We start from the raw sequence: 112,680 nt of genomic DNA, 5'->3' as shown, positions 1-112,680 counted from the left end.
GCGCGTACTTGGAGTTGGACGCCCACCCCCCCAGGGCCACACCATACACCGCTATTGAGGAGAGTGCCAGAAAGAAAAGGAGCCCCACGTTCAGGTCCGCCACCTGGAGCGGCACCTCCCTGCCGAAGAGCGTCAGAGGGGCCCCGAAGGGGATCACCGCGAAGGTGAGAATGGCCGGGATCGCCGCCATGGCCGGGGCCAGGTAGAAGAGCCACTTGTCGGCCCCGGCGGGTCGGAAGTCCTCCTTGGTCAGGAGCTTGATGAGATCCGCCAGGGGCTGCAAGAGGCCAAAGGGCCCCACCCGGTTCGGTCCCTTCCGGTCCTGGATCCAGGCCAGAATCCGCCGCTCGGCGAAGACCAGGTAGGCCGCCAGGGTCAGCACCACGAAGAAGATCAGGGCGATCTTGGCCAGGTGGATGGCTATGTCGAGGGCTACAGGGGGCATTCCATCATCTCTGTTTCGCTGCCTGTCGTCTCAGCCTGTCACGTCGCTTGGTCACCCCCAGCCGCTTGGCAAGGTTCGTGATTGGATATCATGCAAGGCTCACCAGGTTTGAGTGGCCGATTCGATGGTAACGGCCAAGGTGGCCCGTAACCAGTTGAACTTCGCCTTCATAAAGTCAAAATCCGGCCCGGAAGTAATGAAGGCTGCCTTGCCCTTGATCAGGAAGCCGGCGCCGGGGCCGTGCAACCCCGCAACCTTGCTGCTTCCCAAGGTGATCAGCACATCGGGATTATGGGCGATGTTGGCCTCAGTCTTATGCATGTACCCCGCGGGAATGAACAAACGCCCATCTTGTGAGACCTTGATATAGCTATTCCACGTGTTGACCATATGCGGACCATCCTCCCCCAAGGTCGCAATGGCGACAACTCCGTCCTGTTTCATGATTTCCAATAGTTTTTCTGGGATCATTGATAAGGTCTCCTCGCGATACATTTTTTGTCGTGCATAAACGGCGGGGAGAGCAGCCGTGTCAATGGCTGCATCTTCCTGATTACAATAGCCTTCTCCCCTTCATGATGTCAAATCAACCAATGCCTGTCCCCATGCTTGAGCGGTTCCCGTGCACGTGCCCGCTCATCTCCACAAACGGGACACGTATCACCCTCTCGGCCTCACCCCATCCCCCTCCGGATCGAGCCCCCGCAACACCTCCCACCGTCCCGCAAAGGGGTCAGTCTCTGTCTCCCCTCCCCACCGCTCCATGAGTTCCGCCACGCTCCGCCATGCGGGGCGAGTATCACCGCCGGGGGAAGCGCTGCGGTGGACCCGCGGCGGATGGAAGGGCGCCGGCTTGTCCGGTGAGGCGTGGTAGCGGGCCGGGAGCCCACGGATCGGGAGACCGGGGACCATGGCCTTGCGGAAGCGCTGTGCCCGCCCCTCGTTGTTGACGAAGGTGCCGTCCATCTCCACCCAGGCGGCCGTGGGGAGGACCACTTGGGCCCGCCGGAGCGCCTCCGTGGGGAGCCAGTCGGCGGCGACGATAAGGGGAACTTGCGCCAGAAGCTCCTCCGGGATGTCTGCTTCCACGGCGATGATCCCCTTCACCTTTCCGGAGGCCACGGCCTCGGCCAGGGCGACCGCTCCGTGCTCCTTTGCCAGAAGCCCGGCTCCGAAGGCGTTGGGGCCGGGGAGGAGGCAGGCGATCTTGGCATCGGCCCGGGCCAGGAGCTCGATGGCGGCGCGGGTGCTGTTCCTGGTCCCGCAGATGACCACGGGGCGCTCGAAGATGGCCAGGGGAACCTCTTCGAGGATGCTGAGCTCGATGGCTTCCATGGAGACGGTGCGGGCCTGCTCCAAGGGGGCGTGCTTCCCCACCAGGAAGACCGGCGCGCCGTGGCGCCATGCCTGCCGGACCGCCAGGAGCATCATGGGCCCCTCGTCCCGGAGGTCCGCTTCGAGGATGACCACGCAGTCGGCCTGCCGTACGTCCGCCATGGAGGCGGCTTTGTCGCCGGCAAGGAGGTCGACTGCCGCGGCGGTCCGCTCCCTCTCCTCCTTCTCGGTAAAGTAGCAGAGGTGCCCCGCGCCGAGGAGGTCCGACAGGCGCGCCAGCAGGATGTTCCCCTCCAGCGCGAGCCGGGGCGAGCCGACCACTGCCAGGCTCCCGGGGCCGTACAGCTCTTCCAGCTCGTTGACCCGCACCATGAGGGCATCCAGGGCCTCGTCCCACGAGACCTCTTTCCCGTCCACCAGCGGCACCCGGGGGCGCGCCGGGTCGTTCACCGGAGCATTGGTGAACCTTCCCCGGTCGCAGATGAAGGGGCCGTTCACGGCGGGGTTCTCCCGGGCAATGGTCTTCAGAAGCTCCCGGTAGCGGGCCGCCGGCACGGTGTTGCACCCCAGCGAACAGTGGGGGCAGACCGAGGGGGCCATCTCGTAGTCCCAGTAACGGGCCCGGAAGCGGGCGGTCTTGTCGGTGAAGACGCCGGTGGGGCAGATGTCCACTAGGGTGCCGGAGAAGGGAGATTCGAGCTTCCCCTCCTCAAAGCGGCCGTAGTAAACCCGCCGGGCGTTTCCCATGACGCCGAAGTCGCTCCCGCCGGCGTATTCCTGGTAGAACCGGACGCAGCGGTAGCACTGGATGCAGCGATTCATCTCGTGCTCGATGTACGGCCCAAGGTACTGGTTCACGTGGGTTCGCTTTTTCCCCTCGTAGCGCCGGATGCCGTGCCCCCCGGCAACGGTGTAGTCCTGGAGGAGGCACTCACCCCCCTCGTCGCAGACCGGGCAGTCGTGGGGATGGTTGGTCATGAGCCACTCGATGACGAGGCTCCGCATCTTCAGGGCCTCGGGGTCGGTGGTGGAGACCACCATTCCATCCTGGGCCGGGAGCATGCACGACATCTGGATCCCCTTCACCGGGCCGTCCAGCATTTTCACGGCGCAGAGCCGGCAGGCCCCCACGCTTCCCAGGGCCGGGTGGTAGCAGAAGTGGGGGATCCAGATCCCGACGGACCTGGCCGCCTCCAAAACGCTGGTGCCGGCGGGGACTTCCACCGGTATGTGATCGATGATGAGTTTCGGCATGGTCTCTCGCTACAGGATAATCACCCGGGGGCGCTCCCGGTCGTACTGGAGGGCCATGACGAGGCTCCCCCAACCAAGGGTGATGATGATGCCGAAGCCGAGGAGCACCGCCCCCACGGCCATGAAGATGCCGCCGACAAGCACCGCCAGGAGCCAGCCGACAAAGTCTCCCTTGATAGCGTCAAGGCTCCACCGGAAGGCGTCCATGAACTTCATCCTCCGGTCGATGATCCCGTACATCCCCGGGGCAACCACCACCGCCAGGGCGAACCCCGCCACCTGGCCGATGCCCGGCACGTGGTTCAGAGCGAACTGGGCCACGAGCACCAGGAGGAGGTAGACGAAGAGGTCGCCGAAGCAGTCCCACGCCCGGAAGATGTCCCCTGCCTCGGCCTTTTCCCCCCGGGCCACCTTGAGGATCGCCCGGGTGTAGCCGGCCAGGAATCCCACGTTGGCGATGGGGATCCAGCACACCAGGACGAAGACCAGTGAAAGAATGAGCAGGTTGCCGAAGTTCCCCGTCCAGAGCCGTGTGGCCCGGGTGACGAGGCCGCCGAAATCATCCACCGGTGGTGCCATCATTTCCCTCCAAAGGGGCAGCGCCCCAGAACAATATGCTCCCGGATCTCGCCCTCGAAGAGCCGCAACAGTCCCTCCACCGGCCCCATGGCGCCCGGGGCCAGGGGACAGAAGGAGTAGTTGAGGTATTGGACATGCTCCCGGAGGATGCCGATGTGCTCCTCCCGTCCCTCCCCCGCCTCGATCCGGGCCAGGACGTCCTGCACGAAGGGGAGCCCCTCCCGGCAGGGGGTGCACCAGCCGCACGATTCCCGGGCGTAGAAGACGATCAGGTTCAGTGTCGCCGCCACCATGCAGGTGTCCCGGTCGAAGACCACGATGCCGCCGGTGCCGAGCCGGGACCCCGCCTTGGCAACGGTGTCGAAATCCATGGGAACGTGCCAGTGCTCCTTCGTGAAGAACGGCGTCGACGCCCCACCGGGGATGCACGCCTTGAACTCCCTGCCCGGGAGCATCCCGCCGCAGGGGCCGTCGATGATCTCGCCCAGCGTCATCCCCAAGGGAAGCTCGAAGCAGGCGGCGTTCCTCACATGGCCGCTCACGCAGAAGAGCTTCATCCCTGCCGCCTCGGGGATCCGTGCCAGCCCCTTGAACCAGGCGGCGCCGTTGGCCACGATGGCCGGGATGTTGGCCAGGGTTTCCACGTTGTTCACCACCGTGGGGCGCCCCCAGAGCCCCTTTACCGCTGGGAACGGGGGCTTGCTCCGCGGATTGGCCCGCTTCCCCTCCAGGGCGTTCATGAGGGCCGTTTCCTCGCCGCAGATGTAGCGACCGGCGGACTGGTGGACGTCCAGCTCCAGGGAGAAGCCGGTGCCGAGGATGTTCTCCCCCAGGAGCCCCGCCGATTTCGCCTCGGCGATGGCCCGGCGGCAGTTCTCCGCCGCCTCCTCGTAGCCCCGCCGGATGAAGATGAAGGCGTGGGCCACGCCGATGGCGTAGGCGGCCAGGGTCATCCCCTCCACGAGGGAATAGGGGTTCGCTTCCAGGAGCACCCGGTCCTTGTAGGTCCCCGGCTCCATCTCGTCGCAGTTGCAGATGAGGTAACGGGGGCCGGGTATGTCCCGGGGGACGAAGGACCACTTCTTCCCCGTGGGGAAGCCGGCGCCGCCGCGGCCGCGCAGGCCCGAGTCGATCACGACCTGTTGAACGTCGTTGGGGGACATGCCGGCAAACGCCTTCTCCAGCGCCGCGAACCCCCCTTCGGCCCGGTACTCGGCAAAGGTCACACACCGGCCGGGACGATTATGTCGGAAGAGGAGCTGTTCCATGGGGCTAATCGAGCATTTCCTTCAAAACTACAGCGTTGTTGTGCTCCACATCCTTGGCCGCAAAGAGGAGCGTCACCGTTCCCTTCTCCGTAAGAGTCCGCAGGTGGTCCAGGATTTCCGCCTTCGCTTCCAGTTCCCGCCGGAACCGTTCCCGGAACTCCTCCCACCGGGCCGGATCATGGCCGAACCACTTTCGCAGGTTGTCGCTGGGGGCGATCTCCTTGAGCCACTCGTCGATCCGGGCCTCGTCCTTAGAAATCCCCCGGGGCCAGAGGCGATCCACGAGCACCCTCGTTCCGTCCTCCGGCGCCGGCGGATCGTATATCCGCTTGATCCTGAGCATCCCATCCTCCATCAAAAACAGAAGAGAGTGGCGACCGTGGCCAGTCGCCACGCTTGCCTCTACTTGAAGGTCTTCAGAACATACTCCGCGATTGCCCTTGCCTCTTTGTCGCTCACATCCTTCTTCTCGAACTTGGTCATCCCCGGCCCCGGGTTGCGCATCTTGGCGACGATGTCCTTCCACGTCTTGACCCCGTTGGCCTCCAGGGTCGCTTTCTTCAGGGGTTTGGCGGGGTTGACGATATTGCCGCCGTCGGGGTGGCAGACGGCGCAGTGCTCCTTGAATTCCTTGGCGCCGTCGATCTTCCCCCCCTTCTTGGTGTCGGCGAGGCCGGCCGTGGCGAACGCCGCCGTGGCCAGCAGGCTGATGGAGATGATAATTCCCTTTTTCATACGTTCTCCTCCTCTTGTGGTGTGCCGGGTCCTTCCGGCACGGTTGCCGCGGCTTCCCGCGCGTTACTCAGGATTTCCTCTCCCCGCTCCGGCGTCACCCGGCCATAGAGGGTGTCGCCGATCATCAGCGTCGGGGCCTCGCCGCAGTTGCCGAGGCAGCAGCAGGGAAGGAGCGTGAACATCCCGTCCGCCGTGGTCCCGCCGGGTTCGACGCCGAGCTTCGCCGCCAGGTGCGCCATGAGGCTCTCTCCCCCCATGGCCCAGCAGGAGATGGAGTCGCAGACGTGGACCACCCGCTTACCTACCGGCCGGCGGTAGATCATTTCGTAGAAGGTGGCCAGCTCCTCCACCTGGAGCGGCGTGAGCCCCAGGAGCCCTGCCGCCTCGGCCACCGCCTCGTCGGTGAGCCAGCCGTAGTGCCGCTGCAGCTCCTTCATCACGTCCACCGCCGCCTCGCGGTTGGTGACGGCGTGGGCGATGCGGGCGACAAGCTCTTTTCGCAATTCTTCCGACTCCATCGATTAATCTCCCCCTCCCCTCGCGGGAGGGGGTTGGGGGGTGGGGGAAGCTAGTTCAAGGCAACTCTGTCTGATCACTGCAAGAACCCCTTCGATATTCTCGAAAATGTCATTGTTCCAGAATCGCAAAACCCTGAATCCGTTGCGACAGAGGCAAGCCGTTCTTTGCTCATCATGCTTCAGGTCGTCTGCATGTTGACTGCCATCGAGTTCAATAACGAGCTTGGGAAAATATGCTGCAAAATCAGCAATATAATCTGCTATTGGCTGCTGTCTCCGAAACTTCACTCCTTCAATCTGGCTGTTACGCAAATGTCCCCACAGGATTCGTTCAGCATCCGTGGCATTATTACGAAGATCACGTGCCCTGTCATTCAGGGCATGACGAGGTTTCATAGTTGCTTCCCCCACCCCCTGCCCCCCTCCCGCGAGGGGAGGGGGAACTCTCCTACCGGTCCAGATCCGCCAGTACAAAGTCGATGGACCCGATGATGGCGAGAAAGTCCGCCACGAGCCACCCCCGACTCATGAGGGGGAGCGCCTGGATGTGGGGAAAGCTCGGGGTCTTGATTCGCACCCGGTACGGGACGTTGAGACCGTCGCTCACCACGAAGTAGCCGTTCTCTCCCTTGGGGGCCTCGATGGCGCTGTAGTTCTCCCCCCTGGGCGGCGCCATCCCCCGGGTGGCGTTGATGAAGTGGTGGATGAGGGACTCGATGTCGTGGAGCGTGTCCCGCTTCTTGGGGAGGACATAGCGGTAGTCGTCGGTGATCCACCGCCCGGCGGGCATCTCCTTCCGGCACTGCGCCACGATGTGGAGCGACTGGCGGATCTCCTCGACCCTGATCCGGTACCGCGCCCAGCAGTCTCCCCCCTCCTCCGTGGGGATATCGAAGTGGAAGTGCTGGTAGCCGTTGTAGGGGATTTTCTTTCGCAGGTCCCATGCCACGCCGCAGGCCCGAAGGTTCGGGCCGGTGATTCCCCACTCCATGGCCTCGTCTTTCGTAATGGCGCCGACCCCTTTTAGCCGCGCCTTGAAGATTGGGTTTTCCTTCAGGAGGTCTTCGTACTCCTTGAGCCGGCCCGGCATCCAGTCGAGGAATTCCTTCACCGCCCCGTCCCACCCCTCGGGGAGATCCTCGGTCACGCCGCCGATCCGGAACCAGGAGGGGTGCATCCGGCCGCCGGTGACCATCTCGATGATGTCGAAGATCTTCTCCCGGTCGGTGAAGGTGTAGAAGACCGGGGTCATGGCCCCCACGTCGGCGGCAAAGGTGCCGAGCCAGACCAGATGGCTGGCGATCCGGAAGAGCTCCGCCAGCATGACCCGGATGGTGATGGCCCGGTCCGGCACGGTGATGCCGCAGAGCCGCTCCACGCTGTTCACGTAGGCGAGGTTGTTCTGGACCCCGGCCAGGTAGTCGATCCGGTCGGTGTAGGGGATGAACTGGTTCCAGTGCTGGCGTTCGCCGATTTTCTCGGCCCCTCGGTGGTGGTAGCCGATGTCGGTGTCCATGTCCACGATCTCCTCGCCGTCAAGCTTGAGGATGAAGCGGATGATCCCGTGGGTCCCCGGATGTTGGGGGCCCAGGTTGAGGATCAGGGTCTCCTCGTCGACCCGGTCGAAGAAGTCCGAGGCGGGGAGCGCCTGGTGGCGCCGGGCGTCATCGGTGGTGTAGGGCGCCATCTCCGTGGCCCGGAAGGGGTGCTCCTTCCGCAGGGGATGCCCCTCCCAGTCGGGCGGCATGAGGATGCGGCGCAGGTTCGGATGCCCGGCGAAGTGGATGCCGTACATGTCGAAGGCCTCCCGCTCGTACCAGTCGGCCGCCGGGAAGACCGGGGTCACGGTGGGGAGCTCCGGCGTCTCCCCAGCCAGTCCGGTCTTGATCCGCAGGTGGCCGGGAACATCGAAGTTCAGGAGGTGGTAGTTGACGGTGAAGTCCGGGAACTTTTCCCGCTCCCGGCGGCACGACTCGTCCACGCAGGCCACGTCCTCCAGGCGGCGGAAGGGGGCGGAGCTTCGGCTTTTCAGATGGCGCAGCACCTCGGGCACCAGCTCCGGAGGGCAGCGGTAGGTGAGCATGTCGGTGGCAGCGGAGTCCACGGTAACCCGGTGCCCGAAGACCGTCTCCAGTTCTCCGGCGAGGCCGAAGTCGGGATAGTCGTGCCGCGGCGCGGGAGGGCGCCACATCTCGTCGGAACGGGACATCCAGAAGCGGGGATGCCGGACCGGGGTGCCGCGAATGGCGATTCCCTCCATCCCCGGTCCGCGGGTGTCGCGGGATTTCGTCACCCCGTCCACGAGGACCGGCCGGGTGGTCCCCTCGGTCCCGCCGGCCATGTGAAGAACTTTGCGTGCGGGGCGCTCTTCCCGCCTGATCTTCTCTTGCAGGAGCATCACCCCCTGGAGGAACGCCTCGGGGCGCGGCGGGCAGCCGGGGACGTGGACATCCACCGGGATGATCTGGTTCACCCCCTGGACCACGCTGTAGACGTCGTACATGCCGCCGGAGTTGGCGCAGCTCCCCATGGAGATGACCCACTTGGGCTCGGCCATCTGCTCATAGAGGCGGAGGATGGAGGGGGCCATCTTCTTGAAGACTGTCCCGGCGATGACCATGAGGTCCGCTTCCCGGGGAGTCCCCCGGAGCACCTCGGCCCCGAAGCGGGAGATGTCGTAGCGGGAGGTGAAGGAGGTCATCATCTCCACGAAGCAGCAGGAGAGCCCAAAGAACATGGGCCAGAGGGAATTGGCGCGCCCCCAGTTGATGAGGTCGTCCAGGCGGGTCAGCACTATGTTCTGTGGGATTTCAGTCTCTTCCATTATTTAATCCTGCTTTTCGAGAAACGTGGATTTTTCGCAAGATCAAGGCTGTCGAGGGACTGCGCGGAGACGTAGCAGCGCTACGTCGCACAAGCGGTCCCGAAGACTTACGCAGAGATTGCGGAAAAGCCACGTTTCTCACCTCCGTTCACGGGAAGGGCCCCAGTCGAGGCCTCCCTTCATCCAGAGCCAGACGAGCCCCAGGAGGAGGATGACGATGAAGAAGGTGATATGGATGAGCCCCGCCAGACCCAGTTCGCGCCAGGCCGTGGCCCAGGCGAAGATGAAGGCCGCCTCCACGTCGAAGACGATGAAGAAGATGGCGATGAGGTAGAAGGGGACCGGATAGGCGAGGCGGGCGCTCCCCGTGGGGATGACCCCGGATTCGTAGGGGAGTTCCTTGTTGCGGTTGGTGGTCTTGGCGCCGAGCCACCAGGCGGCCAGGAGGAGGACGCCGATCAGGACGGTTGCCGCAACGGTATAGAGCGCCAGGGGGAGGAACTCGGGCGGCAGGGTCGGGAGGAGGGAATGGTTTGTGACGGCGGCTTGCTGCATTCTACTCTCCGTGATGTCGAGTGAAATGCCAAGTTCAAACTCTAGCGCACGAGGAACTCATGTCAATGGTCGTAATGGTCGCAGCAAGGGCGCGGCAAGCAGCGCCCCTACCGCTTCTGCAGGAACTCCAGCACCTGGGCCGGATGGGCGTCAGCTTTGGCCACCTTGGGCCAGTGCTTCATCACGGTGCCGTCGGGGCCGACCACCACCGTGGAGCGGATAACCCCCAAGGCGGTCTTGCCGTACAGGAGCTTATTGCCGAAGGCGCCGTAGGCGGTCATCATTGTGGTGTCGGGGTCCGAGAGGAGGGTGAAGGGGATCTCCTGGTCCCGGACGAATTTGTCGTGGGCCTTGAGGCTGTCCTTGCTCACTCCCAGGATGCCGATGCCCAGTTTGTCGAATTCCGGCTTCAGGTCACGGAAGCCTTTGGCCTCCTTCGTTCAGCCGGGGGTGCTGTCCTTGGGGTAAAAATAGATGACGGTGGTCTTCCCCGCGTAATCCTTCAGGGAATGCTTCCTGCCGTCGCTCCCCTCCAGGGTGAAGTCGGGGGCTTGTTTGCCTTCCAGCGACATAAGTCTCTCCTTGGTGGATGGAATTCGGTGAGAAAAACAGTTTACCCCGTTTCAGGCGTTTGTCATCCCCCGGCGCCGTTCAGGAGGGCCGCCACCTCCTCGGCATAGACCATCTCTTCTTCGGTGTGGACCACGTAGACCGCCACGGGGGAGTCGTCGGCGCTGATCCGCTCCTCCCGCTCCACGGAACGGGCCGCCCGGTTCCGCTCCCGGTCGAGCCGGATGCCGAAGATTTCCATGTCGGCGAGGGTCTTCTCCCGCACGAGCCATTCCCCTTCCCCCGAGGCGGTGCTGAAGACCACGGCGTCAAGCCGGCCGAGGGCAGCAATGTAGCCGCCGATGTGTTTCTTGAGGCGGTAGGCCTCCATCTCCAGGGCCAGGAGGCACCGCTCGTCCCCCGCCGCGGCCCGGGCCAGGAATGCTGCCCGGTCCAACTTCAGTCCGGTTATTCCTGCGGCACCGCTTCGCTGGTTGAGGATCCGGTCCATGTCCCGGGGGGCAAGCTGCTCCTCCTGCATCATGAAGGGGGGGATGCCGGGGTCGATGGAACCGCAGCGGGTCCCCATCATGGTTCCTTCCAGGGGGGTGAGCCCCATGCTCGTGTCGATGGAGCGCCCCCCCTCCACGGCGCAGAGGGAGGTGCCGTTGCCGATGTGGACGGTGACCAGGTTGCATTGGGCCGGGTCGCGCCCCAGGAGGGCCGCACCCCGCCGTGCCGCGTAGCAGTGGGGGGCGCCGTGGAAGCCGTAGCGCCTCACGCCGTGCTGTTCGTACCACTCCCATGGGAGGGGGTAGATGTAGGCGTGGAGGGGCATCGTCTGATGGAAGGCCGAGTCGAAGACCGCCACGTGGGGAGTGCGGGGAAGGGTCGCCATGGCCCCCTCGATGCCGGCCAGGTTCGCGGGAATATGGAGCGGCGCCATCTCCTCGAATCCTTGGACCGCTGCAATGACATCGTCGTCGATGGCGACCGACGAGGTGAACCGCTCGCCGCCATGGGCGACCCGATGCCCCACGGCGGCAATCTGTTCGACCCGGTCAAGGGGTCCCTCCAGGGGATGGGTGAGGGTGGAGAGGATGAGGGCCACAGCGGCTCCGAAGCTGGAGCAGTCCGAGTCCAGATGGTAGGGGTCCCGGCCCGGGACTTCCATGACAATGAAGGAATCGCCCAGCTCGATCCGGTCCACGTCCCCCCGGGCGAGGATGGTGCGGGTGGACCAGTCGAAGAGTTGGAAATGGATGGAAAAGCCCCGGCAGTTCAGGATAAGGATAATCATTGGTCTTCCTGTTTCATGGGATTTGGCGCCCGGCTACCCCCAGTGGATGCAGGAGACCGGGCAGGCGTCGATGGCCTCCTGGATTTTCTCCTCGGCGGCGCCGGCCGGGTCGTAAGCCTCGGCCAGGTTGTCGTCGTCGAAACGGAACACTTCGGGGACCGTCTCAACGCAGAGACCGCAGCTGATGCAGACATCTTTCTCGACGTAAACGTTGCGGGCCATGGCACTACCTCCTTGTATTCGCCGGAACGGATTGTATCACTCCGTACTCCGGGGGGTAACAATATTTTTTTCCGGCACGATCTTCACAAAGCCGCTCCGGGCCGCGGCAATGATTCTCTCCACGGCGTCGGCTTCCTCCTCCTGGTGGGAGTGGAGGAGCTCCCGGTGGTATTTGAGCAGCAGTTCACCGATGGCCGCCACATCCTCCTCCCCGATGTCGCGGATTTCCACCCCGGCTCCCCGGGCCAGGCGCCGGCGCAGGGCCTCGCGGTCGAGCCCCATGGCCCCGTCCAGGCGACAGTAGACCACGCCGCCGGTCATGCCGGAGCAGATCCAGGGGCCGGGATCGCCGAGGACAACCACGCGCCCCGCGGTCATGTACTCGAAGGCGAACCCCTTGAGATTTGCCCGGCAGGCCGTGTCTCCCCGGGAGTCGTCCAGGGGTTCCCGGATGCGGGAACCGAAGACCACGTCGGCCCCGGAGAGGCGGATGCAGGCCCGGCTGTCGGCATCCCCCTGGATGAGGAAGGTTCCCCCCTGGGCGCCGTAGGCGAGCCCCTTGCCCACGGTTCCCCCCACCCGGCGCCCTTCCCGGTTCTCCCCCTTGAGGATGACGATTTTTCCGCCGGAGGCGCACTTCCCGACCCCGTCCTGGGCCCCCCCCTCCACCAGGATGTTGATCCGGTTGATGGAGAAGGCGGCAAGGCCGTTGCCCGGGATGGCATCCCGGTGGAACTGGAGGAGGGCGTTCTGTTCGGGGCGGAAGCGTCCCTCGGCCATCCCCCGCACGTAGGCGCCGGCCAGATGGGTGCCGATGGCCCGGTCGGAGCTGGTGGCGTTGTCGTCGTCGTAGCGGACCCGCTCCTCCCCCGCGGCAAAGGCGTCGGTCACGAGCCCGGAGATGAGGGATGTGAGATAGTTGAGGGGCTTGCGGATGATGCGCACCTCGGGCTCGAAGGAGGAGGCTTCCGCCGATTGGGCCGGGCGAAGTAGCTCCGCCAGGTCGAGGCGGTCGAGACCCCGGGCCTGGCCGAGGAGGTCGCTCCGCCCCACCATGTCCCGGGTCCGCCGGAAACCGAGCTTGGCGGTGAGGATCCGGATCTCCCGGCTCATCCCCCGGAAGAAGGTGCACATGTAAATGACCCCGTTCTCCAGGACCCGGGGGACGAACCGCTTGAGCCCCCTCGCTTCCGCCTCTTCCGTGGTCTCGATCTGGGTGGCGATTCCCACGTGGCAGGTGCCGAGGTGGCACCCCCGGCAGGCGGTGCAGCCGATGACCACCATGGCCATGGTGCCGAAGCCGACCCGGTTGGCGCCGAGGAGCATCAGCTTCACCACGTCGCGGCCGGTGCGGGCGCCGCCGTCGGCCCAGATTTCGACCTTCTGCCGCATCCCGGCCGAGACGAGGGCCTTGTGGGCCTCGGAGACCCCGATCTCCGCCGGGAGCCCCACGAATTTGATGGCGTGCTTGCGGGCCGCGCCGGTGCCGCCGTCGTAGCCGCTGATGGTGATGATGTCGGCCCCGGCCTTGGCCACCCCGAGGGCGATGGTGCCGATCCCCGCCACCGCCGGCACCTTCACCGAGATGCGGGCCGTCGGGTTGGCGGTCCGGAGCTCCTCCACGATCTGGGCCAGGTCCTCGATGGAGTAGATGTCGTGGTTGTTGGAGGGTGAGATGAGGGAGACGCCGGGCGTGGCGTGCCGGGCCGCCGCGATCTTGGCGGTCACCTTGAAGCCGGGGAGATGCCCCCCTTCGCCCGGCTTGGCCCCTTGGCCCACCTTGATCTCCAGGAAGTCGGCGGAGTTGAGGAACGCCATGTTTACCCCGAAGCGCCCCGAGGCGATCTGCTGCCCCCGGTTCTTCCGGTATTGGCCCAGCATGTCGGCGATCTCTCCCCCCTCGCCGTTCATGCAGACGATGTTGAGGCGCTTCGCCGCCTCGGCGTAGATCCTAAAAGGGGTTTCCCCCTGGGAGCCGAAGCTCATGGCCGAGAAGAGAATCGGCAGGGTGTGGTCACCCACGGAGGTGTCCACCTCGTCCGGGTCCACGGTCAGCTCCGAGGTGTAGCGGAGGTCCAGCAGATGCCGGATGGCCAGGGGATTCTCCGCTTCTAGCTGCTGGATGAGGCGGGAGAGGTCGGCGTAGGTCTCCTCCATCTTGGCCACGGCCCCCACCATCTTCCAGATCTTCGGATAAAGGCGGAACTGCACCGGCACCGGCTGCTTCTGGCGGCTGCGGGCCACGGCGGAACGGGAGCGGTTCTCGGCCTCCAGCCGCTCCAGGGTGAGTCCTCCCTGCCCCGAGCCGCAGAAGTTGGGGGTCTCGAAGATCCCGGCCAGGTGCCCACAGAGGCCGATGGAGGCGAAGTACTTGCCGTAGCCGCCGATCTCGTGGGTCCCCATGGTGGAGATGACCTTTTCGAGCCCCTTGGCGAGGACCGAGAGGAGGTTCCGCACCCCGGCCGTGTCGCCGGCCCCTTCCCACATGAGGTAGGGGCAGAGGGCGTCGGCACCCATGCCGAGGGCGAAGATGAGATCATGGAGGCTCCGGAGCGCCCCGGAGCGGACCACCAGCGATGCCCGGCGGCGCTGGCTCTCGCCGGCGGAGTCGGTGGTCTCCTTGAGCCCCTTGTGGAGGACCGCCGTTACCAGGAACGGGTCGATGAAGCTCTTTCCCGGCCCGAAACAGTCGCTGTCGTCCAGGAGGAGCATTGTCGCGCCGCGGGTCACCGCTCCCACCGCTTCGCACGTGAGACGCGCCAGGGCGTCGCCGAGGCGCTCGTCTTTTCCCATGAAGCAGGGGATCACCCGGCAGCGCCCCTTTCCCTCGCCGAAGGCGGCCACGAGCCCCTCCAGGGTGGCGGTGCCGAACTCCCGGGCCACCGCAACGTCGTCCGGATCGGTGCCGGTGCGGCGGCCGCCGGTCAGAAGCGGCACCTCCAGGGCTACTCCCGGCCGGGCCGGACCCCGGAACTGGGGCCGGGGCCCCAGGTAAACCCGGGTGGAGAAGTGCTCCGCCTCCCGCTCCCGGTCGATGGCGGGGTTGGTCACCACCGCCACCTGCTCCTTGAAGTAGTCGGAGAGGTTCTGGCGCTGGTTGGAGAGGGAGGCCAGGGGGCCGTCGTACCCCAGGGAGGCGATGGGGTCGGAGCCGTTTTTCGCCATCTCCCGGAGATTGGAGAGGTCGCTGGATTTCCAGGCAAAGGCCGACATGAGGTTGTCCTGGTGGAGTTTACTGTTTCGCCCAAAGCGGGCCGCAAGCGCGGGGGCCCCACCTTGCAACTCAGCGCCGGCGGCAAGGGCCTTCTCCTGGGCCGGAAGGTTCGTCCGCTTCCGGAAGCTCTGGTAGATCTCCTGCCTGAGCGCCGGATGGTCCACGAGTTCCACCGTGCGCCCCGCCGCGATCCGTACCCCCACCTTCTCGCCCGGAGCCAGGGGCTTCGGGTCGGCCAAAATCTCCTCGTGGGGGACCACCCCCAGCTCCGAGGAGGCGAAGATCTCCTTGGTCGTCTCCCCCACCCAGAGGGGGCGCAGCCCCATGGCATCCACGCTGAAGACACAGAGTTCCCGATGCCGGGCGATGATGGCCGCCGGCCCCTGGGCGCTCGCCTTCAGGAAGCGGCGGAACCAGGTGTACATGGACTTTAGCTCCGGCGCCATGCCGTCCATGGCGCTGAAGATCGGCGGAAAGACCACCTCCATGGCCTCGAAGAGAGTGAGGCCGTAGCGGAACATGAGCCCTTCCAGGGTCCGGTTCAGGTCCTGGGAGTCGGAGCCGTCGGCGAAAAGCGGTATCCCCATCATCCGGGCCTCCTCCCGGAGCCGGGCGATGGTGTTGATCTCGCCGTTGTGCCCCAAGAGCGAGAAGGGCTGGGCCCGGAGCACCGTGGGGAGGGTGTTGGTGGAGTAGCGGCTGTGGCCGATGGTGACCGAAGAGAGGAACTCCCGGCGCTTCAGCTCGGGATAGTAACGGGAGAGGATCTCCGGCGAGCCGTGGACCTTCCAGGCGGCAACGTCAGCCGACAGCGACGCCACGTGCACCGGGAAATCCCGCTCGATGGCCGTCTGGAGCTCGAAGAGGAGCGCGGGCGCCGCCACCTTCTCCGGGCAGAGCAGCGCCACCTGCCAGAAGAGGGGCTCACCCTCCCGGGCGCGGCTGGAGAGGACCTCGCTCCGGACGATGCCGGGGCGCTCCACCAGAAGCTGGACCCCGGCCGTGGCAAAGCGGGCAAGAATTTTGTCCTGCAGTTGCGGATCGGCCGCCGTGGCCTCTTTGGGGAGCAGCAGATGCCCCACCGCAAAGCCCGGCATTTCGGCCAGGTTCGGGTCATGGCCGGCGCCGGCCAGCACCTCCCGCCAGATCATGCGGGGAATGTCGGTCAGCACGCCGCAGCCGTCCCCTTCGCCGTTGATCTCCCCGGCCCGGTGCCCCATCTTGATGAGGGCCTCGATGGTCCGCTGGACGTTGCCGTGGGTCGGCCGCGCCTCCTTGTTGATGTAGCAGATGATGGCGCAGGCGTCCCGCTCGGGGGGGACGAGGCCGGAGGGGTCGATGGTCTTGTTGGTCATGGGGAGTCTCCGTGGCGGTGGTTTGGCCCGGTTCTGTCGCCGCTCGGCAACGTCACCGCAACCGGTCGAACAGATATTCGAGCCCGTTTACCTTGATTTCATAGACGGCGCGCAGCATGGTGCCCAGCTTCCCTTCGGGAAAGCCCTGCCCGGCAAACCAGACGACATAGGGCTCCGGCAGATCGATGAGGCGGCGCCCCTGATATTTGCCAAAGGGCATCCGCATGGTGGCCAGTTCCAGCAGCTGTTCGTGGTCATTGGAAGGATACTGTTCCATTGTTTCCTTTATGGGGGATCAGAGAGGAAATTCCTGCTGCCCGATGAGCGGCGGCAACCGTTTCGGCGCCTTGATCCGCAACTGTTTATTGACATTCATGCGCCCGAACACAACCTGAATATCTCCGACCGATACGCCGAATTCGTCAGCCAGAAATCGTACCATATGGTCGGTCGCCCGCCCGGCGCGGGGGATAGCCGTCACACTAACACAGAGCTGGTGACCCTTCACCTTGCCGATGGCGTCCCGTTTGGCATTGGGCGTGCCGAGGATATTAAGCACCAGGGTATCACCATCCCATGTATAAAAAGGTTTCTTCACCATTCCTCCGGCGCAGGTTACCACCCCGTCAGCCTCTTCCACCCGCTCCCTGCCAGATCCACCAGCCCGTCGATGGTGCGCTGGTAGAACTTCTTCACCGGCATCCGGTTGAGGAGGATCTGGCCGTCGCTCCGCTCCAGGCTGATCCGGTCGCCGGGGAGGAGCTTGATGAGTTGCTGGTAGTTCTCGCCGGCGATGCCGAAGAGGAAGCGGTAACTTTTGCCGCTTTGTGCCCGGCAGGAAACGATGGTGATGATTCCCTCGGGGTCGCCGCTCCTGTAGTCGAAGCGGGTGGTGGCGGTGACGAAGGTCCCTTCCACGACGCCGGTTTCCGCCAGGAGGGCGTCAACGGTCACTTCCTTCGGCTTGAGCCGGCCCAGGGAGGGGAGCCCCCACGGCTTGTAGGGTTCGTGGGGACGGCGCTCGTAGTGGTCGCTCCGCTCCAGGAGGGTGACGATGTTGTTGTTGATGGGGCCGCCGATGGAGTGGGAGACGCCGGCCTGGAAGCGCCCTTCGAGAATCATCCGGTGGTTCTCCACCACCTGGATCATGCCGGTGGCCCCCAGGGGGTGGCCCCGTCCCTTGAGGCCGCCAGTGAGGTTGGTGGGGAACATGCCGTTCTCCCCGGTGCAAGCGTCGTCCAGGAGGGCGTCGAGGATGCGCCCCCGGGGGACGAAGCCGAGATCCACCATGTTGATGGGGCCGAAGCCGTTGAAGGGGTCGTGCATGTTCACGTGGATCTTCCCGGCAAAGGCGCGGATGTCCCTGATGCCGGCCATGCCGTAGGCCTCGGCGGCGGCGGCCACGGTGGCGGGGAAGGAGTGGAAGTAGTTGCGGTCGGCGATGGTGGGGATATCGGTGGCGCTCCCCACGCCGGAGACCATCACCTCCTGGGGGGCGGCGGTGAGGATCACGGCGGCCACGCCATCGGACATGGGGCAGAAGTCGTGGTAGCGCAGGGGCCACCAGTAGCGGTAGTTTTTCCCGTTGATGATCTGGCGGTAGTACTCCTCCAAGGGGATTTCCCTGTTCAAATGCGCGTCCGGGTTCCTGGCGGCGTAGCGGTGGGCCCGCTGGGTGAGGAGGGCCGAGAAGGCGGTCCATTCGTCAATGGAGAGGCCGTGCCGCTCCATGAGCGCCCGGGCCACCAGTGCCCCACAGGCGGGCATGCTGAGGCCGAATTCAGCCTCGTCTTTGTCGATGACCCCGGCGACAATGCGGGTCGCCTCGGTGGTGGGGGCGTCGCTCATTTTCTGGATGCCGATGGCGAGCACATGGTCGCAGCGGCCCGAGGCGATCTGGAGGTAGGCGTTCTCGAAGGCCGAGGCGCCCGAGGAGGAGGCGGTGTCGATGAGGACCGACTTGGCCCCCGAGACCCCCACGACCCCGGCGATCTTGGCGGCGGTGTTGTCGACGCCGGAAAAGGCCACGGGGCTCTGGGAGCCGACCACCACCGCCTCGATGGCGCGGGGTTTCACCGGTGAATCGTTGAAGACCGACTTGGCCTTTTCGGCCAGGTCGAGGAAGGAGAGCTGTTCCCGGTGCTTGCCGTCGTAGCGCCCCACTGGGGCCATGTACGAGGCGGCGACGTAGACTCTTCGGGGAGTGAATTCGGGGTGTCTCATGGGGGCTCCGTTTACGGGGAGATTTGTGACCCTGTCTCTGTAGTGTAAACGAGGATTGCCGTTGAGCAACCGGCAGCAAAAAGCCCGAACCTTTCGGGCTCGGGCTTCGTGCTGCTCATGCCAGTTGTCTGTTACTGCACCGGCTTTGCGTCGATAGGGACTTCGCGGATCGGCGTCGGCTCCGGCACCGCCACGGATTCCGGTTGCGGCGCGGGAACCGGCTGTGCCGCGGGAGCCGGTGCCGCCTTGGATGCCGGCGCCGGTTGGGGTGCAGGCTGGTAGGACGGCTGCGACGCCGGCTGGGGCTGGTAGGAGGCCGGTTGCGGTGCGGAGCCCCCCTTTTTCTCGTCTCCAAAGAGCTTGATGGGTGGCTTCAGGAGTTCCACCATCTCGTCGAAGAGATGGTAGTAGGGGACCGTGGCCTTCCGCTCCCGGAAGAGGAGGTCTTTCTCCTTTTTCCCCAGGTAACGGGTGAGTCCGGGGATGGTCTTGAACTTCACGTTGATCCGCTCATCCATGTTGGCGGCCCCTTCGTCGAAGTCGGGGTACTGGAGTTCGGCGAGGACCGGCGTGGAGGGGCTGCCGGCCCGGAAGTTGGGGTACTCCCAGAGGGTGGCGCCGTTGGCGTCGAGGATCTGGGCGGAGGCGGAGAGGACGTTGTAATCGGAATCGAGGTATTTGACCAGGTTGCTGGAGAAGATCCGGTCCCGCATGGTGAGGCCGCTCACCGTCACCAGGAGCACCGCGTCCACGTTGTTCTGGGTGACCAGGGTCCTGATTTCCTCGGGCTTGAAGAACTGCTTGTTGTAGACCACGCCGGCGTCGTCGCGGCGCTCGGCCCGCAGGAGAAGTGTGCGGTAGAGTTCGTCGGGGGCGGCGGCATCCAGGAAGCGGACCGAGAAGTAGGCCCCGGATTCCTTGATCATCTCCGCCAGCTCCTTCTCGTTCTTCCGGTTGTACTCCCGCACCAGGGTAACGAGGGTGTCCTTCTCCGGGTGCCGGATGTCGGAATCGGCGTCCATGAAGATGGGAGCCACGCCGAGAACCTTCACCTTCTGTTCGTAGTCTGCCCGGGGGATGTTGAAGGGGTCGTGCGCGCAACCGAAGGCGGCAAGGGCCAGGGCCGCCAGGCAGATCCACTGAATGATCCGTTTCATCGCTTCCTCCTGATTCGATTTTAGGCTGGACGTTCAATCCCTTTCTAAATGCCCCGGTTATACCAGAACGGTACCCGCTTTGCCACCCCTTTCGGTTCTGCCGGATGTTTCAGTCTCGTCACTTTCATTGTCCGGGCGAATGTGTTATGACCGATACCTATGAAATGGCTCCTCATCCTTTCAGCAGGACTTTACCTCTTCGGCGCCTTCCGCCGCCCCTTCTTTGCGGCGGGGCTCGCGGCCGGCGCGGCCTACTTGGCAGTCCGGGGGATCGAGCTGGGGCGGCTCCCCCTGGTGGGGCCCCACGACACCCTCGTGTTTTTTTCCGTCTCCATCGGCCTCATGGCGCTGCCGTTCCTCTTGTCGCCCGCGCTGCGGCAACAATCTTTCTTTTCCTGGGGAATGGGGTGCGCCGCGGCCCTCTTCGGTCTCATGGCCCTGCTCTTTCCCTCCTTCGCCATGCCGCTTCCCCCTGTTCTCCGCACCCTCTGGTTCGAGCTCCACGTGGCGCTGGCCTTTTTCTCCTACGCCCTCTTCGCCATCGGCGCGGTCCTCGGGGGCATCTTCCTGGCCGGCGGGGAGCGGCGGATTCTTGACCTCCAGTACCGGGCCGCGCTGGTGGGGTACACCTTTTTCTCCGCATCCATGGTGTCGGGGGGGATCTGGGGGTACTTCGCCTGGGGTACCTACTGGCTCTGGACCCCGAAGGAGTTCTGGACCTCCATCCTCTGGATATTCTATACCTTCTGGCTCCATCTGCGGCTCCGGGGGACGGGGGGTGACAAGGCCCTGGCCTGGAGCGGCATCGTCGGCTTCGCGGTCGCCCTCTTCACCTATTTGGGAGTGAGCATCCTGATGAAGAGCTCCCACAGTTTCTAAGGGTATCCCGCGCGGCGTGTTCGGTGGCCCCGTTATTGCAATGGTGATCCCTGCGGTCACGTCGGGTTTTTTGCGATGATCAAGAGAATCTACGAATTTTTGGCCTCCCTCTCCCTCGGTCTCTGGCTCATGGGGGGAGTCATGGCCCTTCTGGCAGCAGGGTCGTTTGGTGGAGAGGACGCAGCGTCCCTGAACGAAATGCCGCTCTTCGCCTGGCTTGGCACGGCCCCCTTCTCCGCCTCCTGGTGGCTCTGGGGAACCCTCTTCCTCCTGGTCCTTATGGCGGTGAACACGCTTTTGTGCAGTGTGGAGGCGATCCGGAAGCGCTACGGCAAGAGCGGGTTCGTGGCTCTCCTGGCACCCCAGCTCATGCACGCGGGGTTTCTCCTCATCGTTCTGGCCCACCTCCTGAGCGCCAAGGGGGGGGAGAAACAGGCGATGCAGCTCTTTGAGGGGTCCAACCTCCGCTTTCCCGGCGGGAGTTTCGTCATGGTTGACGCCATCGAGGTGGAAACCGATCCCCGGGGGATGCCGCTCGATTACCGGGCCCGGATGCGGGTCGTGGAGCAGGGAAGATCAACGCCGGTGACGGTGCGGCCCAACGACCCCCTGTTCCATGACGGGGTCGGCATCTACCTGAAGCAGGCGGCGCCGTTCCCGTACCCAACCGCCTATGTGGAAATCCACCGGGAACCGGGCGCGGGGTGGGCCCTGGCCGGCGCGCTTCTCTTCACCGCGGGGAACGTCATGCTCCTGGCGGTGCGGCGGGAGCGGCGAACGGCGTAAATAGCCGTTGCGGCGAAGGATTGTTGTGGTAAGATGGACAGCCTGGCGACAAAATCCGGCTTTGCCGGATGCATGGCCCGTTTCGGAACACATGGGGAGGATATGGATGGGACAGGGAATCAGGACGGCAGTTGTCACGGCCACGGCAATAGCGGCATGGGGAGCGGGGAGCGGGGTCTTCGCCGCCGGAATCGATGACGGCTCGGTGACCGCGCCGAAGCTCGCCGACGGGGCCGTCACCTACCGGGCCATCGCCCCCGGTGCCATTACCTACAGCAAGATCGTCGACGGCGCCGTCACCGACGAAAAGCTCGGCTTCGGGGCGGTGACCACGCCGAAGATCGCCGACGGAGCCGTCACCGACGCCAAGATCGCCGGGCCAATCGCCGGCCACAAGATCGGCCGTCACGGCCACGACGCCGCCGACATCGTCCAGGGGACCATCGACGCGGCCCGTCTCCCCGTGGGGACCGGCCCCGGCACTGTTGCCGCCGGCGACCATACCCACGAAGGGCTTCTCAGAAAGCCCGCCGAACTTGTCACCGTAGCCCTGAGCGGCGGCGACTTCACGAATCCCATCGACGCCCTCAATTCAATCACCGACGCATCTGCCGATAAACCCTACCTGGTGAAGATCATGCCCGGCACCTATGAGATGGGGATCGCCACCCTGGTCATGAAGCCCTACGTGGACATCGAAGGCTCCGGCGAGCTGACTACCCGGCTGCGGGGGAACGCCGCCGATGCTGGCGTAGTGGCCGGGGCATCCATGGCCGAACTGCGGAACCTCACCATACAGGCCAGCGGCACCGAGGGGACCATCGTCGGCATCTTCAACGGGAGCGCCGCGCCGCGCATCGCCCACGTGACCGTCACTGCCGAGGGCGGCAAGGGGGCCTACGGCATCTATAACCTCATGGCGGCGCCGCTCATCTCCGACGTGACCGTCATGGCCGGGGGAAGCGACACGGCCTTCGGCGTCTTCAACCTCCACTCCTCCCCCATTGTCAGAAACTCGGCCATCAAGGCTGGAAACGGCATCTACAGCTACTATTCCGGCACAGTGACCGTGGAGGGGACCTCGGTTAACGCCTCTCTCACCACCCTCTTCACCGACGTGGGCGCCACCACCCTCGTGGCGAATTCACGCCTCACGGGGGGACGGCCCGCATCCAACGGCATCATGAAGTGCGTCGGGGTCTACGACGGTAACTACGAACCGGTCTCCTGCCGCTGATAGGTTTTTTTCAGTACCGCATCCTCACCCGGTAGACGAGGGTTGCCTCCCCGTCCTTGGGCACCGGAACCTTGAATACGGCGCTGAAAGCGTCCCCCTTCTCGTGGGGGTGGGATGACGAGAGCATCTGCCAGTCGCCGGGGACCGGCTCCACCACCTTCACGGTGACATCCTCTTTCTTGTGGTTGCGGAGTTTTATCTCAAAGGCCGCCTCGTAGGTGTCGCTGGCCACCTTCCGCCACTCGGTCTGCTTCCGTTCCCCCACCACGTCGAAGGCGTCCCCCAGCTTCACCCGCACCGTCTCCTTCTCCGGGGTGTGGTCGATGGTGTCCTCCCCCACGAGCTGGAGGCTTCCCCCGGCATCCCGCTTGTAGACCCGCACGATCCCCTTGGGGAGCGGCATCCCCAGGTTGTGCTCCTTCCGGTTCTCCATCTCCACGAAGACCCCCACCTTCTGCTTCTCGACCTCGCCGGCGGGGCTCTGGTAGTAGAAACTCTCCCCCTTCAGGAGGAATTCCTTCTTCACCGGCACGGCATCGGCGGTCACCAGATTGATCTGCTTGGTCTGGTTCTCCTTGATGGTGGAGGGGCGCTAGAGGGTGTAGAGGTGGTACTCGAAGAAGGCCTCCTCCTGGAACTGGGGAGCGGGTGCCATGGCTTCGGCCCGCACGGACTTGGCGAAGCGGGTGGACTGCTCCTGCACCCGGTTCACGTCGCCGGCCACGAGCTTGAGGGTGGCATTGCGGTAGGCGGCGCCGCTCCGGTTGTCGATGGTGACCCAGCCGGCAAGGTTCGCCTGGTCGTCCTTCTCGCTCAGGGTCACCACGTAGTCGGCCCGCCAGGAGATGCCGCCGGTGAGGTAGGAGGCCTCGATGGTTCGCTTCTCGACTGCAGCTCCCTCCAGGAGCCAGACCAGGGTCGGCCGCGCGATGAGGTCGTCGGGGACCCCGGGAAAGATGAGGCGTCCCGGGTGGCCGAAGGTGATCTCGTCGCCGATGCGGTAGACCGGCCCGCCGTTATTGGAGAGGAGCGTGGCGGTCACCACCTCTTCCCGCTCGGTGTGGGGGTTCTTCTGGTAGAGCTTCACCTCTTTCCCCACGTACTTGTCCATGAGTTTCTGGGGGGAGAGGAGGTCGTACTCGTAGTTCTGCTCCAGGACCTGGAGTTCCCCGCCGGAGAGGGACGCAATGGAGACGCTGGTGGGGATGATCTGGGCCGCCACGTCCATGAAACGGAGCTCGCCGCTTCCCTGGCCGAGGCGGATCTCCCGGCGGTCCTTCACGAGGCCGAGGTTCCGGTTGTAGATGGTGAGGGCGATGCCCGTCTGGTCCGCCACGGTGGAAACGGTGGGGGCGGCGGGTGCGGGGAGGGGGAGGAGAAGGGAGAGGAGGGCGAGTAGGGGAAGGAAGCGCTGTCTCATGGCATACCTCGCGTCATGGTTTGTTGCGGACACAGGAGGATATACCACAAAAAAGGGCGCCCGTCAGGACGCCCTCTTGTGAAACGTGCGGGTTGCCGTGCCCCGTTATTTGACGGCCTTCACCGACGTGATGACCACCGGCGTCACCGGGAGGTTGGCAAAGACCATGTTGAGGCGCTGGGTGGGGGTGGTAACGATCTTGTCCACCACGTCCATTCCCTCGACCACTTTGCCGAAGACGGCGTAGCCGAAGCCGTCCGGGTTCGGCCGGTTGAGGCCGTCGTTGTTCGCCACGTTGATGAAGAACTGGGCTGTGGCACTGTCAGGGTTCATGGTGCGGGCCATGGCGATGGTCCCCCGGTCGTTCTTGAGGCCGTTAGCGGCTTCGTTCTTGATGGGGGCCTTCGTTTCCTTCTGCTTCCGGTCGGCGGTGAAGCCGCCACCCTGGGCCATGAAGCCGGGGATGACCCGGTGGAAGATGGTGCCGTTGTAGAAGCCGCTGTTCACGTAGTCGAGAAAGTTCTTCACCGAGACCGGGGCCTTGTCGGGGTAGAGCTCGATCTTCACGGGGCCGAGGGTCGTCTCCATGAGCACCACGGGGTTCTTGGCCTTTTCGGCCTTTGCCGCGGCATCGGCATTGCCGGCAATGAGAAGCACGCTGAAAAGGCCGCAGATTGTCAGGGCCAGGATAATCCGTTTGAACATGGTGTCACTCCTCCGTGTCGATAATCAAACCGCTGAATTATAATGAGGATGCAGCCTTCCCGTCAATCATTTCATCGCGTTCCGCATCAGGTTTGCGCAGGACGATGGTGACGTACTCCTCCAGGATTTGCCAGTCGTGCTCAATGCATCCCAGGTTCCGGAAGCGGCGCTGGATGTCGAACTTGTCCTGGAGCGGAATGCCGGAGAGGATGAGCCACCCGCCGGGGCGCACGAGCCCCACCATCTCGTGGGCCAGGGCCAGGTGGATGTCGGCGTAGATGTTGGCCAGGAGGAGGTCGTAGGGTTCCCGCCCCACCGAGGCCAGTTCGCCGCAGACGGAGAAGATCCGTCCCTCCATGCCGTTGAGGCGCACGTTGGCGGCGCACGATTCAGCGGCCTTTGGGTCGATGTCCACCGCCACCACGCTGGCGGCTCCGAGGCGGATGGCGGCCACGGCCAGGATGCCGGTGCCGCTCCCGAGATCGAGGCAGCGCATGCCGGCGATGCCGGGGATTCGCTCCATCTCTTCCAGGCAGGAGGCGGTGGTCTCGTGCTCGCCGGAGCCGAAGGCCCCTTTTTTCCCCATGATGAGGGGGAGGCCCGCTGCCGGGTCCACGGGATGATCCTCCGGCACGATGGTGAACCCCCCGATGGCAAAGGGGGTGAAGATGCGTCCGTACATAGGCATGGGCCTCCTCGGTGGCGTGGTGAAGGGAAAACCATACCCCAATTCGACGGTGAAAGAAATAAACAAAAGGTTGACTTGACGGGCGATAGTGCGGAAAATTGTCTAGTTTTACGTACGATTACCCATGAACTGACATTCAGGAGGAGAGACGGTGCAGATAAAGTTCGGAACTGACGGCTGGCGCGGGGTTATTGCCCGGGATTTCACCTTCGACAACCTCTCCCGGGTGGCCCAGGCCACCATGGAGTACCTCATCCGCGAAGGACTCGCTCCCCGGGGGCTCGTGATCGGCTACGACCGCCGCTTCCTTTCCCGGGAGTTTGCCGAGCGGGTGGCGGAGATCGCCGCCGGCAACGGCATCCGGGTCTGGCTCACCGCAGGCTACGCCCCGACCCCGGCGGTCTCCTGGGCGGTCCACGAGCTGGGGGCCGGCGGCGGCGTCATGATCACCGCAAGCCACAACCCCCCCGCTTACAACGGCTTCAAGGTGAAGGAGTCCTTTGGCGGCTCGGCCCGCCCCTCCACCACGAAGATCCTGGAGGAGATGGTGGCCGCCAACGACGCCGCCGACCGCGAGATCAAGGCCCGCCCTCTGGCCGAAGCCCTGGCTGACGGGAGTGTCGCCACCTTTGACCCCAAGGGGGGGTATTTCCGGCAGCTGGCCCGTTATGTGGATCTGGAGGCGATCCGGAAGGCGAACCTCCCCGTGGTCGTGGACCCCATGTTTGGTGCCGGCGCCGGCTTCGTGCCGGAGCTCCTCCCGGGGGTCAGGGAGATTCACGGCGAGGAGAACCCCTCCTTCGGCGGACAGCCCCCTGAGCCCACCGACGAACACCTGGCGGAGCTGGCGGCCCTCGTGGGGAGCGGACAGTACCGCATCGGCCTTGCCCTGGACGGCGACGCCGACCGGATCGGCGCCGTGGACGAGACCGGGGAGTTCTTCTCCTCTCACCGGATCTTCACGGTGATCCTCCGGCACCTGGTGGAGCGCAAGGGGCTCACCGGCGGGGTGGTGAAGACCGTCTCCACCACCCGCATGGTGGACCTCCTGGCGGAGAAGTACGGCCTCCCCCTCCATGAGACCCCCATCGGCTTCAAGCACATCTGCGAACTGATGCTCGACCACGACATCCTCATGGGGGGCGAGGAGTCGGGGGGGCTCGGCGTCAAGGGGCACATCCCGGAGCGGGACGGCATCCTCATGGGGTTGCTGCTCCTGGAGGCCATGGCCGTGAGCGGCAAGGGGGTCCGGCAGCTTCTCGATGAGACCATGGACGAGATCGGCCGCTTTTTCTACCGCCGCATCGACCTCCCCATCGCCGACGCCGCCAAGGAGCTCCTCATCGCCCGGCTGAAGCAGGGAGGGATTGCCTCTATTGCGGGTCGTAACGTGGCACGGGAGAATTTCCGCGACGGCTTCAAGTTCATTTTTGAGGATGGCTCCTGGCTCCTGATCCGTCCGTCGGGGACCGAGCCGGTGCTCAGGCTCTACAGCGAGGCCGGCGATGCGCAGACGGTGGAGGAACTCCTGGCCGCGGCCCGGGAGATCGCCGGGCTGTGACATTACGGGGGAAATGTTCCCTTGACCGTCCTTCCCCTTCCATCTACAATTTTTTCGATGCGCCAACGGCGCGATTTTGAACTGGGAAATGGTGTTCCATGATCAAGGCCTACCTCCGCGCGGAGGATTCATTCAGAACGGTCTCCGTTGAGCCCGATGAGCTCGTGGACCTGGATGTCAGCTCCCTCATCTGGCTCGACCTCCTCTCCCCCTCCACGGACGAGCTCGCCACCGTGGAGCGGAGCCTGAAGATCGAGCTCCCGACCCGCCAGGAGTCGGAGGAGATCGAGTTCAGCTCCCGGTTCTGGGAGGACGAAAGCGGCATCGACATCAATACCTACTTCCTGGTGCGCCAGGAGGAAAAGTTCCACAACGAGACCGTCTCCTTCATTCTCCGGGGGAAGTTCGTGGTCACCATCCGCTTCAGCGACCACCGGATCTTCACCGAGTTTTCCCGCAAGCTGCGCCTCAGTCCCCGTTCGTTTCGGGATGGGGCCGATATCCTGTCGGGGATCCTCGCCATGCGGGTCGACATGGACGCCGACACCCTGGAGGCGCTCTCCCGGGGGATCGCCAGCCTTGGCCGGCGCGGTCCCCAGACCTTCGAGAACCCGACCGAGTACCTCTCCCACATCACCGACTACGAAGACATCAACATCACCATCCGGGAGAACCTGACCGACAAGCACCGGGTCCTGTCGTCGCTCCTGAAGAGCGCTTCCATCTCCGAGAACCTCAAGAAGGAGTTCAGCATGATGATGAAGGACGTGAACTCCCTCGTCATCTCGGCCAACTTCAACTTCGAGCGCCTCGACTACATCCAGAACCTCTTCCTCAACCACCTGAGTGTGGAGCAGAACAAGGTCATCAAGATCTTCACCGTCATGTCGGTGATCTTCCTGCCGCCCACCATGATCGCCAGCATCTACGGCATGAACTACAAACACATGCCCGAACTGGAATGGGTCTTCGGCTACCCCTTCGCCCTCACGCTGATCATCCTCTCGGCCGTGCTCCCCCTCTACGTCTTCAAGAAGAAGGGGTGGCTGTAACATGGCCCGCAAGCCCTCCCCCCCGAAGAAAACCGCCCCCGAAACAGCGGCAGGCGGGGAGTGGTCGGTCTGCGACCTGGCCGCCCCCGAGCTCTACCTGAACCGGGAGCTCACCTGGCTCGCGTTCAACCGCCGGGTGCTCCACGAGGCCGAGGACGAGCGGACGCCGCTTCTGGAGCGGGTCAAGTTTGCCGCCATCGTCAGCAGCAACCTGGACGAGTTTTTCATGAAGCGGATCGGCGGCCTCAAGCAGCAGGTGGGGGCGGGCATCCAGAACCTGACCGTGGACGGTCGCACCCCCCGGCAGCAGATCGAGGAGTGCTACGCCGTGGTGCGGGAACTGGGGGAGCGGAAGCGGCTCCTTTTCGGCGAGCTCCTGACGCTCCTGCGGTCGGCCGGCATCCAGATCCTCGGCTACAGCGAGATCCCGGCCCGGGAGCGGAAAGGGCTCCGCGACTATTACATCCGGAACATCTTTCCCCTGGTCACCCCCCAGTCCATCGACCCCGCCCACCCCTTCCCCTTCATCTCCAACCTCTCCCTGAACCTTCTTGTGACGCTCCGCTATCTCCGGGAGCGGGAGACCTCACTGGCCCGGGTCAAGGTGCCGGTGGGGACCGGGATTCCCCGTTTTCTCCGGGTGGGTGACAAGGACCGGTTCGTCCCCCTGGAGGAGGTGATGCAGCACAACCTGGACCTCCTCTTCCCGGAGATGGAGGTGGTGGCCTGCGAGTTCTTCCGGGTCACCCGCAACGCCAATACCGAGCGGAACGAGGAGCAGGCCGACGACCTCCTCTCTATGATCGAGTCGGAACTCCAAGACCGGCGCTTCGCTCCCATCGTGCGGCTGGAGGTTGCGACCGGTATGGGGGCGGTGCACCGGGGGATGCTCGCCGCGGAGCTGGAGCTGAACGAGGCCGCCGACGTCTTCGAGGTGGAGGGGATGCTGGCCCTGCGGGACCTGTTCGAGATCGCCGGCCTCGGCTACCCGGAGCTCCACGACCCGCCCCATCACCCCGTCGACCACCCCCGTCTCATGACCGACCGGAACATCTTTCACGTGATCCGGGACGCCGGCGCCATTCTCCTCCAGCACCCCTACGACTCCTTCGCCACCTCGGTGGAGCGCTTCCTCTTCGAGGCAAGCGAGGATCCCAAGGTGCGGGCCATCAAGATGACCCTCTACCGGACCGCCTCCGACAGCCGGATCATCGATTGCCTGGTGCACGCGGCGAGCAACGGCAAGCAGGTGGCGGTGGCGGTGGAGCTGAAAGCCCGCTTCGATGAGGCGGCCAACATCAGGCTGGCGGAGCGGATGGAGGAGGCGGGGATCCACGTCACCTACGGCGTGGTGGGGCTCAAGACCCACTGCAAGGTGATCCTCGTGGTGCGGCAGGATTACGATGGGCTGCGGCGCTACGTCCACATCGGCACCGGCAACTACCATCCCGGCACCGCCCGGCTCTACTCCGACCTGGGGCTCCTCACCAGCGACGAGGCGATTGGCCAGGACGCCACCGAGCTTTTCAACTACCTCACCACCGGCTACACCCCCCGGCGCAACTATCAGAAACTGCTGCCGGCGCCGAAGCACCTGAAGCGGGCGCTTCTGGCCAGGATCGAGCGGGAGGCGGAACTCCACTCGGAGAAGACGCCGGGGCTCATCCAGTTCAAAATGAACGCCCTGGAAGACGCCGACATCGTGGCAGCCCTCTACCGTTCGGCCCGGAAGGGGGTGCGGATCGACCTCCTCATCCGGGACAGCTGCCGCCTGCGCCCCGGCGTTCCGGGGCTCTCGGAGACGGTGCGGGTGGTGAGCGTGGTGGGACGGTTCCTGGAGCACTCACGGATCTACTACTTCCGCAACAATGGTGACGAGGAGTACTACATCGGTTCCGCCGACGCCATGAAGCGGAACCTGGAATACCGGGTCGAGGTCCTCGCACCGGTGGAGGCCCCGGACCTGCGGAAGGAACTCCGAGCCATGCTCGACGTGCAACTCGGCGACCGGCGGAGCGCCTGGGAGATGCAGCCCGACGGCAGCTCCGTGCAGCGGATGCCGGGGGAAGGGGACGACCCGAGGGGAAGCCACGAGATCCTCATCGCCCTGGCCGAAAAACGCCGCAAGGCCGGTGCGCGCCTCAAAAAGAAAAAGGCCAGGGGAGTTGTCCGGCGTCCTGTCCGGTAACTCCCTCGGGCCTGCGATAATCAGAACAAGCATTTGAAACACAGAGCAACTGAGCAAATTCTGAGACAAATTCCTGTTAAAACTGTTTCTGAACACACCCGGGAAAGTTTTGCATCAAATTGAATTAACCGGGTTGATTCCTCTGTTGCTCAGTTGCTCTGTGTTATTCGCCCTCAGTCCCTGTCGTCATCATCCCAGCGGTCGCGGCCGTGCTTGCGCCACTCCTTCTCCCGCCACTTCGCTTCCCTCCACCGTGCCTTCTCATCTTGCCGGATTTCGCGCCGTTCCCTCTCAGGACGGAAGCTGCGCCACTGGTCATGGTCGTCATCGCACCAGCGGCGGTAATCCCGGTCCCGCTGGTAGCGGATCGTTGCCACCGGGTAGCGCCTCAGCTCACGGGGCAGGGAGCGGTACGTCACCGTGGCCCACGGTCCCTGGTACGAGGCGCCGTTGTACCAGACGCCGTTGCGGCTCAGGTAGTAGCGGTTTCCCGCATAGAAGAGGTCGTAGGGTGTGTCCATGGCGACGTAGAAACCGAGTGAAGGAGAGAGGACGAATTCGGGAGGCTCGGCGATTACCACCGGTGGCGGGGCCGGCACGTAGACAGGCCGAGGAGCAGGTGCGTAAACCGGCTCATAGCGGACCGGCGGGGCGGGGGCGTAGACCGGTTCGTACACCGCCACGGGCCTGTTCCCCAGGTTGATCCCGATGCTGAAGTCGACGTTTCCGGCGTGGGCCGTTCCTGTCAGGGCGGCGAGGCAGGCGATAGATGCGATAATTTTGCTGGTCATGGTGTTTCCTCCTTTCATGGTACGCCCCTTTCGGTCATGAAAAAAGCCGGGGCCGGCATATCCTGTTGAGATATTTCGGCGACCCGGCTGTCTCGGGGAGACCCTGTAGGCTTTCCGTCCCACCCTCGCGGATGGTTTAGTATTATCGTCTATCGGCGGCTATGCGGTTGTTGGTCTTGCCCTGGAAAGAGCAGAGAGCGTGCCAACACACGACCAAAGGGAATAACGTGCCGTTGTTTCTGAGGAATTCCGGGATGGCCGGATTGACGGGGAAGAGGGGTTCCACCTGAAATCTGGGAACGACTGCCCCATTTGGGGTAAAAAGCGCCTATAGCTTCACCTTGCGCCACACCTCCGCCACGGTGCCGATGATCCGCGTCTCCGGGGCGGGGGTGAAGGGGGAGTAGGTGGCGTTGTCGGGGGAGTAGACGATATCGCCGTTCCTGACCCGATACCGCCGCAGGATCGCCTCGCCCCACCGGTTGGTCACCAGGACCACTTCGCCGTTCTGGGGTTCTTCCCCGGGCCTGAAGATCACCAGGTCGCCGTCCCGGATGGTAGGGGCCATGAAATCACCGTAGGCGACGATGGCGTAGCATCCCTCGCTGACCTCCGGCAGGGCCACGCGATCACGGATGTCATCCTCCCCGACCCGGTGGGGAAACTCTGGCCCTATCCGCTCCAGGAGCGGGATTCCTTCGCCACCGGGAGAAGTTGCGGGCTGCCTGGCGCGGCGCGGCGTCCGGTACATTTCTCCCTCTCCCGAGGCGAGCCATGACGGGCTTATTTCATAGAGATTACAGAGGGCGATCAGGAGGGTGTCCGAAGGGGTCTTCTTCTCCCGCTCGATGCCGCTGAGGAATCCCTGCACGATCCCGAGGGAGTCGGCAAACTCCTTCTGGGTCAGTCCTTTGTTTATCCGGATTTCCTTGATCCGTCTCCCCGTGGATGGTGTCGGGACGATGGGGGAAATAGCCATAGAATATCTCTCCGATATAAAAATATTTCTGGATGAAAAATTTTCGTTGACAATATATTTCTTTGGAATAATAATAAAATTACCAAGGAAATAAAAGTATCCCCTTTGCCGGCCCACGGGAGAAGAGGTTTTAAGGAAAAATGGGCTTAATTTGAAGCCTATCATGGTGTGCCGGGTGGGGCAAGGCTAAATTGCTGGGAGATAGTGACCTCCTCCGTCAATGGAGGAAAAAGGAAGGCCCGCAGCAGGCGGGCGGGGAGGACGCCATGAAAGGGGTTCACGGACGGTTTTGCGAGGTTTCACAGCTTCTTGCGGGGGATGCCCGGGGAGGACAGCTTGCCGATGATCTTCTGAATGCCTGTTTCGACCATGTGCTGCCGGAGGATGGCGGCGAGGGGAGCATGAAAACCCTGGCCCATCTCATGGTGACACTGGATCGGTTCAATGCCCACGTGCGACGAGAGGGGGGAGAGGGGCTCTTTGTCGGGTCGCCGGAAGAGGTCGCGGCCTGGGCCGAGGAGCTCACCCGGCAGATCTGGGAGAACCGCCCCAACTGACCGGCATCGCTCCGGTCAGCGGGGGAGCGTCATCGCGCGTCTCAACAATTTCGCTGTTATGCCATGGGGTCGGCCGAAGGGTCGGCCCTTTTTTTATTCTGTTCCGTGCTATAGTATCTTTTTTGCCGGACGTCTCCGGACCTAATCACCGCACACCGAAGGAACCGAACCCCCATGGCACACGACACCATCATCGTCAAAGGCGCCTGCGAGCACAACCTCAAATGCATCGACGTGGAGATCCCCCGGGACAAGCTCGTCGTCATCACCGGCATCTCCGGCTCGGGGAAATCGACCCTGGCCTTCGACACCATCTACGCCGAGGGGCAGCGCCGCTACGTGGAATCCCTCTCGGCCTATGCCCGCCAGTTCCTGGAGCAGATGGAAAAGCCCGACGTGGAGTCCATCGAAGGGCTCTCCCCCGCCATCTCCATCGAGCAGAAGACCACGAGCCGCAATCCCCGCTCCACCGTCGGCACCGTCACCGAGATCTACGACTACCTCCGGCTCCTCTTCGCCCGGGTCGGCCGCCCTTACTGCTATGAATGCGGGAAGGAGATAGCCTCCCAGACCGTCTCCCAGATGGTGGACCAGATCATGGCCATGGCGGCGGGGACCAAGCTCCAACTCCTCTCCCCCATGGTACGCGGCCGCAAGGGTGAGTACCGGAAGGAGCTGGCCCAGCTCCGCAAGGATGGTTTCGCCCGGGTCATCGTGGACGGGGTCCAGTACGAGCTGGCCGAGGAGATCCCCCTCGACAAGAACAAAAAGCACGACATCGACATCGTGGTGGACCGGCTCATCGTGAAGCCGGGGATCGAGCGGCGCCTGGCCGACTCCCTGGAAACGGCCCTGAACCATGCCGAAGGGGTGGTGAAGGTGCAGGTCATTGACGGCGAGACCATCCTCTTCTCCGAGGCCCTGGCCTGCATCGACTGCGGGATCTCCTACCCCGAGATGACCCCCCGGATGTTCTCCTTCAACAACCCCTACGGCGCCTGCTCCGACTGCACTGGCCTCGGCACGCGGATGTATTTCGACGAGGAACTGGTGGTGCCGAACCCCGACCTCTCCATCCGCGACGGGGCCATCGTCCCGTGGGAGAAGCGGCTCTCCGGCTGGTACCACATGACCCTCGACGCCCTGGCCAAGGCCTATGACTTCGACATCCAGACCCCGTTCAGGGAACTGCCGCAGAAGGTTCAGGAGGTGATCCTCCGGGGCTCCGGCGGCCGGAAAATCGAATTCTGGTGGGAGGAGGACGGTGGCCGCCGCCACACCTACACCAAGGAGTTCGAGGGGGTGATCCCGAACCTGGAGCGGCGCTATCGGGAGAGCGACTCGGAGCAGGTCCACGAGGAGTTGGAGCGCTACATGAACGTGATGCCGTGCCCCACCTGCAAAGGGGCGCGGCTCAAAAAGGAGGCGCTACACGTGAAGGTGGCGGGGCGCGACATCCGGCAGGTGACCGCCCTCTCCATCAAGGATGCCCTGGAGTTTTTCGCCGCCCTGGCCCTGACCCCCAAGGAGGAGGAAATTGCCCGCCGGATATTGAAGGAGATCCGGGAGCGGCTCAATTTCCTCGTGAACGTGGGGCTCGACTACCTCTCCCTGGACCGGGCCTCGGGGACGCTGTCCGGCGGCGAGGGGCAGCGGATCCGGCTTGCCACCCAGATCGGCTCCAGCCTCGTGGGGGTCCTCTACATCCTGGACGAGCCCTCCATCGGCCTCCACCAGCGGGACAACGGCCGACTGCTCCAGACCTTGAAGCACATGCGGGACATCGGCAACACGGTGCTCGTGGTGGAGCACGACGAGGAGACGATCCTGGAGGCGGACCACGTCCTCGACATGGGGCCCGGCGCCGGCGAGCACGGCGGCCGCGTGGTGGCCCAGGGGACCCCGGCGGAGATCATGGCGAACCCCGATTCCCTCACCGGCCGCTACCTCTCGGGGGAGCTCGCCATCGCGGTGCCGAAGAAGCGGAGAAAACCGAAGCGCTTCATCACCGTGAAAGGGGCCACGGAGAACAACCTGAAGGATGTCTCCGTGGACATTCCCCTCGGTGTCATGACCTGCGTCACCGGCGTCTCCGGTTCGGGAAAATCGACCCTGATCATCGATACCCTCTACAAGGTCCTGGGGCAGCGCCTCTACCGGAGCCGCGAGAAGGCCGGCGCGGTGAAAGAGATCCGGGGGCTGGAGGCCCTAGATAAGGTCATCAACATCGACCAATCCCCCATCGGCCGCACGCCGCGCTCCAACCCCGCCACCTACACCGGGGTCTTCGCCGACATCCGCGACCTCTTCGCCCAGCTCCCTGAATCCAAGGTGCGGGGCTACAAACCGGGGCGCTACTCCTTCAACGTGAAGGGGGGAAGGTGTGAGGCGTGCTCCGGGGACGGGATCATAAAGATCGAGATGCACTTCCTCCCCGATGTTTACGTCCAGTGCGAGGTCTGCAAGGGGGCCCGCTACAACCGCGAGACCCTGGAGGTGACTTACAAGGGGAAATCCATCGCCCAGGTCCTGGACATGACCGTCTCCGAGGCCCTCCGGTTCCTGGAGAACATCCCGAAGATCAAGACCAAGCTCCAGACCCTGGAGGAGGTGGGGCTCGGCTACATCCGCCTCGGCCAGGCGGCCACGACGTTGTCCGGCGGCGAGGCCCAGCGGGTGAAGCTGGCCAAGGAGCTGGCCCGCCGTGCCACTGGGCGCACCATCTACATTCTCGACGAGCCCACCACGGGCCTCCACTTCCACGATATTGCCAAGTTGCTGGAAGTGCTCAGGAAGCTTGTGGAGGGGGGGAACACCATCGTCATCATCGAGCACAACCTCGACGTCATCAAGACCGCCGATTACCTCATCGATCTCGGCCCCGAGGGGGGCGACCGCGGCGGCGAGGTCATGGCCACCGGTACGCCGGAGGAGGTGGCGGCGGTGACGAGGTCGTACACGGGGCAGTATCTGCGGAAGTTGCTCTGAGTTACCTTGAAAATCCTCCTTGACACGGTGGATTTTCAAGGTAATATCCATTCATGATTTCCCGCCATGCAACCCATGATGCCCTTGCAGCTGCCCTCGAAAGAAGCCGCGTCGTGGCGCTTCTCGGCCCCCGCCAGTGCGGCAAGACCACCCTTGCCCGCACCTTTGTTTCGCCTGACTCGCTAAACTACTTTGATCTTGAAGATCCCCTGAGCCTTGCCCGTCTCGACGAACCGATGACCACCCTACGTGATCTGCGGGGTATCGTCGTCATCGATGAAGTGCAACGCCGCCCCGAGCTGTTTCCGGTATTGCGGGTGCTTGCGGACCGAACCCCGCTACCGGCCCGTTTCCTCATCCTGGGGAGCGCTTCACCCGACCTGCTTCGCCAGTCATCGGAATCCTTGGCGGGGCGGATTGAAACGAACACCATCGGTGGTTTCACCATCAGGGATGTGGGGATGACAGCCCACGACGTCCACTGGCTGCGGGGAGGTTTCCCCCTTGCCTTCCTGGCTGATAGCGACGCAGACAGTGTGGTATGGCGTAAGAATTTCATCCAGACGTTTCTGGAACGGGATATTCCCTCCTTCGGCATCCGCACACCCGCCGCAACACTTCTCCGGTTCTGGACCATGCTTGCCCACTATCACGGACAGGTCTGGAATGCCGCTGAACCGGCACGCTCCCTCGGCATTGGTGAAACATCGATACGCCGCTATCTGGACCTCCTCGAAGGGGTTTTCATGATCCGGCAGCTTCAGCCGTGGCACGAAAACTTGAAAAAGCGCCAGGTCAAGTCCCCCAAGATCTATATCCGTGACAGCGGCCTCCTGCACCAGTTGCTGGGCATCCGAACCATGCCGGAGCTTCTGTCCCATCCGAAATGCGGCGCTTCGTGGGAAGGTTATATCATCGAAGAGATTATCACGCGGGTTCAGCCCGATGAGATCTACTTCTGGGCCACCCATGCCGGGGCGGAGCTTGACCTGCTGATGTTCAAGGACGGACGCCGCATCGGCGTCGAAATCAAGCGGGCCGACGCCCCCCGACTTACTCCCTCCATGAGGACTGCCCTGGAGGATCTGCGGCTCGATCGGCTGTTGGTACTCTATCCGGGGGGCCGTCGCTATCCCCTGTCGGAGGGGGTGGAGGTGGTGCCGTTTGCGGAGTTGTGCGCGGGAAACCATTCATTGGTGTTGGGTGAGTCACTATGAACGATATCCCTCGCGACTGGAATCGCGCCTCCCGTGCCTACCCTTTTCCCGGCGGCATTGCAGGTAAACTTGGCGATCGTTTCGAGGCAAAATGGGCGGTAAAGAAGCTTTTCGAGGTGCTCCTTGGTGATGCCGATGTCCTCCAGTTCGAGTTCATCGATCCGACAAATTACGGTGTTGAGTTCTGGACGTCCAGTAATGGGCAAAAGGAGTGGTATCAAGCCAAGCGGCAGAATAGTCAAGGGAACTGGACCATAGGGCGTCTTGAGAAGGAAGGAGTGCTGACAACTGCCTTGGTGAAGCTTTCAGAATCAGACAATTCCAAGTTCTTTTTTGTCTCTGAAACACCTGCAACAGAACTTTCGACAGAATGCTCACATTGGGGCTATATGGCACCGACAAGATTATTCAGGAACATGAGCGGATGTAGACCAAACACTACGCGTTCGACTTATCCTGCAAGCAGTACTCATGAAGGTGAGCGCAACGATGCTTATCAGTGAGCTGATCCATAAACTCCGGGAGCACTGACCATGAAATCATTCGCCCCAGCCTATCTCAATAAGATCGTCATTCCCCAGCGCCTTGTCACCGTCATCCGCCAGATCGGCGAACACAAGGGGAAACAGGAGCTTTACAAACAGCAAGCCCCGGAGATGCTGGAGAATCTTCGGCGCGTGGCGCTGATCGAGAGCACCGAATCTTCCAACCGTCTGGAGGGGATCGTTGCCGACGAGAAGCGCATCCGGGCGCTGGTAGCCGAGAAAACTGCTCCGGCTAACCGCTCGGAGTCCGAGATCGCCGGATACCGCGACGTGCTCAACACCATCCACGCAAGCTACGACCATATTCCCTTCACCGACGGCGTCGTCCTACAGTTGCACCGGGACCTGATGAAGTATTCGGGAAAGGAAGGGGGAAGGTGGAAGTCATCTTCCAACGAGATCACCGAGACCCTCCCTGACGGTAGCAAGCATATCCGCTTTGTGCCGGTTGCGCCGCACCAGACTGCGGAGTACATGCGGGTTCTTCACGAGCGGTACAACGAGCTGGCCAGGATGCAGGAGTGGGACCCTCTGCTGCTCATCCCCTTCTATGTGCTCGATTTCCTTTGCATCCACCCTTTCCTTGACGGCAATGGCCGCATGGCTCGGCTGCTGACGGTCCTGCTCCTCTACCACAATGGCTACGAGGTGGGGCGCTACCTCAGCCTTGAGCGGATCGTCGAGCAGACCAAGGAATCGTATTACGACACCCTCTATGTCTCATCGCAGGGCTGGCACAATGGCGAACACGATTTCCTCCCCTGGACGGAATATCTGCTCGGCACGATCCTGGCCGCCTACCGGGAATTCGAGGGGCGCTTCGGCCGGATTTCCAGCGGCGCGGGGAGCAAGACTGACATGGTGCTTAATGCCATCGAGGGGATGGTCGCCGATTTCGGTATCTCTGACCTGGAGCGAGCCTGTCCGATGGTCAGTCGGGACCTGATTCGGCATGTGCTGGTAACGCTTAGAAATGAAGGGAAGATAGAGAATTTGAGCAAGGGCAAGTATGCCAAGTGGCGCAAGCTTAAAGCTGTAACGAATAGGTTTAATGTGGTAATGGAGGGGTAGTTTTTACCGCATTAAATGGTTGTAGTACCGCTATTGGGTTCTGTGACATGGGTACTAAATCGGAAAACTTACCCATGTCTCCGGAATATGGGTACGCAAGGGACATATCCTGAAGATATGTCGAAAAAAGATGATATTTTGACATATCAATACAACATGTCGATTGTACCGACATATCCAAGCTGACCATCCGGAACACAAAAGGAGTTCCTATGCCCCGCAAACCATCACTCCCCGGTAGTTGTCTGCTCTGCCGTGCTGATCTGAAAAGGACATCCGCCGCAAAGCACCTTGCCGCCTGCCTTGCCAAAGCGAAAGGGAAGACGGAGTACCTCATCGTAAAGGCGGAAGGTTCGGGGATTAGCGGTGCCACCTACTGGCTTTATGCGGCAGTGCCCGCGGAGTGCACCCTGAAAGACTTGGACAATTTCCTGCGCCGAACCTGGGTAGAGTGCTGCGGCCATATGAGCGCCTTCCGGAGCGGTCGGATGGAGATCCCCAAGAGCACCCGTACTGGTGCCTTCGATGAAGGGGAAAAGCTGGCGTACGAATATGACTTCGGCGATACCACTGAGCTGGCAATCACCTTCGGCGAAGCCGTGACTGCCGGCAAACTGCCGGGGCGGGAAAAAATCAAGCTCATCGCCCGAAATGTCCCGCCGGAGCTTGCCTGTGACGGTTGCGGCAAACCGGCCGCATATATCTGTCCGGTCTGCGCTTGGGATGGCGAAGGATGGCTCTGCGCGGAATGCGCCGAAAGCCACGAGTGCGACGAGGGGATGCTCCTGTCGGTGACGAACTCACCCCGTTGCGGAGTCTGCGGTTATGAGGGGTAAGGCGCCTATGCCCCTTCCGGCACAACCACCGGTATTTTCTGGAGCCGCTTGAAGTAAAAGTTCTGCCCATAGAGAACCGCGGCGGGGTTATGGCCCGTGACCCGGTCCTTGCAGACCAGCGTCGTGACCGGTGCCTTCGAGTGCTTGGTGAAGAGCATGTCGTGCCCTACGCAGAGGCCGACGATGATGTTCATCTGGGTGCCGCAGCGGTTCAGTATCTCTGCCTGGGCGATGGGGTTGCAGGCCGGCTCGAAGGTGCCGGGGCGGACCTTGTCGCTCTCCTCCAGCCCCAGTTCCAGCTTGTCGATGCTCCCCGATTTGCAGCAGACGCTGGCCGGTTCCAGCCCCTGGGCCTCCAGGATGGTGACGAGCTGCTTCGTTTCCTCCAGGAGGCCGATGCAGGTGGCGATGCCGATCTTCGTCCACCCCATGAGCTTCGCCAGGGCGATGGTGTCCTCCACCCGGGTCCAGCGGGCCACCACAGCCTCGCTGCCGGGCATCTTCTGGTAGCAGAGCCCCTCAACTTTCGCCGCCATGCGGGCAAGGCGCGCATCCTCCCCGTCGCCCCGGTACTCGGCAAAGCTCTCGTCGATGAGGTCAGGAGCAGTCCGGGACGGGCAGTTGACCGGCCGGCCGGGGCGGTTGTCCGGGCTGCTCCAGCAGTTGGTGGTGCCGCTCTTCTGCCAGACTGCGCTGCAGTTGGCGCAGGAGGGTATCGTTTCGTTATCGGCCATGGTCAGTGCTCCTTCATGAGGACATAGGGGCTGATGATGAGGGCGCTGAAGCGGGCGGCCTTGTCGGCGTCCCAGGCGGCGATCTGCCCTTCGCTCGGCTTAGACAGCTTGCCGGTTTCGATCCATGCCCCCACGGTCGCCGTGTCGTCCCTGGCGATCCGCTCCCCCACCTCTGCTATTTCCAGCTCAGGGGCCACAACGATCAGGCCCCCCCGCTCCAGATGGGCCCGGAGCCAGTTCCACTCCGCCACGTCCACCTGAAGGGCCAGTTCTTCCTTTGTTGGTTTCACGCATTGTCTCCTTCACTTCGTTTTCGCGACTCCGACAGAATACCAGCATTGCGGGAAAAATCCAGATGGGAGCGTTCAGTTCACTCCCGCTCGAACTCCGGCAGGTGCCGGCGGTGCTTCAGGGGGAGGTTTTGCCGCTGGAGCTTCGGATTGTGGCGCTCCGCGATGGCAAGGCGGTCGAAGTAGCGCTGCCAGAGATCCCGGAAGAGCTCCTCTCCGGCGGAGAGGGGGAGGGGGCCGGTCACCTCCAGGGGCGTCTCGGCCCACTCACGGCGGGCAGGGTCGAAGACCACCGCCTCGTTCCGCCGTCGGTCGTGGATGATCCAGCGCTGGTCGGCGAACCGGGCCGCGAAGTGGGGAGCGATGAGGGGGAGGATCCGGTGATCGGGCTCCATGGCGGCGTACCAGACATCCCCCTCCAGTTGCCGGAAGCGGACAAGCCCCTTGTAGCGGTGGGCCTCGCGCCCCACTGCCCGGGCCAGCTTCCAGACCGGGATGACCGCCTCGTGGGCCAGCATGGCGCCGAACCGGGGCCCCGTTGCCAGCCCCAGTTGCAGGTAGCGGAAGAGGAGGATTTCCCGACCCGGTTCCCCGGCGTGGAAGGCGTAGCGGAGGGTCTGCACGGCCCCGGCGGGGAGGGTGCGGCGGATGAGCTGGTAGAGCTCTTCTGCTCGGTCCCGATCCGTCTCCACCTCCTCAACTGCCGTGAAGAGCCCCTGCTGGTCCGGCTCCCGGTCGGTGATGGCCTCGGGCTCGGCGCCCCGCACCCGTGCCAGGGCCACGGCGGAGAGAAAGCCCGCAAAGGTGCCGTCGTAGCGGAGGATCACAGCTCCCCCGTGATGGTTGACTGGATGTCGAGTGCGCTGGCGCCGTCGAAGAGGGAGGGCTGGCTCCAGCGGTTCCGGGGGGTAGTCCGCTCCGTGAGCCGGGCCCGGAGCCCCGCCGCGTCCGGGGTTATGTCGGCTCCGAACCGCCCCCGGGCGGTGACGAAGAAGCGGGCCCGCTTCATGACCACCCCGAGCCGGGCCAGATCGTCCAGGGAGAGGTGCCCCCCTCGCCGTGCCCCGACGATCCGCTGGGCCGACCGGACCCCAATCCCCGGAACCCGCAGGAGGAGTTCCAGGGGGGCCCGGTTCACCTCCACGGGGAAGAGGTGGAGGTTCCGCAGGGCCCATCCCGCCTTGGGGTCCAGGGAGAGGTCCAGGTTGGGGCGCGCCTCGTCCAGGAGCTCCCCGGCGGCGAAACCGTAGTAGCGCATGAGCCAGTCGGCCTGGTAGAGGCGGTGCTCCCGCACCAGGGGCGGGGTGCCGACCACGGAGGGAAGGCGCGTGTCGGTGTTCACCGGAATGAAGGCCGAGTAGTAGACCCGCTTCATGGAGAGGCGCCCATAGAGCCCGGCGGCCAGCGATACGATCTGCAGGTCGCTCTCCCCGCTGGCGCCGATGATGAGCTGGGTGCTCTGCCCCGCCGGGGCAAAGGGAGGGATCTTCCGGGATACTTTCCGCTCCTCCTTGGTCTGGACGATGAGCTCCCCCACCCGTTTCATGGGTGCGACGATGGCCTCGCGGCTTTTGTCCGGTGCCAGGAGCTGCAGGCTCTCCCGGCTCGGCAGCTCCATGTTGATGCTCACCCGGTCCGCCAGGCGCCCCAGCCGCTCCACCAGCAGGAGATCGGCGCCGGGGACCACCTTTACGTGGATGTAGCCGTTGAAGCGGTGCTCCTCCCGCAGGATGCGGGTCGCCTCGATGAGGAGCTCCATGGTGTGGTCCGGATCCTTCACCACGCCGGTGGAGAGGAAGAGCCCCTCGATGGCGTTTCTGCGGTAGAAGCCGATGGTGAGCTCCGCCACCTCGGCAGGGGTGAGGAGCACCCGGCGGGTATCGTTGGAGCGGCGGTTCACGCAGTAGGCGCAGTCGTAGATGCAGGCGTTGGTCAGGAGGATTTTCAGGAGCGACACGCAGCGGCCGTCGGCGGTCCAGCTGTGGCAGATGCCGCACTGGGCGGCGTTGCCGATCCCCCCTTTGTTACGGCGCGAGCTGCCGCTCGATGCGCAGGAGACATCGTACTTGGCGCCGTCGGCGAGGATTTCGAGTTTTTCGGCAAGGCTGAGTTCGGGCATGGTGCTCACTGTTTCCCGTCAGAATAATCAAGGCCCGGGCAATCCTACCCCGGGCCTGTGACGGAATGTGTCGCTAATGTATCGCCTCAGAGGGAAAAAACCCGGCTCTCCCGCTCCACCTTGTCCACCACGCAGTAGATTCCCCCCTCCTTCATCCCCGGCTTGAAGCAGCCGTTGCAGGAGATGCAGCGGGCCCGGCTCTCGTCCCCCTCCTCCCAGCGGCGGGGGAGGTTGGGCTCCCGGATGAGGGGGCGGGAAAGGGAGACAAAGTCGGCCTCTTCCCGGCGGATGACCCCTTCCACCAGCTCGAAGGTGCGGAACCCCCCCACCACCATGACGGGGCAGGAGACCACCTGTTTGATCCGGTAGGCGAGGGGGAGGTTGTAGGCCTCCTGCTCCCGGGTCTCGATCCCCTGGCGGACCGGGGTCTGTCCGCCCGAGGCCGGTGTGCCGCCGGAGACCTCGATGGCGTCGATCCCCTCCTCATCCAGCATCCGGGCCACCAGAACCGCCTCCTCCAGGTTGAGTCCCCCGTTCAGGTTGTCGGAGCCGTTGAGTTTCACCATGACCGGGAAATCCTTCCCCACGGCGGCACGTACAGCATGGGAAATCTCCAGGAGAAAGCGGCACCGGTTCTCCAGGGAGCCGCCGTAGCGGTCGGTGCGGCGGTTGGTGAGGGGGGAGAGGAACTGGTTGATGAGGTAGCCGTGGGCGGCATGGAGCTGGACCGCGTCGAAGCCCCACTCCCGGGCCCGGACGGCGCCGGCGGCGAAGGCTTCCACCAGATCCGCGATCTCGGCCTCGGGGAGTTCACGGGGAAGCTCCGGGTACTGATCGATTTGCACGGCGGAAGGGGCCACGGGCTGAGCGCCGGCCGCCCTGGCCGTGGTCTGGCCGCCGCAGTGGACTAGCTGGAGGCAGATTTTACCCCCCTCCCGGTGGACCGCCTCGGTCAGGAGCCGTGCCTCGGGGGCAAAGGAGTCCTCGTGGATTCCCAGCTGTCCGGGAAGCTGCTTTCCGTCGGGACGGACGAAGGCGTAGCCGGAGATGATGAGCCCCACCCCGCCCCGGGCCAGGGTCCCGTAGTAGGCGGCCAGCTTCTCCGTGGGATGTCCCCCGGCCCGGCACATCCCCTCCCAGGTGGCGGAGCGGACCAGCCGGTTGCGGAGTGTCAGGTGGTTGATCTTTGTCTCGTCGAACACCTTGCGCATTGAATCAAACCTCCGTCAGAAAATCTCGAAAAACTTCCCCGTCCCCAGTTTGTGGACCTTCATAAGGTTCGTGGAACCTCGGGCCTCCACCGGCACCCCCATGGTTATGACGATCACGTCTCCCTTGCGGTACCCCGCCGAGAGGAACGTCGATTCCACGGCCGCGATCTGCTCGTCGGTGCCGGTCATGGGGCCAATGGGGAGCGGCTTCACCCCCCAGTAGAGGGAGAGGCGCCGCCGGGTCTCCAGGGACTGGGTAAAGGCGATGATGGGGAGCGGCGGCCGGAACTTGGAGATGAGGGCGGCGGTGCTCCCCGACTGGGTCATGACCGAGATGGCCCGGGCGTCCACGGTGACGGCGGCGCGGCAGGCGGCCTCGGCCACCGCCTCGGCGATGCTCGGGTTGTGGCGCCGCTGGGGGAGGGTGTCCTCCATCTGAGCGTAGCGCTCCACATCCAGGGCCACCTTGGCCATGGTCCGCACCGCTTCCAGGGGGAACTGCCCCGAGGCGGTCTCCCCCGAGAGCATGACCGCGTCGGTCCCGTCAAGGATGGCGTTGGCCACGTCGGAGGTCTCGGCCCGAGTGGGGCGCGGGTGGCTGATCATCGATTCCAGCATCTGGGTGGCGGTGATAACCGGCTTCCCCGCCTCGTTGCAGGCTCGGATGATTTTTTTCTGGAAGAGGGGGACCTTCTCGGCGCTGATCTCAACACCCAGGTCGCCCCGGGCCACCATGACACCGTCGGCCGCCTTGAGGATGCTCTTGAAGTTGCGCAGGGCCTCGGGCTTCTCGATCTTGGCCACCACGGGGATGTGGATGCCGCGCTCGAAGAGGATCCGCTTGAGCCCCTCCACGTCCTCGGCGCTCCGGACAAAGGAGAGGGCGATGTAGTCCACCCCCACGGCCAGGCAGAACTCCAGGTCCCGCAGATCCTTCTCCGAGAGGGAGGGGGCCGAGACATGGACTCCGGGGAGGTTGATCCCCTTCAGGTCCTTGAGGGTTCCCCCCTCCACCACGGTGCAGCGGACCCGGTTTCCCTCCACCGAATGGACCTTCAGCTCGATGAGGCCGTCGTCCATGAGAATGCGGGAGCCGGGTTTCACGTCATGGGGGAGGGCCTTGTAGATGGTGGAGATGAGGGTCGGGGTGCCGAGGACCTCATCGGTGACGATGTCGAGGGGGTCTCCCTTGCGCAGGGAGATGGCGCCGTTCTCCATGCGGCCGGTCCTGATCTTCGGCCCTTGGAGGTCGGCCAGGATACCGATCTCCTTTCCCCGGGCGGCAGAAAGGCGCCGGATGGTGGCAATGGTCTCCCGGCGCTGGTCGTTGGCCCCGTGGGAGAAGTTGAGGCGGAAGAGGTCTGCCCCTGCCTCCATGAGCTTGCCGATCATCTCTGATGAGGAGCTGGCCGGCCCGAGGGTGGCTACGATCTTGGTTTTGCGCGACGATTTATCCATGGAAACGATGGTTCCCTCAGTGATGGAATTTCCCGACCCGCCCCTTGTGGGCCGGGGTGGGGGATTTGTGGCACTCGAAGCAGGGGAGCTCGTCCACCTTCCGGATGTCCAGGGGGGAGGCCGGCTTGGCGGGCTGGGGCATGGTATACCCTTCGGTCTGGAAGTAGGGGCGGTCGCGCTCGTCGGAAAGGATCGCCGGCTGGTAGGCCACCTGCCAGTTGGCGCTGATGGGGATCGTGTGGCACTGGTCGCAGCCGCCAGGAGGGGGAATGCTCTTCCATGACGTGAGCATGGCGCATCCGGTGGTCAGAATGGCTGTCAGGGCAACGAGGAGAGGGGGAGCTGTGCGCATGTGATCGTACTCCGTGAAGGGAAATGCCGCAAATGAGTGGTGATAATGATAGCACAAAGCGTGACTAAAACAAGCCGGCAGCGTCTCAAAACTGCGTCTGGAGCCGATGCTTGACCTTTCAGCCCGAATACTATAGGCTCGTCGGTAACTAGCTGAGAGAAAAGATGTTTTATATCATGAAGCCGCCATGGACAGGAGGCAGTCTCGATCATGTGCACCACCTGCGGTTGCGAAACCGATACCCATCACCACGATCATCATCACCTTCACGGCGAAGGGAAAAACGCCCGCAAGATCGCTGTCGAACTGGACATCCTCTCCCGCAACAACCGTTTTGCCGCCGAGAACCGGGCACTCTTCGCCGCCAAGGGGATTTTCGCCCTCAATCTCGTGAGCTCGCCCGGTTCGGGGAAGACCACCACCCTTGAGCGGACCCTGAAGGACCTGGCCGGCAGGTACCGCTGCGCCGTCATCGAGGGGGACCAGCAGACCGACAACGACGCTGTCCGCATCGCCGCCACCGGCGTGCCGGTGAAGCAGATCAATACCGGCGCCGGGTGCCACCTGGACGCCCACATGGTGGGCCACGCCGTTGAGGAATTCGACCTGGCCGCCCTCGATCTCCTTCTGGTGGAGAACGTGGGGAACCTGGTCTGCCCCGCCTCCTTTGACCTGGGGGAGCACCACAAGGTGGTGGTCCTGTCGGTGACCGAAGGGGAGGACAAGCCCCTCAAGTACCCGAACATGTTCCATGCTGCCGACGTGATGCTTCTCAACAAGGTGGATCTCCTCCCCTACGTGGACTTCGACGTGGAGAAGTGCAAGGAAATGGCCCGCCGCGTGAGCCCCGACATCACCATCTACGAGATTTCCAGCCGCACCGGAGAGGGGATGGACGCCTGGTACGGCTGGCTTGCCGGCCGTATCGCCGCCGTGAAGGGATAACGCCGCGTTTCGTCCCATGACCGATGCCAGGCGCACCAGGATAACCATTGAGGGGATTGTCCAGGGGGTCGGCTTCCGCCCCTTCGTCTTCCGCCTCGCGGAGCACCACGGCATTGCCGGATGGGTGCGGAACACCACGGCGGGAGTTGTCGTTGAGGCGGAAGGGGATGCCCGGCGCCTCGCCTCCTTCATGGCTGACCTCACGGGGAAAGCCCCCCCTCTGGCGGTCATCGTTTCGCTTGCAACCGAAGAGATCCCGCCGCAAGGGGGGACCGCCTTCGCCATCCGTTACAGCGAGGGGAGCGCCGGGCCGGTGCGGGTGGCCCCGGACGGCGACGTCTGCCCTGACTGCCTCCATGAGCTCTTCGATCCGGCCGACCGCCGCCATCGCTATCCCTTCATCACCTGCACCAACTGCGGCCCCCGCTACTCCCTCATCACCGCTGTCCCCTACGACCGCCCCAACACCACCATGGCCCCCTTCCCCCTCTGCGATGCCTGCCGGACCGAGTACGAGGACCCCCGGAACCGCCGCTTCCATGCCCAGCCGGTGGCCTGTCCGGAGTGCGGTCCCCGGCTCAGGCTCGTGGATGCCGACGACCGGGACCTGCCAGGGGATCCCGTGGAGGAGGCAGCAGGGCTCCTCTCCCAAGGGAAGATCGTGGCCGTGAAGGGAATCGGCGGCTATCACCTGGCGGCGGATGCCCTGAACGACGGGGCGGTGCGGGAGTTGCGCCGCCGAAAGGCCCGGGACGAGAAGCCCTTTGCGCTCATGGCCCCCGACCTGGCGGCGGTGCGGACCTTTGCCATTCCCGACGCCGTGGAGGAGCGGCTCCTGGCCGCCCCCGAGCACCCCATCGTGCTCCTGCGCAAGCGCCCCGGCAACCCCGTCTCCCCCCTGGCGGCCCCGGCCAACGGCTACTTCGGCACCATGCTCCCCTACGCGCCGCTCCACCATCTCCTCCTGCGGGACCGCTTTACGGCCCTGGTCATGACGAGCGGCAACCTCTCCGATGAGCCCATTGCCTACCGGGACGCCGAGGCCCGGGAGAGGCTTGCGGACATCGCCGACGCGTTCCTTGTCCACGACCGGGAGATCCATACCCGAACCGACGACTCGGTGATCCGGGTGTTCCGGGGTAATCCCCTCTTCCTGCGCCGCTCCCGGGGGTACGTGCCCCGGGAGGTGCGGCTTCCCCTGGAGATTCCGACTGTCCTCGCCGTGGGGGCCGAGCTCAAGGGGACCATCTGCCTCGCCCGGGGAGACCGGGCCGTCATGAGCCAGCACATCGGCGACTTGAAGAATGCCGCCACCCTCGATTCCCTGGCGGAGACCACCGCGCACCTCCAGGGGCTCCTGGGGATAACCCCGGAGCTTGTGGCCCACGACCTCCACCCCGACTACCTCTCCACGGCCTTTGCCGAGGGGATGGGGGGGATTCGGCGGATGGCGATACAACACCACCATGCCCACCTGGCATCCTGCATGGCCGAGAACGGTCTCGACGGGGAGGTGGTCGGCGTCATCTTCGACGGCACCGGCTACGGCACGGACGGCACGGTCTGGGGGGGGGAATTTCTCGTGGGGGGATACTGGGGCTTCCGGCGTGCCGGCCACCTTCGGCAGGTTCCCCTTCCCGGCGGCGACGCCGCGGTGCGGGAGCCGATCCGCATGGCGTTGTCCTATCTCCACGACGCTTTCGGCGCCGAGTTCTTCGACCTTTCCCTTCCGTGGCTTGCCGATGTTGTCGAGTCGGACCGTCCCCTCTTTCTCCGGATGCTGGAGCGGCGGATCAATTCTCCCCTTACCTCCAGCTGCGGCCGGCTCTTCGACGCCGTGGCGGCCCTCATGGGGGTGCGGGCAGAGGTTTCCTTCGAGGGGCAGGCGGCCATGGAACTGGAGGCCCTGGCCGAAGGGAGCGATACGGCGTCCCTGTACCCCTATGCCCTCGTTCGCAAAAACGGCAGTGCCGAGATCGATTTCCGGCTCATGGTCCGGGCTCTCGCGGAGGATGTGGCCGCCGGCCGGCCGGGGGAGGAGATGGCCCGTGCCTTCCACAATACCCTTGCCGCGGCGGTGACGGACCTCTGTGCCCAGATTCGCACTGTGGAAGGCCTGGACCGGGTCGTCCTCTCCGGGGGCGTCTTCCAGAACAAGCTGCTAGCTGAAGGAATTGTTCAGGCCCTGACAGACCGGGGTTTCCATGCCTATACCCACCGGCTTGTCCCCCCCAATGACGGGGGACTGGCTCTGGGGCAAGCAATTATAGCAGGATACGCAGCACGAAAAGGAGTATAGGATCTATGTGTCTCGGAGTACCCATGCAGGTGGTCAGCGTCGGCGACGGTGACATCGTTGCCGAGATCGACGGAGTGAGGAAAGAAGCGAGCCTCATGCTCCTCGACGAAGAGGTGAAGGAAGGGGATTTCGTCATCGTCCATGCGGGCTTTGCCATCTCGAAGCTGGACGAGGAAGAAGCACTGGAAACCTTGAAATTGATGAGGGAAGTGTTCCGGCCGGAGGACATGGCGTGAAATACCAGGACGAGTTCCGCGACCGCCACGTGGTGCTGGGCCTTGCCGCCCGGATCAGGGAGCACGCGGCCGGACGCACGGAGCCCATGACCTTCATGGAGGTCTGCGGCACCCATACCATGGCCATCTACCAGTACGGGCTCCGCACGCTGCTCCCCCCGCAGGTGCGGCTCATCTCCGGACCCGGCTGCCCGGTCTGCGTCACCCCCAACGAGTACCTGGACCGGGCCGTGGCCCTCTGCCGGCTCCCCGACGTTATTGTCGCCACCTTCGGCGACATGGTCCGGGTCCCCGGCTCCACGTCGTCCCTCCAGGAGGAGCGCGCCCGGGGGGCTGACATCCGGATCGTCTACTCCCCCCTGGACGCCGTGGCCCTGGCGGCCGCACACCCGGAGAAGCGGGTGGTGTTCCTCGGCGTCGGGTTCGAGACCACGGCCCCGGCCATCGGCGGGAGCATCCTGGCGGCGAAGAAACAGGGGCTCGCCAACTACTTCGTGCTGGCAGCCCACAAGACCATGCCCAAGCCCATGGGGGTCCTCTCCGCCGACCCGGAGCTGAAGATCGACGGCTACATCTGCCCCGCCCACGTGAGCACCATCACCGGGCCGGAGATCTACCGCTTCCTGGCCGAGGAGTTCCATATCCCCTGCGTCATCACCGGTTTCGAGCCCGCGGACGTCATGCAGGGGGTCGAGATGCTCGTCCGCCAGGTGGTGGCGGGGGAGAGCCGGGTGGAGACCCAGTACAGCCGTGTCGTGCGGCCCGAGGGGAACCGCAAGGCCCAGGAGGTGATCCGGGAGATCTTCACCCCCTGCGATGTCCCCTGGCGCGGCATCGGGGTCATCCCGGGGAGCGGCCTGCGGATCGCCGACGCCTATGCCGTGTTTGACGCCGAGAAGGCAATTCCCGTGGCGGTGGAGGAGACCCGGGAACACGCGGGATGCCTCTGTGGCGAGATCCTCAAGGGGAAGGCGGCCCCGGCTGACTGTCCCCTCTTTGGCGGCGCCTGCACCCCCGAGTCCCCCGTGGGGGCCTGCATGGTCTCCTCCGAGGGAACCTGCGCGGCGGCATACAAGTACGGGCAGTGACCAGCAATAAAGAACACATGGCACATCGGAGAACCCTGTGAACAAAGACCTCATCTTGTTGGGCCACGGTAGCGGCGGGAAGCTTTCCCACCAACTCCTGGACGACCTCATCATACCGACCCTCTCGGGCATCCCCCTCGCCGGCCAGAACGACGCGGCGCTGGTGGAGCATGGCGGCCAGCGACTCGCCTTCACCACCGACTCCTACGTGGTGGACCCCATCGTCTTCCCCGGCGGCAACATCGGAAGCCTGGCCGTGAACGGCACCGTGAACGACCTGGCCATGATGGGGGCGCGCCCCCTCTTCATCAGCGCCGGCCTCATTGTCGAGGAAGGGTTCAGCCGGACCGAACTGGCCGGGATCCTTGCCTCCATGCGGGGTGCTGCCGACGCCGCCGGGGTCAGGATCGTCACCGGCGATACCAAGGTGGTCCCCCGGGGGAAGGCCGACCGGATCTTCATCAACACCTCCGGCATCGGGGCCGTGGAGCACAATTTCGCCATTAACGGCGCCAACGCCCGGGCCGGCGACGTGGTCATCATCAACGGCACCATCGGCGACCACGGCATCGCGGTCATGGCACAGCGGGAGGGGCTCGACCTGCAGACCGCCATCCAGAGCGACTGTGCGGCCCTGAACGGTCTTGTGGCCGAGATCATCGCTGCAGGGGGCGACGCGGTCCACGTTCTGCGGGACCCGACCCGGGGGGGAGTCGCCACGACCCTCAAGGAAATAGCCCTTCAGTCCGATAAGACTATTACCCTCCGGGAGGAGACCCTCCCCCTCAACGGAGCGGTGAAGGGGGTCTGCTCGATCCTCGGTCTCGATCCCCTCTACGTGGCCAACGAGGGGAAGCTTCTGGCCGTGGTGGCCCCCGAGGCCGCGGAGAGGGTGCTGGCCCGCATCAAGGGGCATCGCCTCGGGAGGGATGCCGCCATCATCGGCTCCGTATCCGACGAGGGCGCACGGGTGCGGATGGAGACCGCCGTGGGGGGGATGCGGGCCGTGGAGATGCTGGCCGGCGAGCAGCTTCCCCGCATCTGCTGAAGGGGTGGCCGGCGCCGTCACCGGTTGGCATCTTCCGCAGGGGCTCTGCCTGCTTCGTTCCGCACGGCAAGTGGCGGCAATCGATGAAATTTGTGCTATCTATGAATTGTGACCTGAAGTGTCGAAGTATCTCCGGAGGAAAACGCCATGCCTTACCATCACACCACGTCACCCGCGCCGGCCAACGGCCCGGTGACCCTCATGTTCATCGGCGGCGGCAGCCGTTGTCCCGCCTTTATCGGCGCCCTCAAGGCGGTGGAGGAGTTGCGGATTCCCGTGGGGAAGGTCATAGGCGCCTCGGGGGGGAGCGTCGTGGCGGCCCTCTACGCCGCGGGGTACTCTCCCGATGAGCTCCACCGCCTCTCCCTCGACACCGATATCGGGGCATTCCGGGACTTTTCGCCCCGGGGCGCCCTGGCCGGCATGGGGGTCTGCCGGGGGGACGCCCTGGAACGGTGGCTGGATGAAAAGCTGGGGGGGAAGCATCTCGGTGACGGCTTGCGCATCCCCCTCGGCATCGTTGCCACCGACATTCTCAACCACACCCCCCACCTCCTCTGCGGCGACAATCACCCCGACCTGAAGGTCTCTGCCGCCGTCCGTTTTTCCATGGGGATTCCCCTGGTTTTCGCCTGGAAGAAATATTCCCACCGGGGGCGGGACTACGTCTTCATCGACGGCTCCCTCATGGCGGGGATCATCGAGGGGCAGTGCGCCGATGCGGGACGCACCCTCACCATCAAGACCTTCGCCAAGCGGAGCATAAGCCGGCCGGCCTCGTCGGTTCTGAGCCTGCGGCGCTACGGATCAGACCTGCTCTCCATCTTTTACGGCGCCATGGACCGGGAATTTCTCAAGGGGGGGAGATGGAAGGACACCATTACCATCCACTGCGGCACGGTTTCCCCCCTCACCTTTTCCCTCAGTTCGGCGGAAAAGGAATTTCTCTTCGAGCAGGGATACCACCAGGTGGCCAAGTACCTTCGCTACAAGGGAGGGTTCTGACGACGACAAGGTTTCCGTTGTCTCTGCCGGAGAATTTCTGTTAGGATGCCCTCATCCCTCTTTTTTGCTAAAGATTGCGCCGCGCCTGCCGATAGATATAGTGTTCAGTGTCGAGAGTGACCAAGGGAGGAGTTAGGGTGGAAAAGAGAAAGTTCGAGCGGGTTGACCTCCGTACCGAGGCCGTTGTCCGTCATCGGGACCTGACCTTCAGGGGCGAGGTGGAGAATCTGAGCCTGAAGGGGCTCTTCGTCAGGACCGACCAGAAGATTCCCCTCCATGAGAAGGTGGATGTGGCAATGTTTTTCCAGGGCTCGTCGTCGGAGCTTTCCTTCAGCCTTGAGGCCAATGTGGTGAGAGCCACCGACCAGGGGATCGGCCTCAATTTCCGCAAGATAGACATCGATTCCCTGGTCCGCTCCGACGTGTTGTCATCCGCCGGCGGCGACCGCCGGCAGGTGATCGAGGAGTTCTATGGCTACGCGGAAAACAACGACGCGGCCGAGGATGAAACGCTGAAAAACCCCCCGGTCGCGTCATAGCAACCGCCTCTATCAGTCCACCGGGTTTCCCTTGGTGACCGCATCAAAGACCGAGATGAGCGAGTCGGGCGTGTAGGGGCAGGCCCGGTTCTTGGTGGTACCATCAGCCAGCGTTTGCTCCCAGAAGATAACCTCCTCGCCCCCTTTTTCCCCCCGCGATACCCCTTTCGGGTCGAACTCCTTGAGCACATTCCACATCTGGTCCATGGTCAGGAGTTCGTAGCTGGCGAACTCGTCGCCGCTCCCCACCCTGGCGAGGAAGCTGTCAACGAGTTCGTAGTCGACAAAGTCGTTCTCCTTCCGGCACCACTTGATAAACGGTTGGTCAGCCTTCCTCCCGTTGCGAATTTCCTTTTCAATCTCACGTCCTGTCATGTCTCCTCCTCTTCCGCCGCCTGGCCATGTCAGCCACACAGTGCCAGGAGCAATGATGGTTCGTGGCGTCTCCCGATCCGTGACTTTACTGGCTGGCGGCAATAATGTTGTATAGTAATAGTACAGCACTTTTGGGAGATGTCACCGGATGCGCGGAGCGAAAAGTGCTTTCTCGCTGGCTCGTAATTTGCTTGCCTGTGAACGGGAGCTTTTCGCTCGTTGAGGTGGGGATGGTTAGTGTGTCATGAACGATGTGCAGCGTGCCTTTGATCTGTTGCAGTTGAAGCCGGGCGCGAGTCCCGCGGAGGTAAAACGTGCCTTTCGCGACCAGGTTGCAGCGTGGCATCCCGACCGGTTCTCCGCCGACCCCGTCATGCAGCGGCGAGCCGAGGAACGGCTGCGTCTCGTCATCGAGGCCCATCGGTCAATCGTTTCATATCATGAAATGCGTGCATCGGGAGAGATGGCGGCCGGCCATCGCGTGCAGGGGGATGATCGGGGCCTTTCCTCGCCGGCCGGGAGCTTTTTTCGCTCTGTCCCGAATTGTGTATTCTGCGTCGTTGTGCTTGGCTGTGCCCTGCTGGGGCTGCTCCGGCATGGGATGACGATCCACGCCTGGATCTACGGAGTTGAGATGGCGCTTATACCGTCCCTCTTCTCCCTGGTCTACAATCTGGCGGGCCGCGGCAATCTGGCGGTGAGAAATCTCTATCTCGGCTTTTGCCTCTGTGCTTTGGCAGTCGTTGTGGTGGACGGCGCCATGATCGGTGTGGAGCGGTCTGCACCGGCCGGGGAAGGGGAAGTCTTTTCCCCCCGGGGTAATGACGGCGGAGCGGTTGGTGGCGGCTGGCCCCTCCCCCGCGGGGGAGACAGGGACCCCGTTGGCGAAGGTCTTGCGCCGGCTTCCCATGAACCGCCTTCTCCGAGGGCACCGGCTCTCCCCCTGGCGCCGGTGGCACCCGCGGCTCCCCATGCGCCCGCAGCCCCGCTGGCGCCATTGGCTCACTGATCCGCGGCTCTCTATCATGACGCGTCGCGAAGGCGCTCAGAATCAGGAGGTAAACGCACCGTATGGCGCTTAGACTTGGAGAAATGCTGGTCAAGGCAGGCCGGATCACGCCGGACCAGCTTGATGAGGCTTTGAGGAGCCAGGTCATCTTCGGAGGACGGCTCGGAACGAACCTTGTCGAGATGGGATGCATCGACGAGGAGGAACTGGCGAGGGTCCTGAGTGAGAAGTTGCGGGTCCCCTGCGTCGACCCGGACGAGCTGATGAACATCTCCCCTGCCATTATAGAGGCGGTGCCGTTGGAGGTGGTGGAGCAGTACCAGGTGGTCCCCCTCAGACTGGAGAACCGGCGGCTGTTCCTCGTCATGGCCGATCCGTCCGATCTTCCCGCCATTGATCAGATAGCCTTTAGGACCGGCCATGTTATCGTGCCGCTGGTGGCCCCGGAGATCAGGCTCCTGATGGCCCTCGAAAAGTACTACGGCATCAAGCGGGAGTTGCGGTATCTGCCGGTGTCGAAGGGATTGGGGGGGAGAAGGGTCTGCAGCTACCAGCCGAAACCCGCTGACGCGGCCATCGCCGCTCCGCGCGAGGTGATCGACTTTTCGACGCTTCCCGCGGAGGGGGAGGAATTTTTCCCGTGGGGAGAGGGGGGGTACGACACTCCCCGGATCGAAGCCGCCAAGCGGCACACCATCGACACCCTCTCCCGCGAGCTGGTCGATGCCCCTGACCGGGATGCGGTGGCGCGGGCTATCCTGAACTACGTGGGTCAGGAGTTCGGCCGGGCAGCGCTCCTCCTCGTCACCCGGGATGCCGTGGCGGGGTGGATGGCTCTCGATGGGGGAAACCCGGTCCCCCGGTTCGACGAACTGAGAATCGGCCTCGACGAGCCGTCAGTAATGCTGTCGGTGACCAAGGCCCGGGTCCTCTACCATGGTCCCGTGGCCGGTACTCCCGCAAACCTCAGGCTGCTGAAGGCTCTGGGGGGGGACAAGCCCGAGGGGATGATCCTTGTTCCCCTGGTTATGAACAAGCGGGTGGTGGCCATCCTCTGCGCCGTGGGTGGGGTGGAGCTCCTCGGCGCCAGGCAGGAGAGCCTCCAGGTTGTTGCCCGCAAGGGGGTCCTTGCCTTCGAGGTTCTCATCCTGAAAAACAAGATCCTGATGACGTGACGGAAAAAGGCGCCCCCTGAAGAAGGGGGGTTGTCTCTTTTTTCTGAAGCGGGTAGTCTGAAATCCACTGCTCCCTTCCCCTCCGGTGAAGGGATCGATTACTCATTATTGAAGGAGTCCATTGATGAACAAAGCACTCAGCATCTCAGCCCTCGCGCTTGCCCTTTCGCTCCCCCTCGGTGCCCACGCCTTCGGTCCCGGCGCGTCCTCCATGGGAGGGGCCACCGCCCCGGCAGGCGTTCCCCTGGCGGGGAAGGTTGCGGAAACCATGGCGAGCGGCGGGTACACCTACCTTCTCCTGGAGCGGGACGGGAAGAAGATGTGGGCGGCCATCCCCGAAACCCCCGTGGAGGTGGGCCGAGAGATTACCCTCAAGCCGGGGATGGAGATGAAGAACTTCGCCAGTAAGGCCCTCAAGCGCACCTTCGAGAGCATCTATTTCTCAGAGGGTCTCGCATCGGCTGTTGAAAGCACGGCGGGTAAGAGCTCTCCGGGGAGCAAGGGGGTCGTGGTAACCCCGGCCAAACAGGTGAAGGTTGAGAAAGCTGCCAGCCCCAACGCCCACACTATCGCCGAGACCTACGAGCAGAGGGGGAGCCTCGACGGAAAACCCGTGGCCGTGCGGGGGAAGGTCATGAGGGTGTCCGCGGGCATCATGGGGAAAAACTGGGTCCACCTCCAGGACGGTAGCGGCGATGCCAAGAAGGGAACCAACGACCTGACCGTCACCACCCAGGATCTTCCGGCCGTGGGTGACGTGGTGACCGCCACCGGCACCCTCCGCAAGGACAAGGATTTCGGCGGCGGCTACCGGTATCAGGTCATCATCGAGGAAGGGACCGTGAAGCGCTGACGCTCTCCTCCTCCATGACCGCCGTCATCATCCTTTTCTACCTCATTACCCTTGGCGCCGGCTTTTTCCTTCGGACGCTGAATCTCCGCCATCTGAAACGGTACGGCTCCACCGTCCCCTCCGGTTTCGAGGGGGCGGTGGAGCCGGAAACCCTCCGCAAAACGGTTGCCTATACCCTTGACCAGAGCCGCCTGGGGCTCGCCGAGTCCCTCTTCGACGCAGCGCTCCTCCTTATTTTCCTCTTCGGGCTTCTGCCGGCCTATGACCGGTGGGTCGCCTCCCTGGGAGGCTCCTTCGTTCTCTCGGGTGTCCTCTTCTTCCTAGGTCTCACCCTCATCCAGACGTTCCTCGGCATCCCCTTCGACCTTTACGGGACCTTTCGCCTCGAAGTCCGCTACGGCTTCAACACCACGACTCCCGGCCTCTGGCTCTCGGACTTGGCAAAGTCGACCCTTCTTTCGGTGGTGCTGACGGGTCTCCTGGTGGCCGGGGCCTTCGTCCTCGTGGCGTGGAGCCCCCGCTTCTGGTGGCTCTGGGTCTGGGGGTTCTTCGCCCTGGTATCCCTCTTCCTCATGTACCTCGCCCCCTATGTCATCGAGCCCCTCTTCAACCGGTTCGAGCCGGTCGCCGAGGAGGGGCTGGAGGAGGAGATCCGCGCCTTGTGCGATCGGGCCGGGCTGCGGGTCAGCCGGGTCATGCAGGTGGACGCCTCCCGGCGCAGCCGCCACTCCAATGCCTACTTCACCGGCATCGGCCGGGTAAAGCGTATCGTCCTTTACGACACCCTCATCCGCCAGATGAGCCACCGGGAGATTCTGGCGGTCCTTGCCCACGAGATCGGCCATTGGAAGAAGGGGCATATCCGCCGGCGGTTGATCCTCACGGAGGCCGGTGCCCTGGCCGGCTCGTGGCTTGCCTGGAAACTCACGGGATGGGAGGGATTTCCGGGGCTCATCGGCCTGACGGACGCCTCCTTCGCGGCGCGACTCGTCATCCTCGGCTTCCTGGGCTCCATCGTTTCCTTCCCCTTCACCCCCCTTTCCAGTTGGCTCTCCCGCCGCCACGAGCGGGAGGCGGACCGTTTCGCCACCGACATTACGGGGGATGCGGAGGCCTTGGCCTCAGCCCTTGTGAAGCTCTCCACGGAGAATCTCTCCAATCTCCACCCCCATCCCCTTTATGCGGCGTTCTACTATTCCCATCCTCCCGTGGTTGAGCGGGTGGGCAGGCTGAGGGCCGCCATGCCTCCGGCAGGAAAAGCGGGAGAGACCACGATGTAATCGGAAATTTTTTCATAATTCAGGTCCCGGGCGAGCCGTCACTGCTGTGGTTGAATGAATCTCGAACGATCTGCCATTCACTGAGGCTAATTATAATTTTACAACGAGGTGTGGCGGAAAGGGGGGCTTGCCGCAGGAGCGGCAACGTACCGAAGGCCGCCTTCATCAGGTGGAACATGGAAAGGACGACGAGAGCGCCTATGTTGACAGTAAAACGGTAAAATGGTACTTTTATATCAAAATACGACAGCACGCAATCGGCACGACTAGCCAATCAAGGAGAGCACCATGAGCAATCCCCCGTTCCATCAATTTTGCGGTACCGAGGGGTACGTCGCCTCCAGGGCGCTCCAGGACGTGGTCAACGTAGCCATTGCCCTGGAGCGGCCGCTTTTGCTCAAGGGGGAGCCGGGCACGGGAAAAACGCTTCTCGCCTACCATATCGCCAAGGCATTGGGGATGGAGATCATCCTGTGGAACGTGAAGTCCACCACAAAGGCCCGCGACGGCCTCTATACCTACGACACGGTCCAGCGCCTGAATGATGCCCGTTTCGGTGACGGAGACGTCCGGGACATCCGCCACTATATCAAGCTCGGCCCCCTGGGAAGGGCCTTCGGGAGCGCGGAGCGGGTGGTGCTCCTCATCGACGAGGTGGACAAGGCAGACATAGAGTTTCCCAACGACCTGCTGTTCGAGCTGGACGAGATGCGTTTCCACGTACTGGAGACCGACGAATGGGTGTCGGCCGCCCATCGTCCGGTGGTGATCGTCACATCGAACTCGGAGAAGGAGCTTCCCGACGCGTTCCTGCGCCGCTGCGTATTCCACTACATCGACTTTCCGGACGAGACGCAGATGCGCGCCATCATCGATGTCCACTTTCCCGACCTTCCCGCCGAGCTCATGAGGAGTGCCTGCAAGGTCTTCTACGGTCTGCGCGAGGTGCCGGGATTGCGCAAGCGCCCTTCCACCTCGGAGCTGCTGGACTGGATCCGGGTGCTGCTGGCCAGCGGCGCGCGGCTGCCGGAGGAGGAGACTCCCGCGCTCCAATCGGTGCCGTTTCTGGGCGCCCTCGTCAAGATACAGGAGGATGCCGACATCCTCGCCCACCACGCCAGCCGGTCGGCAGATGTCCGCACCGCGGGCCGCCGCTTTTTCCGCTGATGTTTCTGGCTCTCTACCACTCACTGCGGGCGCTCAAGGTGCCGGTGAGCCTCACCGAGTGGCTTACCCTGCTGGAGGGGCTTGCCAATGGGCTCCACAACCAGAGCCTCGAGGACTTCTATTACCTCTCCCGCAGCCTCCTCGTGAAGGACGTCGCCCACTACGACGCCTTTGACCAGGCTTTCGCCTACTGCTTCAAGGATGCACCGATACCCGAAGATCTTGCCACCAGGAAGAAGGTCCTGGAATGGCTCCGGGATGCGCAGGCTCCGCGGCGTCTTTCAGAGGAAGAGCTGGCCCGCCTGGAAGCGCTTTCCCTGGACGAACTGCTGCGGCAGCTGGAAGAGCGGCTGCGTACCCAGGACGGTGCCCACCACGGCGGGAAAAAGTGGATCGGCACCGGTGGGACGAGCCCCTTCGGCGCCGGCGGCAACCACCCCTCCGGGATATCCTTCGCTGCCGAGGGGGGCGGGGGAAGGGCCGTGCTCCAGGCCTTTGGCCGGCGCTACCGCAACCTGCGCAATGATCTGACCCTGGATGTGCGCCAGATCGGCGTGGCACTGAAGCGTCTGCGCGATCTGAGGGAATGCGGTGCCGAGGAACATCTCGACCTTGAGGGCACCATCGACAGGACCTGCAGGAACGCCGGGGAGATCGATCTGGTCTTTGCCCGCGAGCGGGAGAACCAGGTGCGCGTTCTGCTGATTATGGACTCGGGTGGTTCCATGGAGCCGTTCAGGGCCCTGTCGGAGCGGCTCTTTTCCGCGGCCCACGGACTCAACCATTTCAGGGATTTCCGCGCATTCTACTTCCATAACTGCGTCTACGAGGACCTCTATGTCGACCTCGATTCCGACGAATCCATCCCCACGGCCGAGGTGATCAGGGAGTACGGAAAGGAGTATCGACTCATCTTCGTGGGCGACGGGGCCATGGCCCCCTACGAACTGATGAGCCCTTCCGGCATTCTGGAGCGGTATCGTGCCGGCACCATGTCCGGCCTGGACTGGCTCCGCCAGCTTGCCGACGCCTTCGGCCGGCGGGCCTGGATGAACCCGCTTCCCGAGAATTCCTGGATGCACTACGAGACCGTCCCCGTGGTAGGAGGTCTCTTTCCCATGTTCCCCCTCACGCTGGAAGGGCTCACGCGGGCAGTGCGGCACTTGCGGTAGCGGCACGAGGGGGGCACATATATCTCCGAGAAAACAAGAGGGTACTGATTTGCCGCAGCAGATTGACCACGCCTGCCAGAATCGATATAGTCGTTACTCCTGTAACGCATTGATAAGACCGACGGTTTCTGAGAGCGAAACGCACCCATGAAGATCAGCAATCTCCTTATCCATCTGCACAACAACATTGACGCCTTCACCCTGAAGCCACGTCACGTCGAGCAGATACGCCAAGCACTCCCGGAAGTGGCCATTACCGTCTCGGCGAGCGACAGCGACTTCATGGACCGGCTTCCCGATGCCGAATATGCCCTTGTGTGGGTCTTCAAACCCGAGTGGTATGCGACCGCTCCCCGGCTTAAGGCACTCTTCACTCCTGCCGCCGGCCGTGACTGGGTTGCGGCAGACCCGTCAGGGAGGGTGATGACCTGTCATGGCAGCTTCCACGGTCGTATCATGCGCGAGAGTCTTCTCTCCATGATGCTTTATTTCAACCGGCGCCTCGGCCAGTCGCTTGAAGATCAGGGCCGCCGGATGTGGGGGCGTCCGGACTACAGCGGTTGTGTCGGCCTCTTCAGCCAGCGGGTCATGATCGTAGGTTTGGGGGCGCTGGGGCAGTCCATGGCGGAACTGCTCAAAGCCTTCGGTGCGCACGTAACCGGGGTCAAGCGCAACCCGGAATCCTTTGCGGGCAGCCCTTGTGTCGACAGGGTGATCTCCTTTGACGCGCTGGAGGAGGCGTTGCCTGAAGCCGATCATGTGGTTCTGCTGCTTCCCGGCGGGACGGCAACCGATGGTATTTTCACCGCACGACACTTCAATGCCATGAGGCCGGGAGCCTACCTTTACAACCTGGGTCGAGGGAACTGTTACCGGGAGGAAGACCTTGTGGCCGCCCTGGAGGATGGCCGCCTGGCAGGTGCCGGTCTGGATGTCTTTGCCGAAGAGCCGCTGCCGGCCTCCTCGCCTCTCTGGGAGCAACGCAACGTCCTGATCACGCCCCATTCCAGCGCCATCAGCCGGGAGTACCTCGACCTCTTTATTCAGGAGTGGCTAGAGACCCTGCGGAAGGGTGCGCCGCAGAACGCGTAAAGCAACACGTTACAAGCAAGAGGAGTAGATTTATTTCAGAGGAGAACTGCCATGCGCGACTTTTGTGATGCAGACCGGAAGAAAAAGAGCGGCAGGATCACGTTGCCGGAAAACCCGAGTAATCTCTCCGAAGAAGTCCTGGCACAGCTGGAAAGCGCCGTGAAAGCGGCCGTGAAAGACGGATACGTGAGTTGTCCGGCAGGCTGGAAGGTGGCCGGCAACGTGGGGGTTTCCCGCCTTGATGTGGGGGCGATGATCGACAAGCTCGGCATCCGCGTGACAGACTGTCAACTCGCCTGCTTCGCGGTGTCCAAGACTTCGCACCTGGGCTCGGCGACAGAGCCGGTCAGCGAAGATGTCTCCAGCCGCGTCGAGGATCTTGAGGAAAAGGGGGCGCTCACCTGCGCCAACGTCTTCGCCCTCGCCAACGAACTGAACGTAAAGCCGATGTCCGTCGCGAACGCGGCCAATAGCAAGAGGTATAAGATCCGGCAGTGCCAGCTTGGCTGTTTCTAGTAGTCAACCGCTATTCCACGGTCACGCTCTTGGCCAGGTTCCGGGGCTGATCCACGTCGGTTCCCTTGAGAACGGCCACGTGGTACGCCAGGAGTTGGAGCGGGACCGACAAGAGGATCGTCGCCAGTTCCTCGCCGTCTGAGGGGACTTCGAGGGTCTCCTCAGCCTTCTGGCTAACGCCGTCGTCGCCGGAGGAACAAATGGCGATGACCCTTCCCCCCCGGGCAATGACTTCCTCCATGTTGGAGAGAACCTTCTCGTAGGTGGAGTTCTTCGGCACGAGGACCACCACCGGCATGTTTTCGTCGATGAGGGCGATGGGGCCGTGCTTCATCTCGCCGGCGGGGTATCCCTCGGCGTGGATGTAGGAAATCTCCTTGAGCTTCAGGGCGCCTTCCAGGGCGATGGGGTAGCAGACGCCGCGCCCCAGGTAGAGGAAATCCCGGGCGTTCATGTAGCGGCGGGCCACCTTCTCCACCGTGTCGTTCATCTCCAGGGTCTTTTCGAGGAGGGCGGGGATCTTCACGAGCTCGCCGATCATGGCGCGCCCCTTGGCCTGGTCCAGGGTGCCCAGTGCCCGGCCGAGCCGGATGGTGAAGAGGTAGAGGGCCACCAACTGGGTAACGAATGCCTTGGTGGAGGCGACGCCAATTTCGGGTCCCGCGTGGGTGTAGACGACCCCCGCGGCCTCACGGGCGATGGAGGAGTCAACCACATTGCAGATGGCGATGTTCCTGGCCCCCCGCGCTTTTCCCTCGCGCATGGCGGCCAGGGTGTCGGCGGTCTCTCCCGACTGGGAGATGAGAACCATGAGGGTCCGGTCGTTCACCACCGGGTTGCGGTAGCGGAATTCGGAGGCGATGTCCACCTCCACCGGGAGGCGGCAGTGTTCTTCCAGGAGGAACTTTCCCACCAGGGCCGCGTGCCACGAGGTGCCGCAGGCGATGATGCAGATCCGGTCAATGCCCCTGAGCTCCTCATCGGTGAGTTTCAGGTCTTCGAGGTAGACATCTCCCTGCTCCTCCCGGAGCCGGCCGGCGATGGTGTCGCGGACTGCCCGGGGCTGCTCGAAGATTTCCTTGAGCATGAAGTGCTTGTATCCCCCCTTCTCGGCCATGAGGGGAGACCAGTCGATGTGGCGGGAGGCCTTTTCCAGCGGCTCGCCGCTCACCCGGCTGAAGGAGGGGGTGCCGTCGCGGAAGACGACCATCTCCCCGTCATCGAGAAAGACCATCTCCCGGGTGTGGGAGAGGATGGCGGGGATGTCCGAGGCCACGAAGAACTCGCCGGTGCCGAGCCCCACCACCATGGGGGAGCCCTGCTTGGCGGCGATGAGGACCCCCGGTTCCTTTTCGCAGAGGACGCAGACGGCGTAGGCCCCCCGCAGCTCCGCCAGGGCCTGCCGGGTGGCGCGCTCGAAGTCGCCGCAGGCCCCATACTTCTCGTCGATGAGGTGGGAAATCACCTCCGTGTCGGTTTCGCTCAGGAACTCCCGGCCGGTTCCCCTCAGCCGTTCCCGCAACTCCAGATAGTTCTCGATGATGCCGTTGTGGACCACGATGACGGAGCCCGCCTGGTGGGGATGGGCGTTGATCTCGGAGGGTCTGCCGTGGGTGGCCCAGCGGGTGTGGCCGATGCCGATCCGCCCCAGCAGGGGCTGGGCCGCCACGAGACGCTCCAGGTTGAAGAGCTTCCCTTCGCTCCGCCGTACCTTGGCCCGGCCGGCATCGAGGGTGCAGACCCCGGCGGAGTCGTACCCCCGGTACTCAAGGCGCTTGAGTCCGTCGAGGATGATGGGTGTCGCCTCCTGGGCGCCGATATAGCCGACGATTCCGCACATAGTCTCAATCTCCGTTAGTAAATGGATAAAAAGGGGTCACTGATCCCGCTGTTTGAGTTTCCACCCGTCCTTGTTCACCTGGGGGGCCCGGGCAATGGCCAGGGAGTCGGGGGGGACATCCCGGGTCACCGTGGTGCCGGCGGCGATGAGGGAGTTCCGCCCGACGGTGACGGGCGCCACGAACTGGACGTCGCTTCCCACGAAGACGTCGTCCTCGATGACGGTGCGGTGCTTGCGCACCCCGTCGTAGTTGCAGGTAATGGTGCCGCATCCAACGTTGACGTTGTTGCCGATGGAGGCGTCACCCAGGTAGGTGAGGTGGGAGGCCTTGGAGCCTTCGCCCATGGTGATTTTCTTGGTTTCGACGAAGTTGCCGATCTTCACGTGGGCCATGAGTTCGGTTCCGGGCCTGAGGTGCGCCATGGGGCCGATGGCCGTGTGGTCGTGGATGATCGCATCCTCCATGACGGAGCCGGCCTTCACCATGACGTGGCTCCCGAGGCGGCAGCTCCGGATGACGGCCCCCGGTTCCACGACGCAGCCGTTGCCGAGGGTGCTCCCCTTGATGACGGCCCCCTGTTCGATGGTGCACCCTTCGCCGATCCGGGTCTCGCCGGAGAGGTGGACTCCCGGATGGACCGTGGTGTCGCGCCCCACGACAGCCCCCCGGTCGATGTAGGTGGCGGCCGGATCCACGATGGTCACGCCGTCGAGCATGAGCTCCCGGTTGATCCGCTGCCGGGCAAACCGCCCCGCTTCGGCCAGCTGGGCCCGGTCGTTCACCCCCATGACCTCAACCGGGTCGGCCACGGGATGGGCGGTGCAGCGGAGCCCCTGCTCGTTGGCCATGGTGACGATGTCGGTGAGGTAGTATTCCCCCTGGGCGTTGTCGTTGCCGATCCGCGTGACCGCGTCGAAGAGAAACGCCGCCTCGGCGCAGTAGATGCCGGCGTTTACCTCTCTGCGGCCCCGCTCCTCGGGAGTCGCATCCTTCTCCTCGACGATCCGGATGACCCGGCCGTCAAAGCCGCGGATGATCCGGCCGTAGCCGAAGGGGTTTTCAAGACGCGTGGTGAGGACCGTGAGGGCCGCACCGGTGGCCCCGTGGGCGTCGATCATCCCCCGGAGCGTCTCGGGCCGGATAAGGGGGACGTCGCCGCAGAGGATGAGGACTCTCCCCGTAAAGCCGTCGAGGGCCGCGGCGGCGCTGGCCACGGCGTGACCGGTGCCGAGTTGTTCCTCCTGGAGGGCAAAGGCTACCTGTTCTGTTCCTGCGAAGTGCTCACGAATGGTGTCCGCCTGGTGGCCGACCACCAGCACCATGCGGGACGTCCCCGCCTGCCGGGCCGCCTCCACTGGCCACGCGACCATCGGTGCGCCGGCCAGGGGATGCATCACCTTGACCAGATCGGATTTCATTCTCGTTCCCTTGCCGGCGGCAAGGATTATCGCCGCAAGATCGCCCATGACGGCCCTCCTTTGAGGAGAAATCATTGGATTTGAAACCATTTACTCTATACGATGCCCCGCGCGGACGTCAAGCGAATAGACGGGTGCAACGGGAAGCTTTCGTCTTTACACCGAGGGGGGTTTCTGTCTATAGTCGAACCCGGAGAACCTATGGGAATTCCGGAAGACATAGCCCAGTTCGAGCAGTGCCTCAATGAGCTGATCATCAAGTACGAGCAGTACTTCCTCGGCCTTGAGAAGCGGGAGCCCCTGCGCCTGCTCGAGACGGTCGACCGGCTGGCGCGCAAGTACGTCAGCGTGAAGATCGTCAACACCATGCTGAACTTCAAGTACAACTCCCTCGTGGCAAAGCTGGGTTCCTACCGGCAGTACTGGAACCGGATCCTCCGGCTCATGGAGGAGGGAAAGTACTCCCGGGACCGGTTCCGCATGGCCATGCACGAACGTCCCGCCCAAGCTGCCAAGAATGACGCCTCTCCGTCCCCGTCCCACGACGAGGCGGACGAGCTCTATCGCCAGTTCATCGAGGCGCGCCGCTCCTGCAACCTCCCCGTCGAGACGGTGACCAGGGATATGGTCGCCTCCGCCATTGAAAAGCAGAAGCCGGCGATCGTGGCAAAATACGGCACCGACCGGGTGGAATTCCGCATCGTCATCGAAAACGGCGTCCCCAAGATCAAGGCCAGGCCCCGTCGGTCATCCTAACCATCACCGTCATGCCATTCCTGGCGGAGTGGTCTCATTTTACCCCCGGAGGAGTCCGTGAAGGTCGTCCTTGCCGCCATCCACCCAGTTCCCTCTCCCCAGGCCGTCCCTCTCGCCAACGCGTTCCTGAAGGCATACCTCGGCACCGACGAGGAGCTTGCCGCCCGCGTTGCTGTCACGCTCTGCGATTTTTTGCGTTCAACGCCAGCCGACGTCTGTGCTGCCGAGATTCTTGCCCACGAGCCCGATGCGGTCGGCTTTTCCCTCTATCTCTGGAACACCGAGGAGTCGGGGCGGATTGCGGCGGAGCTTCGGCGGAACCGTCCCGGCATCACCATCTTCGCCGGCGGCCCCCAGGCAACCGCAGACCCCCTCGGAACGCTCACCGGGGGGGGGTACGATTTTCTCATCCTCGGCGAGGGGGAGGTGCCGTTTCTCGAGGTGACGGCCCGGCTTGCCGACGGGCGTCCTTTCCGTGGCGCGCCGGGGACGGCCTGGCTTGACGATGGAAAACTGGCAAGCCGGCCCCAGAAGCCGGTGGCGCTCCTTGACACCATTCCGTCCCCCTTTTTGTCGGGAATCATCGAGCCCGGGCGCTACGGGGGGCTTCTCTGGCAACTCTCCCGCGGGTGCGACTTCGCCTGCGAGTACTGCTTCGACTACAAGGGGACCAAGGGGGTGCGGCGGTTCTCTCTGGAGCGGGTCGACGCGGAGCTCGATTTTCTCGTCCGCCACAACGTCCCCCAGGTGTTTGTCCTCGACTCCACCTTCAACGTCGATGCGAAGCGGGCCAAGACGATCCTGCGGATGATCCGCAAGCGCGCCCCCCATATCCACTTCCACTTCGAGGTGCGGAGCGAGTTTCTGGACCGGGAGATGGCCCGGCTTTTTGCCGGCATTACCTGCTCTCTCCAGATCGGCCTCCAGAGTGCCGACCCGGCCATCCTCAAGGGGATACGGCGGCATTTCGATCCGGACGACTTTCGAAAACGAGTCGCGCTTCTCAACGAAAGCGGGGCCGTCTTCGGCTTTGATCTCATCTACGGACTCCCCGGCGACTCCCTCGCAGGCTTCAGGCAATCCCTCGACTTCGCCCTCGCCCTCTACCCGAACCATCTGGACATCTTCCCCCTTGCCGTTCTCCCCGGCACCCCCCTTGCCGCCCGCGCGGCTCAGGCAGGGCTCGACCACCTTCCGGCGCCCCCCTACGCGCTTACCGCCACCCCGACGTTTCCGGCCCCGGACATGAAACGTGCCGCCCGCCTTGCCGGAGCCTGCGACATCTTCTATAGCCGGGGAAAAGCGGTCGCCTGGTTCAACGGCGTCATTGCCCCCCTTTCCCTGACGCCGGCAGAGTTTCTCGACGCCTTCGGCGGATGGCTCGCACGCCAAGGGATTGAAGCCCGGGAGGAGGCCTTGGGCGACGAGGCGATCTGGTCGCTGCAGCGCTCGTTTCTTGCCCACATCTTTGCCGACCGGCGGGTGCGTCGTCTTCTCCCCGTGGCTCTCGACCTGGTCGATTATCACTATCATTACGCGGCGGCGCTTCTGGCGCCGCCGCCGGAGCTTCCCACCGACCGCAGCCTCGCCGGCTTGAATATTCTCGATCAGGTAGTGTGTCTTGCTCCATCCACGAGGCTTGCCCGCTTCTCCTATGAAATCACCGATCTGCTGGAAGCGGGCAACGCAGACCTTCGGGAAATCTGTGCATGTTTCTCGCCCAGTCCGTCATGGGCCGTCATTTATCCCCGCGGCAACGACATATTTACCGAATCTCTCCTGGAGTCCTATTTCCTTCTTCTCGAGGGGCTCGACGGCTGCTGCCGGGCCGGTGATGTCGTTGCGCGACTCGCCCTTTCCGGAGAGGGGGCAGCGGAATTCCTCAAATTTGCCGCCGCGGAGGGGATTGTCACGGTACGGAACTGCCCCTGACGCAGCAGGGATAATGTTATGTCGTGTTTAAGCCGCTGCGATTGCCTCTATGTATAAAAAAAGTATACTATTTTGTTGCATTTTCCCCCCTTGGGTATTACTATCCCCGAGATTGATACTTATTCATTGAATGACTTTTAATATTTAGAATATCGTTTTATTTTCCGATTGTTCGGCATCTTGCTAATCCATTGAAATGGTTTTGGTTGGCATTGTCGAACAAGTTAATCTGGTGAGTCGAGACATTCTTTGATTTCTTTTGCAATACCTTGTTTTATCGATATTTATCGGGAAGCAAGAAAAAATACCTCACAAGGAGGAGCATGCATGTTGTCGAAGGTTTTTCGGCTGGTCCCCGCACTTCTGCTGCTCATGGCCGTTGCCCGGCCAGCGGCTGCCGAAAGTGGCATGGCAATTGACCCGGCCACCTGTCTCGGCTGTCACAGCAACAAGGTTTCCGCCTCGGCATTTGCCGCGTCGGTCCACGGCAAAAACGCCTGTACAAGCTGCCACGTGGAGATTACTGATCTCGCCAAGCACATGAAAGGCGAAACAAAGGTCCACAAGGTTCGGTGCGAGCGCTGCCACAAGAAGGAGAACTCCGAGCACTACGCCAGCGTCCATGCCCAGAAGGACGTGATGTGCGCCGACTGCCACACCGATATCCATACCCATACCTACTGGAACAAGGATAAACGGAAAGTTGTGGCCAAATGTATCCAGTGCCACGACAAGGAGGCGGGCTACCGCAACTCCATCCACGGAAAGTCCGTGGCTGGCGGCAACATGGACTCGGCGGCTTGTAACGACTGCCACAACCTCCATGCAATCAAGCCCCTTGGTGATCCGAAGTCCAAGGAAAACCGGGAGTTCCATACCAAGGTCTGCATGAAGTGCCATGCCGACGAGAAGATGATGGAGCGTAACAACGTCGTCACCGTTGCCGTCGAAACCTACATGGAAAGCTACCATGGCAAGAACTACCGCCTCGGCTTCCCTGAGAAGGTTGCCGGTTGCGCCGACTGCCACACCGCCCACGGCGTTCTCCCTGCCAAGGATCCCAACTCCAGCGTCAACCCCCAGAATCTCGTCGCCACGTGCGCCAAGTGCCATCCGAAGGCGACCCCCCTCTTCACCAAGTTCTACGCCCACGGTTCCCACGACCGTGTGAAATACCCGATCCTCTTCTACACCTTCGTGGCAATGACTGGCCTCCTCGTCAGTACCTTCGCCGTGTTCTGGGTTCACACCCTTCTGTGGATGTTCCGGGGCTTCGTGGAGAACCGCGAAAAGCAGCAGGCCCTCATCCAGGGCCACGAGGAGCATCACGTCCCCGACGGCCACAAGGTGTATCGCCGCTTCAAGAAGCGTCACATCTTCCTCCACCTCCTGGTGATCATCAGCTTCCTCCTCCTGTCGCTTTCGGGGCTTCCCCTTAAATTCAGCGACCAGCAGTGGGCGAAGTTCATGATGGATCACATATTCGGCCACTCAGCCAATGCCGGTCGTATTCACCGTCTTGGCGCCTGCATCACCTTTGTCTATTTTTTCAGCGCGATACTCCTGTCCCTCCACTTCCTCTTCGTGCGTAAGGATCTCAAGGGCAACTGGCTCCAGCGCATGTTCGGCCCCGACTCCCTCATGCCCAACTTCCGTGACATCAAGGACGTGGCCGGCATGGTTAGATGGTTCCTCTTCCGCGGGCCCAAACCGACTTTCGAGCGGTGGACCTACTGGGAGAAATTCGACTTCATCGCGGTCTTCTGGGGTATGTTCGCCATCGGCGGCTCGGGCCTGATGCTCTGGTTCCCCGAGTTCTTCGGCAGCTTCCTCCCGGGCTGGATGTTCAACGTCGCCACCATCGTTCACTCCGATGAGGCGCTCCTTGCCACGGGCTTCATCTTCACGGTCCACTTCTTCAACACCCACGGCCGTCCCGAGAAGTTCCCCATGGACTTCGTCATCTTCAACGGCCAGATACCGAAGCATGAATTCCTTGAAGAGCGGGGCGATCAGTGGAAGCGCTACGAGGAACTGGGGATCACCGAACAGTTCGCTGCCAAGAAAACGAGCGGCGTTGCCTACGACTTCATCGTCAAAGCCTTTGGCTTCTGCGCGGTTATCATCGGTATATCGCTGACGGTGCTGATGCTCTTCGCCTTCCTCTCCGGAGGGTCGCACTAAGAGAGAAGTCAGTAATTGACATGCAGTGAAAAAAGAAGGGGTGGCTTTTGGCCACCCCTTCTTTTTGTTGTTTGCCTGGGGAGAGGGAAATTCCAGGGACAAAAAAAGGCCTCGCGAGAAAATCGCGAAGCCTTGATTTTTCTGGTGCCCAGAGACGGAGTCGAACCGCCGACACGAGGATTTTCAGTCCTCTGCTCTACCGACTGAGCTATCTGGGCGAAAAGAGCTTTAACTTATAACCTCTGGCCGGGATTGTGTCAATACCTTTTTCGATTTTCCCGGTGCCGGCTCGGGAATTTTCACTCCGCTGCTCTGCGAATCAGGCTCGGGATATGAACCGGCAGTCCCGTGTGTCGACCTTGATCTTCTCTCCCACCTCCAGGTAGGGGGGGACCTGGAGGGTCAGGCCGGTTTCGAGGGTGGCCTCCTTGGTCTGGGCGGTGGCGGTGGCATTCTTCATGATCGGGGGGGTGTCGGTGACGGTGAGTTCTACCACTTGGGGCGGATCTACGCTTACGAGGCGCTCCTGGAACAGGCCGAGGGTTACCTCAGTGCCGTCCAGGAGGTAGGGCTGGATGGCGCTGAAGGAGTCAGCGTCCATTTCGAACTGCTCGTAGGTTTCGAGATCCATGAATACCCCTCGGTCGCCGTCGGCGTAGAGGAACTGCCCCTTGTGGCGCTCGAAGTCGGCCTCCTCCACCTTGTCGCCGGAACGGAAGGTCTTCTCCAGCACCTGGGCGGTGAGGAGGTTGCGGTACTTGGTCTTGACCATGGTGCTGGCGCCCCGGGCTGAGGGGGACTGGAAGTGGACGTCGAGGATTACGCAGGGGGCACCGTCGAGCTTGATGACGAGGCCCCGCTTGAAGTCGGATGTGGTGAGCATGGCGAATCTCCTTTGGGCGTTAAAAATCTCCTCTTCATAACAAAAAAGTGCTACAAAGACAACCAACTTGGACGAATACCGATGGGAGTGCCATAACACGATGAAGATCGAAACCGAATACATAAAGCTTGATAGTTTTCTGAAGGCCGAGAATATCGTTGCCTCCGGCGGCGAGGCGAAAATCATCATCGCCGATGGGGAAGTGCGGGTGAACGGCGAGGTGGAGACGCGGCGCGGCAGGAAGCTCCGGGTCGGCGACCGGGTCGAGGCGGGCGGTGAAACGCTCGTGGTGGAATGACGGAGGGGGGGCCCATGGAAACCGTAAGCTGCCCTCACTGTGGCTTCGCGAAGGAGATGCCCGCCGGGACCGTACCCAACGGAGCGCGGGTGAAATGTCCCCGTTGCAAGGAGACCTTCATCTTTACCCGGACGGCTGACCGGGGCACTCCTCCCGCTGCCGTGACAGCCGCGAGCGAATCGGCGGCAGTGGTCCCGCCATTGCCGGCTCCATCCGAACCACGGCGGCCGGCGCAGCCCCGGACCCTCCGCTTCACCTTCACCGGCACGGCCAAGGAATATTTCGGCATCTGGATCGTCAACACGCTCCTGAAGATCGTGACCCTCGGGGTCTACTCGGCCTGGGCCAAGGTCCGCAAGCGCCGCTACTTCTATGGCAATACGCTTCTGGATGGAAGCCCCTTCGACTACCTGGCCGACCCCAAGGCCCTCTTTCGCGGATGGCTCATCGGGGTGCTGGCGTTTCTCGTCTACACGGCCGGAACCCGGTATACGCCGGGCATCTCCAAGATCCTCGGTTCTATTTTCTTCCTGACGGTGCCGTGGCTCGTGGTCCGTTCGCGACTTTTCAACAACCGCAACTCCAGCTACCGCAGCCTCCGTTTTGCCTTCCGGGACGACTACCAGGAGGCCTACGTAATATTTGCCGGCCTCGCCTTCCTGGTGCCGTTCACGCTTGGGCTCATCTTCCCCTACCTCATCTATCGCCAGAAGAAGTTTCTCGTGGAGCGGAGCTCGTTCGGTCGTACCCCCTTCACCTTCACGGCCACGGGAAAGGATTACTACGTCCTCTTCCTGAAGGCGGCAGGGTGGCTGATACTCCTGCTGGTGGTGGTAATGCCGGCGGCCTTCTACGTGATCTCCACCCTGGCCGAAGGGGGGGCGCTCCTGGCCGGCGGCGACCTGCGCCGGACCCAGATGATGGTGGGCGCCCTCATGATCTTCACCCTGCCGTTTCTCTACTTCTTCATCGTGGTCTACGTGCAGACCGCCCTGGCGAACCTCACCTGGAACAGCACCGGCATCGCCGGGAGCCGCTTCGTGAGCCGGATGCGGGTCCGGGACATGGCCTGGCTCTATCTCTCCAACGCCGCGGCCATCATGGGGAGCCTCGGCCTCATGATCCCGTGGGCGTCGGTGCGGCTGGCCCGGTACCGGTTCGAGACCCTTTCCGTCGAGGGGATTGCGGATATGGAGGCGTTCCGGGCAGGGTTCCAGGGGGACGTGAGCGCCACCGGCGAGGAGATCGGCGACATCTTCGGGATCGACGTGGCCCTGTGATGACGGCCCCAGGCATCTACTACGACGGCCGGACCTCGGCTCGGCGCACCGTGTGCCTCACCCTGGAGGGGAACCGCCTCCTGGTGGCCGGAGAGGGGGTGGAAACCTCCACGGAGATCTCCCGCCTCGCCATCTCCTCCCCCCTTTCCACGGCGCGACGCTCGGTCCGTTTCCCGTCCGGGGCCCTCTGCGAGGTGAGCGACACCCGCTTCGTGGACGAGCTCATGCGGCGCCAGGGGAAAGGGCGCGCCTCGGCAGCCATCCACCGGTGGGAGCGGAGCCTCCCCCTGGCCCTGGTGGCCCTCGTGGCGACGGTGGCCGTGGTCTGGGGCTTTGTCGCCTTCGGGATTCCCTCCTTGGCCGACAAGGTCGCCCGGGCCGTCCCGCCTGCCACCGAGGTCTCCCTGGGGCGGGAGAGCCTGGCGATGCTCGACCGGCTCGTCTTTACGCCGTCCCGGCTCCCCGATGCCCGGCGCCGTGACATTGCGGCCCAATTTTCCCGCATGGGCCGGGACCTTCCCTTTGCCGCCGGCTACCGGCTGGAGTTCCGCAACAGCGACCAGTTGGGGGCCAATGCCCTGGCGCTGCCGTCGGGGATCATCGTCGTCACGGACCGGCTCGTAGAGATTGCCCAAAGCGACGACGAGCTGATCGGGGTCCTGGCCCACGAGATGGGGCACGTGCGGCACCGCCACGCCCTGCGCCACGTGCTCCAGAACTCGGCCACGGGCCTCGTTATCGCCGCCATCACCGGCGACATCACCTCCATCACCTCCCTGGCCGCCACGCTTCCCACGGTCCTCATCGACGCCTCCTATTCCCGCAGCTTCGAGACGGAGGCTGACGACGCGGCGGTGGTCTACCTGAAGCGCCGCAGCATCCCCCTGAAGAGCTATGCCGCCATGCTGGGCCGCCTGGAAGCGGAGCACCGGAAGAAGCAGGAGGAGAAGGGAAAGAAGGAGAGAAAGTCCCTGGGCGACTACTTCTCCACCCACCCGGTGACCGAGGAGCGGATCAAGCGGGTCCTGGAGGCGGGCCGATGACCGGCCTCGCGGCTATTTCCGACACCCTTGCCGCTGACCTGGCGGGGCTTTCCTTCTCATCGCCGGTGGCCCACGTCTACAATCCACTCCTCTACGCCCGGGAGCCCCACACCGCCTATCTTGCCCGCTTCGGCTCCCCTCCCAAGGGAGTCCTCTTTGTCGGCATGAACCCCGGCCCCTGGGGGATGGCCCAGACCGGCGTCCCCTTCGGGGAGGTCGCGGTGGTGACGGAGTGGCTCGGGATCAACGGTGCCGTCGGCCGGCCGGCGGGCGAGCACCCTAAAAAGCGGGTCGACGGCTTTGCCTGCCGGCGGAGCGAGGTGAGCGGCCGGCGGCTCTGGGGGCTTATCCGGGAGCGGTTCGGGACCCCGGAGCGGTTTTTTGCCCGCTTTTTTGTGGCCAACTACTGCCCGCTCCTCTTCCTCACCGCAGACGGCGGCAACATCACCCCGGACAAACTGCGCCGGGGAGAGCAGGAGCCCCTCTTCGCCGCCTGTGACCTGGCCCTGCGCCGGACCGTGGAACTGCTCCGGCCACGGGTGGTCATCGGCGTCGGAGCGTTCGCCGAGGCGCGCTGCCACGAGGCCCTGGAGGGCTTTGACGTGGAGGTGGGGCGGATCATTCACCCCAGCCCCGCCAGCCCCGCCGCCAACCGGGACTGGGCCGGCACCGCTCTGCGACAACTTGCGGAGCTTGGTGTCGATTTCTGACCCTGAAAAGTATTTGGAACACAGAGCAACAGAGCAACGGAGTAAAACCTGAGAAAGAATTTTATTATGTTCTCAACAACGGCACCCGCATGATTGATGATTTTGCCTGGAGGTTTTGATTCCTCTGTTGCTCTGTTGCTCAGTGTTATTTTGCCTGTAGTTTCCAGGAGGCCCGCCATGTCCGCCGCAGACGAACTCATCGCCTTCCTCTCCCCGAAGCTCGGCACCGAGATCCACATCGGTCCCTGGCTCGTCGTGGAGCAGACGCGGATCGACGCCTTTGCGGCGGCAACGGCGGACGTCCAGTGGATTCACACCGACCCGGAGCGGGCCCGGCGCGAATCCCCCTACGGCACCACCATCGCCCACGGCTTCCTGACCTTGTCCCTTCTCCCGTTCCTCACCGAGGCCAACGCCCCGGGGCAGTTCGAGCGGAACTACCCCGGCATGCGCCTGCGGGTCAACTACGGCCTCAACCGGGTCCGGTTCCCGGCGCCGGTGAAGACCGGCTCCCGCATCCGGGCCCGGACTAGGCTTACGGCCCTGGAGCCCCTGGGTTCCGCGGTGCAGATTACCTACGAAATCACCGTGGAAATCGAAGGGGAGCCGAAGCCCGCCTGCGTGGCGGAGCAGCTTTTCCGGCTCTATTCCTGAGGCGGGTTGCCGTCGGCCGGTTCCGTGGTATAGGTTTCGGAACGATCCGACTGCGAGGTCTGCCGATGCCATCCCCTCCCGAATTCCCCCTGAGAGTCTTCTATGACGGCTCCTGCTCCGTCTGCGCTGCGGAGATGGAGGCCTACATGCGCAAGGAGCACGGGGGGCGCCTCCAGTTCGTCGACATCGGCGCCCCTTCCTTCGACCCAGCCCCCTACGGCATCACTCTCGACGCGTTTATGTACCAGATGCACGCCATCGACCGGACCGGCCGTGTCTACAGGGGCGTGGAGGGGTTCTGGGCCATCTGGCAGGCCTTTCCCGCCTCGACCCTCTACGGATTCCTCGGTGCCCTCGTGATGCTCCCGGGGGTGAACCTTCTGGCCCGGGCCGGCTACAGGGGCTTTGCCCGCATCAGGAAATACCTCCCCCGTCGCCGTGAAGCGTGCGAGGGTGGAAGCTGCCGGATCGGGCGGCGGGAAGAGTGATCCTGCACGCGAAGGGAGACAAAGCCATGGGCGAAGAGGCGTCACGGTGCCGGTGCGGCCAGGGGAAGCCCGAGAAGTGTCCCCGCTGCGGCAAGGATGAGGAGACGTGGTACTGGTGCGAGGTCTGCGAAAAGGCGGTTGCCTCCAGCCGCTGCCCCGTCTGCGGTCTGAAGACCCGGAGGCTGCGCGGGTAACCCTTGCTGCCCGCTTCCCCTTTTCAAATCCGTCCCCCCTGTGGTAGTATCCTTCCCCTTTTCATCCCGCCGTACAAAGGATCAGCCATGAGCCAGAGCAGCGACGTACTCGCGAAAATCATCCCATTCATCATCGAAGAGACCGGCCTGAAGCCGTTCCAGGTGGAAAACACCGTGGAGCTCCTGCAGGAAGGGGCCACGGTTCCCTTCATCGCCCGCTACCGCAAGGAGCGGACCGGGGAGCTGGACGAGGTGCAGATCCGCACCGTTGAGGAGCGCCTCGGCTACTTCACCGAGCTGGAGGAGCGGAAGGTCACGGTGCTGAAATCCATCGAGGAGCAGGGGAAGCTGACCCCGGAACTAAAGCTCCGCATCGAGGGATCCCGCCAGAAGACCGAGGTGGAGGATCTCTACCTCCCCTACAAGCCCAAGCGCCGCACCAAGGCCACCATCGCCAGGGAGAGGGGGCTGGAGCCCCTGGCCGACATCATGGCGGCCCAGGAGCTTGCGTCCGGCACTCCCGAGGAGGCGGCGCTTCCCTTTGTTGATCCCGGGAAGGAGGTGCCCGATGCGGCCGCGGCCCTGGAGGGGGCGGGACATATCCTGGCGGAGCGGCTGGCCGACGATGCCGACGCCCGGGCCTTTGTGCGCCGCCTCACCCGGGACGACGGCATCTTCGCCTCCCGGGTGGCCAGCGACAAGAAGGAGGCGGTCACCAAGTTCGAGATGTACTACGACCACCGGGAGCCCCTGAAGAGCGTCCCCTCCCACCGGATGCTCGCCATGCGCCGGGGGGAGAAGGAGGAGGTGCTGCTCCTGGCCATCGAGGCGCCGGTGGCGGAAATCCACGCCGGCCTCAAGGCCCGGCTCGTGACTCGGGAGAGCATCTTCCGGCCGCTCCTGGAGCGGGTGGCCGAGGATGCCTACAAGCGGCTCATGGCCCCCTCCATCGAGGTGGAGCTGCGCCTGGAGGCCAAAAAGCTGGCCGATGAGGCGGCCATCCGGGTCTTTGCCCAGAATCTGCGGAACCTGCTGCTCGCCCCGCCGGCCGGGGGGAAACGGGTCCTCGGCATCGATCCGGGCTTGAGGACCGGCTCCAAGCTGGCGGCGGTGGACGGCACCGGCCGGTTCCTGGAGCACGTGACCATCTACCCCCACACCGGCGAGGGGCGCGTTGCCGGGGCGAAGAAAGATTTCCTGCGGCTCGTTGAAGCCCACGATGTCGAGATGATTGCCGTGGGGAACGGCACCGCCGGCCGCGAGATCGAGCAGTTCGCCAAGGAGACCCTGGCCGAGGCGGGTAAGCGGGTGCCGGTGGTGATGGTGAGCGAGGCCGGGGCCAGCGTCTACTCGGCGTCGGAGATTGCCCGGGAGGAGTTCCCGGAGCTGGACCTCACGGTGCGCGGCGCCATCTCCATTGCTCGCCGCCTCCAGGATCCCCTGGCGGAGCTGGTGAAGATCGATCCCAAGAGCATCGGCGTCGGGCAGTACCAGCACGACGTGGACCAGAAGGCCCTGAAAAAGGCCCTGGATGATGTGGTGGAGTCGTGCGTCAACTTTGTCGGAGTCGATCTGAACACCGCTTCCTGGGCGCTCCTCTCCTACGTCTCGGGCGTGGGGCAGTCCCTGGCCAAGGCCATCGTGACCCGGCGGGACGCCGAGGGTCCCTTCGCCTCCCGGCGGGGGCTCCTGAAGGTCCCTCGCTTCGGCGAGAAGGCTTTCGAGCAGGCGGCGGGCTTCCTGCGCATCCGGGGGGGCGAGCATCCCCTGGATAATACCGCCGTCCACCCGGAGCGCTACCCGGTGGTGGAGGCCATGGCTGCCGACCTCGGCGCGTCCCTGGCCCAGCTGGCCGCCGACCCGGCCCTGGTGGCGCGTATCGACCTCAAGCGCTACGTGACCGAGGCCGTGGGGCTCCCGACCCTGCGGGACATCGCGGCGGAGCTGAAAAAGCCGGGGCGCGACCCCCGGGAGGAGTTCAAGACCGCTGCCTTCCGGGACGACATCCGGGAGTTGTCGGACCTCAAGGAGGGAATGGTGCTCCAGGGGGTGGTAACCAACGTCACCGCCTTCGGCGCCTTCGTGGATATCGGCGTCCACCAGGACGGCCTCGTCCATGTGAGCCATCTGGCGGCCCGGTTCGTGAAGGATCCCAACGAGGCGGTCCGGGTTGGCGAGGTGGTGAAGGTGAAGGTGCTGGCCGTGGACGGAGCCCGCAAGCGGATTTCCCTTTCCATCCGCGAGGCAATGGAAGGAGGGTCGCCGCGGCCTAAAGGGGAACGGCAGCCCCGGGAGGAGCAAGGGGGCGGCGGGCTTGACCTGGCAAAGCTGGAAAAGGCGGGGTTCCGGGTGAAGAAGCGGTGATTGAGGGCGATCTCCTTGACATTTCGGCCACTTGCAGTATTGTTTTTTCAGGCGTGGCTAATGCTGCGCCGCACAAGAAACCCGGAATGCGGAAGGAGGAACAGCGATGAAGGAATTGGCTAAGATGGTTATCAAGGTGATCATCTGGATTTTCTCGGCGGTATTGTTCGGCTTCCCCCTCATTGTCTTCTCGGTGATTGACTGGATTCTCGACAAGATAGCCGGGGAGAGCCACGACATGGACCTGCGGCTCGGCTACTGGAAGCCCTTCGAGCGGCACGGGTAGCGGCCGTTAACGACAATTGCAGAGTGGTACCATACAAAAAGGCCTGCTTCGTTGAGAGCAGGCCTTTTTGTGTTCAGTATTCCGCCGGTGACGCTACGGCAATCCCTTGGCCGCGGCCAGGACCGCCGCGTAGTCGGGCTCGCTGGTTACTTCCGGCACGTGCTGGATGTACCGGATGGTGTCCGTGGCGTCGATGACGAAGATGGAGCGGGAGAGGAGCATCAGCTCCTTGATGACCACCCCGTAGGCGAGGCCGAAGGAGCGGTCCCGGTAGTCGGAGAGGGTCTTTACCCGGTCGATGCCGGCGGCGCCGCACCAGCGCTTCTGGGCAAAAGGAAGGTCCATGCTCACGGTGAGCAGCACGACGTTGTCCGGCAGAGTTGCCGCTTCCTGGTTGAAGCGGCGGGTCTCCGTGTCGCAGACCGGGGTGTCGAGGGAGGGGACGGCGCTGATGATCTTGATCTTCCCGGCGAAATCGGCCAGGGATACCGGGGCGAGGCCGGTGTCCACGGCGGTGAAGGCCGGGGCCTTGTCACCCACCACCAGGGCCGGGCCGAGGAGCGTCATGGGGTTTCCCTTGAAGGTGATGATGCCTGGGCGTTCCTGCATTGGTGTTCCTCCTTTTCTGGTAGATTGCCCCACAAGTCTACCCCATGGGGGCGAAAAGAAAAGGAGGAACCTCGTGCCGCGTTAGCTTCCTTCCAGCTGCAGCGTTGCCAGGAAACGGTGCTCCCCCCGGTCAAAGGGGACCACCACCGCGGCCCCGCTGGAGACCACCTCCACCGAGTACTCCCTGCCGGAGATGACCGACGGCGTGGAAAGGCAGACGCTCATTCCCCGGGAAGAGAACTCCATCTTGATCTCGCCGGCCAGCATGTTGGTCAGCTCCCCCATGGCGTCGTGCACGTCGCCGTCACCCTCGATCTCGTCCATCTCCATGCCGAGCATGGATGCCGTGGCTTCACGGGCCAGCTCCTCGGGGATGTGGATTCCCACCATTCCCGAGCAGTCGCCGCCGAGCCCCACCATCCCCGAGATGCTGCAGGTGAAGTGGGAAATTGGCTTGTCCAGGGGATATCTGTCCTCTATATCGTCGATGAAGATCATGGTGGCGAAGATGTTCTTGACCGCCGCGACTATGTGGGTGGCCAGATCCTCTTCGGCCAGGGTCGCGCCTCCTACGGTGAAACTAAGCGGCATACGCAGGCTCCTCTTTCAGACGAAATGGTGCGCTTTATGGAAAGTGCGCCCTTATGGAAACGTATCGACCCCCGCGACGAAAACTATAATATTTTTTTCATTATGGCCATAGGTCGTGCCGGCTCCCACAAAGTGCTTGCCCTCCGAGCCCCAATGGGTGTATCACTTCTCCCCTTCAATTCCGTGAACAAGGAGCAAAAAATGGGCATCCTTTCCGGCACCGTTGCCGTCTGTCAGTTCCGCGTCGCGGGGGACCTCCCCTCCGGCGATCTCTACCCCTTTATAGCAGAAAATCTTGCCAAGCAGGCCTTTCAGCCCATCGACCAGGGTGCCGCCGAGCAGTCCGTGGGGTGGGTCCACCTGGACGACCACCGCCAGATGAGCTTCGATACCCCCGCCGCCTTCTGGCGCGACCACTACGTCACCTTCACCCTGCGCCGCGACCAGCGGAAGCTCCCCGCCGCCCTGGTGAAAGCCTACCTCCAGGTGGCCGAGCACGAGCATCTTTCCGCCAACCCCGGCCTCAACCGGGTGCCGAAGCAGAAGCGGGAGGAGCTGAAGGAGGCGGTGCGCCTCAGCCTCCTGGCCAAGACCCTGCCGGTTCCCTCCACCTGGGACGCGGTCTGGGACACCCGCACCGGCATCGTCAGCTTCACCTCCCTCTCTGCGCCCGTCATCGAGCTCTTCGAGGCCCAGTTCAAGAAGACCTTCGAGGGGGCGCGGCTGGTGGCGATCCACCCCTACAGCCGGGCCGAGGCGGTCGTGGGCGAGGAGCTGAGGCCGGCCCTGGAAAAGGCCAACCTCGCCACCAGCGATGCGGCCATCGACCTTATCCGGAGCAACCAGTGGCTCGGGTGGGACTTTCTCCTCTGGCTCCTCCACCGGACCATGACCGAGGCGTCCGAGTACCGGGTGAGCCGGCCCGGCCCGGCCCTGGCCGACGACCCCTTCGTGGCCTATCTCAATGACCGCCTCGTCCTCATGAGCGCCGGCGAGGCCGGCACCCAGAAGATCACCGTCGCCGGCCCCCAGGATCACTTCCGGGAGGCCCTCACCGCCCTTGCCCACGGCAAGCGGATCACCGAGTCGACTCTCTACCTGGAGCAGGAGGAGAACACCTGGAAGCTGACCCTCAAGGGTGAGCTCTTCCACTTTGCCTCCCTCAAGGCCCCCAAGGTGGCCATCGAGAAGGGGGACCACGTGGACGAGGGGAGCGAGCGGGAGGCCGCCTTCTATGAGCGGATGTACGTCATCGAGCAGGGCCTGCAGCTCTTTGACAGTCTCTACGGGGAGTTTCTGAAGGCCCGGCTCGGGGCCGGCTGGGGGGAGGAGCTGACGCGGATCGAAGGGTGGCTGGCGGGGGAGTAGTGAGGATGCTTTTGGTAATAACACATTATGGATGTCCCCCGAACTCCTGTCGAGTGTATGACGCGCTGAAGCTGAGCTGGGAATAGAAGATGCCGAAGCCGGCAAGCTGGTTCAGTACAAACGTGCTGCTGAAAAATGCCGCTGACACATACCCAACAGAATCAAACGGAACACATAGACTTCTTTCTGGTACCGGGGCGGGAACCTGACTGTTCGACAGCGGGCGCCCATGCCGGCCCCCAAGCGCTCCGGCTCGTGCGCGTCGTTTGGTCATGTGTCCCGGTACTGGTTCAACAGGGAGAGAAATTCCTGCAATAACCTCGTCTGGTATCGACATTCCCTTGTCTGGACCGAAAGGGTTCTCCGTAAGTCAAGAGAGCACGCAATCTCCACGAGCCAGCCCTGTTCCAGCTCCCTTTCGACGGCAATTCTCGAGAGGCATCCTACCCCCAGGCCCGCTTCAGTGGCCTTCTTGATGGCTTCGGTATGCCCCAGTTCCAGGGCGATTGAGAACTCTATCCCTTTTCGGGCCATTGCCGCCTCAAAAACCTCCCTCGTTCCGGACCCCTTTTCACGCATGATCCAGGGGGCGCCGCGCAACATCTCCACAGAAGCCTTTTTTTTGCCCCCCCACGGATGCCCTTTGCCAACCACGACGACCAATTCATCATTTTTCCAGGGGGATGTGTCGAGAACCCTGGAATGGGGAATCCCTTCGATCAGCCCCAGGTCGAGCTCCCCATTTTCCAGAGCATTTTCGATCTGCTGGGCATTCGCGATGGTCAGCAACACCTTTGCCTGGGGGTAGTTCCTCGAAAATTCGGCAACGATTTCGGGCAGAATGTAGTTGCCGATGGTGGTGCTTGCCCCGATGGTCAGGACCCCCCGGGGTTCGCCGGCGGAGTCTTCGAGGAACTGCTCTATCGCCCGGATTCTTCTGATCACCTCCATGGCTTCCGGCAGGATCTTGCGTCCCCGATCATTCAGGAGCAGGCGCTTGCCGTGGCGCTCAAAGAGCGGGGCCCCCGCCAGCCGCTCCAGTTCGGCAATGGCCATGCTCACCGCCGACTGCGTTATGAAGAGCTGACAGCTTGCCTGGGTCACATGCTCGCATCGGGCAACCTTTTCAAATATTTCCAGTTGCCTCACGGTAATAGCCATTGCAGTCCCTTATAAAAAATATTGAACATATTGATAGATATTACTAATTTTTTATTATATGCGAGATGGCCTATGATGCAACCAAAACATGCATCGGGGAGGATGCCATGAACGCAACCAGGCTCCACAAGGTGTTATTCCTCATTCTGCTGGCACTGTGCGCTACCCCATGGGTTGGTACTGCCCTGGCGTTGGTCATGGGGATATCCTTCAGTCTGCTGTTGGGGAACCCATGGCCCCGGAAGACCGCCCACTACAGCACAAAGTTGCTGCAGATCTCGGTCGTCGGACTCGGCTTCGGGCTGGGGCTGGGCGAGGTGCTACAGACCGGGAAAAACTCCATTTGGTATAGCACCATCGGCATCGCAGGGACCCTCGTGGTGGGCTCTGCCCTGGGCACGCTGTTCCGGACGGACCGCAACACCTCGGCCCTTATTTCGTTCGGCACGGCAATCTGCGGCGGCAGTGCCATCGCGGCCATGGCACCTGTCCTGAAGGCGAAGAATGAGGAAACGGCGGTGGCCTTGGCTACGGTCTTCACCCTGAATTCCGTGGCGCTCCTGCTCTTTCCGTTGATCGGCCGCTGGCTGCAGCTTGACCAGACTATGTTCGGGGTCTGGTCCGGGCTTGCCATCCACGACACCAGCAGTGTTGTTGGTGCCACGTCCGCCTATGGTCCCTTGGCGTTGACCATCGGGACGACGGTCAAGCTTACGAGGGCCATCTGGATCGCACCGGCTGTCATGGCGGTATCGTTGATCAAAGGGGGGAAACAGAGGGCCAGGATTCCTCTGTTCATCGTGGGATTTATCGGTGCCGCAACCATCAGAACAGTACTGCCAATGTTCGGGCAGTACTGGGGAGTGCTGGCTGCTGTCGCCAAACAATGCCTCGTCATGACCTTGTTCATGGTTGGCGCGGGGCTCAGCAGGGAGGTGGTGGGGGCGGTCGGGATAAGGCCCCTCTTGCACGCGGTCACGCTCTGGGGGGTGGTCAGCACGCTTACGCTTGTTGCCCTGAACGTGGTCGGGCTTGCGTGAGCCGGTCATCGGTCCCGAATGGGATCAGAGGCCTTCGTGGCACCACCGTTTCCGGTCCCGTTACGGAGGGATGGTTCAAGACAGAACGGGTGATGCCACTGACGGGGCTGTCCGCAGTTATCCCAGCTTCGGAAACTCCGCCGGCAGAAGTGGCCGGGGGGTGAGGTGCTCGGGGAGGCGGAGCAGCCGGGTTTCCGGCGCAAGGGCCAGTTCATCGTAGATGAGGTGGCCCTTCGTGTTGTAGCTCTTGGAGAGGTGCATGGGGAGGAGCCAGCCGGGGCGGAGCTCCCGGGCGAGGGCCGAGACGTCGGTCGTGCAGAGGTGGTGGGAGGTGCGGGCCTTGTCCCTGTCCGCGGCCAGGAATGAGCACTCGCAGGCGAGGAGTGTGACGCCTGTCAGGAGCCGCCGCGCCGTGGCCAGGTTCCCGGCGCTCGCCCCGATGTCGGTGAGGTAGCCGATGCCGGCCGGTTCCTGGTCCCGCCGGATCGCCTCGAAGAGCTCCCGGCCGTGGACGCTTCGCTCCTCCACGCCGCCGGCGGCTGTCCGGCAGGAGACCGTGATTGTTCTGCCATACAGTTCCCCCCGGTAAAAGCGGCTCTTCAGCTCCCGCAGCCACTCCCCCGGCACAAGCCCTTCCGCCGCGATCTTTTCCCCGTCGATCCAGAAGGAGGGGCGCTCGGTGATCCGGAAGGCGAGGGTGGGGATGGCGTTGTGGTCGCAGATTGCGGCGTCCACCGTGAGGAACGGGTTGCGGTAGATCTCCGTCCCCGCGCGCGGCGTTTCCCCCTCCGGCAGGCAGGGAAAACCCTGGGCGCCGGGGAAGGTGAAATGGATGATTCTGTCGGGATGGACCTCGTGGACCCGGAAGGTGCACCAGTAGGATTCGGTCAGGTTCCAGTCGTAGCCGGCCAGCTTGGCCGTCACCTTCCCGGCGATCCCTGCCGGGCCGAAAAGCTGCACCGTCCGGGGGGAGACGTGGATGTGGCGAACGAGGGTGTCGAACCCCATGAAGTGGTCCATGTGGGCGTGGGTGATAAAGATTGCGTCGAGGGATTTGAGGACCCGCTTGGCCAGGTGGTGGAGCTGGCCGCAGTCCACGAGGATGGCGCGCCCCAGGGGGCGGACGTTCACCAGGAGGACCGGGTCGTCCAGGAGCCCCGCGCAGAAGGTGGGTTCCAGATAGCGGAAGGGGAGGCGTTTCATGGCGGTGCCTCGCGGTTGATTCTGAAAAAGGCACTTCTTGAATAACACTGAGCAACGGAGCAACAGAGAAATCAGCGGTTTGGATCAATAGCCGTCAATCGTTGAAATGACAAGCCACTACAGGCTCTTTCCTGAAAAATAATCTCAGATTTTCTCCGTTGCTCAGTTGCTCCGTGTTTCAAAAGCTTATTGGGGTTGATACGAAAAAAGGCCCGCCAACCGGCAGGCCTTTCAAGTTTATCACGGAATCGGGTTATCCTCTCTTCAGCACCCGTGCCGCCTCCTTGGCGTGGTAGGTGAGGATGAGGTCGGCCCCTGCCCGCTTGAAGGAGATGAGGGTTTCCATCATGACCCGCTCTTCGTCGATCCAGCCGGCCCGGCCGGCGGCCTTGATCATGCTGTACTCGCCGGAGACGTTGTAGACCGCCACGGGGAGGTCGAACTCCTCCCGCAGGTCCCGGACGATGTCGAGGTAGGGGAGCCCCGGCTTCACCATGATGATGTCGGCACCTTCCTCCACGTCCATGCGGGCTTCACGGATGGCCTCACGGCGGTTCCCCGGGTCCATCTGGTAGGAGCGGCGGTCGCCGAATTGCGGCGTCGACTCGGCGGCCTCCCGGAACGGGCCGTAGTAGCCCGAGGCGTATTTCACGGCGTAGCTCATGATGGGGATGTGCTTGTAGCCGTGGTTGTCGAGGATTTCGCGGATGGCCATGACCCGGCCGTCCATCATGTCCGACGGCGCCACCATGTCGGCGCCTGCCTCTGCGTGGGAGAGGGCTTCCTTGGCCAGGAGCTCCAGGGTCTCGTCGTTGTCCACGTCGCCGTCCTTGATGATGCCGCAGTGGCCGTGGTCGGTGTACTCGCACATGCAGACGTCGGTGATGACCGCCAACCCCGGCACCTGCTTCTTGATGGCCCGGATCGTTTCCTGGATGATGCCGTGCTCGGCGTAGGCGTCGCTCCCCACGGCGTCCTTGGTCTCGGGGATACCGAAGAGGATCACCGCCGGCACTCCCAACTCATGGACCTCCTGGGCCTCGGCGACGATGTGCTCGATGGACTGCTGGTAGATCCCCGGCATGGAGGAGATCTCTTTTCTGATCCCCGTGCCGAAGGCGGAAAACATCGGGTAGATCAGGTCGGTGGCGGAAAGGGTGGTCTCGCTGACCATCCGGCGGAAGACCTCTTTACCCCTGATTCTGCGGGCGCGGAACGTGGGAAAAAACATGGTGTCATGTCTCCTTGTGGTTTGATAGGGATATCTGCTGGAACATCAACCAATTGATAGTACTCCAAGTGGGGGGCATGGCTCAAACATTTTTGGCGGTAAGCTTCAGAAGCGCGATTGCCGGAGCACGTTTTACCGTTGCGGACAGGCGGCATTCTGTGGCAAGAATAGCAGCGGCCGGCAGCGGATAACATCTGCGTCGGCACGTCAGCAGCAGGAGGTTTCCATGGCCAGGTCCACCATGGGCGCCACGGCCGATTCCCTGGCGCTCCTCATGATCCGGATACCCCTCGGGGCCATTTTCATCGCCCATGGTTCCCAGAAGCTTCTGGGGCTCTTCGGCGGTCACGGTCTCACCGCCACCTTCACCACGTTCGAGCAGAAGCTCGGCATTCCGCCGATTCTGACGCTCCTGGCAATCATCGCCGAGTTTGGCGGCGGCATCGGGGTTCTCTGCGGTTTCCTCACCCGGCTGTCGGGGTTCAGCATCGCCGCCACCATGGCGGTGGCCATCTACAAGGTCAGCTGGGTGAACGGGTTCTTCCTCAACGGCCCCCGGGGGGACGGCATCGAGTACAACCTGGCGCTCCTCGGCATGGCCCTGTCCCTGGTCCTGATCGGCGGGGGGGCGTGGTCGGTGGACCGCTATTTTTTCAGACGGTAGTATGACGCCGCATCCGGACGCAAGCCACCCTAAAAGATCGAGTCTTTCAACTCTCGTATTATCTCCACTTGCCGCTGGAAGATGTATTGGGAAATCCCCTTTTCGGCCCGGGCATCGGGCCTGATCTCGCAGATGGCAAGGTGTTTCTCGTTTGCGGGAATGACTCTCAGGAGTTTGGCGGGGATTTCGAAGGGGCCGCCGGGGAGCCCGACCCGCACCGACCCTTCCAGGGCGTTTTCGGGTGGATTGGGGACAGAGACGGCGATGGCGATGCCGCCGATGGAGATGTCGTTGAGGGTGCCGGTCACCTTCACGCCGGATGCGCTGAACGTCGCCTCGATCGGGTCTTTCACCTCCACCCGCACGAACTGGCGCCGCTCGGCCCGCACCACCGCATAGGCGAACTTGGTCACCATGGCCACGCACTTGTCGATGTTCACGTAACTGACGGCGGCCAGAACATCCTTCGGGAAGTGGCTGCTCTTGAGGAAGGTCTGCTTTTCCAGGTGCATGACCACCGCCTGTTGCTGGTGGACCGCAAGCTCCACGGTGTCACCGTCGATGGATTCCACCGTGGCGCCGAAGTTGACCGGGATCGACTGGTAGTAGTTGAGGAGCCGCAGATCGTTGGAGACGGTCCCCTTCCGGATGGCGGCGAGGGTTTCGAGTATCTGCCGGTTGTCCTCCCGGGCATCGGCGTCTGGCACAAGCTGGTAGTAATCGTCCATGGATCCGTCCTTGAGATGGGGTAGTGGCAAGGCGTTCTTTTGGTTGTCACGGCGCGGCGATTTCGTGTATAGTCAATTTTGGCGAAGATATCCTCTTCGCCTTTCGTTTGTCCAGAAATTTCAGCACTTTTCACCATGACGGAGAGCAGACTTTGACGAAGCACAACGAGCAGGAAATCGACCGCCGGCGGACTTTCGCCATCATCAGCCACCCGGACGCCGGCAAGACCACCATCACCGAGAAGCTGCTGCTGTTCGGCGGCGCCATCCAGCAGGCCGGCGAGGTGCGGGCCCGCAAGGCGGCCCGCCATGCCACCTCCGACTGGATGGAGATGGAGAAGCAGCGGGGGATTTCGGTCACCTCGTCGGTCATGAAGTTTACCTACCGGAACTACGAGGTGAACCTCCTGGACACCCCGGGCCACAACGACTTTTCCGAAGACACCTACCGGGTTCTCACCGCCGTTGACTCGGCCCTCATGGTCATCGACGCGGTGAAGGGGGTCGAGAGCCAGACCATCAAGCTTCTCGATGTCTGCCGCCTGCGCCACACCCCCATCATGACCTTCGTCAACAAGCTGGACCGGGAGGGGCGCGACCCCTTCGAGCTCATCGACGAGATCGAGAAGGTCCTGAAGATCCAGTGCGCCCCCATGACCTGGCCCATCGGCATGGGTAAGCGGTTTCGCGGCACCTACCACCTCTACACCAAGGAACTCATCATATTTGATGCCGAGGCGGAGCGGGGAACCGGAAGCGTCATTTCGCTCTCGGGTCTCGATGACCCCCGCCTCGACGAGATCCTCGGCTCCCAGGCCGCGGAGCTTCGCGGTGACATCGAGCTTCTTGAGGGGGCGGCCCACCCCTTCGAGGAGGAGGCCTACCTGGCCGGCCTCCAGACCCCGGTCTTCTTCGGCAGCGCCATCAACACCTTCGGGGTCCAGCAGCTTCTCGATACCTTTGTGGAGAACGCCCCGGCGCCGCTCCCCCGGGAGGCGGTCACCCGCACCGTTTCCCCCTATGAGGAGCCCTTTGCCGCCTTCGCCTTCAAGATCCAGGCGAACATGGACCCCGCCCACCGGGACCGGATCGCCTTCTTCCGCATCTGCTCCGGCAAGTTCACCCGCGGCATGAAGGTGCGCCACGTGCGGCTCGGCCGCGAGGTGGCCATCAACAACGCCACCATCTTCATGGCCCAGGACCGCACCCACGTGGAGGAGGCGTTCCCCGGCGACATCATCGGCATCCACAACCACGGCACCATCAAGATCGGCGACACCTTCACCATGGGTGAAGAGCTCAAGTTCACCGGCATCCCCAACTTCGCCCCGGAGCACTTCCGCAAGGTGCGGCTCCTGGACCCCCTGAAGTCAAAGGCCCTGGAGAAGGGGCTGACGCAGCTGGCCGAGGAGGGGACCACCCAGGTCTTCCGCCCCCTCATGGGGGCCGACTGGATTGTGGGGGCCGTCGGTGTCCTCCAGTTCGACGTGGTCATGCACCGGCTGGAGCACGAGTACAACGTGAAGGCCACCTACGAGCCCGCCGCCTACGCCACGGCCCGGTGGGTGACCGGCGAGAAGAAGAAGCTGGAGGAGTTCCAGAAGAAGGAAGTCATGAGCTGCTACATCGACGGCGAGGGGAACCTGGCCTATCTGGCCAGCAGCCAGTGGCGCCTCGACAACACCATGGACAACTGGAAGGAGCTCCAGTTCCACGCCACGCGCGAGCATAGCTGAGCCGTTAAGAAAGGGGGGAGACATCTGGGTTTCCCCCCTTTTTGTCTCCATCCCGCCAAACCCCCTGGCCCCTTACCCGGCAGCACGCATTTTCAATCCCTGCAATGGATGATATTTTTGTTAGAATGTACTGATACCCGGCTGGATGCTATGGACCCGAACGAACTCAAAATTCTCCTGAACAAATTCAAGAGCGGCGCCATCGGCGAGGACGAGGCACTTGAGCGCCTGCGCCACCTCCCCTTCGAGGACATTGGAGATGCCATGGTGGACCATCACCGGAGCCTGCGCCAGGGGTTCCCGGAGGTGATCTTCGGTGCCGGCAAGAGCGCCGGCCAGATCGAGCGGATCATGGCCTCCCTGGCAGCCAGGGGGAACAACATCCTCGTGACCCGTCTCGACGAGGCCAAGGCCCTGGCGGTGAAGGAGGCCTTTCCCGCCGCGGTCTGGCACGCCGACGCCCGCTGCCTCACCCTGGAGCAGAAGCCGGCGGAACAGCGGGGTCGGGGGACGGTCCTCGTCGTCTCGGCCGGCACCTCCGACCTGCCGGTGGCGGCCGAGGCCCTGGTCACCCTCCGGATGATGGGGAACGACGCCGAGCACCTCTACGACGTGGGGGTGGCGGGAATCCACCGCCTCCTGGCCCGACGGGAGGCGCTCACGGCCGCCAGCGTCCTCATCGTGGTGGCCGGAATGGAGGGGGCCCTTCCCTCGGTGGTGGGGGGACTCGTGGACCGGCCGGTCATCGCCGTTCCCACCTCGGTGGGGTACGGGGCAGCCTTCGGGGGGATCGCCGCCCTCCTCGGGATGCTCAACTCCTGCGCCGCCGGCGTCACGGTGGTGAACATCGACAACGGCTTCGGCGCCGCCGTGGCGGCCAGTAAGATCAACAGGGAATGAGGTTTTCTTGAAGATACTCTATTGCGACTGCTTTGCCGGCATTGCCGGCGACATGACCGTGGCGGCCCTCCTGGACCTGGGAGTCCCCTTCGAGGTGGTGGAGGGGGCGGTGAAACAGCTCCCGCTCCCCCATTCCAGCTACTCCCTGGCCGTGGAGCGGACGAGCCGCAAGGGGATCGCCGCCGCCCGGTTCGTGGTGCACGTGGAGGAGCACCAGCCCCACCGCCACTACGCCGACATCGCCGCCATGATCGAGGAGAGCACCCTTGCCGAAGGGGTGAAGGAGAAGGCCCAGCGGATCTTCTTCCGCCTCGCCGAGGCCGAGGCAAAGGTCCACGGGGTCGAGATCGGGCGGGTCCACTTCCACGAGGTGGGAGCCGTGGACTCCATCGTTGACATCGTCGGCGCAGCGGCAGCTTTGGAGTGGCTCGGCATCGACGCCATCCATGCCGCTCCTCTCCCCCTGGGAAGCGGCTTCGTGGAAACGGCCCACGGCCGGCTCCCGGTGCCGGCTCCGGCCACGGCGGAGCTTCTGCGGGGGCTCCCGATCCACGGCGAGGCGGGGAGCGGAGAGCGGGTGACCCCCACCGGGGCCGCCATCCTGGCCGCCCTGGCCACCGGCTTCGGCCGGGCCCCGGCCATGACCGTGACCGGTGTCGGCTGCGGGGCCGGCACCAAGGATTTCGAGGATATCCCCAACGTCCTGCGGCTCTTCGTGGGCGAGGCGGAAGGGGGGCTCCTGCGGGACGAGGTCTGCATCATCGAGACCCACATCGATGACATGAACCCGGAGATCCTCGGCCACGTCCTGGAGCGGCTCATGGAGGCCGGCGCCCTCGACGCGGCTTTTTCGCCCCTGCAGATGAAGAAGAACCGCCCGGCGGTGAAGCTCACCGTCATCGCCCGCCCCGGGCAGAGGGACGAACTCGCCGCTCTCGTGCTGCGGGAGACCTCGGCCATCGGGGTACGGTTCTACCCCGCCGGCCGGCTCAAGCTGGCCCGCGAAAAGGAGGAGCGCCCCACCTCCCTCGGGCCGGTGACGGTGAAGGTGATCCGCGACGGCGGGCGGGTGGTGCGGGTAACCCCCGAATACGATGCGTGCCGCCGGATCGCCGCCGAGCGGGAAATGTCGCTTCTGGAGGTCTACCGGATTGTGGAGCGGGAGGCGGGGGAGTCATGAGGGGCTTCGTCGTCTGCGCGGCAAGCTGGTTCGGCACCGGGTTTTTCCCCGTGGCATCGGGGACCGTGGGGACCCTGGGGGCCATCCCCCTCTACCTGGTTCTGGTGCGGCTTCCCCTCGGGCTCTACCTCCTGACACTCGTCCCCTTCTTCTTCCTCGCTTCATGGGTCTCAGGGGCGGCGGAACGGGAGTTCGGCGAGAAGGACTCGGGAAAGATCGTCATTGACGAGGTGATCGGCTTCCTCATAACCATGGCCGGGGCGCCGGTCCACTGGCGGAGCATCGTGATCGGCTTTCTCCTCTTCCGGTTCTTCGACATCGTCAAGGTGCCGCCGGCCCGCTACTTCGACCAGCAGGTTAAAAACGGCTACGGCGTGGTCCTCGATGACGTGGTGGCCGGCATCTACGCCTGCGTCGCACTCCACGTGATCCTGAGGTTTCTGTGAAAACGGCGCTCCTTTCCATCGGCGACGAACTCCTCCTTGGTGAGGTTGTCGATACCAACTCGGCTCGAATCGCGGCACGGCTGGCCGACGAGGGGATCGTCACGGCCCGGAAACTGACCGTGGGGGACGACGAGGGGGAAATCGCCGGGGCCCTGGAGGAGCTTGCCCGTGGTCACGACGTGGTCATTGCCACGGGAGGCCTCGGTCCCACCGATGACGACGTGACCGCCCGGGCCGTGGCGCGGGCCACGGGAAGGCGCCTCGTCCTGAACGAGGAGGCCATGGGGCACCTCAGGGAGTTTTTCGTCCGGCTGGGGCGGGAGATGCACCCGGCCAACGGCCGCCAGTGCCTTCTGCCAGCCAAGGCGGAACTCATCCCGAATCCCACCGGCACTGCCAGCGGTTTTTATCTCCTCCTCGACGGATGTCTCCTCATGTTCCTCCCCGGGGTCCCCTCCGAGATGGCCGTGATGCTGGATGAGACGGTTGTTCCCCTGGTTCTGGAGCGGCGCGGGGAGCACCGGCGCACCCGAACTTTGACCCTTACGGTCTTCGGCCTCTCCGAGGCGGAGATCGGCGCCCGGCTCTCGGACCTGGACCGCTCACGGCCGGGGCTTACGGTCGCCTACTGCGTGGAGTATCCGGTGGTTCAGGTGAAGCTTCGGGCCACGGGGGAGGACGAGGGGGCGTTGACGGCGCTTTTGGAGGACGGTGCGGCCCTGGTGCGGGAGCGACTCGAGGGGCACGTGGTCGCCGGGGACGGGGAGACCATCGACACAACAGTGGCCCGCCTCTTCCGGGAAACGGGGATGACCCTGGCCCTGGCCGAGTCGTGCACCGGCGGCCTCATCGCCGGACGGATCACGGCGATTCCCGGCAGTTCCGCCTATTTTCTCCTCGGCGCGGTCACCTATGCCAACGACGCCAAGGCGCGTCTGCTGGGCGTCCCCCAAGGGCTTCTGGCCGAGGTCGGGGCCGTGAGCGCCGAGGTGGCCAAGGCCATGGCCCGGGGGGCGCGGCAACTGGCCGGGAGCGACCTGGCCCTGGCCGTTACCGGCATCGCCGGGCCGGAGGGGGGGAGCCCGGACAAACCCGTGGGGACGGTGTTCATCGCCCTGGCGGACCAGGCAGGCTGCTCTGCCAAGGGGTACCATTTCAGGGGAGACCGCGACAGGATCAGGACGATCACCGCGGTTACGGCCATGGATTGGCTGAGAAGGCGGCTTTTATCACATTAGTCCTTGGCGGGATGGATAGGTAGTCATGTCTTCACCAAACCATCGGATATGCCTCGTTGTCGGCTGGGTGGGCGCCGTTCTGCTCTTCCTGGGGCTTGTCGGCACGTTCGTCGCCTACCGCATTCATAACGCCTCCATCTTCGGCGTTCTCCCCCATGTTCTCGTCTTTCTCATGCTCTGTTTCATATTCATGGCCGTAAGCTATCGCCGCATGAAGAGCGAGGAAGCCCTGGCCCATGTCAAGGAACTGATGCAGGTCCAGCGGGAACTGGACAAGACCGCGCGGCGTTACCGCAGTCTCATGGAGGGGGCGGGTACGGCCATCTTCGTCTTCAATGCCGATACGGGGATGCTGGTGGAGGTAAATCGCCGCGGAACCGAACTCTTCGGCTACGACAAGGAGGAGATGATCCCGTTGCGGGGGAAGGATCTGGTCCTTGAGGAGGACCAGGAGAAATTCATCTCCCTCGTTCACCGGGTGGCCCGGCGGGGGAGGGGACGCTCCGACGGGATCACGTTTCGCCGCAAGGGTGGTGAGTGCTTCCTGGGTCAGGTCGATGCCCGTCTCATCGACTTGGGGGACGAGAAGGTGGTTCATGCCGTGGTTCGCGACATCACCTTCAGGCACCGGGCCGAACGGGAGGTCCGCCAGCGCAACCGGGAACTCTCCACTCTCGTCGGCATCATTACCCGGGCCAACCAGGAGACGGAGCTGGAGACGGTGCTCGCCGTGACGCTTCGCGAGACCATCGAGGCCTTCGGCGCCAATGGCGGCGGGATACACCTTAGCAATCAGGACGGGAAGCTGAGGCCAACGGCATCAATCAACGTTCCCGAGCAACTCCGGTTCCTCCTTGCCCGGCGGGATGAGGCCGGCCCCCTGGAGCGGATCGCCGGCTCCGGCACCAGCCTCAGTCTGGCGAACCTGGAAGCGGAGTGCCGTTTCGGCTCGTCGCCGGCCGTCCAGGGGTGGAAGGGATTCGTCGGGGTTCCCCTGTCGGCCCGCAACCGCGTCACCGGCGTCATGTACCTCCTGTGCAGGAAGGAACGTCGTTTCGGGGATGACGAGGTGGCCCTCTTGCTTTCCATCGCCGGCCAGGTGGGGATCGTGATCGACAACGCCCGCCTCTTCGATGAACTCAAGTGGAAGAGCGATGAGCTCATGGGCTCCCTCCGCCTCCTGGAACGGAGCAGCCACGAACTCTCCTTCTCCCAGCACCGGCTCCGCACCAACCTCATGCTCGTGGAACGGGCCAACCAGGAACTGGAGCGAATCGACCGGATGAAGTCCAACTTCCTCGGTATGATTTCCCACGAGTTCCGCACCCCCCTGACGAGCATCATCAGCGGCACCGAGTTTCTCCTCTCGTCCCCCTCCTTCCAGATCGGAAGCGATGCCCGCCGGGTCCTCGACATGATCAACCAGGGGGGGGAGCGCCTCTCCGAGATCGTCAGCGACATCCTCAAGGTGGCGAAGCTGGAGGCGAACAGCACCGCGGTCTCCCGCTCGACCCTCCACATTTCCCAGGTTTTCGAGGAGGTACTCGAGACGCTGGAACCCCTGCGGGCCGAGCGGGATCTCACGATCTCCTTTGACGACCTGGAGCGGCTCCCCCACTGCAGCGGCGATCGGGAATGCTTCCGGGATATCTTCACCGAGCTGCTGGAAAACTCCATCAAGTTTACCCCCGACGGCGGTACCATCATGGTTGCCGCCCGGGTTGTGGACATGGACAGGCTTTCGCCGCGAGAGGAGATTCTCAGCCGCTTCAATGCCCGGTTCCTTGCCCAGGCGGGTGATAACTGCTACCTGGAGGTGGAGGTCCGGGACAGCGGCATCGGCGTGAGTCACGACGAGCAGGTGAAGATCTTCGACAAGTTCTACGAGGTGGGTGATATCCGTCATCACTCCAGCGGCAAGAACAAGTTTCAGGGGAAGGGGACCGGGTTGGGGCTCGCCATCGTCAAGGGGATGGTGGAAGCCCATGGGGGCATGGTCTGGGTCGAGAGTCCGGGAGAAAGTTCCGATGGCCGTCTCGGCAGCGCCTTCTTCGTGCTTCTCCCCCTGGAGGAGAGTGCCTGCCAGCCCCAACTCCCCCTCTCCGGAGTCGGCATGTCCCGTTCCCATGACGACCTTCCCGATGAGGGGGGCGGATAGCCGCCGCGGCGGTGGCGCAGGTCCCGAAGATACCCGTTGAAAAAGACGAAACACCTGTGCTATCTCTGTTCAACTATACCGGGCAGTGGCGATTTTCCGCCCTGCCGACGACCCCAGAGGAGGAATTCCGTGACCCAGGAACGCGAGAAGGCGATTGAGCTGGCACTGAGCCAGATAGAGAAGCAGTTCGGCAAGGGCGCCATCATGCGGCTGGGTGCCGACGAGGCCCTGCCGGACATCGACGCCATCCCCACTGGCGCCCTCTCTCTGGATATCGCCCTGGGGGTGGGCGGGGTTCCCCGGGGACGGGTCATCGAGATCTACGGCCCCGAGTCGTCGGGCAAGACGACTCTCGCCCTTCACATCGCCGCCGAGGCCCAGAAGCTGGGCGGCATCGCGGCCTTCGTGGATGCCGAGCACGCCCTGGACATCGGCTATGCCCGCAAGCTGGGTGTTCGGACCGACGACCTCCTGGTCTCCCAGCCCGACACGGGGGAGCAGGCCCTTGAGATCGCCGAGATGCTCGTGCGGAGCGGCGCCGTGGATGTCCTCGTCATCGACTCGGTGGCGGCCCTGGTTCCCAAGGCCGAGATCGAGGGGGAGATGGGGGACTCCCACGTGGGACTCCAGGCCCGCCTCATGTCCCAGGCCCTGCGGAAGCTCACCGGCATCATCTCCAAGTCCAACTGCTGCGTCATCTTCATCAACCAGATCCGGATGAAGATCGGTGTCATGTTTGGCAGCCCTGAGACCACCACCGGCGGCAACGCCCTCAAGTTCTACGCTTCGGTCCGCCTCGACATCCGCAAGATCGCCACCCTCAAGCAGGGGGATGCGGTTGTCGGCTCCCGCACCAAGGTGAAGGTGGTGAAGAACAAGGTGGCCCCGCCGTTCAAGGAAGTGGAGTTCGACATCTACTACGGCGAGGGGATATCCCGCCTGGGTGATCTCCTGGACCTGGCCGTGGACCGCAAGATCATCGACAAGAGCGGTGCCTGGTTCTCCTACGGCTCCGACCGGATCGGCCAGGGGCGCGAAAACTCCCGGAATTTCCTCAAAGAGCACTCCGAGATGGTGGCCGAGATCGAGGATAAGATCTACGAGACGGCCGGCATTCCCCGCAAAGGGGGGAAGGAAGAGGCGGCATAGGCCATGGAACTCAATGACATTCTCGCCATAGCGGTCAAGGCCAAGGCCTCCGACATCCACATCAAGACGGGTCTCCCGCCGGTGGTCCGGATCGACGGGCGGCTGCGGCCCATTCCCAATGCACAGCGTCTTGCCCCGGACCAGGTGCGCGGTATGGCCTTGGCCATCATGAATGAGCGGCAGAAAAAGCTCTTCGAGGAGCACTACGAGTGCGACGTGGCCTACGGCGTGCCGGGCCTCGGCCGCTTCCGGGTGAGCGTCTATTCCCAGCGGGGGACCGTGGCCATGGTCTTCCGGTCCATCCCCTTCGGCATCCCCTCCATTGAGAACCTGACCCTCCCGCCGGTCATCAAGAAGCTCGCCCTGGAGGAACGGGGGCTCATCCTCGTCACCGGCACCACGGGAAGCGGCAAGTCCACGACCCTGGCCGCCATGATCGACTACATCAATGAGCACCGGACCTGCAACATCATCACTGTCGAGGATCCGGTGGAGTTCCTTCATCGCGACAAGAAGAGCATCCTCTCCCAGCGGGAGGTGGGCTTCGATACCCTCTCCTTCTCCACCGCCCTGAAAGGGGCCCTCCGGCAGGACCCGGACGTGGTCCTCGTGGGGGAGATGCGGGACCTGGAGACCATCGAGACCGCCATGCACGCCGCCGAGACCGGGCACCTGGTCATGTCCACCCTCCATACCCTGGACGCCGCCGAGACCATCAACCGGATCATCTCCGTCTTCCCTCCCTTCCACCAGCGCCAGGTCAGGCTCCAGCTCTCCGGGGTCATCAAGGGGGTCATCTCCCAGCGGTTGGTCCCCCGGGCCGATGGCAAGGGGCGGGTCCCGGCCGTGGAGGTCATGATCGGCACTGCCCGCATCAAGGAATATATCGACGACAAGGACAAGACGAAGCTCCTCCCCGAGGCCATCGCCCAGGGGTTCACCACCTACGGGATGCAGACCTTCGACCAGTCCCTCATGCAGCTCTATACCGGCAAGCTCATCACCTACGAGGAAGCGCTCCGGCAGTCCACCAACCCGGATGATTTCGCCCTCAAGGTGTCGGGCATCTCGTCCACCTCCGACAGCACCTGGGATGACTTCGTCCACGACGAAGGTGCCTCGGCCGCCGGCGGAGAGACGCCCGCCGAGGGGGTCGAGAAGTTTTAGATGGGGGATGAGCGGAGCGGGTTCAGCCGCGCCCTCGATATTCTCTCCCGGCGCGACCACAGCGAGGCTGAGTTGGCGCTGAAGCTGCGGCGCAAGGGGATCGGCGAAGGGGAAATCGCATCCGTCGTGGCCCGCCTGCGGGAGTTGGGGTATCTCAACGACCGGCGCCTGGCCGAGCGGATAGCGGAAACGGCCATGGCCGGCGGCAGAATGGCGGGACCGCGGCTCAGCCGGGAACTCATCCGGCGCGGAATCCCCTGTGAGCTTGCGGCCGAGGCCCTGGCTCGGGCCACCGAAGGGCGCGACCTGCGGGATGACATAAGGGAGATGCTGGCCGGCAAGTTCTCATCCTTCGACCCAAGGGAGGCGGATTTACGGGAGAAACGGCGGGTGGTCGGCTGGTTCCAGCGTCGCGGCTATCCCCTTTCGGCCATCCTGGATGCCCTGCGGGTTTCCGCCGACGAATAACATTTATCTTTTCAATTCAATCCAGAATACAGAGGAACCGATGACCGGAAACGAACTACGCGCCAGATTCCTGAAATTTTTCGAGGACCGCGGACACACCGTGGTCCCCAGCTCCCTCCTCATCCCCCACAATGACCCGACGCTCCTTTTTGCCAATGCCGGCATGAACCAGTTCAAGGACTGCTTCCTCGGCATGGAGGACCGGGGGTACACCCGGGCAACCAGTTCCCAGAAGTGCGTGCGGGCCGGGGGCAAACACAACGACCTGGAAAACGTGGGGCGCACCGCCCGGCACCATACCTTCTTCGAGATGCTCGGCAACTTCTCCTTCGGCGATTATTTCAAGAAGGAGGCCATCGCCTTTGCCTGGGAATTCCTCACCAAGGACCTGGGGCTCGACAAGGATCGCCTCTACGTGACGGTCTACACCGATGACGACGAGGCCGCCGACATCTGGCACCACCAGGAGGGGGTCCCCCGTGAGCGGATTTTCCGCTTCGGCGAGAAGGACAACTTCTGGTCCATGGGAGACACCGGCCCCTGCGGCCCCTGCTCCGAAATCTTCTGGGACAACGGCCCCGAGGTGGGGTGCGGCAGCCCCGACTGTACCGTCGGGTGTGACTGCGACCGCTACATGGAGATCTGGAACAACGTCTTCATGCAGTTCAACCGCTCCGCCGACGGCACCATGACCCCGCTCCCCAAACCCTCCGTCGATACCGGCATGGGGCTTGAGCGGATCTGCACCGTCATGCAGGGAGTGAAGTCCAACTACGACACTGACCTTCTCCAGGGAGTCATCCGCCACGTGGAAAGGCTCTCGGGGAAACGGTACCGGGAGAACGAGAAGGACGACGTCTCCATGCGGGTCATCGCCGACCACGCCCGGGCCACCACCTTTCTCATCTGCGACGGTGTCCTTCCCTCCAATGAGGGGCGGGGCTACGTGCTGCGCCGGATCATGCGCCGGGCAGCCCGCCATGCCAAGATGCTCGGCTTTGCCGAGCCGGTCCTCTACCGGACCGTGGACGCCGTGAACGAGATGATGGGGGGCTCATACCCGGAGCTTCTGGAGCGGGAGGAATACATCAAGAAGGTGATCCGGGCCGAGGAGGAGCGCTTCGCCGAAACCCTCGACCGGGGGCTTGCCATCCTGAACGACGCCGTGGCCCAGTTGAAGGGGGAGGGGAAGACGGTGATCCCCGGCGAAACCCTCTTCCGCCTCTACGACACCTTCGGTTTCCCCACTGACCTCACGGCCGACATCGTCCGGGCCGAAGGGTTCACCATCGACGAGCCCGGATTTGAGGCGTGCATGGAACGCCAACGGGAGCAGGCCCGGGAGCACTGGAAAGGTTCCGGCGAAGAAGGGATTGCCGCCGTCCACAAGGAACTCCACAACCGTGGGGTCAGAAGCGTCTTTGTGGGTTATGATGAGAAGTGCAGCTACGCAGCGATCGGCAGCATCCTCCGTGGTGGCTCCGAGGTGGCCGAGGCGAAGGCCGGCGAAGATGTGGAAATCATCACCGACAGGACCCCCTTCTACGGCGAGTCCGGTGGCCAGGCCGGGGATACCGGCACCATCTCCACCGGCTCAGCCCACGTGCGGGTGACCGGTACGATCCGCCCCTATCCCGACCTCATCGTCCACCGGGGAACCGTCGTCGAGGGGACCATCAAGACCGGCGAAGCGTGCGACCTGAAGGTGGCGTCCGTGGATCGCGACGCCACGGCCCGCAACCACACCGCCACCCACCTCCTCCAGACGGCGCTCCGCCGGGTGCTCGGCGAGCACGTGAAGCAGGCCGGCTCCCTGGTGGCGCCGGACCGGCTCCGTTTCGACTTCACCCACTTTGCCGCCATGACCCCGGAGGAAATCCGGCGGGTGGAGGAGATCGTCAATACCTTCATAATGGAGAACGATACGGTCCATGCCCGTGAAATGGCCGTTGAGGAAGCCATGGAGAGCGGCGCCACGGCCCTCTTCGGCGAGAAGTATGGCGACCGGGTACGGGTGGTCAAGGTGGGGGAGGTGAGCGCCGAGCTCTGCGGCGGCACCCACGTCCGGGCCGCCGGCGACATCGGCTCCTTCAAGATTCTCTCCGAGGCGGGAATAGCCGCCGGGGTGCGCCGCATAGAGGCCCTGACCGGCATGGGGGCGCTGCGCCACATCCAGGAGCTGGAGGATGAGAAGCGGCAGATCGCGGCACTCATGAAGGCCGAGGGGGGAGACAATATCGACCGGCTCCAGAAACTCCTCGCTCGCCAGCGGGAGATGCAGCGGGAGATCGAGACACTCCAGGGTCAGCTCAATGCGGCCAAATCCGGGGATCTCCTGGCGGATGTCCGGGAGGTGAACGGCGTGAAGGTCCTCGCGGTAACCGTGGAGGTGGATGATCCGAAGAAGCTGAGGGAGTTGGCCGATACCCTCAAGGACCGTCTCGGTTCCGGGGTTGTGGCCCTCGGGTGCGAGAAGGACGGCAGGGCCAACCTCCTCGTGGCGGTGACGAAGGATCTGGCGGGCCGCTTCAAGGCCGGCGACATCATCCGGCAGCTGGCGCCGGTCATCGGCGGGAGCGGCGGCGGCAAGCCGGAGTTGGCCCAGGCAGGGGGGAGCCAGCCCGACATGCTGGCTGAGGCCCTCGGTAAGGTGTACGGGCTCATCGGCTGATCGGGCGGCCGGGCAGGGAGAGGGTGGTACACCATGGACGTTGTGGCGAAATTCCAGGCTGAGCGGGATGTCAAGACGATCCTCGTCGTTGACGACGAGGCGGTGATCCGTGACCTCTGCGCCCGGGCACTCAAGGGGTACCGGGTGCTCCAGGCGGCCGACGGCGAGGAGGCGTTGCGGCTCTTCGAGAAGGGGGGGGTCGACGTCATCCTCACCGACGTGATGATGCCGAAGATCAACGGCATCGAGCTGTTGCGCCGCCTGAAAGATCTGGAGCCCACCATCGTGGTCATCGTCATGACCGGCTATGCCGAGAAGGAGATCATTCTCAACGCCCTCAAGGCCGATGCCGACGACTTCATCACCAAACCCCTGAACATCCTTCAGCTCAAGACGGCGGTGGACAAGGCCCTGGACAAGAAGGCCCTTAAGGAGGAACTCGCCAACCTCAAGAGCATGGATCGACTCAAGAGCAACTTCCTCTCCCTCATCTCGCACAAGTTTCGCACCCCCATTACCGCCATCTCCCTCTTTCTCCAGAACCTGGCGAGCGGGGTTTGCGACCCGGACGACCCTGAATCGCGCGAGAACCTGAAACTCATCTGCGGCCAGTCCAGATACCTTGAGAACCTTGTCGCCGAGCTCCTGGTATTCAGCCGCTTCTTGGCCGCCGGGGAAGAGCTTCACCTGGAGCCGTGCAGCCTCCCTGAAATCATTCGTCCCCTGGTTGCCTCTTCCAAGGAGGCGACTGCCAAGCCGGGCGTCGTTGCGTCCTTCGATCTGGAGCAGCTCTCCCCCCTGTCCCTCGATCGGGAGAAGATCGCCTTTGCCATCGGCCAGGTGATCGACAACGCCTTTAAGTTTTCCCGCGAAACGGGGACTGTCTCCTTCTCCCTGCGTGAGGACAACGCTGTCTGCCGCCTGACCGTGGAGGATGAAGGCATCGGGATCCCGAAGGAAGAGCTGCCGAAGATTTTCGAGAAGTTCTATCAGGTGGACCTTGAGGGCGCCGGCCAGATTCGCGGTTTCGGCCTCGGCCTTTTCTACGCACGGGAGTTTGTCAAGCTTCACGGCGGCACCATCACCGTGGAAAGCGAGCCCGAAAAGGGAACCCGCGTTACGGTCCTTCTTCCCCTCCATTCATCCATTACGCCCTGAGTCTCCTCACACTCCGGAGGTGGGCAAACCCGCCTTTCGTATTGATTATTTCCCCCTATCTGCTATAGTTGCACCTTTCTTGAGCCCCTTCCGGCACCACTTTCCGACGAACGGGAGGTTCAACCGCGTGCAGCATCTCATCGAAAAGGCCAACACCCTCATGGAGGCGCTCCCCTACATCCGGCGCTTCTCCGGCAAGACCATCGTCATCAAGTACGGCGGCCACGCCATGTCCGACGAGGCCCTGAAAAAGTCCTTCGCCCTCGACGTCATCCTCCTCAAATCCCTCGGCATCAACACCGTCGTGGTTCACGGCGGAGGCCCCCAGATCAACGAGACCCTCAAACGCTACGGTATCGTCTCCGAATTCGTCAAGGGGATGCGCGTCACCGACGCCGCCACCATGCAGGTGGTGGAGATGGTTCTCACCGGCCAGGTGAACAAGGAAGTGGTCGGATACCTGAACCAGCATGGCGGCCGGGCTGTGGGCCTTTCCGGCAAGGATGGCGGGCTCCTCCTCTGCGAGAAACTCCTGCAGGAGGTGAAGCGGGAGGACGGCACCATAGAGAAGGTGGACATCGGTTTCGTGGGGGATGTGGTCAAGGTGAATCAGGAGTTGATCCAGACACTGGAGCACGGCAAGTTCATCCCGGTCATAGCCCCTGTCGGGGTCGGCGAGAACGGCGAGAGCTACAATGTGAACGCCGATCTCGTGGCCGGCAGGGTTGCCGGCGCCCTCAAGGCCGAGAAGCTGATTCTCCTCACCGATGTGGAGGGGGTAAAGGACAAGGGTGGAACGCTTCTTTCCAGTATCGCCCTTGATGCGGTTTCGGGTCTCATTGACGATGGTGTTATTACCGGTGGGATGATTCCCAAGGTGAACTGCTGCGTCGATGCCGTTGAAGAAGGGGTCAAGAAGGCGCACATCATTGATGGGCGTGTGCTCCATGCGGTTCTTCTCGAAATTTTCACCGACGTCGGCGTAGGGACCGAGATCCGACGATAGGCATGGATTGGTTGGAGAACCTTGCCACTGGACGAAAATTTGGAGGAAATGCTGATGAAATCTGCTGATTGGATAGCAAAGGGCGACAAATATATCATGAAGACCTATGGCCGGTACCCCCTGGTGCCGGTGCGGGGCGAAGGGTGCCGGGTCTGGGACGCGGACGGGAAGGAGTATCTGGACTTCCTCGCCGGCATAGCGGTGAACAACCTGGGACACTGCCACCCGAAGGTGGTGGCGGCGATTCAGAAACAGGCCGCCGAGATGATCCATTGCTCCAACTACTACAATATTCCCACCCAGATTGAGCTGGCGGAGCTGCTTTGCAGCAACTCCTTTGCCGACAAGGCTTTCTTCTGCAACAGCGGCGCCGAGGCCAACGAGGCCGCCATCAAGCTCGCCCGCAAGTATGCCCGGGAAAAGACCGGCGATGTCGAGCGTTATGAGATTATAACGGCCCTTGCGTCGTTCCACGGCCGGACCATGGCCACCATCTCCGCCACGGGACAGGAGAAGGTCCAGAAGTTCTTCGATCCGCTCCTCCACGGATTCACCTATGTCCCATTTGACGATGCCGCCGCCCTGGAGGCGGCGGTTACACCGAAAACCTGCGCGGTGATGCTGGAGCCGATCCAGGGGGAGGGGGGCGTGGTTATCCCTTCCGCCGACTACTTCCGGAAGGTGCGGGAGATCTGCGACCGCCACGGGCTCCTCCTCATCTTCGACGAGGTCCAGGTGGGGATCGGCCGGACCGGCAAGCTCTTCGCCCATGAGCACTTCGACGTAACCCCCGACATCATGACCCTGGCCAAGGCCCTTGCCGGCGGCGCTCCCATCGGCTCCATGCTGGCGAAAGACGAAGTGGCCGCCTCCTTTTCGCCCGGCACCCACGGCTCCACCTTCGGGGGAAACCCCCTGGTAACCGCCGCCGGTGTGGCCGCCGTCCGGGCGGTGCTGGAGGAGGGGCTCCTGAACCGGGCCGAAGAAATGGGGGAATACCTCGTGGGCGAGTTGGAGCGGCTCAAGGAGAAGTATTCGTTCATCACCGACGTTCGGGGGATCGGTCTCATGATAGGGATGGAACTCTCCGTGCCGGGGGGTGAGATAGTGCTCAAGGCGCTTGAGCGCGGCGTTCTCCTCAACGTGGCTCAGGACCGGGTGCTCCGGTTCGTGCCGCCGCTTATCGTGACCAAACAGGAAGTGAATGAAATGATCGCCGTGCTTGACGGCATTCTGGAGGAGATTAAGCAATGAACCGGCATTTTCTTGCCCTCAACCAGTATACCAAAGAAGCCCTTGACGCCCTCTTCGCCCTGACGCGGGAACTGAAGGAAGAGCAGAAAAAGGGGATTCCCCACCGGATACTGGAGGGGAAAAGCGTCGCCCTCATTTTCGACAAGTCGTCCACCAGGACTCGTATTTCCTTTGAGGTGGGGGTTCATCAGCTGGGAGCCCATCCGCTCTTCATCTCCTCGGCCACGTCCCAGATGGGGCGGGGCGAGCCAGTAAGGGACACCGCCCGCGTCATGGCCCGTTACTGTGACGGCATCATGATCCGCACTTACGGCCAGGAGATCGTGGAGGAGTTTGCCCGGTATTCGTCGGTGCCGGTCATAAACGGCCTCACCGACCTCTTCCATCCCTGCCAGATCATGGCCGATCTCTTTACGGTCATCGAGCATAAGGGGAAATATGACGGGCTTAAATTCGCCTGGGTCGGCGACGGGAACAACATGGCCAACACCTGGATCGAGGCCGCCGCCATCCTCGGCTTCGACCTGGCTCTGGCCTGCCCGGAGGGGTATGAGCCTGACCGCAATGTCTGGGACTGGGCCCAGAAGAAAGCCACGTCGTCCATCACCGTTACCCGGGACCCGAAAGAGGCCGTGCGCGATGCCGATGTCGTCAACACCGATGTCTGGGCCAGCATGGGGCAGGAGCAGGAGCAGAAGGTGCGCGAAGTGGCGTTCAAAGGGTACTGCCTCGACGATGATCTAGTTGCCCTGGCAAAGCCCGACTGCATGGTTCTCCATTGCCTCCCGGCCCACCGGGGTGAGGAGATCACCGACAGCGTCATCGAAGGCCCCCGTTCCGTCGTCTGGGACGAGGCCGAGAACCGGCTCCACGTACAGAAAGCCATCATGGCTTCGTTGATGAAGTAACTGATTCTATTCCGATCCAAAAGGAGACTCACATGGCCAAAGAGCACAAAGACGTTAAGAAGATTGTCCTCGCCTATTCGGGCGGGCTCGACACCTCCATTATCCTCAAGTGGCTCAAGAACGAGTACGGCTGCGAAGTCATCGCCTTCTCCGCCGACCTGGGCCAGGGGGACGAACTGGCGCCGATCCGCGACAAGGCCTTCGCCACCGGAGCCGACAAGGTCTACATCGACGATCTGAAGGAAGAGTTCGTCAAGGACTTCGTCTTCCCTATGTTCCGCGCCAACGCCATTTACGAGGGGCATTACCTTCTCGGTACCTCCATCGCCCGTCCCCTCATCGCCAAGCGCCAGATGGAGATCGCGAAGATCGAAGGCGCCGACGCCGTTTCCCACGGTGCCACCGGCAAGGGAAACGACCAGGTCCGCTTCGAGCTGGCCTACTATCACTTTGACCCGGCCATCACGGTTGTGGTTCCGTGGCGGGAGTGGAAACTCAACAGCCGCCAGGCACTGGTGAACTACGCCAAGAAAAACGGGATTCCGATCCCGGTCACCAAGAAGCGTCCCTGGTCCTCGGACCGCAACATGCTTCACATCTCCTTCGAAGGGGGCATTCTGGAGGACACCTGGGCCGAGCCACCCGAGAACATGTACGTGCTCACCAAAGCGCCGGAGAAGGCCCCCAACAAGCCCCAGTTCGTGGAGATCGAGTTCAAGAACGGCAACGCCGTGGCCGTTGACGGCGAGAAGATGAGTCCGGCCCAGCTTCTGGCCCACCTGAACTTCCTCGGCGGCGAGCACGGCATCGGCCGGGTGGACCTGCTGGAGAACCGTTCCGTGGGGATGAAGTCACGGGGCGTGTACGAGACTCCCGGCGGTACCATCCTGCGCGAGGCCCACTCGGCGGTGGAACAGATCACCATGGACCGCGAAGTCATGAGAATCCGCGACTCCCTCATCCCCGAGTATGCACGCCAGGTTTACTCCGGCTACTGGTTCTCCCCGGAGCGGGAAATGCTCCAGACCCTGATTGACGACTCCCAGAAGTGCGTGAACGGCGTGGCCCGGGTGAAGCTCTACAAGGGACATTGCCGCACCGTCGGCCGCAAGTCCGAGACCAACTCCCTCTTCAACCTGGATTTTGCCACCTTCGAGAAGGATCAGGTATTCAACCAGGCCGACGCCACCGGCTTCATCAAGATCAACTCCCTGCGGCTGCGGATCAGGGCGCTCATGCAGGGGAAAAAGTAGGAAAACGCGCCTTTTCGCAATCTCTGAATCATGACATCAGGGACACGGTTCGCCGTGTCCCTTCGTCTATCCCATGACCAAGAAGACTTTCAAAAAAGACCACATTGTCACCTCTGTCGTGGCGGTCATCGTGGACGATGACGGGCAGGTGCTCCTCACCAAGCGGAACGTGAGCCCCTTCAAGGGCGAATGGGTTATGCCGGGGGGGAAGATCGATCTGGGCGAGCCGATTATCAAGGCCCTCCAGCGGGAGGTTATGGAAGAGGTGGGGCTTCAGGTGGAGGTGGAGGCCCTGGTCGACGTCTTCGAGCACGTGACGCCGGGTGAGGACAACTACCACTTCATCATCCTCTACTATCTCTGCCACCCCCTCTACTGTGAAATCAACCACAATCTGGACGAGGTGGAGGAGGCCCGCTGGGTTCCCCGCGGAGAATTGATAAACTACAAGATGCCCCAGGGGGCCAGATTCATCCTTGGGAAAATTTTCCCGGAGCTCTGCAGCTGCGAGACGTGACGAGGTCTCCATGGTCCAGATCATCGACAAAAAGGTGAATCTCGAATATGCGCTGGGGCACCACCTCCACTGCATGATCGCCCAAGTGCCGAACCGGATCCAACGGGCAGAGAAGGGGTTTGCCGTCGTTGATCCGGACCGCCAGTGGGAGATGGTCCGTTCGATTCTCGCACTGGTGGCTGCGGGCGAGGGGAACCTGAAGAAGCTTCACTTCCTCATGCTTCCCGAGACCCATGTCCCCGTTGCCCGCTTCGACGAGATGCTCGGGATCATCGACGGCACCTTTCGTCCCAATTCGGTGACCATGTTCGGAGTGGAGCACGTGAGCCTCAAGGCCTACCGGGAGATGCTGGAGCGGTTTCGGGAGGACAACGCCGAGGCCATCGAGCTGGTGGACCGGGACATCGACTCCGGCGACGTGCTGGAAATGCCGGTGAACTGGTGCTGCGTGGCGGTGAAGGAGGCGACGGGGAAACTGCGCGTCTTCCTGGAGGCAAAGAGCCATCCCTTCCATGGGGAGGAGTTCCTGGACAAGTTCCACGACCTCTACCGGGGGCGCCACTTCTACCTGTTCCGGAGCCGCCTCTCATGCTTCAATTTCATGGTCCTGATCTGCCTCGACTATCTCTACCGCGATCTTTACAGCTCCAATATCCGGCAGATCATCGACCATGCGAACCAGCTCTATTTCTCCACCCGCCAGACCCTGGACACCATTTTCGTTGTCCAGTGCAACCCGAAGCCGGAGCACCAGGTCTACCGGGACGTCCTCTCGGGCTTCTATGGGGAGTACCTGGAGGATACGCCGGGGGTGCGGGAGACGGTGACCGTCTTCGGCAATACCTCAGACGAGACGCGAATCGAGGATGCCCCTGAAGACCGGGGGTTCGGCTGTTCGTCCGTTGTTATCAACCGGCGTCATCGCCTGGCGCGGGTGCAGTTTTCGGAGTTCTCCACCGACGACTTCGGCGGCGCGCCGGTCTGCCGGCTCCGGTTCGGCACGGGGACGCGTCTCTACTACATCAACCTGCCGCTTCACCACGAGCTCGACCCACGCACCACGCGAGTTCCCCTCAAGGTGCATACCATCATGCGCCTGTCCCCGGATGGCGGCTGGGTGCGGGTGAGCGGGGATGAGATGGCGGCCGAGTTCGAGATCGGGCAGGAAGGATGAGGCCTTTAGGCCGAATCAAAAAATCTCGATCCTGAAAATACCAGCAAAAACGTTCTGCATTGAAGGAGATAACCATGACACACGAAAAACTCTGGGGCGGCCGCTTTTCCGAGCCCACCGACAAATTCGTCGAGGAGTTCACCGCTTCCATCGATTTCGACAAGAGGCTCTACCACCAGGATATCCGCGGCTCCATCGCCCACGCCCGGATGCTGGGCAAGCAGGGTATTATCCCCATGGACGATGTTGAGAAGATCACGGCCGGCCTTCAGGATATCCTGCGCCAGATCCAGGCGGGTCAGTTCAAGTTCTCGGTGGCCCTGGAAGACATCCATATGAACATCGAGGCCCGTCTCTCCGAAAAAATCGGCGAGGCCGGCAAGCGCCTCCACACCGGCCGTTCCCGCAACGACCAGGTGGCCCTAGACATCCGACTCTATCTGCGGGACGAGATCGTGGAGGTTTCGGCCTACCTCGACCTGCTGGTGGATTCCCTCATTTCCCAGGCCGAAAAGAACATGGGGGTCATCATGCCGGGCTACACCCACCTCCAGACCGCCCAGCCGATTCTCTTCTCCCACCACATGATGGCCTATGTGGAGATGTTCAGCCGGGACAAGGGGCGGATGGAGGACTGCCTGCGGCGGATGAACGTCCTTCCCCTGGGGGCAGGGGCTCTGGCGGGGACCACCTTCCCCATCGACCGGGAGCATGTGGCTGAGATACTGGACTTCCCCGAAGTGACCCGTAATTCCCTCGACTCGGTTTCGGACCGGGACTTTGCCCTGGAGTTCATGGCTGCCGCGTCGATACTGATGATGCACCTCTCCCGCTTCTCCGAGGAGCTGATTCTCTGGTCCACCAGCGAGTTCAAGTTCGTGGACCTTTCCGACTCCTTCTGCACCGGATCTTCCATCATGCCCCAGAAGAAGAACCCGGACGTGCCGGAGCTGGTCCGCGGCAAGACCGGCCGGGTCTACGGCAACCTCATGGCGCTCCTAACGGTCATGAAGGCCCTTCCCCTTGCCTACAACAAGGATATGCAAGAGGACAAGGAGCCCCTCTTCGACACCATCGACACCGTGAAGGGGAGCCTGAAGATCTTTGCCGACATGGTTGGCGAGATGCGGATCAACACCGGGAATATGCGCGCCGCAGCGGCCAAGGGGTTCTCCACCGCCACCGACGTGGCCGATTACCTTGTCCGCAAGGGGATGCCGTTCCGCGATGCCCATGAGGTGGTGGGCAAGACCGTGGCTTACTGTCTCTCCAACGACAAGGACCTGCCGGACCTGACCCTTGGGGAATGGCAAGGGTTCTCCGATAAAATCGGTGAGGATATCTTCGGCTGCATCACCCTCGAGGCGTCGGTAAATGCCCGGTCCGCCACCGGCGGTACCGCGCTGGAGCGGGTGAAGGCCGAGATCGCGCGGGTCAAGGCGGGCAGATAATCCCTTGGGATAACCATCAACGAGCGGGCGGAGAATGACTCGCCCCCACGGACGGACAGATGATAGCCAGATATCTTGTGATAGTAGGGTTGCTCCTCCTTGCTGCATGCGGCAAGAAGGGGCCGCTGGTTCCCCCCGAAAGCTTTGCGCCGGCGCCGGTGAGCGCCCTGTCGGTTGAGCAGAAGGAGGATGCGTTCTATGTTTCCTGGCCCGCCCCCTCCAAGGATGAAGCGGGGCGCCCTCTGAAGGAGTTGGCCGGCTTCAGGGTTTATCGCCGTCCGGTGCTCCCCCCTGACGAGGATTGCGAGGAGTGCCCCACGGCCTATACCCTCGTGAAGACCGTGGACCTGGAATATCCGCAGGATGTGCGGTTCTATAACAACCGCTACGTCTTTGCCGACCGCAACGTGACAGACGGCGTGACCTACCAGTACAAGGTGGTTTCCTTCCGCAATGACGGCTCCGAGAGCGCCGCCTCCAACCGGGCCCGCCGCGCAAAGATTGCCGCACCGCCCGCTCCGCACCTCTCTGCGGCTGCCGGACCCACCAGTGTGGTGCTGCAATGGGAAGCCCCCTCCGGGACCGTCGGCAAACCGGCGGGGGCCTATGTCTATCGCCGCCGCGGCGAAGATGTTTCCACCCTGGTCCTCCTTACGCCGACGCCGGTCGTAGAACGCCAGTATGAAGATCTTCGGCTGGAACGGGGTGTCACCTATGTTTACACGGTGCGGGCGGTCGTCGACATCGACGGCATGCCGGTTGAAGGCGCTGTTTCCAACGAAGTCAGAGGAATGCTGGCTGAACCGGAGTGAAGGGGACGAGAGGAACTGCCAGAGCCGGTAAGCCTCTAATCTTTTGACTTTTTAACGGCTTCCATGGTAAAAATACCCACTTTTGTTTCGGTGTGGCAATGAAACACCTTTTTACACCTTGAGTAAGCTGAGGATTACTGACAGATTCTTTGCAAAACGGGCTATCACAAAGATCGCCCCCACATAGGAGGTTTCATATGTTCAAGGGAAGCATCGTCGCCATCGTCACCCCGTTCAATAACGGCCAGGTGGATTTTGAGAAACTGCGGGAACTGGTCGAATTCCAGATCTCCAACGGTACCGACGCCATCGTCCCCTGCGGCACCACTGGCGAGGCCTCGACCCTGGACTACGACGAGCACATGAATGTGGTGAAGACCGTCATCGAGCAGGTCAACAAGCGGGTTCCGATCATTGCCGGTACCGGCTCCAACTCCACCGCCGAGGCCATCGAACTCTCCCAGAAGGCCAAGGAGGTCGGGGCCGACGGCGTGCTGCTGGTGACCCCCTACTACAATAAGCCGACCCAGGAGGGGCTCGTCCGCCACTACACCGCCATCGCCGATGCCGTGGCCATCCCCCAGATACTCTACAATGTGCCGGGGCGCACGGGAGTCAACATGCTCCCCGAGACCGTGGCCAGGATTGCAGTGCACAAGAACGTGGTAGCGATCAAGGAAGCGACCGGTTCCCTCCAGCAGGCCTCCGAGGTGCTGGCGCTCTGCGGCGATAAGATCGATGTCCTCTGTGGCGACGACTTCATCACCTTCCCCATGATGGCATGCGGCGCCAAGGGGGTCATCTCGGTGCTGGCCAACATCATGCCCAAGACCGTGGCTGACCTGACCGACGCTTTCTACGCCGGTGACATGGCAACCGCCCGCAGGCTCCATCTGGAGACCCTCAAGATTGGCAACGCCATGTTCATCGAGTCCAACCCGATCCCGGTGAAAACCGCCCTCGGCCTCATGGGCAAGTGCTCCGACGAGGTACGGCTCCCGCTGTGCGAGATGGGGGCTGCCAATAAAGCCAAGCTCGCTGAGATAATGAAAGAGTACAAACTGATTTAAATTCAAAGCCTACCACAGAGGCACAGAGACACGGAGAAAAGCTGGAGTAAGTCAAAATCATTTTTTCCTCTCAACCAGAAGATTTGATTTTGTATTTCTCTAGACATCTCTGTGGCTCTTGTCTCTGTGGTGAAATAAGGGGTTTTCCCATGATTAGAATCGCTGTCTGCGGCGCTGCCGGCCGCATGGGTCAGAGGATTATCGTTGCCGCCAAAGAGGCGGGGTGCACCGTTTCCGGCGCCCTTGAGCGGCCGTGCCACGAGCTGGTGGGCCAGGATGCCGGGCTTATCGCCGGCTGCGGCGCCCTGGGCGTCGCCATTTCCGATGACCTGAACGCCGTTGTTGACGGGTGCGACGTCCTCATCGACTTCACCACCCCCAAGGTCTCCCTCAAGAACCTGGAGGCCTGCGCCCTCAAGAAAAAAGCCATCGTCATCGGTTCCACCGGCTTCACCCCCGAGGAGCGAGCCCTGGCCGCCGAACTGGCGAAAGAAATCCCGGCGGTGCTCGCCCCCAACATGAGCGTCGGGGTCAACGTCTGCTTCAAGATCCTGAAGGACGTGGCCAAGACCCTGGGGGACGACTTCGACGTGGAGATCGTGGAGCTGCACCACAACAAGAAGAAGGATGCCCCCAGCGGCACCGCCGTCCGCATGGGCGAGGTGGTGGCCGAGGCCCTGGGGCGCGACTACAACAAGGTGGCCAATTACCACCGCGAGGGGATCTGCGGCGAGCGGACGAAGGAAGAGATCGGCATGCAGACCGTGCGCGGCGGCGACATTGTGGGCGAGCACACCGTCTACTTCATCGGCATGGGGGAACGGATCGAGATCAGTCACCGGGCCATGACCCGCGACATGTTCTCCCGCGGCTCCGTTCGCGCCGCCCAGTGGGTGGTGGGGAAGGCGCCGGGGCTCTACGACATGCAGGATGTCCTGGGCCTTCGGTAGGAGGAATGCCGCTTTTTGCCAATCTCGGCGTTGTCTGCGTCATCGCGTGTGCGACGTAGCGCTGCTACGTCTCCGTGCTCTTCCTTGACGCCTTGAGCTTGGCGAAAAATCGACATCCCGTAGGTTAAACCGAAAAACCTTGAACCCGATTTGCCGCTCCATGCGGCATTTCCTTTATACAAAACGAATCCGGAGGAACCGCAGTAATGGCAAAAATCAACGACAACTACCTTAAACTGAAGGCAGGCTACCTCTTCCCCGAGATCGGCCGCCGCGTGCGGGAGTTTTCCGCCGCCAACCCCGCTGCCAAGGTGATCCGCCTCGGTATCGGCGACGTGACCCGCCCTCTGGCCCCGGCAATCATCAAGGCGTTCCACGACGCCGTGGACGATCTGGCCACCATCGACAACTTCGCCGGCTACGGCCCGGAGCAGGGGTACGACTGGCTCATCAACGCAATCATCGAGAAGTCCTACAAGCCCCTCGGCGTCAGCCTCAAGACCGAGGAGATGTTCATCTCCGACGGCTCCAAGTGCGACTGCGCCAACATCCTGGACATCTTCGCCATGGACAACGTCGTTGCCATCGGCGACCCGGTCTACCCGGTCTATAACGATACGAACGTCATGATCGGCCGGACTGGCGAGGCGGACGACAAGGGGTACTACAAGGGGATCGTCTACATGCCGTGTAACGAGGCGAACGGTTTCATCCCCTCGCTCCCCACGGAGAAGGTGGACATCATCTACCTCTGCTTCCCCAACAACCCGACTGGCACCGTGGCAAGCAAGGCCGAGCTGAAGAAGTGGGTCGACTACGCCAACGCCAACGATGCCGTCATCTTCTTCGACGCCGCCTACGAGGCCTTCATCACTGATCCCTCAATTCCCCACACCATCTACGAGATCGAAGGGGCCAAGAAGTGCGCCATCGAGTTCCGCTCCTTCTCCAAGACCGCCGGCTTCACTGGTGTCCGCTGCGGCCTCGTGGTCGTGCCCGAAGAGGTCATGGGCACCACGCCGACGGGGGAGAAGTACAGCTTCAACAAGCTCTGGCTCCGCCGCACCACCACCAAGTTCAACGGCGCTTCTTACCCGGTCCAGCGCGCCGCCGCTGCGGTCTACAGTGACGAAGGGTGGAAGCAGACCAAAGAGATCATCGACTACTATATGGAGAATGCCCGCATTATCCGTGAAGGTCTGAAAGAGGCCGGCGTCACCTGCTACGGAGGCGTGGACGCCCCGTACATCTGGCTCAAGACGCCAGGGGGCATGAGCAGCTGGGACTTCTTCGACAAGCTGCTGACCGAATGCAACGTGGTCGGGACGCCGGGTTCCGGATTCGGTCCGAGCGGCGAAGGTTTCTTCAGGTTGTCGGCGTTTGGGCATCGCGAGAATGTGATTGAGGCGGTGGAGAGGATCAAGAAGAATTTGAAGTAGGTTTTGAATTGAGAAAGGCAGCCTTATCGGCTGCCTTTTGTTTTTCTAATACATAATTTAAGCTTATAAATAGTTTTACAAAATTATCAGCATATTGACCATATGTTATTGTTATGATTTGTTGGAGGTAAGATGCTTAACCAAACGTTCTCGACTAAGAATATATGTGCGATTTTGAAAACAAATGATTTCATAACATATAAAATTAAAAAAACAGGTAACGAATATGTTGATATCATCACTAGCATAGTCGACGCTGTTAATGCTGATGTTTATTTCGATACAGATTTTGTCGTTAATACAGTTAACGGAAAATTTGTATTCAAATCATCATCTCTACACAATACATTAGTTTTACGTAAACTTAATGATAATATTAGGCGTTTATATAAGGTAAAACAATCAGATCGAAATAGCATAGTAACTAAAATCCTATGTATTATGAAAGATAAGTCTCCGATGTGGGTAACTCGGTTAGATATAAAAGATTTTTATGAATCTATAGATAGATCCAAAATAGTATCAAAATTGTGCAGTGACAGTTTGCTTAGTTTTCAGTCGAAGAACATATTAATAGGTTCTTTCGTGAATTAGTTGCAGCGTAGATTCAGGAGGAAGGAGATTAGATAGAGGGAAGTACATCGGATTTGACA

The 112,680-nt window shown here is 63.1% G+C and carries 106 protein-coding genes, 1 tRNA gene and 1 riboswitch (1 of these 108 only partly in view); of the genes, 64 read left to right on the top strand and 43 right to left on the bottom strand.

The features are described from left to right. The 19 genes from nuoH to KJB29_RS00440 all read right to left on the bottom strand — a co-directional run. Positions 1-445, bottom strand: partial view of an NADH-quinone oxidoreductase subunit NuoH gene (nuoH, locus tag KJB29_RS00530; protein ID WP_215732886.1) — the beginning only. The gene continues 545 nt to the left of window position 1, outside the view; only the first 445 of its 990 coding nucleotides appear in the window; the start codon lies at positions 443-445; the stop codon falls past the left edge of the window. Positions 446-544: 99 nt separating this feature from the next. Continuing rightward, complete coding sequence (locus tag KJB29_RS00525) at positions 545-916, bottom strand: pyridoxamine 5'-phosphate oxidase family protein (protein WP_215732885.1); 372 nt, start codon at positions 914-916, stop codon at positions 545-547. Between the two features lie 189 nt (positions 917-1,105). Beyond that, positions 1,106-3,034 (bottom strand): NADH-quinone oxidoreductase subunit NuoG, encoded by a 1,929-nt coding sequence (gene nuoG, locus KJB29_RS00520; RefSeq protein ID WP_215732884.1) that lies wholly within the window; start codon positions 3,032-3,034, stop codon positions 1,106-1,108. A gap of 9 nt (positions 3,035-3,043) precedes the next feature. Continuing rightward, positions 3,044-3,613 (bottom strand): zinc ribbon domain-containing protein, encoded by a 570-nt coding sequence (locus tag KJB29_RS00515; RefSeq protein WP_215732883.1) that lies wholly within the window; start codon positions 3,611-3,613, stop codon positions 3,044-3,046. Beyond that, positions 3,613-4,881, bottom strand: coding sequence for an NADH-quinone oxidoreductase subunit NuoF (nuoF, locus tag KJB29_RS00510; RefSeq protein WP_215732882.1), 1,269 nt, complete (start codon positions 4,879-4,881; stop codon positions 3,613-3,615). The genes KJB29_RS00515 and nuoF overlap by 1 nt, the downstream gene beginning before the upstream one ends. Positions 4,882-4,885: 4 nt before the next feature. After that, positions 4,886-5,224, bottom strand: a complete 339-nt coding sequence (locus tag KJB29_RS00505; RefSeq protein WP_215732881.1) for a DUF488 domain-containing protein — start codon at positions 5,222-5,224, stop codon at positions 4,886-4,888. A gap of 59 nt (positions 5,225-5,283) precedes the next feature. Continuing rightward, entirely contained in the window at positions 5,284-5,616 is a 333-nt protein-coding gene (locus KJB29_RS00500) for a c-type cytochrome (protein WP_004512742.1), read from the bottom strand. Beyond that, positions 5,613-6,134: an NADH-quinone oxidoreductase subunit NuoE gene (gene nuoE, locus KJB29_RS00495; RefSeq protein ID WP_215732880.1), complete on the bottom strand. Its 522-nt coding sequence runs from the start codon at positions 6,132-6,134 to the stop codon at positions 5,613-5,615. The genes KJB29_RS00500 and nuoE overlap by 4 nt, the downstream gene beginning before the upstream one ends. Positions 6,135-6,137: 3 nt before the next feature. After that, positions 6,138-6,530, bottom strand: coding sequence for an endonuclease domain-containing protein (locus tag KJB29_RS00490; protein WP_215732879.1), 393 nt, complete (start codon positions 6,528-6,530; stop codon positions 6,138-6,140). Between the two features lie 52 nt (positions 6,531-6,582). Continuing rightward, on the bottom strand, positions 6,583-8,958 hold the full coding sequence (locus KJB29_RS00485) for an NADH-quinone oxidoreductase subunit B/C/D (protein ID WP_215732878.1): 2,376 nt from the start codon (positions 8,956-8,958) through the stop codon (positions 6,583-6,585). A gap of 138 nt (positions 8,959-9,096) precedes the next feature. Further along, positions 9,097-9,513, bottom strand: a complete 417-nt coding sequence (locus KJB29_RS00480) for an NADH-quinone oxidoreductase subunit A (protein WP_215732877.1) — start codon at positions 9,511-9,513, stop codon at positions 9,097-9,099. A gap of 107 nt (positions 9,514-9,620) precedes the next feature. Then, on the bottom strand, positions 9,621-10,085 hold the full coding sequence (locus KJB29_RS00475) for a peroxiredoxin (RefSeq protein WP_215732876.1): 465 nt from the start codon (positions 10,083-10,085) through the stop codon (positions 9,621-9,623). Positions 10,086-10,147: 62 nt separating this feature from the next. Then, the gene (locus KJB29_RS00470; RefSeq protein WP_215732875.1) at positions 10,148-11,362 is read right to left on the bottom strand and encodes an acetate/propionate family kinase; all 1,215 of its coding nucleotides are present in this window, start codon (positions 11,360-11,362) and stop codon (positions 10,148-10,150) included. A gap of 33 nt (positions 11,363-11,395) precedes the next feature. Next, positions 11,396-11,584, bottom strand: a complete 189-nt coding sequence (locus KJB29_RS00465) for a ferredoxin (RefSeq protein ID WP_004512733.1) — start codon at positions 11,582-11,584, stop codon at positions 11,396-11,398. Positions 11,585-11,620: 36 nt separating this feature from the next. Next, positions 11,621-16,153, bottom strand: coding sequence for a glutamate synthase-related protein (locus tag KJB29_RS00460; RefSeq protein ID WP_004512732.1), 4,533 nt, complete (start codon positions 16,151-16,153; stop codon positions 11,621-11,623). Positions 16,154-16,205: 52 nt separating this feature from the next. Further along, the gene (locus KJB29_RS00455) at positions 16,206-16,430 is read right to left on the bottom strand and encodes a DUF3820 family protein (protein ID WP_004512731.1); all 225 of its coding nucleotides are present in this window, start codon (positions 16,428-16,430) and stop codon (positions 16,206-16,208) included. A gap of 18 nt (positions 16,431-16,448) precedes the next feature. Beyond that, positions 16,449-16,754 carry a DUF167 domain-containing protein gene (locus KJB29_RS00450; protein WP_187148460.1) on the bottom strand — a complete coding sequence of 102 codons (306 nt, stop codon included), beginning with the start codon at positions 16,752-16,754 and terminating at the stop codon, positions 16,449-16,451. Positions 16,755-16,768: 14 nt separating this feature from the next. Further along, on the bottom strand, positions 16,769-18,376 hold the full coding sequence (locus KJB29_RS00445; protein ID WP_004512729.1) for a thiolase family protein: 1,608 nt from the start codon (positions 18,374-18,376) through the stop codon (positions 16,769-16,771). A gap of 131 nt (positions 18,377-18,507) precedes the next feature. Next, a complete protein-coding gene (locus KJB29_RS00440) occupies positions 18,508-19,533 on the bottom strand; it encodes a hypothetical protein (protein ID WP_004512728.1) in 1,026 nt (341 codons plus the stop codon). Positions 19,534-19,692: 159 nt separating this feature from the next. Between KJB29_RS00440 and KJB29_RS00435 the strand changes: the two genes are divergently transcribed. The 3 genes from KJB29_RS00435 (at position 19,693) to KJB29_RS00425 (ending at position 22,435) form a co-directional block, all read left to right on the top strand. Then, positions 19,693-20,412 carry a cytochrome c biogenesis protein gene (locus KJB29_RS00435; protein ID WP_215732874.1) on the top strand — a complete coding sequence of 240 codons (720 nt, stop codon included), beginning with the start codon at positions 19,693-19,695 and terminating at the stop codon, positions 20,410-20,412. Positions 20,413-20,487: 75 nt separating this feature from the next. Continuing rightward, on the top strand, positions 20,488-21,198 hold the full coding sequence (locus tag KJB29_RS00430; protein WP_215732873.1) for a cytochrome c biogenesis ResB family protein: 711 nt from the start codon (positions 20,488-20,490) through the stop codon (positions 21,196-21,198). A gap of 106 nt (positions 21,199-21,304) precedes the next feature. Next, a complete protein-coding gene (locus tag KJB29_RS00425) occupies positions 21,305-22,435 on the top strand; it encodes a hypothetical protein (RefSeq protein WP_215732872.1) in 1,131 nt (376 codons plus the stop codon). 10 nt (positions 22,436-22,445) lie between these two features. Here the strand turns inward: KJB29_RS00425 and KJB29_RS19160 are convergent, their stop codons facing one another. The 4 genes from KJB29_RS19160 to KJB29_RS00410 all read right to left on the bottom strand — a co-directional run bounded on the left by KJB29_RS19160 (position 22,446) and on the right by KJB29_RS00410 (position 25,242). Next, entirely contained in the window at positions 22,446-22,982 is a 537-nt protein-coding gene (locus KJB29_RS19160; RefSeq protein ID WP_246560076.1) for a DUF4139 domain-containing protein, read from the bottom strand. A gap of 45 nt (positions 22,983-23,027) precedes the next feature. After that, positions 23,028-23,855 carry a DUF4139 domain-containing protein gene (locus KJB29_RS19155; protein WP_246560075.1) on the bottom strand — a complete coding sequence of 276 codons (828 nt, stop codon included), beginning with the start codon at positions 23,853-23,855 and terminating at the stop codon, positions 23,028-23,030. A 105-nt stretch (positions 23,856-23,960) separates the two neighbouring features. Next, positions 23,961-24,560, bottom strand: coding sequence for a peptidylprolyl isomerase (locus KJB29_RS00415; RefSeq protein WP_215732871.1), 600 nt, complete (start codon positions 24,558-24,560; stop codon positions 23,961-23,963). Positions 24,561-24,597: 37 nt separating this feature from the next. Then, positions 24,598-25,242: a 50S ribosomal protein L11 methyltransferase gene (locus KJB29_RS00410; RefSeq protein WP_215732870.1), complete on the bottom strand. Its 645-nt coding sequence runs from the start codon at positions 25,240-25,242 to the stop codon at positions 24,598-24,600. 157 nt (positions 25,243-25,399) lie between these two features. On the opposite strand from KJB29_RS00410, the gene KJB29_RS00405 reads away from it, so the two are divergent. The 3 genes from KJB29_RS00405 to ppk1 all read left to right on the top strand — a co-directional run bounded on the left by KJB29_RS00405 (position 25,400) and on the right by ppk1 (position 30,049). Continuing rightward, a complete protein-coding gene (locus KJB29_RS00405; RefSeq protein WP_215732869.1) occupies positions 25,400-26,809 on the top strand; it encodes a phosphoglucomutase/phosphomannomutase family protein in 1,410 nt (469 codons plus the stop codon). Between the two features lie 98 nt (positions 26,810-26,907). Continuing rightward, entirely contained in the window at positions 26,908-27,861 is a 954-nt protein-coding gene (gene corA / locus KJB29_RS00400; protein ID WP_004512719.1) for a magnesium/cobalt transporter CorA, read from the top strand. Position 27,862: 1 nt separating this feature from the next. After that, positions 27,863-30,049 carry a polyphosphate kinase 1 gene (gene ppk1 / locus KJB29_RS00395; RefSeq protein ID WP_215732868.1) on the top strand — a complete coding sequence of 729 codons (2,187 nt, stop codon included), beginning with the start codon at positions 27,863-27,865 and terminating at the stop codon, positions 30,047-30,049. Positions 30,050-30,222: 173 nt separating this feature from the next. Here ppk1 and KJB29_RS00390 read toward each other — a convergent pair whose 3' ends face one another. Continuing rightward, positions 30,223-30,840, bottom strand: a complete 618-nt coding sequence (locus KJB29_RS00390; protein ID WP_215732867.1) for a YXWGXW repeat-containing protein — start codon at positions 30,838-30,840, stop codon at positions 30,223-30,225. A gap of 74 nt (positions 30,841-30,914) precedes the next feature. Continuing rightward, positions 30,915-30,991, bottom strand: a riboswitch (cyclic di-GMP riboswitch). A 177-nt stretch (positions 30,992-31,168) separates the two neighbouring features. Beyond that, positions 31,169-31,819, bottom strand: a complete 651-nt coding sequence (locus KJB29_RS00385) for a LexA family protein (protein WP_215732866.1) — start codon at positions 31,817-31,819, stop codon at positions 31,169-31,171. Positions 31,820-32,085: 266 nt separating this feature from the next. On the opposite strand from KJB29_RS00385, the gene KJB29_RS00380 reads away from it, so the two are divergent. The 6 genes from KJB29_RS00380 (at position 32,086) to KJB29_RS00355 (ending at position 39,033) form a co-directional block, all read left to right on the top strand. Then, positions 32,086-32,376, top strand: coding sequence for a hypothetical protein (locus KJB29_RS00380; RefSeq protein ID WP_215732865.1), 291 nt, complete (start codon positions 32,086-32,088; stop codon positions 32,374-32,376). 174 nt (positions 32,377-32,550) lie between these two features. Continuing rightward, the gene (gene uvrA / locus KJB29_RS00375; protein WP_215732864.1) at positions 32,551-35,364 is read left to right on the top strand and encodes an excinuclease ABC subunit UvrA; all 2,814 of its coding nucleotides are present in this window, start codon (positions 32,551-32,553) and stop codon (positions 35,362-35,364) included. Between the two features lie 53 nt (positions 35,365-35,417). Continuing rightward, positions 35,418-36,581 carry an ATP-binding protein gene (locus KJB29_RS00370; protein WP_215732863.1) on the top strand — a complete coding sequence of 388 codons (1,164 nt, stop codon included), beginning with the start codon at positions 35,418-35,420 and terminating at the stop codon, positions 36,579-36,581. Beyond that, positions 36,578-37,084: a DUF4297 domain-containing protein gene (locus tag KJB29_RS00365; RefSeq protein ID WP_215732862.1), complete on the top strand. Its 507-nt coding sequence runs from the start codon at positions 36,578-36,580 to the stop codon at positions 37,082-37,084. Before KJB29_RS00370 ends, KJB29_RS00365 begins: the two co-directional genes overlap by 4 nt. A gap of 30 nt (positions 37,085-37,114) precedes the next feature. Continuing rightward, positions 37,115-38,197 carry a Fic family protein gene (locus KJB29_RS00360; RefSeq protein ID WP_215732861.1) on the top strand — a complete coding sequence of 361 codons (1,083 nt, stop codon included), beginning with the start codon at positions 37,115-37,117 and terminating at the stop codon, positions 38,195-38,197. Positions 38,198-38,409: 212 nt separating this feature from the next. After that, on the top strand, positions 38,410-39,033 hold the full coding sequence (locus KJB29_RS00355; RefSeq protein ID WP_215732860.1) for a hypothetical protein: 624 nt from the start codon (positions 38,410-38,412) through the stop codon (positions 39,031-39,033). Between the two features lie 5 nt (positions 39,034-39,038). Here KJB29_RS00355 and KJB29_RS00350 read toward each other — a convergent pair whose 3' ends face one another. The 7 genes from KJB29_RS00350 to KJB29_RS00320 form a co-directional block, all read right to left on the bottom strand. Next, positions 39,039-39,767, bottom strand: a complete 729-nt coding sequence (locus tag KJB29_RS00350) for a DUF1847 domain-containing protein (protein ID WP_215732859.1) — start codon at positions 39,765-39,767, stop codon at positions 39,039-39,041. A gap of 2 nt (positions 39,768-39,769) precedes the next feature. After that, complete coding sequence (locus KJB29_RS00345; RefSeq protein ID WP_215732858.1) at positions 39,770-40,057, bottom strand: DUF2288 domain-containing protein; 288 nt, start codon at positions 40,055-40,057, stop codon at positions 39,770-39,772. An 80-nt stretch (positions 40,058-40,137) separates the two neighbouring features. Further along, a complete protein-coding gene (locus tag KJB29_RS00340; RefSeq protein ID WP_215732857.1) occupies positions 40,138-40,884 on the bottom strand; it encodes a TIGR03915 family putative DNA repair protein in 747 nt (248 codons plus the stop codon). Then, positions 40,881-42,176: a putative DNA modification/repair radical SAM protein gene (locus KJB29_RS00335; protein ID WP_215732856.1), complete on the bottom strand. Its 1,296-nt coding sequence runs from the start codon at positions 42,174-42,176 to the stop codon at positions 40,881-40,883. The genes KJB29_RS00340 and KJB29_RS00335 overlap by 4 nt, the downstream gene beginning before the upstream one ends. Positions 42,177-42,262: 86 nt before the next feature. Beyond that, complete coding sequence (locus KJB29_RS00330; protein ID WP_215732855.1) at positions 42,263-43,387, bottom strand: oxidoreductase; 1,125 nt, start codon at positions 43,385-43,387, stop codon at positions 42,263-42,265. 15 nt (positions 43,388-43,402) lie between these two features. Continuing rightward, positions 43,403-44,845: a pyruvate kinase gene (pyk, locus tag KJB29_RS00325; RefSeq protein ID WP_215732854.1), complete on the bottom strand. Its 1,443-nt coding sequence runs from the start codon at positions 44,843-44,845 to the stop codon at positions 43,403-43,405. A 16-nt stretch (positions 44,846-44,861) separates the two neighbouring features. Next, positions 44,862-45,197: a hypothetical protein gene (locus KJB29_RS00320; RefSeq protein WP_004514126.1), complete on the bottom strand. Its 336-nt coding sequence runs from the start codon at positions 45,195-45,197 to the stop codon at positions 44,862-44,864. Positions 45,198-45,407: 210 nt separating this feature from the next. On the opposite strand from KJB29_RS00320, the gene hypB reads away from it, so the two are divergent. The 7 genes from hypB (at position 45,408) to KJB29_RS00285 (ending at position 52,357) form a co-directional block, all read left to right on the top strand. Next, positions 45,408-46,142: a hydrogenase nickel incorporation protein HypB gene (gene hypB, locus KJB29_RS00315; RefSeq protein WP_215732853.1), complete on the top strand. Its 735-nt coding sequence runs from the start codon at positions 45,408-45,410 to the stop codon at positions 46,140-46,142. A gap of 16 nt (positions 46,143-46,158) precedes the next feature. Then, positions 46,159-48,441 carry a carbamoyltransferase HypF gene (hypF, locus tag KJB29_RS00310; protein WP_215732852.1) on the top strand — a complete coding sequence of 761 codons (2,283 nt, stop codon included), beginning with the start codon at positions 46,159-46,161 and terminating at the stop codon, positions 48,439-48,441. 5 nt (positions 48,442-48,446) lie between these two features. Continuing rightward, positions 48,447-48,677, top strand: a complete 231-nt coding sequence (locus tag KJB29_RS00305; RefSeq protein WP_215732851.1) for a HypC/HybG/HupF family hydrogenase formation chaperone — start codon at positions 48,447-48,449, stop codon at positions 48,675-48,677. Further along, positions 48,674-49,765 carry a hydrogenase formation protein HypD gene (gene hypD / locus KJB29_RS00300; RefSeq protein ID WP_215732850.1) on the top strand — a complete coding sequence of 364 codons (1,092 nt, stop codon included), beginning with the start codon at positions 48,674-48,676 and terminating at the stop codon, positions 49,763-49,765. The genes KJB29_RS00305 and hypD overlap by 4 nt, the downstream gene beginning before the upstream one ends. A 37-nt stretch (positions 49,766-49,802) precedes the next feature. Continuing rightward, complete coding sequence (gene hypE, locus KJB29_RS00295; protein ID WP_215732849.1) at positions 49,803-50,813, top strand: hydrogenase expression/formation protein HypE; 1,011 nt, start codon at positions 49,803-49,805, stop codon at positions 50,811-50,813. Positions 50,814-50,960: 147 nt separating this feature from the next. Beyond that, a complete protein-coding gene (locus tag KJB29_RS00290; RefSeq protein WP_215732848.1) occupies positions 50,961-51,818 on the top strand; it encodes a patatin-like phospholipase family protein in 858 nt (285 codons plus the stop codon). Positions 51,819-51,955: 137 nt separating this feature from the next. Beyond that, positions 51,956-52,357: a PilZ domain-containing protein gene (locus tag KJB29_RS00285; RefSeq protein WP_215732847.1), complete on the top strand. Its 402-nt coding sequence runs from the start codon at positions 51,956-51,958 to the stop codon at positions 52,355-52,357. A 12-nt stretch (positions 52,358-52,369) separates the two neighbouring features. On the opposite strand, the gene KJB29_RS00280 is transcribed toward KJB29_RS00285, so the two are convergent. Next, the gene (locus KJB29_RS00280; RefSeq protein ID WP_215732846.1) at positions 52,370-52,732 is read right to left on the bottom strand and encodes a hypothetical protein; all 363 of its coding nucleotides are present in this window, start codon (positions 52,730-52,732) and stop codon (positions 52,370-52,372) included. A 244-nt stretch (positions 52,733-52,976) separates the two neighbouring features. On the opposite strand from KJB29_RS00280, the gene KJB29_RS00275 reads away from it, so the two are divergent. The 8 genes from KJB29_RS00275 (at position 52,977) to KJB29_RS00240 (ending at position 60,996) form a co-directional block, all read left to right on the top strand. Continuing rightward, complete coding sequence (locus KJB29_RS00275) at positions 52,977-53,741, top strand: J domain-containing protein (protein WP_215732845.1); 765 nt, start codon at positions 52,977-52,979, stop codon at positions 53,739-53,741. A gap of 62 nt (positions 53,742-53,803) precedes the next feature. Further along, complete coding sequence (locus tag KJB29_RS00270) at positions 53,804-54,916, top strand: cyclic di-GMP-binding domain-containing protein, MshE-related (protein ID WP_215732844.1); 1,113 nt, start codon at positions 53,804-53,806, stop codon at positions 54,914-54,916. Positions 54,917-55,040: 124 nt separating this feature from the next. Continuing rightward, a complete protein-coding gene (locus KJB29_RS00265; protein ID WP_215732843.1) occupies positions 55,041-55,769 on the top strand; it encodes an OB-fold nucleic acid binding domain-containing protein in 729 nt (242 codons plus the stop codon). A gap of 14 nt (positions 55,770-55,783) precedes the next feature. Beyond that, positions 55,784-57,049, top strand: coding sequence for a M48 family metallopeptidase (locus KJB29_RS00260; RefSeq protein WP_215732842.1), 1,266 nt, complete (start codon positions 55,784-55,786; stop codon positions 57,047-57,049). A 288-nt stretch (positions 57,050-57,337) separates the two neighbouring features. Next, complete coding sequence (locus KJB29_RS00255; RefSeq protein WP_215732841.1) at positions 57,338-58,216, top strand: AAA family ATPase; 879 nt, start codon at positions 57,338-57,340, stop codon at positions 58,214-58,216. Continuing rightward, entirely contained in the window at positions 58,216-59,388 is a 1,173-nt protein-coding gene (locus KJB29_RS00250; protein WP_004514112.1) for a vWA domain-containing protein, read from the top strand. Before KJB29_RS00255 ends, KJB29_RS00250 begins: the two co-directional genes overlap by 1 nt. 147 nt (positions 59,389-59,535) lie before the next feature. Beyond that, complete coding sequence (locus tag KJB29_RS00245) at positions 59,536-60,480, top strand: D-2-hydroxyacid dehydrogenase (protein WP_004514111.1); 945 nt, start codon at positions 59,536-59,538, stop codon at positions 60,478-60,480. A 51-nt stretch (positions 60,481-60,531) separates the two neighbouring features. Further along, positions 60,532-60,996: a hypothetical protein gene (locus KJB29_RS00240; protein ID WP_004514110.1), complete on the top strand. Its 465-nt coding sequence runs from the start codon at positions 60,532-60,534 to the stop codon at positions 60,994-60,996. A 10-nt stretch (positions 60,997-61,006) separates the two neighbouring features. Here KJB29_RS00240 and glmS read toward each other — a convergent pair whose 3' ends face one another. Together glmS and glmU are read right to left on the bottom strand one after the other, a co-directional pair. Beyond that, positions 61,007-62,836, bottom strand: coding sequence for a glutamine--fructose-6-phosphate transaminase (isomerizing) (gene glmS / locus KJB29_RS00235; RefSeq protein WP_004514109.1), 1,830 nt, complete (start codon positions 62,834-62,836; stop codon positions 61,007-61,009). Between the two features lie 36 nt (positions 62,837-62,872). Beyond that, positions 62,873-64,303, bottom strand: coding sequence for a bifunctional UDP-N-acetylglucosamine diphosphorylase/glucosamine-1-phosphate N-acetyltransferase GlmU (glmU, locus tag KJB29_RS00230; protein WP_004514108.1), 1,431 nt, complete (start codon positions 64,301-64,303; stop codon positions 62,873-62,875). A 153-nt stretch (positions 64,304-64,456) separates the two neighbouring features. Here glmU and KJB29_RS00225 point away from each other — a divergent pair, with 153 nt between their 5' ends. The 3 genes from KJB29_RS00225 to KJB29_RS00215 all read left to right on the top strand — a co-directional run bounded on the left by KJB29_RS00225 (position 64,457) and on the right by KJB29_RS00215 (position 69,127). Continuing rightward, a complete protein-coding gene (locus KJB29_RS00225; RefSeq protein ID WP_004514107.1) occupies positions 64,457-65,011 on the top strand; it encodes an MXAN_5187 C-terminal domain-containing protein in 555 nt (184 codons plus the stop codon). 57 nt (positions 65,012-65,068) lie between these two features. Further along, complete coding sequence (locus tag KJB29_RS00220; RefSeq protein WP_004514106.1) at positions 65,069-66,943, top strand: B12-binding domain-containing radical SAM protein; 1,875 nt, start codon at positions 65,069-65,071, stop codon at positions 66,941-66,943. A gap of 327 nt (positions 66,944-67,270) precedes the next feature. Continuing rightward, positions 67,271-69,127, top strand: coding sequence for a cytochrome c3 family protein (locus tag KJB29_RS00215; protein WP_004514105.1), 1,857 nt, complete (start codon positions 67,271-67,273; stop codon positions 69,125-69,127). 142 nt (positions 69,128-69,269) lie between these two features. Here the strand turns inward: KJB29_RS00215 and KJB29_RS00210 are convergent. Together KJB29_RS00210 and KJB29_RS00205 are read right to left on the bottom strand one after the other, a co-directional pair. After that, positions 69,270-69,345, bottom strand: a tRNA-Phe gene (locus tag KJB29_RS00210). A 101-nt stretch (positions 69,346-69,446) separates the two neighbouring features. Continuing rightward, a complete protein-coding gene (locus KJB29_RS00205) occupies positions 69,447-70,010 on the bottom strand; it encodes an elongation factor P (RefSeq protein ID WP_215732840.1) in 564 nt (187 codons plus the stop codon). A gap of 100 nt (positions 70,011-70,110) precedes the next feature. On the opposite strand from KJB29_RS00205, the gene yaaA reads away from it, so the two are divergent. From yaaA to KJB29_RS00160, 9 genes are all read left to right on the top strand, one after another. Beyond that, positions 70,111-70,308 carry a S4 domain-containing protein YaaA gene (gene yaaA, locus KJB29_RS00200; RefSeq protein WP_004514103.1) on the top strand — a complete coding sequence of 66 codons (198 nt, stop codon included), beginning with the start codon at positions 70,111-70,113 and terminating at the stop codon, positions 70,306-70,308. A 14-nt stretch (positions 70,309-70,322) separates the two neighbouring features. Beyond that, the gene (locus tag KJB29_RS00195) at positions 70,323-71,588 is read left to right on the top strand and encodes a DUF898 family protein (RefSeq protein WP_246560073.1); all 1,266 of its coding nucleotides are present in this window, start codon (positions 70,323-70,325) and stop codon (positions 71,586-71,588) included. Next, the gene (locus KJB29_RS00190; RefSeq protein WP_215732838.1) at positions 71,588-72,631 is read left to right on the top strand and encodes a M48 family metallopeptidase; all 1,044 of its coding nucleotides are present in this window, start codon (positions 71,588-71,590) and stop codon (positions 72,629-72,631) included. Before KJB29_RS00195 ends, KJB29_RS00190 begins: the two co-directional genes overlap by 1 nt. Next, a complete protein-coding gene (locus KJB29_RS00185; protein WP_215732837.1) occupies positions 72,628-73,341 on the top strand; it encodes a uracil-DNA glycosylase family protein in 714 nt (237 codons plus the stop codon). The genes KJB29_RS00190 and KJB29_RS00185 overlap by 4 nt, the downstream gene beginning before the upstream one ends. Before the next feature lie 177 nt (positions 73,342-73,518). Further along, positions 73,519-73,995, top strand: coding sequence for a MaoC family dehydratase (locus tag KJB29_RS00180; RefSeq protein ID WP_215732836.1), 477 nt, complete (start codon positions 73,519-73,521; stop codon positions 73,993-73,995). A gap of 65 nt (positions 73,996-74,060) precedes the next feature. After that, the gene (locus KJB29_RS00175) at positions 74,061-74,483 is read left to right on the top strand and encodes a thiol-disulfide oxidoreductase DCC family protein (protein ID WP_215732835.1); all 423 of its coding nucleotides are present in this window, start codon (positions 74,061-74,063) and stop codon (positions 74,481-74,483) included. Positions 74,484-74,509: 26 nt separating this feature from the next. Continuing rightward, positions 74,510-74,677, top strand: a complete 168-nt coding sequence (locus tag KJB29_RS00170; RefSeq protein ID WP_215732834.1) for a hypothetical protein — start codon at positions 74,510-74,512, stop codon at positions 74,675-74,677. Between the two features lie 87 nt (positions 74,678-74,764). After that, positions 74,765-77,041, top strand: coding sequence for a Tex family protein (locus KJB29_RS00165; protein WP_215732833.1), 2,277 nt, complete (start codon positions 74,765-74,767; stop codon positions 77,039-77,041). 106 nt (positions 77,042-77,147) lie between these two features. Further along, the gene (locus KJB29_RS00160) at positions 77,148-77,327 is read left to right on the top strand and encodes a hypothetical protein (RefSeq protein WP_215732832.1); all 180 of its coding nucleotides are present in this window, start codon (positions 77,148-77,150) and stop codon (positions 77,325-77,327) included. 93 nt (positions 77,328-77,420) lie between these two features. Here KJB29_RS00160 and tpx read toward each other — a convergent pair whose 3' ends face one another. Beyond that, entirely contained in the window at positions 77,421-77,936 is a 516-nt protein-coding gene (gene tpx, locus KJB29_RS00155; RefSeq protein WP_215732831.1) for a thiol peroxidase, read from the bottom strand. A gap of 81 nt (positions 77,937-78,017) precedes the next feature. Next, on the bottom strand, positions 78,018-78,527 hold the full coding sequence (locus KJB29_RS00150) for a chemotaxis protein CheX (RefSeq protein WP_215732830.1): 510 nt from the start codon (positions 78,525-78,527) through the stop codon (positions 78,018-78,020). A gap of 201 nt (positions 78,528-78,728) precedes the next feature. Here KJB29_RS00150 and rdgC point away from each other — a divergent pair, with 201 nt between their 5' ends. Then, a complete protein-coding gene (gene rdgC / locus KJB29_RS00145) occupies positions 78,729-79,895 on the top strand; it encodes a recombination-associated protein RdgC (protein WP_215732829.1) in 1,167 nt (388 codons plus the stop codon). A 270-nt stretch (positions 79,896-80,165) separates the two neighbouring features. Here the strand turns inward: rdgC and KJB29_RS00140 are convergent, their stop codons facing one another. After that, on the bottom strand, positions 80,166-81,056 hold the full coding sequence (locus KJB29_RS00140) for a LysR family transcriptional regulator (RefSeq protein ID WP_215732828.1): 891 nt from the start codon (positions 81,054-81,056) through the stop codon (positions 80,166-80,168). A 107-nt stretch (positions 81,057-81,163) separates the two neighbouring features. Between KJB29_RS00140 and KJB29_RS00135 the strand changes: the two genes are divergently transcribed. Beyond that, on the top strand, positions 81,164-82,096 hold the full coding sequence (locus KJB29_RS00135) for a YeiH family protein (protein WP_215732827.1): 933 nt from the start codon (positions 81,164-81,166) through the stop codon (positions 82,094-82,096). Positions 82,097-82,213: 117 nt separating this feature from the next. Here the strand turns inward: KJB29_RS00135 and KJB29_RS00130 are convergent, their stop codons facing one another. Both KJB29_RS00130 and hemB read right to left on the bottom strand, forming a co-directional pair. Beyond that, the gene (locus KJB29_RS00130; protein WP_215732826.1) at positions 82,214-83,299 is read right to left on the bottom strand and encodes a ribonuclease Z; all 1,086 of its coding nucleotides are present in this window, start codon (positions 83,297-83,299) and stop codon (positions 82,214-82,216) included. A gap of 253 nt (positions 83,300-83,552) precedes the next feature. Beyond that, positions 83,553-84,530: a porphobilinogen synthase gene (gene hemB / locus KJB29_RS00125; RefSeq protein WP_215732825.1), complete on the bottom strand. Its 978-nt coding sequence runs from the start codon at positions 84,528-84,530 to the stop codon at positions 83,553-83,555. Positions 84,531-84,756: 226 nt separating this feature from the next. On the opposite strand from hemB, the gene KJB29_RS00120 reads away from it, so the two are divergent. Then, positions 84,757-85,194 carry a DoxX family protein gene (locus KJB29_RS00120; protein WP_215732824.1) on the top strand — a complete coding sequence of 146 codons (438 nt, stop codon included), beginning with the start codon at positions 84,757-84,759 and terminating at the stop codon, positions 85,192-85,194. Between the two features lie 29 nt (positions 85,195-85,223). Here the strand turns inward: KJB29_RS00120 and KJB29_RS00115 are convergent, their stop codons facing one another. Beyond that, positions 85,224-85,922, bottom strand: coding sequence for a PilZ domain-containing protein (locus tag KJB29_RS00115; protein ID WP_004512780.1), 699 nt, complete (start codon positions 85,920-85,922; stop codon positions 85,224-85,226). A 152-nt stretch (positions 85,923-86,074) separates the two neighbouring features. Here KJB29_RS00115 and KJB29_RS00110 point away from each other — a divergent pair, with 152 nt between their 5' ends. The 22 genes from KJB29_RS00110 to KJB29_RS00005 all read left to right on the top strand — a co-directional run bounded on the left by KJB29_RS00110 (position 86,075) and on the right by KJB29_RS00005 (position 112,027). Next, a complete protein-coding gene (locus KJB29_RS00110) occupies positions 86,075-87,658 on the top strand; it encodes a peptide chain release factor 3 (protein ID WP_215732823.1) in 1,584 nt (527 codons plus the stop codon). A 150-nt stretch (positions 87,659-87,808) separates the two neighbouring features. Then, positions 87,809-88,558 carry a nickel pincer cofactor biosynthesis protein LarB gene (gene larB / locus KJB29_RS00105; protein ID WP_215732822.1) on the top strand — a complete coding sequence of 250 codons (750 nt, stop codon included), beginning with the start codon at positions 87,809-87,811 and terminating at the stop codon, positions 88,556-88,558. Positions 88,559-88,565: 7 nt separating this feature from the next. Continuing rightward, positions 88,566-89,738, top strand: a complete 1,173-nt coding sequence (gene larC, locus KJB29_RS00100; RefSeq protein ID WP_215732821.1) for a nickel pincer cofactor biosynthesis protein LarC — start codon at positions 88,566-88,568, stop codon at positions 89,736-89,738. Beyond that, positions 89,735-90,184 carry a phosphatidylglycerophosphatase A family protein gene (locus tag KJB29_RS00095; RefSeq protein ID WP_215732820.1) on the top strand — a complete coding sequence of 150 codons (450 nt, stop codon included), beginning with the start codon at positions 89,735-89,737 and terminating at the stop codon, positions 90,182-90,184. Before larC ends, KJB29_RS00095 begins: the two co-directional genes overlap by 4 nt. Continuing rightward, complete coding sequence (locus tag KJB29_RS00090; RefSeq protein ID WP_215732819.1) at positions 90,181-91,422, top strand: competence/damage-inducible protein A; 1,242 nt, start codon at positions 90,181-90,183, stop codon at positions 91,420-91,422. The genes KJB29_RS00095 and KJB29_RS00090 overlap by 4 nt, the downstream gene beginning before the upstream one ends. A 25-nt stretch (positions 91,423-91,447) precedes the next feature. Continuing rightward, on the top strand, positions 91,448-93,580 hold the full coding sequence (locus KJB29_RS00085) for a sensor histidine kinase (protein WP_215732818.1): 2,133 nt from the start codon (positions 91,448-91,450) through the stop codon (positions 93,578-93,580). Positions 93,581-93,709: 129 nt separating this feature from the next. Continuing rightward, complete coding sequence (gene recA, locus KJB29_RS00080) at positions 93,710-94,729, top strand: recombinase RecA (protein ID WP_215732817.1); 1,020 nt, start codon at positions 93,710-93,712, stop codon at positions 94,727-94,729. Between the two features lie 3 nt (positions 94,730-94,732). Further along, positions 94,733-95,896: a type IV pilus twitching motility protein PilT gene (locus KJB29_RS00075; RefSeq protein ID WP_215732816.1), complete on the top strand. Its 1,164-nt coding sequence runs from the start codon at positions 94,733-94,735 to the stop codon at positions 95,894-95,896. Beyond that, entirely contained in the window at positions 95,897-96,364 is a 468-nt protein-coding gene (locus KJB29_RS00070; RefSeq protein WP_215732815.1) for a regulatory protein RecX, read from the top strand. A 40-nt stretch (positions 96,365-96,404) separates the two neighbouring features. Continuing rightward, entirely contained in the window at positions 96,405-99,035 is a 2,631-nt protein-coding gene (alaS, locus tag KJB29_RS00065; protein WP_215732814.1) for an alanine--tRNA ligase, read from the top strand. Between the two features lie 33 nt (positions 99,036-99,068). Continuing rightward, complete coding sequence (locus tag KJB29_RS00060) at positions 99,069-100,193, top strand: hybrid sensor histidine kinase/response regulator (RefSeq protein ID WP_215732813.1); 1,125 nt, start codon at positions 99,069-99,071, stop codon at positions 100,191-100,193. 127 nt (positions 100,194-100,320) lie between these two features. After that, the gene (argB, locus tag KJB29_RS00055; RefSeq protein WP_215732812.1) at positions 100,321-101,199 is read left to right on the top strand and encodes an acetylglutamate kinase; all 879 of its coding nucleotides are present in this window, start codon (positions 100,321-100,323) and stop codon (positions 101,197-101,199) included. 54 nt (positions 101,200-101,253) lie between these two features. Further along, positions 101,254-102,453: an acetylornithine transaminase gene (locus tag KJB29_RS00050; RefSeq protein WP_215732811.1), complete on the top strand. Its 1,200-nt coding sequence runs from the start codon at positions 101,254-101,256 to the stop codon at positions 102,451-102,453. Then, positions 102,450-103,361 carry an ornithine carbamoyltransferase gene (argF, locus tag KJB29_RS00045; RefSeq protein WP_215732810.1) on the top strand — a complete coding sequence of 304 codons (912 nt, stop codon included), beginning with the start codon at positions 102,450-102,452 and terminating at the stop codon, positions 103,359-103,361. Before KJB29_RS00050 ends, argF begins: the two co-directional genes overlap by 4 nt. A 32-nt stretch (positions 103,362-103,393) precedes the next feature. Further along, positions 103,394-104,614: an argininosuccinate synthase gene (locus tag KJB29_RS00040; RefSeq protein WP_215732809.1), complete on the top strand. Its 1,221-nt coding sequence runs from the start codon at positions 103,394-103,396 to the stop codon at positions 104,612-104,614. A gap of 73 nt (positions 104,615-104,687) precedes the next feature. Further along, a complete protein-coding gene (locus KJB29_RS00035) occupies positions 104,688-105,131 on the top strand; it encodes an NUDIX domain-containing protein (RefSeq protein ID WP_215732808.1) in 444 nt (147 codons plus the stop codon). A gap of 10 nt (positions 105,132-105,141) precedes the next feature. Continuing rightward, entirely contained in the window at positions 105,142-106,305 is a 1,164-nt protein-coding gene (locus tag KJB29_RS00030; RefSeq protein ID WP_215732807.1) for a hypothetical protein, read from the top strand. Positions 106,306-106,379: 74 nt separating this feature from the next. Then, positions 106,380-107,756, top strand: coding sequence for an argininosuccinate lyase (gene argH, locus KJB29_RS00025; RefSeq protein ID WP_215732806.1), 1,377 nt, complete (start codon positions 106,380-106,382; stop codon positions 107,754-107,756). A gap of 59 nt (positions 107,757-107,815) precedes the next feature. After that, the gene (lptM, locus tag KJB29_RS00020) at positions 107,816-108,568 is read left to right on the top strand and encodes an LPS translocon maturation chaperone LptM (RefSeq protein WP_215732805.1); all 753 of its coding nucleotides are present in this window, start codon (positions 107,816-107,818) and stop codon (positions 108,566-108,568) included. Positions 108,569-108,765: 197 nt separating this feature from the next. Next, positions 108,766-109,638 (top strand): 4-hydroxy-tetrahydrodipicolinate synthase, encoded by an 873-nt coding sequence (gene dapA / locus KJB29_RS00015; RefSeq protein WP_215732804.1) that lies wholly within the window; start codon positions 108,766-108,768, stop codon positions 109,636-109,638. 149 nt (positions 109,639-109,787) lie between these two features. After that, a complete protein-coding gene (gene dapB / locus KJB29_RS00010) occupies positions 109,788-110,588 on the top strand; it encodes a 4-hydroxy-tetrahydrodipicolinate reductase (RefSeq protein WP_215732803.1) in 801 nt (266 codons plus the stop codon). Positions 110,589-110,794: 206 nt separating this feature from the next. Then, on the top strand, positions 110,795-112,027 hold the full coding sequence (locus KJB29_RS00005) for an LL-diaminopimelate aminotransferase (protein WP_215732802.1): 1,233 nt from the start codon (positions 110,795-110,797) through the stop codon (positions 112,025-112,027). Positions 112,028-112,680: the final 653 nt, after the last annotated feature.

It is taken from the genome of Geobacter grbiciae (genome assembly GCF_018531165.1).
Classification (GTDB): Bacteria; Desulfobacterota; Desulfuromonadia; order Geobacterales; family Geobacteraceae; genus Geobacter; species Geobacter metallireducens.
The sequence above is the reverse complement of the archived record's forward strand: the minus strand, read 5'-3'. Positions and strand labels throughout refer to the sequence as shown.

Excerpts from the sequence above, each read along its gene's own strand:
- KJB29_RS00525 (WP_215732885.1), bottom strand. The coding sequence starts at position 916 with ATGATCCCAGAAAAACTATTGGAAATCATGAAACAGGACGGAGTTGTC.
- nuoG (WP_215732884.1), bottom strand. The coding sequence starts at position 3,034 with ATGCCGAAACTCATCATCGATCACATACCGGTGGAAGTCCCCGCCGGC.
- KJB29_RS00515 (WP_215732883.1), bottom strand. The coding sequence starts at position 3,613 with ATGGCACCACCGGTGGATGATTTCGGCGGCCTCGTCACCCGGGCCACA.
- nuoF (WP_215732882.1), bottom strand. The coding sequence starts at position 4,881 with ATGGAACAGCTCCTCTTCCGACATAATCGTCCCGGCCGGTGTGTGACC.
- KJB29_RS00505 (WP_215732881.1), bottom strand. The coding sequence starts at position 5,224 with ATGCTCAGGATCAAGCGGATATACGATCCGCCGGCGCCGGAGGACGGA.
- KJB29_RS00500 (WP_004512742.1), bottom strand. The coding sequence starts at position 5,616 with ATGAAAAAGGGAATTATCATCTCCATCAGCCTGCTGGCCACGGCGGCG.
- nuoE (WP_215732880.1), bottom strand. The coding sequence starts at position 6,134 with ATGGAGTCGGAAGAATTGCGAAAAGAGCTTGTCGCCCGCATCGCCCAC.
- KJB29_RS00490 (WP_215732879.1), bottom strand. The coding sequence starts at position 6,530 with ATGAAACCTCGTCATGCCCTGAATGACAGGGCACGTGATCTTCGTAAT.
- KJB29_RS00485 (WP_215732878.1), bottom strand. The coding sequence starts at position 8,958 with ATGGAAGAGACTGAAATCCCACAGAACATAGTGCTGACCCGCCTGGAC.
- KJB29_RS00480 (WP_215732877.1), bottom strand. The coding sequence starts at position 9,513 with ATGCAGCAAGCCGCCGTCACAAACCATTCCCTCCTCCCGACCCTGCCG.
- KJB29_RS00470 (WP_215732875.1), bottom strand. The coding sequence starts at position 11,362 with ATGATTATCCTTATCCTGAACTGCCGGGGCTTTTCCATCCATTTCCAA.
- KJB29_RS00465 (WP_004512733.1), bottom strand. The coding sequence starts at position 11,584 with ATGGCCCGCAACGTTTACGTCGAGAAAGATGTCTGCATCAGCTGCGGT.
- KJB29_RS00460 (WP_004512732.1), bottom strand. The coding sequence starts at position 16,153 with ATGACCAACAAGACCATCGACCCCTCCGGCCTCGTCCCCCCCGAGCGG.
- KJB29_RS00455 (WP_004512731.1), bottom strand. The coding sequence starts at position 16,430 with ATGGAACAGTATCCTTCCAATGACCACGAACAGCTGCTGGAACTGGCC.
- KJB29_RS00450 (WP_187148460.1), bottom strand. The coding sequence starts at position 16,754 with ATGGTGAAGAAACCTTTTTATACATGGGATGGTGATACCCTGGTGCTT.
- KJB29_RS00445 (WP_004512729.1), bottom strand. The coding sequence starts at position 18,376 with ATGAGACACCCCGAATTCACTCCCCGAAGAGTCTACGTCGCCGCCTCG.
- KJB29_RS00440 (WP_004512728.1), bottom strand. The coding sequence starts at position 19,533 with ATGAAACGGATCATTCAGTGGATCTGCCTGGCGGCCCTGGCCCTTGCC.
- KJB29_RS00435 (WP_215732874.1), top strand. The coding sequence starts at position 19,693 with ATGAAATGGCTCCTCATCCTTTCAGCAGGACTTTACCTCTTCGGCGCC.
- KJB29_RS00430 (WP_215732873.1), top strand. The coding sequence starts at position 20,488 with ATGATCAAGAGAATCTACGAATTTTTGGCCTCCCTCTCCCTCGGTCTC.
- KJB29_RS00425 (WP_215732872.1), top strand. The coding sequence starts at position 21,305 with ATGGGACAGGGAATCAGGACGGCAGTTGTCACGGCCACGGCAATAGCG.
- KJB29_RS19155 (WP_246560075.1), bottom strand. The coding sequence starts at position 23,855 with ATGAGACAGCGCTTCCTTCCCCTACTCGCCCTCCTCTCCCTTCTCCTC.
- KJB29_RS00415 (WP_215732871.1), bottom strand. The coding sequence starts at position 24,560 with ATGTTCAAACGGATTATCCTGGCCCTGACAATCTGCGGCCTTTTCAGC.
- KJB29_RS00410 (WP_215732870.1), bottom strand. The coding sequence starts at position 25,242 with ATGTACGGACGCATCTTCACCCCCTTTGCCATCGGGGGGTTCACCATC.
- corA (WP_004512719.1), top strand. The coding sequence starts at position 26,908 with ATGATCAAGGCCTACCTCCGCGCGGAGGATTCATTCAGAACGGTCTCC.
- ppk1 (WP_215732868.1), top strand. The coding sequence starts at position 27,863 with ATGGCCCGCAAGCCCTCCCCCCCGAAGAAAACCGCCCCCGAAACAGCG.
- KJB29_RS00390 (WP_215732867.1), bottom strand. The coding sequence starts at position 30,840 with ATGACCAGCAAAATTATCGCATCTATCGCCTGCCTCGCCGCCCTGACA.
- KJB29_RS00385 (WP_215732866.1), bottom strand. The coding sequence starts at position 31,819 with ATGGCTATTTCCCCCATCGTCCCGACACCATCCACGGGGAGACGGATC.
- KJB29_RS00380 (WP_215732865.1), top strand. The coding sequence starts at position 32,086 with ATGAAAGGGGTTCACGGACGGTTTTGCGAGGTTTCACAGCTTCTTGCG.
- uvrA (WP_215732864.1), top strand. The coding sequence starts at position 32,551 with ATGGCACACGACACCATCATCGTCAAAGGCGCCTGCGAGCACAACCTC.
- KJB29_RS00370 (WP_215732863.1), top strand. The coding sequence starts at position 35,418 with ATGATTTCCCGCCATGCAACCCATGATGCCCTTGCAGCTGCCCTCGAA.
- KJB29_RS00365 (WP_215732862.1), top strand. The coding sequence starts at position 36,578 with ATGAACGATATCCCTCGCGACTGGAATCGCGCCTCCCGTGCCTACCCT.
- KJB29_RS00360 (WP_215732861.1), top strand. The coding sequence starts at position 37,115 with ATGAAATCATTCGCCCCAGCCTATCTCAATAAGATCGTCATTCCCCAG.
- KJB29_RS00355 (WP_215732860.1), top strand. The coding sequence starts at position 38,410 with ATGCCCCGCAAACCATCACTCCCCGGTAGTTGTCTGCTCTGCCGTGCT.
- KJB29_RS00350 (WP_215732859.1), bottom strand. The coding sequence starts at position 39,767 with ATGGCCGATAACGAAACGATACCCTCCTGCGCCAACTGCAGCGCAGTC.
- KJB29_RS00335 (WP_215732856.1), bottom strand. The coding sequence starts at position 42,176 with ATGCCCGAACTCAGCCTTGCCGAAAAACTCGAAATCCTCGCCGACGGC.
- KJB29_RS00330 (WP_215732855.1), bottom strand. The coding sequence starts at position 43,387 with ATGCGCAAGGTGTTCGACGAGACAAAGATCAACCACCTGACACTCCGC.
- pyk (WP_215732854.1), bottom strand. The coding sequence starts at position 44,845 with ATGGATAAATCGTCGCGCAAAACCAAGATCGTAGCCACCCTCGGGCCG.
- KJB29_RS00320 (WP_004514126.1), bottom strand. The coding sequence starts at position 45,197 with ATGCGCACAGCTCCCCCTCTCCTCGTTGCCCTGACAGCCATTCTGACC.
- hypB (WP_215732853.1), top strand. The coding sequence starts at position 45,408 with ATGTGCACCACCTGCGGTTGCGAAACCGATACCCATCACCACGATCAT.
- hypF (WP_215732852.1), top strand. The coding sequence starts at position 46,159 with ATGACCGATGCCAGGCGCACCAGGATAACCATTGAGGGGATTGTCCAG.
- KJB29_RS00305 (WP_215732851.1), top strand. The coding sequence starts at position 48,447 with ATGTGTCTCGGAGTACCCATGCAGGTGGTCAGCGTCGGCGACGGTGAC.
- KJB29_RS00290 (WP_215732848.1), top strand. The coding sequence starts at position 50,961 with ATGCCTTACCATCACACCACGTCACCCGCGCCGGCCAACGGCCCGGTG.
- KJB29_RS00280 (WP_215732846.1), bottom strand. The coding sequence starts at position 52,732 with ATGACAGGACGTGAGATTGAAAAGGAAATTCGCAACGGGAGGAAGGCT.
- KJB29_RS00275 (WP_215732845.1), top strand. The coding sequence starts at position 52,977 with ATGAACGATGTGCAGCGTGCCTTTGATCTGTTGCAGTTGAAGCCGGGC.
- KJB29_RS00270 (WP_215732844.1), top strand. The coding sequence starts at position 53,804 with ATGGCGCTTAGACTTGGAGAAATGCTGGTCAAGGCAGGCCGGATCACG.
- KJB29_RS00265 (WP_215732843.1), top strand. The coding sequence starts at position 55,041 with ATGAACAAAGCACTCAGCATCTCAGCCCTCGCGCTTGCCCTTTCGCTC.
- KJB29_RS00260 (WP_215732842.1), top strand. The coding sequence starts at position 55,784 with ATGACCGCCGTCATCATCCTTTTCTACCTCATTACCCTTGGCGCCGGC.
- KJB29_RS00255 (WP_215732841.1), top strand. The coding sequence starts at position 57,338 with ATGAGCAATCCCCCGTTCCATCAATTTTGCGGTACCGAGGGGTACGTC.
- KJB29_RS00250 (WP_004514112.1), top strand. The coding sequence starts at position 58,216 with ATGTTTCTGGCTCTCTACCACTCACTGCGGGCGCTCAAGGTGCCGGTG.
- KJB29_RS00245 (WP_004514111.1), top strand. The coding sequence starts at position 59,536 with ATGAAGATCAGCAATCTCCTTATCCATCTGCACAACAACATTGACGCC.
- KJB29_RS00240 (WP_004514110.1), top strand. The coding sequence starts at position 60,532 with ATGCGCGACTTTTGTGATGCAGACCGGAAGAAAAAGAGCGGCAGGATC.
- glmS (WP_004514109.1), bottom strand. The coding sequence starts at position 62,836 with ATGTGCGGAATCGTCGGCTATATCGGCGCCCAGGAGGCGACACCCATC.
- glmU (WP_004514108.1), bottom strand. The coding sequence starts at position 64,303 with ATGGGCGATCTTGCGGCGATAATCCTTGCCGCCGGCAAGGGAACGAGA.
- KJB29_RS00225 (WP_004514107.1), top strand. The coding sequence starts at position 64,457 with ATGGGAATTCCGGAAGACATAGCCCAGTTCGAGCAGTGCCTCAATGAG.
- KJB29_RS00215 (WP_004514105.1), top strand. The coding sequence starts at position 67,271 with ATGTTGTCGAAGGTTTTTCGGCTGGTCCCCGCACTTCTGCTGCTCATG.
- KJB29_RS00205 (WP_215732840.1), bottom strand. The coding sequence starts at position 70,010 with ATGCTCACCACATCCGACTTCAAGCGGGGCCTCGTCATCAAGCTCGAC.
- yaaA (WP_004514103.1), top strand. The coding sequence starts at position 70,111 with ATGAAGATCGAAACCGAATACATAAAGCTTGATAGTTTTCTGAAGGCC.
- KJB29_RS00195 (WP_246560073.1), top strand. The coding sequence starts at position 70,323 with ATGGAAACCGTAAGCTGCCCTCACTGTGGCTTCGCGAAGGAGATGCCC.
- KJB29_RS00190 (WP_215732838.1), top strand. The coding sequence starts at position 71,588 with ATGACGGCCCCAGGCATCTACTACGACGGCCGGACCTCGGCTCGGCGC.
- KJB29_RS00185 (WP_215732837.1), top strand. The coding sequence starts at position 72,628 with ATGACCGGCCTCGCGGCTATTTCCGACACCCTTGCCGCTGACCTGGCG.
- KJB29_RS00180 (WP_215732836.1), top strand. The coding sequence starts at position 73,519 with ATGTCCGCCGCAGACGAACTCATCGCCTTCCTCTCCCCGAAGCTCGGC.
- KJB29_RS00175 (WP_215732835.1), top strand. The coding sequence starts at position 74,061 with ATGCCATCCCCTCCCGAATTCCCCCTGAGAGTCTTCTATGACGGCTCC.
- KJB29_RS00170 (WP_215732834.1), top strand. The coding sequence starts at position 74,510 with ATGGGCGAAGAGGCGTCACGGTGCCGGTGCGGCCAGGGGAAGCCCGAG.
- KJB29_RS00165 (WP_215732833.1), top strand. The coding sequence starts at position 74,765 with ATGAGCCAGAGCAGCGACGTACTCGCGAAAATCATCCCATTCATCATC.
- KJB29_RS00160 (WP_215732832.1), top strand. The coding sequence starts at position 77,148 with ATGAAGGAATTGGCTAAGATGGTTATCAAGGTGATCATCTGGATTTTC.
- tpx (WP_215732831.1), bottom strand. The coding sequence starts at position 77,936 with ATGCAGGAACGCCCAGGCATCATCACCTTCAAGGGAAACCCCATGACG.
- KJB29_RS00150 (WP_215732830.1), bottom strand. The coding sequence starts at position 78,527 with ATGCCGCTTAGTTTCACCGTAGGAGGCGCGACCCTGGCCGAAGAGGAT.
- rdgC (WP_215732829.1), top strand. The coding sequence starts at position 78,729 with ATGGGCATCCTTTCCGGCACCGTTGCCGTCTGTCAGTTCCGCGTCGCG.
- KJB29_RS00140 (WP_215732828.1), bottom strand. The coding sequence starts at position 81,056 with ATGGCTATTACCGTGAGGCAACTGGAAATATTTGAAAAGGTTGCCCGA.
- KJB29_RS00135 (WP_215732827.1), top strand. The coding sequence starts at position 81,164 with ATGAACGCAACCAGGCTCCACAAGGTGTTATTCCTCATTCTGCTGGCA.
- KJB29_RS00130 (WP_215732826.1), bottom strand. The coding sequence starts at position 83,299 with ATGAAACGCCTCCCCTTCCGCTATCTGGAACCCACCTTCTGCGCGGGG.
- hemB (WP_215732825.1), bottom strand. The coding sequence starts at position 84,530 with ATGTTTTTTCCCACGTTCCGCGCCCGCAGAATCAGGGGTAAAGAGGTC.
- KJB29_RS00120 (WP_215732824.1), top strand. The coding sequence starts at position 84,757 with ATGGCCAGGTCCACCATGGGCGCCACGGCCGATTCCCTGGCGCTCCTC.
- KJB29_RS00115 (WP_004512780.1), bottom strand. The coding sequence starts at position 85,922 with ATGGACGATTACTACCAGCTTGTGCCAGACGCCGATGCCCGGGAGGAC.
- larB (WP_215732822.1), top strand. The coding sequence starts at position 87,809 with ATGGACCCGAACGAACTCAAAATTCTCCTGAACAAATTCAAGAGCGGC.
- KJB29_RS00095 (WP_215732820.1), top strand. The coding sequence starts at position 89,735 with ATGAGGGGCTTCGTCGTCTGCGCGGCAAGCTGGTTCGGCACCGGGTTT.
- KJB29_RS00085 (WP_215732818.1), top strand. The coding sequence starts at position 91,448 with ATGTCTTCACCAAACCATCGGATATGCCTCGTTGTCGGCTGGGTGGGC.
- KJB29_RS00075 (WP_215732816.1), top strand. The coding sequence starts at position 94,733 with ATGGAACTCAATGACATTCTCGCCATAGCGGTCAAGGCCAAGGCCTCC.
- KJB29_RS00070 (WP_215732815.1), top strand. The coding sequence starts at position 95,897 with ATGGGGGATGAGCGGAGCGGGTTCAGCCGCGCCCTCGATATTCTCTCC.
- alaS (WP_215732814.1), top strand. The coding sequence starts at position 96,405 with ATGACCGGAAACGAACTACGCGCCAGATTCCTGAAATTTTTCGAGGAC.
- KJB29_RS00060 (WP_215732813.1), top strand. The coding sequence starts at position 99,069 with ATGGACGTTGTGGCGAAATTCCAGGCTGAGCGGGATGTCAAGACGATC.
- KJB29_RS00050 (WP_215732811.1), top strand. The coding sequence starts at position 101,254 with ATGAAATCTGCTGATTGGATAGCAAAGGGCGACAAATATATCATGAAG.
- argF (WP_215732810.1), top strand. The coding sequence starts at position 102,450 with ATGAACCGGCATTTTCTTGCCCTCAACCAGTATACCAAAGAAGCCCTT.
- KJB29_RS00040 (WP_215732809.1), top strand. The coding sequence starts at position 103,394 with ATGGCCAAAGAGCACAAAGACGTTAAGAAGATTGTCCTCGCCTATTCG.
- KJB29_RS00035 (WP_215732808.1), top strand. The coding sequence starts at position 104,688 with ATGACCAAGAAGACTTTCAAAAAAGACCACATTGTCACCTCTGTCGTG.
- KJB29_RS00030 (WP_215732807.1), top strand. The coding sequence starts at position 105,142 with ATGGTCCAGATCATCGACAAAAAGGTGAATCTCGAATATGCGCTGGGG.
- argH (WP_215732806.1), top strand. The coding sequence starts at position 106,380 with ATGACACACGAAAAACTCTGGGGCGGCCGCTTTTCCGAGCCCACCGAC.
- lptM (WP_215732805.1), top strand. The coding sequence starts at position 107,816 with ATGATAGCCAGATATCTTGTGATAGTAGGGTTGCTCCTCCTTGCTGCA.
- dapA (WP_215732804.1), top strand. The coding sequence starts at position 108,766 with ATGTTCAAGGGAAGCATCGTCGCCATCGTCACCCCGTTCAATAACGGC.
- dapB (WP_215732803.1), top strand. The coding sequence starts at position 109,788 with ATGATTAGAATCGCTGTCTGCGGCGCTGCCGGCCGCATGGGTCAGAGG.
- KJB29_RS00005 (WP_215732802.1), top strand. The coding sequence starts at position 110,795 with ATGGCAAAAATCAACGACAACTACCTTAAACTGAAGGCAGGCTACCTC.